This is a genomic window from Nostoc sp. FACHB-892 (assembly GCF_014698795.1).
Taxonomy (GTDB): domain Bacteria; phylum Cyanobacteriota; class Cyanobacteriia; order Cyanobacteriales; family Nostocaceae; genus Nostoc.
Genome location: NZ_JACJTR010000031.1, coordinates 1 through 83,986 on the forward strand (window position 1 = coordinate 1; position 83,986 = coordinate 83,986).

The 83,986-nt window shown below is 40.4% G+C and carries 70 protein-coding genes and 4 pseudogenes; 27 read left to right on the plus strand and 47 right to left on the minus strand.

From position 1 onward, the window contains the following. Positions 1-295 precede the first annotated feature (295 nt). From H6G96_RS28630 to H6G96_RS28650, 5 genes and pseudogenes are all read left to right on the plus strand, one after another. Entirely contained in the window at positions 296-541 is a 246-nt protein-coding gene (locus H6G96_RS28630; RefSeq protein WP_190915884.1) for a hypothetical protein, read from the plus strand. Next, positions 541-885: a hypothetical protein gene (locus tag H6G96_RS28635; RefSeq protein ID WP_190915886.1), complete on the plus strand. Its 345-nt coding sequence runs from the start codon at positions 541-543 to the stop codon at positions 883-885. Before H6G96_RS28630 ends, H6G96_RS28635 begins: the two co-directional genes overlap by 1 nt. Before the next feature lie 59 nt (positions 886-944). Next, a complete protein-coding gene (locus tag H6G96_RS28640; protein ID WP_190915888.1) occupies positions 945-1,226 on the plus strand; it encodes a hypothetical protein in 282 nt (93 codons plus the stop codon). Positions 1,227-1,328: 102 nt separating this feature from the next. Then, positions 1,329-1,520 carry a hypothetical protein gene (locus H6G96_RS28645; protein ID WP_190915890.1) on the plus strand — a complete coding sequence of 64 codons (192 nt, stop codon included), beginning with the start codon at positions 1,329-1,331 and terminating at the stop codon, positions 1,518-1,520. Positions 1,521-1,551: 31 nt separating this feature from the next. Further along, positions 1,552-1,710 (plus strand): annotated as a pseudogene (locus H6G96_RS28650) (ISKra4 family transposase); the annotation flags it as partial. Positions 1,711-2,297: 587 nt separating this feature from the next. Here H6G96_RS28650 and H6G96_RS28655 read toward each other — a convergent pair. The 17 genes and pseudogenes from H6G96_RS28655 to H6G96_RS28735 form a co-directional block, all read right to left on the minus strand. Beyond that, positions 2,298-2,972 (minus strand): hypothetical protein, encoded by a 675-nt coding sequence (locus H6G96_RS28655; RefSeq protein WP_190915892.1) that lies wholly within the window; start codon positions 2,970-2,972, stop codon positions 2,298-2,300. Positions 2,973-3,082: 110 nt separating this feature from the next. Further along, positions 3,083-3,763, minus strand: coding sequence for an ATP-binding cassette domain-containing protein (locus H6G96_RS28660; RefSeq protein ID WP_190915894.1), 681 nt, complete (start codon positions 3,761-3,763; stop codon positions 3,083-3,085). Between the two features lie 249 nt (positions 3,764-4,012). Beyond that, positions 4,013-4,468 (minus strand): hypothetical protein, encoded by a 456-nt coding sequence (locus H6G96_RS28665; protein WP_190915896.1) that lies wholly within the window; start codon positions 4,466-4,468, stop codon positions 4,013-4,015. 404 nt (positions 4,469-4,872) lie between these two features. Continuing rightward, positions 4,873-6,030, minus strand: a complete 1,158-nt coding sequence (locus tag H6G96_RS28670; RefSeq protein WP_242063425.1) for an amidinotransferase — start codon at positions 6,028-6,030, stop codon at positions 4,873-4,875. Between the two features lie 725 nt (positions 6,031-6,755). After that, a complete protein-coding gene (devC, locus tag H6G96_RS28675) occupies positions 6,756-7,976 on the minus strand; it encodes an ABC transporter permease DevC (protein ID WP_190915898.1) in 1,221 nt (406 codons plus the stop codon). After that, positions 7,973-9,160, minus strand: coding sequence for an HlyD family efflux transporter periplasmic adaptor subunit (locus H6G96_RS28680; protein ID WP_190915900.1), 1,188 nt, complete (start codon positions 9,158-9,160; stop codon positions 7,973-7,975). Before H6G96_RS28680 ends, devC begins: the two co-directional genes overlap by 4 nt. Before the next feature lie 142 nt (positions 9,161-9,302). Beyond that, on the minus strand, positions 9,303-10,940 hold the full coding sequence (locus H6G96_RS28685) for a cyclic peptide export ABC transporter (RefSeq protein WP_190915903.1): 1,638 nt from the start codon (positions 10,938-10,940) through the stop codon (positions 9,303-9,305). Positions 10,941-11,148: 208 nt separating this feature from the next. After that, positions 11,149-12,297, minus strand: coding sequence for an aromatic ring-hydroxylating dioxygenase subunit alpha (locus H6G96_RS28690; protein ID WP_190915905.1), 1,149 nt, complete (start codon positions 12,295-12,297; stop codon positions 11,149-11,151). 97 nt (positions 12,298-12,394) lie between these two features. Next, the gene (locus tag H6G96_RS28695) at positions 12,395-14,122 is read right to left on the minus strand and encodes a carbamoyltransferase C-terminal domain-containing protein (RefSeq protein WP_190915907.1); all 1,728 of its coding nucleotides are present in this window, start codon (positions 14,120-14,122) and stop codon (positions 12,395-12,397) included. After that, a complete protein-coding gene (locus H6G96_RS28700; protein WP_190915909.1) occupies positions 14,119-15,810 on the minus strand; it encodes a PfaD family polyunsaturated fatty acid/polyketide biosynthesis protein in 1,692 nt (563 codons plus the stop codon). The genes H6G96_RS28695 and H6G96_RS28700 overlap by 4 nt, the downstream gene beginning before the upstream one ends. Positions 15,811-15,900: 90 nt before the next feature. Continuing rightward, positions 15,901-20,601, minus strand: a complete 4,701-nt coding sequence (locus H6G96_RS28705; RefSeq protein ID WP_190915911.1) for a PfaB family protein — start codon at positions 20,599-20,601, stop codon at positions 15,901-15,903. Positions 20,602-20,670: 69 nt separating this feature from the next. Then, the gene (locus H6G96_RS28710; protein WP_190915914.1) at positions 20,671-22,371 is read right to left on the minus strand and encodes an SDR family NAD(P)-dependent oxidoreductase; all 1,701 of its coding nucleotides are present in this window, start codon (positions 22,369-22,371) and stop codon (positions 20,671-20,673) included. A gap of 364 nt (positions 22,372-22,735) precedes the next feature. Beyond that, positions 22,736-23,692: a hypothetical protein gene (locus H6G96_RS28715; RefSeq protein WP_190915916.1), complete on the minus strand. Its 957-nt coding sequence runs from the start codon at positions 23,690-23,692 to the stop codon at positions 22,736-22,738. Positions 23,693-23,766: 74 nt separating this feature from the next. Continuing rightward, positions 23,767-29,088, minus strand: a complete 5,322-nt coding sequence (locus tag H6G96_RS28720; RefSeq protein WP_190916008.1) for a type I polyketide synthase — start codon at positions 29,086-29,088, stop codon at positions 23,767-23,769. Positions 29,089-29,491: 403 nt separating this feature from the next. Further along, positions 29,492-31,489, minus strand: coding sequence for an SDR family oxidoreductase (locus tag H6G96_RS28725; protein ID WP_190915918.1), 1,998 nt, complete (start codon positions 31,487-31,489; stop codon positions 29,492-29,494). A 104-nt stretch (positions 31,490-31,593) separates the two neighbouring features. Next, entirely contained in the window at positions 31,594-32,919 is a 1,326-nt protein-coding gene (locus H6G96_RS28730) for an aminotransferase class III-fold pyridoxal phosphate-dependent enzyme (RefSeq protein WP_190915920.1), read from the minus strand. Between the two features lie 1,287 nt (positions 32,920-34,206). Beyond that, positions 34,207-35,786 (minus strand): annotated as a pseudogene (locus H6G96_RS28735) (IS1182 family transposase). Positions 35,787-36,017: 231 nt separating this feature from the next. Here H6G96_RS28735 and H6G96_RS28740 point away from each other — a divergent pair. The 5 genes from H6G96_RS28740 to H6G96_RS28760 all read left to right on the plus strand — a co-directional run bounded on the left by H6G96_RS28740 (position 36,018) and on the right by H6G96_RS28760 (position 39,244). Next, positions 36,018-36,398: a DUF1257 domain-containing protein gene (locus H6G96_RS28740; RefSeq protein WP_242063426.1), complete on the plus strand. Its 381-nt coding sequence runs from the start codon at positions 36,018-36,020 to the stop codon at positions 36,396-36,398. 2 nt (positions 36,399-36,400) lie between these two features. Beyond that, positions 36,401-36,613: a DUF2997 domain-containing protein gene (locus H6G96_RS28745; RefSeq protein ID WP_190915922.1), complete on the plus strand. Its 213-nt coding sequence runs from the start codon at positions 36,401-36,403 to the stop codon at positions 36,611-36,613. Between the two features lie 47 nt (positions 36,614-36,660). After that, positions 36,661-36,912: a hypothetical protein gene (locus H6G96_RS28750; RefSeq protein WP_190915924.1), complete on the plus strand. Its 252-nt coding sequence runs from the start codon at positions 36,661-36,663 to the stop codon at positions 36,910-36,912. After that, positions 36,912-38,534: an AAA family ATPase gene (locus H6G96_RS28755; protein WP_190915926.1), complete on the plus strand. Its 1,623-nt coding sequence runs from the start codon at positions 36,912-36,914 to the stop codon at positions 38,532-38,534. The genes H6G96_RS28750 and H6G96_RS28755 overlap by 1 nt, the downstream gene beginning before the upstream one ends. A gap of 149 nt (positions 38,535-38,683) precedes the next feature. After that, on the plus strand, positions 38,684-39,244 hold the full coding sequence (locus H6G96_RS28760) for a WGR domain-containing protein (protein ID WP_190915928.1): 561 nt from the start codon (positions 38,684-38,686) through the stop codon (positions 39,242-39,244). Positions 39,245-39,331: 87 nt separating this feature from the next. On the opposite strand, the gene cysC is transcribed toward H6G96_RS28760, so the two are convergent. The 6 genes from cysC to H6G96_RS28785 all read right to left on the minus strand — a co-directional run bounded on the left by cysC (position 39,332) and on the right by H6G96_RS28785 (position 46,802). Further along, positions 39,332-39,889, minus strand: a complete 558-nt coding sequence (cysC, locus tag H6G96_RS28765; RefSeq protein WP_190915930.1) for an adenylyl-sulfate kinase — start codon at positions 39,887-39,889, stop codon at positions 39,332-39,334. Between the two features lie 14 nt (positions 39,890-39,903). Next, positions 39,904-40,284, minus strand: coding sequence for a cadherin-like domain-containing protein (locus H6G96_RS41600; RefSeq protein ID WP_347242287.1), 381 nt, complete (start codon positions 40,282-40,284; stop codon positions 39,904-39,906). Further along, a complete protein-coding gene (locus tag H6G96_RS41605; RefSeq protein WP_242063427.1) occupies positions 40,284-40,487 on the minus strand; it encodes an FG-GAP repeat protein in 204 nt (67 codons plus the stop codon). The genes H6G96_RS41600 and H6G96_RS41605 overlap by 1 nt, the downstream gene beginning before the upstream one ends. Before the next feature lie 19 nt (positions 40,488-40,506). Then, entirely contained in the window at positions 40,507-41,595 is a 1,089-nt protein-coding gene (locus H6G96_RS28775; protein WP_190915932.1) for a TIGR03032 family protein, read from the minus strand. Positions 41,596-41,664: 69 nt separating this feature from the next. Next, positions 41,665-44,250: an FG-GAP repeat protein gene (locus H6G96_RS28780; RefSeq protein WP_190915934.1), complete on the minus strand. Its 2,586-nt coding sequence runs from the start codon at positions 44,248-44,250 to the stop codon at positions 41,665-41,667. Between the two features lie 821 nt (positions 44,251-45,071). Continuing rightward, complete coding sequence (locus H6G96_RS28785; RefSeq protein ID WP_190915936.1) at positions 45,072-46,802, minus strand: hypothetical protein; 1,731 nt, start codon at positions 46,800-46,802, stop codon at positions 45,072-45,074. A gap of 623 nt (positions 46,803-47,425) precedes the next feature. Here H6G96_RS28785 and H6G96_RS28790 point away from each other — a divergent pair. Next, positions 47,426-48,667 carry a Hint domain-containing protein gene (locus H6G96_RS28790; protein ID WP_190915938.1) on the plus strand — a complete coding sequence of 414 codons (1,242 nt, stop codon included), beginning with the start codon at positions 47,426-47,428 and terminating at the stop codon, positions 48,665-48,667. Positions 48,668-48,928: 261 nt separating this feature from the next. Beyond that, a complete protein-coding gene (locus tag H6G96_RS28795; RefSeq protein ID WP_190915939.1) occupies positions 48,929-49,252 on the plus strand; it encodes a hypothetical protein in 324 nt (107 codons plus the stop codon). A gap of 314 nt (positions 49,253-49,566) precedes the next feature. Here H6G96_RS28795 and H6G96_RS28800 read toward each other — a convergent pair whose 3' ends face one another. The 8 genes and pseudogenes from H6G96_RS28800 to H6G96_RS28835 form a co-directional block, all read right to left on the minus strand. Then, entirely contained in the window at positions 49,567-50,328 is a 762-nt protein-coding gene (locus tag H6G96_RS28800) for a DUF6748 domain-containing protein (RefSeq protein WP_190915941.1), read from the minus strand. Positions 50,329-50,835: 507 nt separating this feature from the next. Beyond that, positions 50,836-52,839, minus strand: coding sequence for a hypothetical protein (locus H6G96_RS28805; RefSeq protein WP_190915943.1), 2,004 nt, complete (start codon positions 52,837-52,839; stop codon positions 50,836-50,838). A gap of 110 nt (positions 52,840-52,949) precedes the next feature. After that, the gene (locus H6G96_RS28810; RefSeq protein ID WP_190915945.1) at positions 52,950-54,713 is read right to left on the minus strand and encodes a filamentous hemagglutinin N-terminal domain-containing protein; all 1,764 of its coding nucleotides are present in this window, start codon (positions 54,711-54,713) and stop codon (positions 52,950-52,952) included. Positions 54,714-54,898: 185 nt separating this feature from the next. Beyond that, positions 54,899-55,891, minus strand: coding sequence for an RNA ligase (ATP) (locus H6G96_RS28815; protein ID WP_190915947.1), 993 nt, complete (start codon positions 55,889-55,891; stop codon positions 54,899-54,901). Between the two features lie 481 nt (positions 55,892-56,372). Continuing rightward, positions 56,373-56,876, minus strand: a pseudogene (locus H6G96_RS28820) (class I tRNA ligase family protein); the annotation flags it as partial. Between the two features lie 140 nt (positions 56,877-57,016). Next, positions 57,017-58,207 (minus strand): hypothetical protein, encoded by a 1,191-nt coding sequence (locus H6G96_RS28825; protein ID WP_190915949.1) that lies wholly within the window; start codon positions 58,205-58,207, stop codon positions 57,017-57,019. 106 nt (positions 58,208-58,313) lie between these two features. Beyond that, on the minus strand, positions 58,314-59,915 hold the full coding sequence (locus H6G96_RS28830; protein ID WP_190915951.1) for a hypothetical protein: 1,602 nt from the start codon (positions 59,913-59,915) through the stop codon (positions 58,314-58,316). A 447-nt stretch (positions 59,916-60,362) separates the two neighbouring features. Next, positions 60,363-60,626, minus strand: a complete 264-nt coding sequence (locus H6G96_RS28835) for a hypothetical protein (protein ID WP_152592224.1) — start codon at positions 60,624-60,626, stop codon at positions 60,363-60,365. A 209-nt stretch (positions 60,627-60,835) separates the two neighbouring features. On the opposite strand from H6G96_RS28835, the gene H6G96_RS28840 reads away from it, so the two are divergent. The 14 genes from H6G96_RS28840 (at position 60,836) to H6G96_RS28910 (ending at position 71,525) form a co-directional block, all read left to right on the plus strand. Then, the gene (locus H6G96_RS28840; RefSeq protein ID WP_199339782.1) at positions 60,836-61,435 is read left to right on the plus strand and encodes a hypothetical protein; all 600 of its coding nucleotides are present in this window, start codon (positions 60,836-60,838) and stop codon (positions 61,433-61,435) included. Positions 61,436-61,726: 291 nt separating this feature from the next. Continuing rightward, positions 61,727-62,146, plus strand: a complete 420-nt coding sequence (locus tag H6G96_RS28845) for a hypothetical protein (protein ID WP_190915953.1) — start codon at positions 61,727-61,729, stop codon at positions 62,144-62,146. Between the two features lie 91 nt (positions 62,147-62,237). Then, positions 62,238-62,384, plus strand: a complete 147-nt coding sequence (locus H6G96_RS28850; RefSeq protein ID WP_190915955.1) for a hypothetical protein — start codon at positions 62,238-62,240, stop codon at positions 62,382-62,384. Between the two features lie 165 nt (positions 62,385-62,549). After that, positions 62,550-63,308 carry a hypothetical protein gene (locus H6G96_RS28855; RefSeq protein WP_242063428.1) on the plus strand — a complete coding sequence of 253 codons (759 nt, stop codon included), beginning with the start codon at positions 62,550-62,552 and terminating at the stop codon, positions 63,306-63,308. Positions 63,309-63,373: 65 nt separating this feature from the next. Beyond that, complete coding sequence (locus tag H6G96_RS28860; RefSeq protein WP_190915957.1) at positions 63,374-63,643, plus strand: hypothetical protein; 270 nt, start codon at positions 63,374-63,376, stop codon at positions 63,641-63,643. An 11-nt stretch (positions 63,644-63,654) separates the two neighbouring features. Then, the gene (locus H6G96_RS28865; protein WP_190915959.1) at positions 63,655-63,993 is read left to right on the plus strand and encodes a hypothetical protein; all 339 of its coding nucleotides are present in this window, start codon (positions 63,655-63,657) and stop codon (positions 63,991-63,993) included. Between the two features lie 59 nt (positions 63,994-64,052). Next, positions 64,053-65,579 carry an RNA-guided endonuclease TnpB family protein gene (locus H6G96_RS28870; RefSeq protein ID WP_199339783.1) on the plus strand — a complete coding sequence of 509 codons (1,527 nt, stop codon included), beginning with the start codon at positions 64,053-64,055 and terminating at the stop codon, positions 65,577-65,579. Positions 65,580-65,719: 140 nt separating this feature from the next. Then, positions 65,720-66,061: a hypothetical protein gene (locus H6G96_RS28875; RefSeq protein ID WP_190915961.1), complete on the plus strand. Its 342-nt coding sequence runs from the start codon at positions 65,720-65,722 to the stop codon at positions 66,059-66,061. A 687-nt stretch (positions 66,062-66,748) separates the two neighbouring features. Beyond that, on the plus strand, positions 66,749-67,051 hold the full coding sequence (locus H6G96_RS28885; RefSeq protein ID WP_190915965.1) for a hypothetical protein: 303 nt from the start codon (positions 66,749-66,751) through the stop codon (positions 67,049-67,051). A 3-nt stretch (positions 67,052-67,054) separates the two neighbouring features. Continuing rightward, positions 67,055-67,630, plus strand: a complete 576-nt coding sequence (locus H6G96_RS28890; RefSeq protein WP_190915967.1) for a hypothetical protein — start codon at positions 67,055-67,057, stop codon at positions 67,628-67,630. Between the two features lie 14 nt (positions 67,631-67,644). After that, positions 67,645-67,917 carry a hypothetical protein gene (locus H6G96_RS28895; RefSeq protein ID WP_190915969.1) on the plus strand — a complete coding sequence of 91 codons (273 nt, stop codon included), beginning with the start codon at positions 67,645-67,647 and terminating at the stop codon, positions 67,915-67,917. A 336-nt stretch (positions 67,918-68,253) separates the two neighbouring features. Continuing rightward, on the plus strand, positions 68,254-68,664 hold the full coding sequence (locus H6G96_RS28900) for a hypothetical protein (protein ID WP_190915971.1): 411 nt from the start codon (positions 68,254-68,256) through the stop codon (positions 68,662-68,664). Continuing rightward, complete coding sequence (locus H6G96_RS28905; RefSeq protein ID WP_190915973.1) at positions 68,664-69,371, plus strand: hypothetical protein; 708 nt, start codon at positions 68,664-68,666, stop codon at positions 69,369-69,371. Before H6G96_RS28900 ends, H6G96_RS28905 begins: the two co-directional genes overlap by 1 nt. A gap of 237 nt (positions 69,372-69,608) precedes the next feature. Beyond that, on the plus strand, positions 69,609-71,525 hold the full coding sequence (locus H6G96_RS28910; RefSeq protein WP_190915975.1) for a hypothetical protein: 1,917 nt from the start codon (positions 69,609-69,611) through the stop codon (positions 71,523-71,525). Positions 71,526-71,800: 275 nt separating this feature from the next. Here the strand turns inward: H6G96_RS28910 and H6G96_RS28915 are convergent, their stop codons facing one another. From H6G96_RS28915 to H6G96_RS28930, 4 genes are all read right to left on the minus strand, one after another. Beyond that, a complete protein-coding gene (locus tag H6G96_RS28915) occupies positions 71,801-72,397 on the minus strand; it encodes a hypothetical protein (protein ID WP_190915976.1) in 597 nt (198 codons plus the stop codon). A 385-nt stretch (positions 72,398-72,782) separates the two neighbouring features. Further along, positions 72,783-73,946, minus strand: coding sequence for a calcium-binding protein (locus H6G96_RS28920; RefSeq protein ID WP_190915978.1), 1,164 nt, complete (start codon positions 73,944-73,946; stop codon positions 72,783-72,785). 427 nt (positions 73,947-74,373) lie between these two features. Next, positions 74,374-74,802, minus strand: coding sequence for an S-layer family protein (locus H6G96_RS28925; RefSeq protein WP_190915980.1), 429 nt, complete (start codon positions 74,800-74,802; stop codon positions 74,374-74,376). A 220-nt stretch (positions 74,803-75,022) separates the two neighbouring features. Then, positions 75,023-76,036 carry a transposase gene (locus tag H6G96_RS28930; RefSeq protein ID WP_190915982.1) on the minus strand — a complete coding sequence of 338 codons (1,014 nt, stop codon included), beginning with the start codon at positions 76,034-76,036 and terminating at the stop codon, positions 75,023-75,025. A 196-nt stretch (positions 76,037-76,232) separates the two neighbouring features. Here H6G96_RS28930 and H6G96_RS28935 point away from each other — a divergent pair, with 196 nt between their 5' ends. Further along, the gene (locus tag H6G96_RS28935; protein ID WP_190915984.1) at positions 76,233-76,397 is read left to right on the plus strand and encodes a hypothetical protein; all 165 of its coding nucleotides are present in this window, start codon (positions 76,233-76,235) and stop codon (positions 76,395-76,397) included. On the opposite strand, the pseudogene H6G96_RS28940 reads toward H6G96_RS28935, so the two are convergent. The 12 genes and pseudogenes from H6G96_RS28940 to H6G96_RS28995 form a co-directional block, all read right to left on the minus strand. Further along, positions 76,386-76,822 (minus strand): annotated as a pseudogene (locus tag H6G96_RS28940) (hypothetical protein). The gene H6G96_RS28935 and the pseudogene H6G96_RS28940 overlap by 12 nt on opposite strands. 216 nt (positions 76,823-77,038) lie before the next feature. Then, entirely contained in the window at positions 77,039-77,374 is a 336-nt protein-coding gene (locus H6G96_RS28945; protein ID WP_190915986.1) for an SH3 domain-containing protein, read from the minus strand. A 605-nt stretch (positions 77,375-77,979) separates the two neighbouring features. Next, complete coding sequence (locus H6G96_RS28955) at positions 77,980-78,771, minus strand: N-acetyltransferase (RefSeq protein WP_190915989.1); 792 nt, start codon at positions 78,769-78,771, stop codon at positions 77,980-77,982. Positions 78,772-78,804: 33 nt separating this feature from the next. Further along, positions 78,805-79,710, minus strand: a complete 906-nt coding sequence (locus H6G96_RS28960; protein WP_190915991.1) for an NmrA family NAD(P)-binding protein — start codon at positions 79,708-79,710, stop codon at positions 78,805-78,807. 11 nt (positions 79,711-79,721) lie between these two features. After that, positions 79,722-80,162 (minus strand): nuclear transport factor 2 family protein, encoded by a 441-nt coding sequence (locus tag H6G96_RS28965; RefSeq protein WP_190915994.1) that lies wholly within the window; start codon positions 80,160-80,162, stop codon positions 79,722-79,724. Between the two features lie 65 nt (positions 80,163-80,227). Then, positions 80,228-80,359 (minus strand): hypothetical protein, encoded by a 132-nt coding sequence (locus H6G96_RS42490; RefSeq protein ID WP_277932964.1) that lies wholly within the window; start codon positions 80,357-80,359, stop codon positions 80,228-80,230. Positions 80,360-80,409: 50 nt separating this feature from the next. Beyond that, the gene (locus H6G96_RS28975) at positions 80,410-81,978 is read right to left on the minus strand and encodes an alpha/beta hydrolase (protein WP_242063429.1); all 1,569 of its coding nucleotides are present in this window, start codon (positions 81,976-81,978) and stop codon (positions 80,410-80,412) included. Positions 81,979-82,257: 279 nt separating this feature from the next. After that, positions 82,258-82,383 carry a hypothetical protein gene (locus H6G96_RS42495; protein WP_277932965.1) on the minus strand — a complete coding sequence of 42 codons (126 nt, stop codon included), beginning with the start codon at positions 82,381-82,383 and terminating at the stop codon, positions 82,258-82,260. A 204-nt stretch (positions 82,384-82,587) separates the two neighbouring features. Then, positions 82,588-82,875 carry a hypothetical protein gene (locus H6G96_RS28980; RefSeq protein ID WP_190915998.1) on the minus strand — a complete coding sequence of 96 codons (288 nt, stop codon included), beginning with the start codon at positions 82,873-82,875 and terminating at the stop codon, positions 82,588-82,590. 17 nt (positions 82,876-82,892) lie between these two features. Then, positions 82,893-83,411: a peptidoglycan-binding domain-containing protein gene (locus tag H6G96_RS28985; protein ID WP_190915999.1), complete on the minus strand. Its 519-nt coding sequence runs from the start codon at positions 83,409-83,411 to the stop codon at positions 82,893-82,895. A gap of 26 nt (positions 83,412-83,437) precedes the next feature. Then, the gene (locus tag H6G96_RS28990) at positions 83,438-83,845 is read right to left on the minus strand and encodes an SgcJ/EcaC family oxidoreductase (RefSeq protein ID WP_190916001.1); all 408 of its coding nucleotides are present in this window, start codon (positions 83,843-83,845) and stop codon (positions 83,438-83,440) included. Next, the coding region (locus H6G96_RS28995; protein ID WP_190916003.1) for a GMC oxidoreductase at positions 83,842-83,986 on the minus strand (145 nt) is incomplete at its 5' end. The genes H6G96_RS28990 and H6G96_RS28995, both read right to left, overlap by 4 nt.

Genomic DNA, 83,986 nt, shown 5'->3' on the forward strand with positions numbered 1-83,986 from the left:
CAACAATTGAGCAAATTTTTACTATTGAGGATGGTTTGATCAGTCTTTATGAAATTGGCGAAACCGAAACAATCCAACAGATGATTCATTCATACGAGAAACAAAAATGAGTAATTGAGAAGGCAGTTACAATTCGAGGCGTTGCTTTACTGATCGCAATGAAGAGAGGTTAGTAACTTTGGTCAGATTCTGTATAAATACTTCACCGCTATTTGCTCCCATCGTAGCCAAACATCCGCTTGCACTTGACCGTTTAGAGCCTTTTCATATTGCCCAAAAGAATTAAGATGTTGACTTGCTGCCCCACCCCGTAACCGCAAAAAAAGCCACCATCTCCGCATCACACAATCCAGAATTTCCCAACTCAGACATTACCCCTTCAGAAGACCCAGCTTCAGCAATCATTGACGTTACTGCTGTTGAAGTTCCAGAATTAACCGAGCAGGAGCAGAGCGATAAGCCTGACGGCATGGCTACGCTTACCGCCTGCATTTGGAGCGAAAGGTGGAACGGGCCTTTTTTGAGGCAGGAAAGGCATTAATGGAATTACGGGATCGCAAGTTATATCGCTCTACTCACAAAACCTTTGAGGAGTATTGCCGCGTTCGCGCTTGGCGTTGGCGAAGCCATCGCTTTGGCCATAATCGTCGCCAGTCTTATCTTCTAATGGATGCAGCAGTAATATTTGATAACTTAGAGCAAAAATGTGATCGTTCCGATCACATTTTGCCGACGAATGAGTGGCAAGTTAGACCACTGTCCAAGCTTGAGCCGGACATTCAGCCCGAAGCATGGAAGCAAGCTGTAGAGTCTGCCAACGGGAAAGTACCATCTCATCGCATTGTCAAAGATGCGGTGCAGCGAATACTTGCCTGCGGAGCGTGAGCAGATGCGGGTGATTTGCGATGGCGTAACCGCCCACCGTAGGTGATCGCATCGGTCGAGTGTATTCAGATTCGCTGGAGGAGACAGTCAAAAGCCTGTTGCAGTTATTGGGGAAGCTGAATCGACCAAATCTTACTGTTGTGGAAGAGAAATTATTGACGCTTTCAATGGAGATATCACCACAACGGGACAGTAAGGAAGTTAAGTTGTACGAGGGATGTGGCAAAACTTTCCGCAACTGGTGTCCCGTGCTATGCCAGTTGTCAAACGAGTGCTGTAGAAACGCTCTACATATTGATACAGCGCTTGTAAGTGAACGCCATCACTCTGCAACTAGCTAGAAATGAACAAAACCAAATAGGATTTCAGAAGATGAAAAATCTAGATAGCTGGATTGCTGTATAGTTTTGGTTATGCCAGATTATCATCTCAAGAGTTGCTCTATGATTGCTCTACCTGGTATTACCATCCAAGACAAGATATATGAAAGTTCTAATTCTCTAGTGTATCGGGGCATCAGAGACGATGGAGTAGGGGTGGTAGTCAAAATGCTAAAGCTTGATGTTCTTGAAGTGCTTGCTTTTGTTCTGGAGTCATCAGTGGATAAATATACTCGTCTTACTTATCCTGACTGATTTTCGCCCTCTTTGCAAAAAACTGGGATGCTCCCAAGAAATTTGTTCTATTGGTTCTGGATCTGTTGAATCTGCCGTTAAACAAGTTGACCGGCGCACTAAGATTTCCGGTGCTCAATGGAAGCGAGAAAATGTCCCTCAAGTCCTAGCCCATCGCTGTGCCTACCTTAATGGATTATTGTCGGTTTGAGTCACTTTAAAAATTGAGATGCTCCCGTTTGCACTTTTGTGCATAGTTTGAAAATTGATCTCCAATTAAAATAGCTGCATACATACTTCAACGAGTAGAGTTAGGGATAAAAAGTGCAAAATATGAATCTCAATATAAACCTGACAGATTCAAGTCATGTGGAAAAGCTCATTTTATTTTAGCGGTTTCCTAAACCCTAATTTTTCCGTTAGCTATTTTTATTAACTTAGAGCTATTGATAATTAGGTTGTGGAAAAAGGCACGCTTTTTCGAGGCTTGAGGACTTCCCGTGAAAAGTCAGTTACTTAATGGCAGCATGAAAATTAAATCAAAAACCACAGGGGCAAAATTTCAACTGAACTCTCAGTTATTTCCCAACAACTCTATTTATTGACTGTATATTTTATTCTCTGGAAGTCCACTTATCCTTCATCTACCGTCACATTTTTGTACTTCTTATTTGCCTTTTACGGGTTTGTTCGGCTAGGTGCAAGATATAAGTATAAGAAAAAATACTTTTTAATCTGTACTAGTGATTTTTGATTGTTTTGGTAATGGCAGATTTAACAAAATCGCATTGCTCCCACTCAAACCCTGTAATCCTTTCGGATAATTTGACAACTAATACAGTCAGAAATATCCGCAAATATCCGCTTGCCAGAGTATTTAAAAGAAGCATAAGTTATTGGTTCCACCCCTTCAACGTCTTTGAAGCCTAAGCGCTTAGTATAAATTTTGTATGCAATAGGGTTTGTAGTTTCTCCAATAGCTGCAACATATCCCTTTGAGCGAGCAATGATTTCTGCCGTCCTTGTTAATGGAACTGAAAGTCCTGCGTATTCTCTATAGACACCTACCATAAGTAGGTGATATAGCTCGCCTAATTTAACTGGATATTTTGCTCTATATTTAGCATCAAGAGTTCCTATAACTTCAAACATTGGCAAAAACTTTGGCGAAACAGTCTTAATACTAGTTGGGGGTTCAGTCATGAAGTCTTCAGCAATTAACACACCTACTACTTTACGAGTAATATTATCAATTGCCACAACTGAAAGTTTATTTATGATAGCTTTCTTTGCCAAAATACCAGTAAAGTGTTTAAATTCTTTTAGCGTAATGCCCAAAGCCTTTGTCATTGGTTCTCCAAGGTAAAAAGTATTAGAAATACATTCAACAGCACTTTTTAAATTATCTTCAGTAAGAATTTGATAGCTAATATCTCTGCCCTGTGATCCTGGCACCACTGATGTTGTTTGCATAATTTTCTCCATTCAGTAAACTAATTACAATTTTTTATGAAACCTTATGGAAGACTGAGAATCTTTGTTATAAAACTTTACCAATCAAGTGCGGATTTAGAGTTTTACTCTCATAGCACGTTGTGCAATTGCCCATCTTCCATATTAATAATACGGTCAGCTATATCCAAAATGCGCGTATCGTGAGTAACTAAAAGTACTGTACACTGTTCTTTTTGGGCAAGGCTTTGAATAATATCTACTACGTCACGTCCAGTTTTGCTATCTAATGAAGCAGTAGGTTCATCTGCGAGTACTAACTTTGGTTGAGCAATTAATGCACGTGCTATAGCAACTCGCTGTTTTTGTCCTCCCGATAATTTCTCTGGGTAATAGTCCACACGGTCTCTTAATCCAACTGCTTCTAAAATTGCAACAGCGCGCTGACGATGTTCTGATTTGGGAATTTCGTGATGAAGTTTGAGTGACATTCGGACATTATTATAAGCAGTGAGACATTTAAGTAAATTATGGTGTTGAAAAATAAATCCAATTTGATTGCGGATTTGCGTTAGTTGCTTTTTACTGGTGCCACGCATTTCTTGGTTAAAGATTTTTAAGCTGCCACACTGTACGGAACGCAGTCCACCGATTAATGAAAGTAAAGTTGTTTTTCCACTGCCGGATGGACCAGTCAATATTATTATTTCTCCAGAGTATATACTCAGGTTTATATTGCTCAATACAGGTTTACTTAATTTACCTTGACCAAAAGAATGATTTAGGTTTTCAATTGCAATAGTTGGTTCCATATTAAAATACATCTGCAGGGTCGGCGGATCGGTATATTTAATATTCCGGTTGGGCAAGATTGATAGCAATAATCCTTACTTCGTTACCGAAAAGCTCACGAAGACTCAGCGCTTTTTTTATCTAGAATATCCTGCTTACAAGGTTCCACGGTACCTAAAATCTAAAGTTGCACAATGAAAGGCGCCTTCAAAGGGATTAAAGTCTATAAAGATTTAGCATAAAACTTTATTTATTGGTTCATCTATTGCTTACGGTATTATTCCATAAAAATTATCCTTTGTATTAAATAGCAGCTTTACACAATAAACAAGCAGAAAGCGTGGAACTAAGTTTAGTATTTTAGTCAGCATAAAAGAGATTCCTAAGTCTTCTAGAGCAATAGTAAAAAATTGAGTAATAGTAAGCTTATCTAATGAAGCCAAGCTATCAAGACCATTACGTATTAATCGCAATCTTATCTCTCTTAGCTTATTTGCTGCTTGCTCTTTGCCGTATAGTTGTACGTCAAGTCGCAGCGTATTAAAACTATTTTCTGCAACGTCTTTCTCGTATGACTGTAAATTATCCCTAATTTCTTCAAGAATTAGCCTATGTACATACTTGTTGATTTTTTTACGACGGAATAATACAATCAACAGCAGCAATATTAGTATCGTTAATAATGTAATTAGCCCTAATATGAAGGCTGTAAGAATAAGCATCATAATATCCTATACTCCCATCGAATTTAGTCCGCTACATTTTGAGCCACACACCACATCAAAAAATTGCAATGAGTTTTTCCACCATTACAGTGGATATACCATTACCGACTTCTTTGGCAATGACAGGGACAGGTAGTTGACTGCACAATTTTAGTAAATCACGAACTTTCGGATAACTACGTAAAAACAATGGTTTCAGCCCTACTCTCAAAGCAGCCTAACAAAGCTTATTAATTGCGAACGCTTGTACACCAATTAATATCATTGCCTGAAATGCTTATTGGAAGGTAGTTTATTGGGAAAATAGTGTTTCGCTTGAATGCTTACGTGGTAAAGCTTCTAAAAAACTTTGTGATTTACTGAATTTAGATATTTTATACAGCTAAAAACAAACTTGCAAGAGATTAAAAATAAGATTGCAAGGTTCCACGGCGCCTAATATCTAAAGTTGCACAATGAAAGGCGCCTCCAAAGGGATTAAAATGTAAAAAATCACACGGTATTGGTTTAAATCCCCAATCTTTTAAGGCTCGAATTGTTGGCTCCTGATTTCTTTCACATATAATCCGCTCTTCATCAAGTGCTAAAACATTCATACTTAACCACATGCTACATAAAGTAGCAGTTTCATTAAAAAAACCTCTGTTGACGATGACGGGTTCAGGTGCAATCAAAATATCCCAAGATTTTAAAATTGATGGCAACCTATTAATATCAACGTATTTTGGATTAATCATAACTTTTCCGGGTGCAAGAGGTACAAATGTAGTATCGATATGCATAGGTTGCTTAGAATGCGTCTCAATAATATGAATGCGATATGAGTCACCCAAATGATTTTGTAACCAATTTATACCAGCCTGATTGGTAACATTGCTTTTTGTTACAAAAATATCTCGACCACAACGCGCAAAATCTGCTGCATCAAAAACAACCTCAGATTCGTTAATCACATATCGCATCTTTTCCCCATCTTTTGGAACTGTATAATTTTTGTCATATAGAGAATCTAGTAAAGGTGGCTTTGGAGCAGAAATCCATTTTGCTCCTTGTTCAGAATACTCTTTAAACAAGTGATAATAGGCGTGAGTTTCAAAATAACGGGTTCTCCATGACATTGGCGCCTCAATAATTTCTGAACCTATTACTAAAAAACAATCTCTGGGGCAAGCCGAACAAAAGCCTTTAGATGACCAATTTGGTGTAGAAAATTTGCGACTAAAATCAGTTACGCTGGGTCGCCTAACTTTAACACCTTCTGCTTCAAGAATATGAATAAATTCATCCAATTCTTTTTGCGCTGGCATACTCAGTTTTTTGTCAACTCTAGTTCCGCCGATAAGTAACAGATTATTATAAATTTTTTGGGGAATTCCTCCTAGTAAATATTTATGTTGAGGAAGATACATAGAATTTTCTAGTCTCCCAACAACAACTTCTTCAAGTGGATCCCATTCATTGTATGAGTTGACAACACAACCCATTGAGAAAGTATCATGACTTTTAATCTCATTGAAACTTTCTACAGAAGCATCTTTCATTTCCACTTTGTTGACTGTCATAGTTTTAAATTTCTTATAAGTTTCTTATTGTTATATTTAAATAATTGAGGGATGGCACTCAACCAATTTAACTATTTTGATCCGTGATTACGTGTCGTTTTTGGTTTTCGGCAATATTATCATTCCAGGCGCTAAATTTTTGTGGCGAGTTGTTAATGCAATAATAAGCTTTTTAGCCTTTGTTACGGCAATATTATGGTTTCAGTTCCGGCAGTCTTATCCTTCCACCGACAAGTAATGTCTGTGAAACCATAAACTAGTACCATTAGGACTACTAATTATTATTATAAAATTAATAGCTTATAAAAAAATTACTCCAATGAGTGACTATAAGCAATTTTTTACTAATTGGGTTTTCAGATAAGCAAGCTTTTACTTTAATTTAGCTCTGGCAAGTTTATAGGTTCTTGTCAGATTTTGGTGATGATGAAAGGTTACGCGCTTTAAGGCAGAAGGCAGGAGGCAGAGGGCAGAAGGGTTTAAAACGTTTTCTTATCCAGGCGTGGGATTTGTGACTTCAAGGGGCGATCGCTTACGGCTTTCAAGTGATGCAGATGTTCTATAATCCTTGCTATGCTTCAATTGTGGGAATTTTTCCTTCCTCTTCCTTCTGCCGTCTGCCGTCTGCCTTCTGCCTTCCCCCAACCAAGATCACCAAAAGTTGCCAAGAACCAGTTTATACTTTGAACAATCGCTTGTGCGTCATTGGGTAAAGTCACACCATACTAAAATACATCTGCAGGGTCGGCGGAGCGCAATTTATTTGTAGCAATGGCGCCTGATATACTACACATTAATATAGTTAATATAAAAACTTGAAGTGCAACACTCGCTTGCATGACTAATGGTATACGTGTAAGCACGACTAAGAGTTGATAAATACCACAAGAAGCAATAAAACCAGGTATAAATCCTAATACAGCTAGAATAACTCCTTCTTGCAAGACAATTAAAAGCAACGCACGGTCTGCATAGCCCATTGCTTTAAGAGTTGCGTACTCTGATAAATGCTCGCTGATGTCAGTATATAAGACTTGATAAATAATAATCACTCCGATTATAAAACCGACTATAGTCCCAAACCTTAAAACTACTCCATTTACCTCAGTTGCTTGATATTGGAGTTCACGCTCCACTAACTCAGTAGGAGTAAGTACTACTACGTCGTCTGGTAAAGTCGCGCGCAGTTTTGCTTGAACAGTCTTAATATTGGCGCCTTTCTCTAAATTTATCACACCAATCATAGCGCCTTTAAGACTATTGGCACCATAGCGTAAAGCATAATTCCAATCACTCATGACCACATTACCTTTCTCAAACAAAGTACTCCCCATACTGAAAAGTCCCACTACATAAGTTCGACGGTTATCCATCAAAGTTCCAACTTCTTGGTTTTGAGTGAATAATTCAGGAATATCACCTAGACTTGATTGTGCTAATTGGTCATATAATACAGCATCTGCTGATATAATTTTTGCTAATTGCTTATTGACTAATGGTATATTTAATATCCCCGGTTGGGCAGGATTAATAGCAATAATCCTTACTTCGTTACCGAAAAGTTCACGAAGACTCAGCACCTTTTTTTTACCTAGAATATCCTGCTGCTTTTCTAATCTCTTCGGATTAACCCAATTTGCACGTCCAATATACACAGGATTTGCCGACGCAACCCCATCAACTGCCGCAGCTTGAAATAAATAAGCACGCGGAAAGTTAATCCGAAATTGCAAACTTTGAGCAAATGAAGAAATTATTACTAAATCACCACCTAAACTTCTATGTAACTTTGTTGTTCCTTGCGTCAGCATTGCTAACAATCCAAGCTGAGTAAACATAAGAATATTGGCAAAACAAACTCCTGTAATCGCAACTGCGAACCGTACTTTTTGGTGTGATAATTGTGACCAAGCTAAAGGAGGCTCAAAGTTAAATAATTTTTTCATGATGAAACATCTATTTTGACTCGTACTTGCATCCCTGTTAACGCAGCAACTTTTTTGCTGTCTTCTGGATTTAAACGAATAGCAACTTCGACGACGCGCGCGTTTATATCCGTCGTAGGATTGTATTGGTCTTGGTTAAGGCGACTTTTGCCAATTTGTAGACCAATTCTATCAACGGCACCGTATATCTCACCTGTAAACCCTCCATACTCACTCTTTATTGTTACTTTTTGCCCTGGACGAATTTTTACGATATCGGTTTCATAAATTTCCGCAGTTACGAACATTTGATTTGTTCTTCCAAGTTCGGCAATACCCGCATCTTGATTTACCTGTTCACCCACACGAGTGTTAATACGTAATATTTGTCCGGCAATAGGAACTCGTACTAACGTATCATCCAACACGGCTTTCTGCTGTTCAACACGAATTTGTGCTTGTTCTAGTTCTCTTGAGGCAATCTCAATATCTACTGGGCGAACTTCTTGTAAACGTTTTAAATTGGCATTTTCTTTTGCAAGTTGTGCTGTTAAAGTTGACGTAGTGTAATCTAATTCTGCAATAGCTTGAGCTAGCGTTGCCGTAGCTTTTTCAAATTCTTCTCTTGCATCATCGAACTCAGAACGTTTAATGGCGCCTTGTTTTTCTAAATCTGAATAACGTTCAAATTTTAGTTGGGCATTACGAATTGTTGCAGTAGCTTGCGCTATAGCTGCTTGCTTAACTTTTGTCTCAGTTTTAATTCGTGCTTCTAATTCGCCAATAGTCGCCCGTTGTGCGGTAATTTCTGCTTGTTTTACATCACCTTGCTTAATTTTAAGTAACTGCGCTCGTTTAATTGCTACATCCGCGCGCACGTCACGAAGTTGCTGTTCAACTCTATCTCTCCCTTGTAAAATGGCAATGGCTTGATTAGCTTTAACAAAATCTCCTTCTTTTACTAAAAGTTGGTTTACCCTACTATCTCTGGCATTTATAACTGAAATCTTAATAACATCACCTTCAGGCACTAGTTTTCCTAATGCTAAGACGCGGCTTAATGTATTTCTACTTATAGGTGATGGATTACTAATATTATTTTTTGCTTCTATTAAATCGCACGCAGCACATAAAAATAATATTCCAATTATTATAAATAGTCCCTTACTTATTTTTACATACCTCTTGCGTTTTAATTTTAACATGCTGCATTAAATGCTTAGTGAAGATTCAGGTATTTCTTATACATTTTCTAGAATTAATTCAAATTCCTATAAGCAAACCGAAACATCGCGAGAATTGCCTTTCAAGATGCATTCTACATTTCAAAATCACCTTCTCTATTACTTACTCTGAAAATATAACTTTACCGTAATCAAGCTTAATAATTCGGTCAGCGCAGCTAAAATACTGGTCATCATGGCTAATTACAATAACAGTTTTACCTTTGCTTTTTAAATCAGGTAGTAGTTGAGTATAAAAAATTTTTTTAAATATAGGATCTTGGTCAGATGCCCATTCATCAAAAATATAGATTGGTCGTTCTTCCAAATAAGCTGTAAGTAAAGCAAGACGTTTACGTTGACCTTGAGACAATGCAGTTGTAGAAAGTACTCCATCTTTAATTGTAACTTTATGTTCAAGTTGCAATTGAGATAAATATTCTTGAGCTTTATTATTGATAATAAAATTATCTAAACCTAGAAAGCGTTCAAACAAATAAAAATCTGAAAATACAACAGAGAATTGCTGGGAGTACCATTCTCTATTTTCATCATTTATATCTTGCTCATTAAAGCGAATAATGCCATTTTCAGGTATATATAATCCTGTTATTAGTTTCACTAAAGTAGATTTGCCGCTTCCATTACCTCCTGCTATAAATACTAACTCTCCAGAATAAAAATTTAAATTTAGTGGTCCTAACATAAATTTGCTATCTTCTCCTTCTCCTCGGTATGTATGGGTAACCTCTTCTAACTGTATTGACTTCCAATTTTTTTGAGGAATGTCACATAATTGATTATCTGGCGATAATTTTAGTATTTTTTTTGTCTGATTAACTGCTAATAACAATCCCAATGATTCTACTTTTGCTAAAGCGATATTAGCTTGGCTAAGTACAGGTAAACTAACTAATAAAACTCTAAATGGTGACATCATAAAAAATATTGTTATAACATAGCCAGAAACAACCGTAGACGGAATATCGAATAACGGAGCTATGAAAAAGAATAATAAACCAATGGGAATAAAAAATAATAAAAGCCCTGAACCAGCAGCAACTGAAAAGAAATTGCTTGCTCTTTCACGATAATTACTTAAATTTTTGGTAGTTATATGCAGATCATAATTCAAAAACTCTTCCTGCCTTACACAGTGGAGTTTAAGCTCTTTTATTCCTTCAGTAGCAGTTCTGAAATGATAGAATAATTTATCTTGGTATTCACGTGTACGTTTAAGAAAATAGATGCCTTTAATGATGAGAATTTGTTGGTAAAAAATACCTATTAACATAAAAATAAACATCAAACAGAATAAAGTTGAGGAAAGCCAACTAAGGTAGAACAAGCAAGTTGTTAGTATAGCAACACTTATAGAAAGGTCAGAAAGTGCTAGAGAAGCAGCTGAGATAGATTGTATATCTTCAGTTAAAGCTGTTAATAGGCAAGGAATACCAATATTCTCAATTTGCTTCAATGGACACGTTATAATGCAAAAAACAAAGTGCTGTTGTAAATTAAAAGTAACTCCTTGTGCTAATCGAGCAATTAATACTTGAGTAACTGTAGAACTGATCACCTGTAAGCAGCAAAGAAGCACAAAATACCAAAAAAGATTACTTTTTTGTAGTTGACCTTCCCGTAACATTAAATTAATAATGGTAATTAATCCGACATTTGTAATTCCACTAGTTAATCCACATAAAGTAGCAAAAATAACCTTTACCCAAGAAGTTTTTATAAGAAGATGAACTAATTTCATTGTGAGAAAACCCAGTAAATATCTCAATTTATTTTTATAATTTATGCTGCATAAACCAGATTTATGATAGTAGAAAGTATAAATCATATCTCTTAGCGTTAGTCCTTGGGCAAAGGGAAGGCGCTAAGGGCGTTTCGTACCGTAATTGAATTCTTTAACCTAGAGATAACAGTCACTATCTTTTTTTAAGATTAGGTGCCTTAGTGCGTTAAGGTACGCTTTCCATAATTGAGGTTTTCAAATTTTCTGATAGGCTAAAGTTCATAAGTTTACAGTAAGCTTTATGAAATTCATAAACACGTTGTTCTTCCAAGCTGAAAATGCCACCCCCTTCATTTCGTGAAGAGATGCCTAGCTGAACTATTTCACAAATAGCTTTGTCTTCCTCACAAACTTCTAAGAATATTTTCGTTAATGATTGAGTTAATGTATTAATAATACTTTGCTCAAGGTCGGACTTAATATCCAACTTACTTACAAAAACATGACTAATTAACTTTGTTTCTACTGGATTTATGGGTTGATTAATTTGAACGTAAAATGCAATTCCATCATTTGTAGCAATCGTTAAATTTGGAAAAATAAGTTGATGATAGTAGCTACCTAACTTTAATGGTCTATTTTGAACTACAGACTCAGCCTTTTTCAGTAAAATAGCTTCTATGGATTTTTCAATATATTTAATATTACCTATATCACTGTAAGCAGTATGGATTTCATTACAAATATATTTTTTTTCTGCTGGAACACCATATTTACTGAAGGTGTTCTTGTGAACAGAAAAAACATGATAACCTTCCAAAGTATTTTCCGTAGTTATTTTCCAGTTAGCATTGATTTTAAGTTGATATTCATTAATTTTTTGACCAAATGCCTCCGAAAAGTTAGCTATTTTGTCATAAATACTCCCTAAAAACTCTTTTAACGTGATACCATCATCATTTCTTTTGACAAAAACTAGTTTACCGCATACCTCAACTAGCCATTTTTCCAGTCTCAAAGATTCTTTTGTTATATTATTTATATCAAATTGCTGTACTGATGGAATAGCTACAGGAATTCCTTCAGAATTATAAACCCATCCATGATAAGGACACTTCAATGCACCATTTCCTTGAGGTTGGTGGTGAATTTTACTAAAGCGATGAGAACAAACATTGAGAAATGCTCGTAATTCACCATGAAAGTTCTGAACGGTGACAGACTTGCCACCAATGTCTGCACATATGTAATCATTGTGGATTTGCAAATCTGTTGTAAATCCAGCAAAATTCCATAGGTTCTGAAATATCAATACTTGTTCTCGTTGAAAAATTTCGGTATCTGAATAGTAGGATGGCTGTATTAGAGGTTCCATGATTGTCAATTATCCTATCCTAAACACAACAAAACTTATGAAATTCAAAGCCAGAAATGTTGAATTTCACAAAAAGTTTTTACATTGCCAATTTAAACTACTTTTCAAGTATGTAGTCTTCGATAATTAATGCGTCAAGACCAACGGTATAGAATACACTTAGAGCGTCTTCTAAGCTGTGGATAATTGGTTTACCCATAACATTTAAGCTAGTGTTTAGAATTATTGGTACACCTGTTATTTCGTAGAAGGCGTTAATTAAACTGTAGAATTTTTCATTCCATTCTTGCTTAACTGTTTGTAGGCGCCCGGTATCATTGGCGTGAACAACAGCTGGTACTTGTTCCTTAACTTCTGGGCGCCAACGAAGGGTACGTTCCATATAAGGTGATTCTTGATAATTCTCAAAGTATTTATCACCAAATTCATGCAGAATAGATGGTGCAAGTGGTCTATATTCTTCGCGAAATTTTACTCGCTCATTGATTATATTTTTCATGTTTGGAGAACGAGGATCTGCTAAGATAGAACGATTCCCCAACGCACGCGGTCCAAACTCAGCGCGCCCTTGTACCCATCCAATTAATTTACCTTCAGATAGTAAACGTGCAGCTTCTAAATGTACTGTTCCTGGTAAATGTCTAAGATTTTTAATCTGACTAAACCGCAGCATATTATCTAATGATTTTTTACTGATAGTTGAGCCAAGATAAGGTGATTGCCAAGTTTTTTGGCTGAATTTATGTGGATGGTCTTCGTAATAAGCAAGCAATCCGGCACCAACAGCATTACCATCGTCAGCCGGGGCAGAAGGAATGTATACTGCTTTAAAAGGAGTTTTTTCCAAAATCATCCCATTCAATGACGAATTTAATGCACATCCCCCACTGAGAACTAAATTATCGGAAATATTTAGCTTATAGAAATTATTAAGAAGTTCCTCCATGACATCAACAAATACTTTTTGCCCTGTACAAGCAATATCTACTGCCTCCCAATAAGAAGCTTTACGTGGTAATGCTCTGTTTATAATACTAGAAAGTAACTTCTCATAGTTGTGACGAGAAGGTTGTTTTAAGCAACAGCCCTTTACTTCAAGAAGAGAACGCATCTGTTCATATAATTTAGGGTCAACTTTACCATACGGTGCCAATCCCATCACTTTCCACTCTTCGCCCTTATCCGAATCAAAACCGCAAATATCTGTTACTTTTGCGTAGAAAAATCCTAAACTGGCAGGACTTATGCAATCTTGCACAGTCTTAATCATACCATTTTTGTAACTGTAACTAGATATAGATCCTTTTTCTCCATATCCATCTACAACAATACAAGCGGCATTGGTAAAAGGACTACTATAGCAACCATTTGCTGCGTGAGTTAAGTGATGTTGATATCGTTTAAAAATGATATTGTCATTGTTAAACACACTACGCATTTGATATGCGAAGTTTCTACCTGCTTTTAGTAAACCAACTAAATGTATGAAAGCCAGCCAATCGAAAATTTCCTTACTATAAACACCAGAGAAAGATCGTGAAAGGCTTTTAGTATCTCTTAGCCTTAAGGTAGAAAACAACTTTAAATAAGCTTGCCAGTTGGTTGAACTCCAACTGTTAGCTACTACAAACTCAGCATTAGGATCACAGTAACTTTCAACTAATTGTACAATTTGATACAAATCATCTGGTTGGGCACCCCAGGCTCTTTTATTTTGTAAATAACGTTCCAGTGCTTCCGCAAATACTATTTGACCATCAGAATCAACAATCGCAATAGCTGGATCGTGGCAAGAACTGGCTAAACCAATATAGTAACGGTTCATACAAATCTCCTAACATTTTGATTAAAATTTAACATTGGCATTGGTAAATACTGGTTGTAATAGTTTGAAATTCCTAACCCTTGAGTCTTTAAAGTTTGTATTCGGTGTAAATAAGTCGCCCCTGTCATTATGTGATGAGCCACATCAACGACTCGACGATTACTTGATTCAGCCAAATAAGAACCACGTACCCAGTCATTGAAACTACCCATCGCTGGACCGCACCAAATTTGATAATCGACTTCTCGACTTTTTTCTCCTGAACTTGACCACCGTGATGATAAGCCTAAATACCAACGGAAAATTAAAGCCATTTTTAGTTTTGGATTAGTTGCTGCTTGAGCTAGCTTTTCCGGATTTCGTTGCAATAAAAATGCAGTGGTTTCTTCCCATACTTTATCTATACTCTGACGAAAGATTTGTTTTTCTAATTTCTCTTTTTCCACAAGCGGAATATGGTCAACGGAGTTATAATTTCTATACAACTCGTATAATTTCTGCGCTCGTAACCCAAACATAGTCCCCCTTTTGAGAACTTGCAGCTTAACTCCCATTTCAAACATATCTGCTGCTGGCGCCATCATTACATCAGCCATTTCGGCTTGTGCTAGCAATTGTTTGATATGTTGAGAGGTTCCAGCTTCAACACACGACTGATTTATTGAACCAGTCACAACATAAGCGGCGCCCATCATAAATGCAGCTAAAGCCGATTGTGGAGTGGCAATTCCTCCGGCTGCTCCAACTCTTATTGGTTGAGAGTATGCGTATTTCTGTTGTATTTCATCGCGCAATGCCATAATGGAGGGCAAAAGACAAATCAAAGGGCGATTATCTGTATGCCCGCCAGAGTCTGCTTCTGTTGTAATATCATCAGCAACTGGAACTCTAGTAGCGAGGTTTGCCTGCAAATCAGTTATTAACCTTTGTGCAACCAGTTCTTTGAGAATTTTAACTGGTGCTGGTTGCATAAATTTGCTAGCAACTTCGCGACGAGAAATTTTGGCAATTACTTTATTTTTTATTTCTATTTGGTTGGCTGCATTCAAACTAAGTCCAGCAGCACGATAATAAACAATATTAGGTGTCAAATCTAAAAATGCTGAAGCTTCTACAATCCTTACTCCATATTTCAGGTATAAATCTATAACTACACGCTCAATTTCAGGTTCAGCAGGACTATGAATTAAATTAAATGCATAGGAACCATTAGGTAATGCTTGTTGAATATGATTGATTGCAGCTTCAACCTGATTTGGAGTCAAACCACCTGCACCAAAGGAACTTAAAATTTTTTCCTTGCCGAGTGCAATTACCATTTCTTCGGAAGCGATGCCACCAGCCATTGCACCTGTAGCATAAGCAAATTTTACGCCGTAACAGGACAGAAAGCTGGCATCTCCAAGTTGTTTTGTTGAGATTGGTGGAATAAATGCTAGTAGTTTTGTTTGCTGTGATCTTGGTTTACTAATTGTAGACAAATAGCCTTCATTGGTAATGCCAATTTTATCATTTACTTTAATAATATAACAAGGTTTATATAGAGTAAGCAATTTACTTTTTATTTCCTTTTCTTCGTAAGATATGCTATTTAAACCTCCTTCCCATAATAGCTCATAGTTATAGTTTGACGATTCAAATTCTAATGTATCTTTAGGTCTATTTATTACTCGATTTTCTAATACCACAGTTTTATACTCCTTTTTTAAATTAATTTAAGCAAAACTTGAAAATGCCAGTATTAAAGATATTAACCTAACTGAAAAAGCCAAATTATCTTACTCATTATTCTCATTCAATATATTTTTAACACAAGATATTTGTAGCTCAAGAATTTTCTTTAATTGTTTACCTGACTCATTCCGTGCTTCTAAAAATACAGAATGGTCTTTAAAAACTTGTAAATTAATATCATCTATATTGTTGTAATGAGCTTGTGTAAGTTTCAAAGAATTGACATTATCGACATTATTTAATGGATAAGATCCAATAAGTGGCGAGTTGAAAGACGTAACTACTTGGATTTCATTTAAATTTTGTTTTTCTTGTGTTATTTTCATGGAAGTATTAACAAAATCTCGATCTTTATTCAAATCTTCAAAATCCTGATCGCGTTCAGATACTGAAGATAAGTTTTTCTCACTATAAACTGCATCTTGAAAAATTTTACGATTATTTTCATTTAAAACTATATCAAATATTTTATCTCCACCTAAAGTAAGTGTTTTAAACATTGATAGTTTTCGAGTCAATTTCTCTTCTGTTGGTTTATATAGGGGAGACAGATTTAAAGGAACCTGATGACTAGCAAGTTTTGCCAATGCTTTGATAATTGATGTTTGCTCATCAATACCTTTTTGGTTTAAAAATACGGTAATATGTTCTTTACTATCAATAATTTTATTAATTAAACGAGAACTATCATTGCCACAACCTACTTCAATAAAAATTTTTGCTCCATCCTGATAAACTCTATTAACTAATCGAGGCAAATCAATCTGATTACAAATAACTTTTGTTATACTACGAGCAACTTCATTGCTTTCAAGTCTTAACGGTGCGTAATCGGCAGCAGAGTAGAAGATAATACTAGGAATGTTTTTAATAGTATAAGTAAATAACTGAATTAATCGCTCGTATTCTGAATGCATAACAGGACAATGTACTACTAAATCAAGAGGAAGATATTGAGCATTACATTTTAATTTTTTGATAACTCGCTGACAAGCTTGTTTTTCACCAGCAATGATGACTTCATCTGAAGAATTAATTAGAGTAATATAAAGATGCTCTTCATCTTTAATACATTGTTGAACTTCTGATGAATTTGCTAACAATATATAGGTACTCCAAAAATCGCTATCTTTTAAATCTAGATTCTTTGGTAGTCTCCAATACTCATGTATAACTTGCTTTTTCCCAGAAAGTCTTGTTTTGAACAGATTCGAGGCTTGTTGTTTGTAATTTTCTTGATGTAAATGACTATTACTTAAAACTCCTTGTGCAATTAGCATAGTGAGTTCACCCAAACTAATTCCAAAAGCAAATTTGGACTTAATTTGGAAAATATCCCGCAAAATAGTAGTGTTAACGCTAGAGATTTGAACTTCTATTTGAGAAGTTATTTCTCCATCATTTGCTAGATATTGATTTTCAAGTGCGTTTAATTGACTATTAAATAATTTATTTAAACTTCTTGGATAAAGTAACTTTGCATTTGCAACAACACTACTATTAAGGTTATTAGTATTTAAGTAATCGAACACTCCAGGCAGTAAACGGAAGGTATCTTTACCTATACCCAAAAAAGAGCTACCGACTCTTGGATATACATAAGCAACTTCTCCTCGCTTACCTAATGGATGCGCAGTAAAATAACTACCAACTGGTGTTTGCCAATTTTTACCAGTTTCAAAGGCATTATCTATACCTTTATGGGCAAATGTCATTTCTTTTGCTAGTTCAGATTTATTATGCCCTAAAATAACTAGAGTGTAGTGTGCATTTTCATGCTGTTTAAAGATATTGAAAGTTTGTGTTGCAGTTATATCAAGCGAGGAAGAATTATCAATAGTCTGCTGTAAATTTGCCAATTCTTGGAGTAGCTCACTGCGGGTATTGGCTGCGATTGGGAAAAGATAGAAAGGATTTTTATGGAAGTTATAGTTGTTTTTTAGCTTTTGGCTTGGTTCTTCAGACATAACAATATGGGCGTAACTCCCATCAATGCCAATACCATTTACCGCAGCAACTCTTTTTACTCCTTCTTTTTCAGTAAACCAAGGTGCTGAGTCAGTAGCGACGTAAAAGCGGCTATCCTTCCACATTTGAGGTGCTTTTACCTTTGACCAGTTAGGAGTAGGAGCAATATATTTGTGATGTAAACAAAGTGCTGTTTTAATTAAGCTAGCGATCCCTGATGCAATGAAAGTATGACCAATATTGGCTTTGATGCTACCTATTGCACAGTCTAAACCGTTTTCGCTACGTCCGTAAGCTTGAAGCAGCCCTGCAATTTCCGCTTCATCTTGCTGTTGTATGCCACTGCCAAACACTTCAAGATAATCAATATCGCTAGGTTGAATATTTGCAAGCTGAAAAGCATTTTGACAAGCTTTTGTTACACTTTCCGCATCAAAACTAGGTAAACCCGTTTGTAATTTATCTAAATCATATTTATGGTACGCAAAACCAATTGCATTAATTACTGCGTAAATACTGTCACTATTTTTTTGAGCGGTATCGTGACGCTTAAGAACAACGGCACCAGCACCTTCTCCAATATTCCAACCGTTGCTGAACTCGTCGTAACTTAAAGTATGTGTACCTGTATTGATTTTTGCAAATTGATTTTGCAACCAGACATAATCTAACCCACCAGCTAAATCAACAGCACCAACGACCACAGCATCGACCTCATAAGCAGAAAGTAACATTTGTGCTACTTCTAGGGCTTTAAACACGGAATTTTCACCTGCGCTGAGAGTAAATGAAGAACCACTGAAATTCCATAGTGAAGAAATTCGCGTTGCCATGAGATTGGAAGTGTAGCTCAAAGAAGTAGCACTTTCAATTGGTTTTGTTAAACTGTCCTTAAGAATACTTTCTAGTTGGGTGACTTGTTCAGCAGATAAAGTAATTTTTCCATTGCGTAAACCTTCTTTTATTTGCCAAGACAGATGCCATCTCTGATATCCTCCATGCACTTTTAAGTCGGTATCGGCAGCAATAATTACTGCTACATTACTTCCTTCCTCAATACGTGCATCCACGATTGCTCTGTTTGCAACCTTAAGCATAAGCATTTGCTGTGGATTCAAATGTTCAAATTCATTCGGAGGAATTCTGCAAGCAATGGTATCAATTTCGATGTCATTTATATATGCTCCTGCTGGTATTTCAACTTCACTCATACCGTGTTGTATGAATAAATCCTTTCGGTCTTCCATTCCATGCCATCTTTTTGTTGGAACAGAAATAAAATGCTGCGTTCCATTGTAAATGCTGCGTTCAAATGCATCTTGTCCATCGCAATTACCAAAAATAGCATCCATACCAACTATTGCTAGTTTGGCTAGTTGAATTGGTTTTGGTGTTTTACTCAAAGCATCAATAGCTTCTGGTTTTTCTCTCTGTTCTAAAATTAAGTGAGAATTACTACCTCCAAAACCAAAAGCACTGATAGCAGCACGTTTTACTGACGATTTGCTTTGCCAAGCAGTTGGAGCTGTCACAATACTTTGCGATGACACTAAATTTTGTTCGGCGCCTACAGGTTCAGTAATATTAATTGAAGGTGGAATTACTCCATTAGACATACTCTCAACTACTTTGGTCAAACTTACCATCCCCGCTACAGATAGCAAATGACCAACATTACCTTTCACGGCGCCTAACGGTGGAATTGCTTGATGTTGACCAAAAAAGCTTTCTATTGAATTTAATTCAATAATATCTCCAACTAAAGTACCTGTTGCGTGGCACTCCAAATAATCAATATCTTTTGGACTAATTTGTGCTTCTTTGTAAGCACGTTCAAATGCTAAAATTTGTCCTTTTGGATTGGGAACTAATGAATGTTTTCCTCGACCATCATTCGATAATCCATTCCCGCAAATAGCCGCAAGTATTTTATCTCCGTCACGAACCGCATCACTATATCTTTTTAAGACTACTACGCTCGCTCCCTCAGACGTAATTATTCCTCGCGAAGATTTATCGAAGGGACGGCTAATACCATTATCTGGATATGCTTGAATAATTGAAAAACCCATTCGTAAACTTAAAGGGTCTGTACAGCAAATAGCTCCTGCTACCATTAAATCAGCTTGATGTGTCCACAAATAATGTGATGCTAGCTTAATTGTATAAAATGATGAAGAACACGCAGCATCTATACAAAAGTTAATATTAGATAAAGAGAATGTTTGAGCGACTAAAGCAGCAGGAAAACTTGAAATCATTCCATTATATAGGGAAGCTTTGCGCTTAATTGTTGCAGAGGGTAAGTTAAAAGATTCTTGCTGTAGAAGCTCCGCAGTTGCAGCTTCTATAACTTGTTGATATAATGGTGCAAACAATTTTTGCGAATACTTAGTTGGCGTTGAGAGATTGCCTAAAATTACACCACATTTTGAAAGAACAGATTTATTTCTTATATAACCACTTTGTTCAAGTGCTTGTTTCGTCACATATAGAGACCATTTGTAAGTGTCATCAAGACTATTGATTAGTTCTTCTGATAAATTGTATTCAGAAGCCTTAAATTCAAAGTTACGAATAAATCCTCCCTTACTGGAATAAAATTTATCTGTTTTTCCTTTAACTGGGTCGTAAAATATTTCTGGCTCAACATCTAAATCAGAAAATTGAATTTCGGATATAGAATCTTTACCAGAAATTAAATTTTGCCAAAACTCATGGCTATTTTTAGCATCTGGAAAAAGGCACGATAATCCAACAATTGCAATTTTATCCATAAATACCTCATTTTTTATACTAAATAAATTACAAATTACTAGTAACAAAATATTTGACGTACTTTGTTATTATGTAAACCAACGTATAAATGTAACTTCAAATAAACGGGCGCTTACCTTTCCTTGAGAATTGAAAATGACAAAATCTGCAACTGTACTAAAATCTGACTCAGACTTAATTTCAGTAGTTACGTAAAAATCTTCATTGCATGGGATAGGTGCAAATTGCTCGTACCTTTCAAAGGATGCAGGTAAAGCAGATTTTTGATAAAAATGCTGTAACCATATTCCTAAAGGATGAGTACTAACATCAAGAGCATAGGGATTGAACCACTGCACAGGAAATTGCCCTTGTTGTTTAGCCTCTATTTTTTGCCAAAAACACTCGGCAGTAAATTTCTCTTGACTAAAAGTTATAAACTTATTCATTCCTTGAAAAGAAACACCATGAAAAAGCATTCCTACCCAGTTTTGATAAAAATTATTATCTTTCCAGGGGGGAATTGTATCTTTTTGCTCTTCTGGCAAAGTATAAAGGGGTGCAGAAGGTATTTCACGCAAAAATTTAAATTCTCCGCTAAAATGATATCGTACTTTCTGAGACTTTTCACTAGAAATTCGTGCAAAAACCTCAACTTCTTGAATGTTATTATCTTTTGCTTTTTCTTGAATATCCAAAATATATTCATCTACAAAAGTTTCATCAAAAATGATTCCTTTCAATACTTTAAAATTTTTACAACTAAATAATCGATATCCTGAATAAATATTTTCACAGGTATTTATAATCCATGACATGGCGCAAGTTGCAGGTAATACAGGTTTGCCAGCAATAATGTGATCTTGTAAAAACGGGTTTTCGTCTAAAATTAGCTGACGACGAATACGATATGTTTTTAACTCCAAGTTAAACTCTGTTGCAGGTGGAAATACTGGACTAGTAACTAAAACTTGTGGTGTCGCTTTGCTAGAATTAAGTTCTTTAACTAACATTTGTGTTCCAACTTCTACTGGAATAATACCAATATTTCGTTCAGTAAAAGCTTTTTTCAGTTCTGGTGTCACCATACCACTTTCCCAAGGTCCCCAGTTAATAGCAACTACATGACAGTTTGGATATTTCTGCTGAATTAAATGTGCTGATTTATTGAGAATTTCGTTAGCCATAGCATAATCGGTTTGACCAATATTGCCGTAAAATCCTGATGTAGATGAAAATAAAACAATATGTTGGAGTTGAGCGATATTTACACAGGAAAGAAGGTTTTCTAAACCTTGAACTTTTGCTGCATAGACAATTTCAAAATCTTGTTCTGTTTTCTTTTCAATTAATTTATCTGCTAAATTTCCTGCACCATGTATAATTCCTGTAATTGCACTAAAATGTGTAACTTTTGCTTGTAAACTCACATAATCTGTGACATCAATATTAAAATACTCTGCACTACCTCCTGCTTGTCGAAGGCGAGAAAGCGTATTTTTGATTTCTCGACTGGCAGAAATTTGATTAAATATTTTTTGTACACTAATTGGAGTTGGTTTTTGTGCTTGCGAAAGCTGGTACTCCATTATGGATTTTTTTAATCCATATTCATCGAAATAGTTTTTAACATACTCTGGTTCAATTTTGATAATGGGTGAACGACCAAGCAATATAAACTTGCACTGGTATTGTTGTGCTAATGTGATTACACATTCACTTGTCACACCTCTTGCTCCTCCACTAACAAGAAATACTGAGGATGAATTAATTCTCTTTGCTAATTTCATATATGCTCCAGATTTATTAATTTACTGCAATATTCACAAGATTATGAATAACGTTATTTGCTAGGTTTTCTATAGTTTCCTTACTTACACATGGTTCGATATATGGAAAATTTAAAATCATTGCCCCTTTAAAACTTGAAACTGCTACACTTAGATTAATTCTTAATTTAATTGTAGGAATAAAACTAATTTCTTCTAGTTCAAATAGTCCATAGTTTTTGGGAATCGATACTTGACCAATATTAGTTACAAATATGCTATTGCTATCTAAAGATTTTTTACTTTCTATTAAAGAGCTATAATATTTATCAAATATAAAAAGTTTACTAAAAATATCATCATTTTTTAAATCTATTGCTATCTTTTACTTAAGTTCTCTTGCCAATTTCCAGAAACTCGTATTTTTATTTATATTATGAAATGTATTAATACCGGAAGTAAATGTACTTATAATTTCATCGTTAATTGCTGGTTGAATACATCTGCGTAAATCAATTGCTGATTGACACTTTAGTTGTATATTCATTTCTTTAGAAACAGCTAGTTTTTTAGCAGATGCAAGCAGCATTGCTACACATATAGTACTATGTACTGTTGTATTATTATTTTTACAAAAATCTTTTAATTCTGTAGTTTCATCATTGTTAAGTCTTTTTTGAATCATTCCACAATAACGTTCCTCGAAATGTACATATTTTTCCATCTTCAATACTTGTGGTTTATATCTAATTGATTCAAATTGACATTTTAATAAAAATATAAACAATTTTAACTTGCTTTTAAAATCCTGCATTCTTGCTGGTAGTAGCTCAGTAAATGGTGGAAGTGGAGGATGGATATTAATTTCATCAATGATTTCACCTAATGCAAGTTTTTGACAATATCTAAATATTTGTGAATGCAATTTTACGCATGATAATCCATCTGAAATAGCATAATGAGTAGTCGTAATTAGATAATTCAAATGATCATCCTTACTTACTTGAACTAATACAGTTCTTATTAATCCTTGATCGCTTTGCATTTTTTGGTTTAATTCTTGTAAAACAACTTCTTGATACTGTTTGGCGTATTCTTTCTCTCCAATTCGCAAAGGAATTTTGCTTACTCCTGTTTCAAAGGAAAGATTATCCAAATTGCCAGCGATTCGAGAGTTTGGCCGAGGGTGTTCATGTTGAATAATATCAAGAGCTTGTCTAATAACTTCCGCATTTACAAGTCTTTTGATGCGACTAATTGTGACTATATTTGATGAGTTAGTACGTTGATTTAGAATTTCAAAAGCTTTCTCGTTAGATGAAAGTTTTCTGTCGTAAACCATAAGTTTTTTGAGTGAGAACTACATAAACGAAAGTAACAAGAGCTTGTTGCCGTTTTTGCCTCAGTCTTGAATAATTAAGACCCCAGCAGGTATTTGCTATCCTCTGTGCTAATTAGAGTTGTTCGTCCTTGTGAACCATATGCAACTTCTGAAATATAAAGATTTGGATCATGCAATTCGGTAATGATGTAATGTGCTGATTGTTCAACATCAATATCAGGACTCAGGTCAATTGCTCGACAAAATACATTTTCCCATTCCCATTTCAAACTTTTGGTTAATCCAAACAAGCTACCACCGATGACATTGAAATTAACTTGACCTGAAAGTCCAAAGGCTCCATCAAGACGAGCTACAGTGCAAAAACAACTGCGTCCGTAACTTGAGGCATCTTTGAGAGATTTTTTCAGATGTTTTGCTATCAGGAATATATGTTTAACAATCGCCTTTTCTTCTTTCAAATAAGTCATTTTATCGTTATGGTTTGCTACCAGCTTAGGATGAAGATGAATAAAAATCCCAACTTTTCCGTAATTTTTGGTAATTTCACCCAACTTTTGCTGTAAATGTTCTTCGCTCAAATCTTCCAACATAATACGATTTATGCTTTGGGGTAATGGCTGTTGATGGAGAAGTGATTGAGGAAAACTTAAAACAACAACTTTAAAACCTCGATCAATAAGTAACTGAGCTAGTTTTATAGTCGTAGGAGAACCATCATCGGTAAGTAAACTGATATATCTCTGTGGTAATGTAAATTCTAAAAAATCTGGTCGAGGAAGAAATTTTAGTTCTACCGGACTACGAACAATATTATGTTCTAAAAGCTGTTGCTTATCACTAGACTCGTTGAATAACTTTTTTTTTTCACTAGCAGCTAGCTGTTGAATATATTCGACTATTTCACGGATGGTGCGTTTTTCTGCAAGTTCTTCCAAATTTGGTTGTGGTAAATCAGGATATAAGGTTTGCATCGAAGCTAAAATTTCTACACGCTTGATAGAATCGATTCCTAAATCAGCTTCCAAATCCATATCAAGTTCCAGCATTTCTACTGGATAACCTGTTTTATCACTCGTAATCGTAAGTAATTTATCACTTAACTCCGTAAAATCAATTTCCACTCCTAGTTCCTGCTCAGAGTCTAATTCAGATTCTGTAGTAGCTATTTCAGGTAATTGTTCGGATTCAGCAATTGTCAATTCTGTATTTTGTAAACTATGTTCTGGAGGATTTACTAATGTTTGTACATATTCTACTATCTGAGCGATACTGCGTTTTTCTGCAAGTTCTTCCAAATTTGGTTGTGGTAAATCAGGATATAAGGTTTGCATCGAAGCTAAAATTTCTACACGCTTGATAGAATCGATTCCTAAATCAGCCTCCAAATCCATATCAAGTTCCAACATCTCTACTGGATAACCTGTTTTATCACTTGTAATAGTTAACAAATTATTACCCAGTTGCTCAATCTCAATATTTACGGTTGAAGTTACAATAGCTTCTTGCTGAGTAAAATTAGTAGATGTTAAAGGAATAAATGTTTCTTGATTATTCCATTCTTCAAGTTTTGTTTCTTGCCATGTCTCAGTTGCATCATCAGCTTTTAACTTGTTGTTAACAACAATCGCAGTTTCACTAGCAAATGCATTTTGACTATTCCATTCTTCAATATGTTTATTTTTCCATACCTCAGTCGCATCAACTTCATCTTCAATAACAGGTGATTCAAAATCAGCAATATATTTACCATTTGAGGTGACAGATTTTACATCTGAGTTTTTTGATATATCATTCGGCACCTGATAAAATTCAACTGATTGCGTATTTGGGGTATTAAAAACTAAACTAGAATACTCTTGTTGTAATCTATCAAAAAAGTGCCTGCCATATTCAACCTGATGTTGAAGATATTGCTCGTGAGCGCGCAAAGTTTCACTATGATGTTTATGAAACTGCAACATAGCACGTTCTAAACTGTCAATCATTTCAGGTTTAAGTATCCCAGCATTATCTGTAACCTTACCATTCGCAAATAAATTATTCTGCTGCTGTATCATTTGAAAAAATGTTTTGATATAATCTTGCTGATGGTTGAGATACTGTTCATGCAGTTGTAGATTATTACTTTGATACTGCTGAAATTGGTTCAGCAAGTACTCCAAACTTTCTAACTTTCGTTGATTATTCATAGCTTCATTTGATTTGGTAAGCATATTTAAATCTGATACTGGGAACTGCTTCTGGGTAGCAACGTTGATTGCAGACTTTCCATTTTGTCCGTTATCATGTAGATTACTTTCTAAATTTCGTTGATTATTCATAGCTTCGTTTGATTTGGTAAGCATATTTAAATCTGATACTGGGAACCGCTTCTGGGTAGCAACGTTGATTACAGACTTTCCATTTTGTCCGTTATCATGTACATTATCTAAACTAGTTTCAAGTATTTTTGGCATTAATGAATATGAAGAACTATTTTGATGTGATTTAATCCGACTGTTATCACTTAAAGCATTATTAAACGCTTTCTTTGTTTTTTCAGAAATATAGTTTATGCTGCTTAAACGTACTATACAATTTTTATTTTTTGTAACTTTAGGAAGCTCAGAAGGTAGTTGATAAGGGTCAATATGTTTTAATTGTAGTCCTGCAACACGCAATTGTATAACAGCTTCTTGTAATAAGCGGTCACTATCTTTCTGATTGCTAGAATTCAATGCCACAGCTATATGTGGGCGTTGACCTAAAATATCTTTTACAAAGTTAGTTAAAACCCGTTTTGGACCAAATTCAACAAAGCAATAGCCTCCTTCTGCATAGATATTTTCAATTTCTTGGTGAAACAATACTGGATTTGATATCTGATTTTCTAACGTTTTTTTAATTAATTGTGGTTGCTCAGAATAAAGGTTACCTGTAACATTTGTATAAACCGATATTTTGGGTTCTTTAAAAGTTACATGCTCACAAGCAATAGCAAATCTTTTACGAGCAAATTCAATCAGTGGTGTATGGAAAGCAGCTGCAACAGGCAGTAATACCGCAGTCGTACCTTGATTTTGTAAAATCTGTTGTATTTTAGTTATCTGAGCAGTATTTCCTGCTATAACAACTTGACGTGGAGAGTTAAAATTAGCAACTTTAACTTGTGGAAATTCCTTAATTACCTCTTTAACTTTATAGATATCTTCTTTAACCGCAAGCATTTTTCCAACGTCACCAGAGTTTTGAGAAGTTGACATTGCTTGTCCTCTGGCTTTTACCAAGAAGCAATAATCTTCTTCACTCAGTACTCCCGCAGCCCATAACGCAGTTAATTCTCCAAAGCTATGTCCTGCGGTAAAATCAGGTTGAAACCCTGCTTGTTGCAAAATTTGATACATGCCTGCACTCAAAACTGCAAGTGCAGGTTGAGCATACTCTGTTCTTTGTAGTGCAGTTACTTGGGCATCTTTTTCTGTTTGTCCAAAAACTGGTCGTGGAAAAACAATCTCCGACACAGGCTTTAAATTATCTTGGCGTAATAGTTCATCTATATGCCCATAAAGCTGTTGTAATTCTGGGAAATTAATTACCAGTTCCTTACCCATCCCTAAGTATTGAGAACCTTGTCCAGAAAACAAAGCTACTACTTTTCCTGATAAATCCATTCCACAAGCACGATAGTAAATTCCTTGTGGATGCTCCCAAGAAGCAAAGTTAGATTTTTCTTTTAAGCAATTAATTGTTATTTGCAAAAATTTGATGGCTTCAATACGAGACGCTACAACAAATCCGACTCTTGCCGCCGAAAGATGAATTTGAACTGATTTACAATCTTCTATCAATTTTGTATAGTATATATCGCCTGAATCAGAGTAAAGCTGGCTAAGAAGTTCTTGACATTTGTTTAATAATTTCACTGAGGTTTCTGCGAATAACAATACTGCATCTGGAATTGGTTGCAAACGATAAGCTTCATTATGCTTGCTTGAGTATTCTTCCAGAACAACATGATAGTTACTGCCACCAAACCCAAAAGAACTTACACCTGCTCGTCTTGGCGTTTTGTTATCCTGAATCCAAGGTCTAGTTTCGGTATTTAAATAGAATGGTGAATCTTCTGCATTTAGTTGTGGGTTTGGCTGAGTAATGTTGATTGTGGGTGGTAATATCTTATGATGCAGTGCTAAAGAAGCTTTGATTAAACTTGCTGCACCTGCCGCAGCTTTAGTATGTCCAATTTGAGATTTAACACTACCAAGAGCAATGTGTGGCGAAGAACCATTCCCTTTTCCAAAAAATTCCTTCAAGGACGTAAGTTCTATGTAGTCACCAGCTAAAGTACCTGTACCGTGTGCTTCTATCAACCCAACAGTTTCATGAGCAAAGCCTGCGTCTTCATACGCACGTTGTAATGCTTTTACTTGCCCCTCTTTCCGGGGTGCATAAATACTTTTAAATCGACCATCACTAGAAGTACCGATTCCCTTGATAACTGCATAAATTTTATCATTATCTTTTTCTGCATCTTCGAGGCGTTTGAGTACCAACATCCCAATTCCTTCTCCTACAAGCATCCCATCAGATTGAGCATCAAAAGGGCGGACATTTCCAGTAGGAGACATCGCAGGAGTTTTAGTAAAACAAATATAAGTAGTGATTGAGTTATTAGTATCTACTCCACCGGTCAACATCATATCAGAGCGATGTTCGACCAATTCACTAATTGCAACCTTCAAAGCACTCAATGAGCTGGCACAAGCTGCGTCAACAACACAGTTCATACCTCCAAAATCAAAGCGATTAGCAATTCTTCCTGCAACTACATTTGCCAGCATCCCAGGAAAAGCGTTTTCATCCCACTCTACATAAGCACTTTTAATTTTTGAAATAATTTTATTCGTATCCTCATCAGACAAACCACTGCTTTTCAAAACTTTTTCCCAAACAGGATAGTGAAGCCTTGCAGTAAGAGGTATACTCAGTTGATTAGGTTGTGCAACTCCTAAAACAACCCCAACTTTTTCACGATTAAAATTATGTTTTCCATCGTAGCCAGCGTCTTTCATTGCTTCCTTGGCTACTACTAAACTTAACAATTGGGAAATATCTGTTACTTCTAAAATATTAGGTGGAAGCCCAAACTCAATTGGGTCAAAATCAATCTCTGGTATAAACCCCCCCCTTTTAGAATATGTTTTGTCAGGTGCCTTGGGGTCTGGGTCATAATAATCATCAATATTCCAGCGGGAGAGTGGAACATCAGTAATACAATCAATTTTTTTAATAATATTATCCCAATATTCTTGCAAATTTCTAGCTTTTGGGAATAACGAAGCCATGCCAATAATAGCAATAGGAGTATGATGTAATTTCTGATTAATTTTTGCTGTTTGCATGATTTTTTGCATCTGGCTATTTTTACACTCAATCAGTTTCAACAATTTTTTTTCGTAGTTATCTATTTCATTAGATAACTTTGCTAAAGCTGCATTAAATTTACAAATATACACTCATTGATATCTCCGACTTTACTAAAATTTATTTTAATATTTTATGTTTAGCCCTAATAAATTTGCTTTATCAGCACATTGGGTTTAATTTGATATTACTCCCTTCTTTAGTTCTGTAATACCATTTTCCTTCCTTATGTGAGGAAATAAAATCAGACTTCTGTCTGATCTCTTCTACTTTAAACTTCTTTTATAAATTTGCTGGTTAAGGTGGTAGTTTTTATTTTTCCCACTCAAGCAAAGTTCTGACTCATACTTTTGACAAAATCCTTAAGAGATCGAATGAATTAGCTGTGCCTTATTAAGAAGGGAAATAAGAAAATCCGGGTGATGAAAGAACATTAACTACCTTAGTAAGGCTTCGCAACTCAGCGATCGCTTTAACATCCAGTTCAATTTCGGGGAATTCCTGTTGCATCACAGCAAAAATCTCCACCCGCTTGATTAAATCAATTTCCAAATCTGTTTCTAAATCCATATTCATTTCCAGCATATCGATTGGGTATCCAGTTTTGTCACTAATGACTTCTAACAATCGAGTACTAAATTTAATAACATTGATGGAATCTGTGGCTAAAACATTTACAATAGGCGCTGGAGCAGTACTTGGAACATTGGTAAAATTATCCTCTACAGAATAACTCTTGTTTTCAAGGATGGGTGGATCTTGAGGTGATGTAGAAACTGGCGCCGTTTTTGGTGTCCTATTTGATGTACTGCTGGTTGGTATATTTTCTTGTGTAATAGTCACTGCCTTTAATTTAGGCAGAACCTGACATAATGTAGTTACTTTAGAAGCATGTTTACCATTGCTTGATAAGATAGTTGAAGTATCCATGTAATTATGCACTTCTTGCGGACTCGAAGAAGAAGGTGCAACTTCGGTTTTATCGATGGGATTTGAGAGTGCAACTTCCATATATTTATTACTTGAGTTATTGGATATTTGAATAGTTGCAGCTTCTGCTTCAGCTTCGAGAATAGAATTAGATACTTGATTTAGACCATAATCATTAGGCGTATTCGATATATTTGTAGACAAGTTTTCTGCTTGAATTAATTTCAATTCATTCTTTAAGTAGCCTTCGTAGTTAGCATTATATTGAGGCTGATTGCTAAGAGAATATTGTTTGTTAGGAGATGGTATAAAACCTTTTTTGATGCAGTAATTTAAGTAGGTAGAAATTAACTTTATATCAACATTAGGGCAGATAATACCTACTTTATCAAGAAATTTTTGGGCATTTGATGTATCAAGTTTAGTTCCTGAGAAAACCATAACACAATGGGGAGGTAAATCTGAACCAAATAAAAAATATAAAAAAAGTATAAAACTAGTAAAAGCAGAACTGTAAATTTTTCCTTCTTTTAAAATAAGATTGCTTTGAAATAACTTTAGATATAAATCAATGGAAATTACTTTAACTTTATAACCAAAATCAATTATGAGATTTACAAATTCATAAAAATGCCTCTGGTCTGGATTCACAATATGAAAAGTTTGACCATAAGCTGATGGATTAAGACCAAGGTAAAGAGAAGCTTTGGCTGCATAATCGACTGGGGTTAGATAGAAAAAATCTTCAGTAAAATAAAATAATTCTGTTTCAACTATGGTTTTAACAATACTATAGTATATGCCTCTATTAGTAGTACCTTGAAGTGGATAACTGCCTGTTTTACTATCACCAAAAATATCGCCTAGTCTGACTATAACCCATTTTAAACCTCGTTTACTTCCCTCATGAACTAGCTTTTCAGCATTTATTTTTGTCAACTCATATGGTTGATAATCAAAACTTTGTCCAATATCAAGGTCGTTTTCTTTAAATGTAAATTCATCCAAAAGTTTACTACCTACTACGCTGTAACTTGATGTATGCAGCATTGGGATATTGCCAGTTAGACAAAACTCAATTACTTCTGAAGTTCCTTGCACATTCACCTCAGCTAATTTTTTATAACTGGCTACTAAATTCACATTTGCTGCAACGTGAAACACTTGGTCAATTTGATGGACAAGTTGGTAGTAATCTTCAGGGTTTAAGCCAAATTTGGGTCTAGTAATATCCCCAATTATAGGAATAACTTTTGATTCAAATTGCTCGTACAGGATACTATCTGGGTCGTAAACTGCAAGCATATTTGCAATTCTTATTCTTGCTTTTTCTGTATCCTCCGCCCTCACTAAACAATACACCTTGGCTTTTGTAGTAGCTAGAATTTCATATAAAATTCTTCCTCCTACTACTCCTGTAACACCTGTGATAAAAATATTTTTGCAATCAATCAATTCCATCGTCTTAATTTAACTCCACTGTCAGGTTTCTATCGCACCTATATTTAGATTCTGTTAATGCAATAATTGCTTCTTTGAGATAGTTAGCTTTACACTTTACAATTTTAAAATATTTCGCTAATTCTTTGGACTTCGTCTATTGCTTCTTGTATCCTTTCTTGGAAAAAGCTCACATCTGTCTCATTCATCATCAAATTACTGTAAAATCTAGAAATTTTTGAGAATTGGATGCCATAATCTTTACAAATCCGCGTGATTAAAATATCCCGAAGTTTTGTAGTGTCGTCGTAACTTCCAGGACTGTTAACGGGTTTTTCTTGAGAATGAAAAATTAGTATGCCGGGTACTCCTTGAACTACCATCAGCATTCCCACATTTTTTGCTGCTTCAACTAGAGATTGACCTATTTGCAGTAGGTAGTTTCCCATCCTCTCGTAACATGAGACATCATTTTCAAGCAATTCAATAGTAGCTAACACCGCAGCTAAACCAAGTGGATAACCGTTAAATGTTCCTGCATGGATAACTTTTTGGTCTACATATAGTTGCATAATTTCCTTCTTGCCAACAATAGCTGACATCGGTAAAGCTCCTCCAGCCATTGCTTTAGCAAGAACAGTAATATCAGGTGTAACGCCTAGTAGAGATTGTGCGCCTCCTAGAGATACTCTAAAGCCAGTAATTACTTCATCAAATATGAGTATTATATGATAGCGATCGCAGAGTTCTCTGACCTTTTCCAAATACCCTGGTTGAGGTAATATGCCGCCTCCATTAATACAGATAGGCTCCATGATGACAGCGCCAATCTCGTGGCCACGTTCTTGTAATAGCTTTTCTAGTGCTATAGCATCGTTCCAAGGTAGTAAAAAAGATTGAGCTTGCAAAATATTTGGAGCACGACCATCAGTCCCTAGAAAATCTTCTTCATACTCAACAGGTATAGGATGTTCAGCAGATTGTGGTCTACCTCCGATAATATTGTCCGCATTACCGTGATAATGTCCTTGGAATCGAACAAATTTTGGCTTCCCGCTGTAGGCTCTAGCAAGCCTTATAGCATTTTGTACAGATTCAGTGCCACTCAGTCCAAAACGTACCATTTCAGCACTGGGCACATAATGAATAATGCGCTCACAAACAAGTCCTTCTAAATCACATTGATCGACAGAAAGGACTTTATTCATATACTGCATTAGCTTGGCATTATATTCCTCGTTACCATGTCCTACAATCAGAGCACCAAATTTACAAAAAAGATCTAGATGCTCATTACCGTCCAAATCCCACACTCTTGACCCTTTCCCTTTATTAAAAGGTATTATAGTATCTTTTCCGGCATAACGAAAGTTGTAGTGAACTCCGCCTGGTAGATAATTTTTTACTTGTTTAGCTACTTTTTGAGATTCAGGGAATTTAAGTTTTGGCATTACAAGAACTCCTAGTTAGGTTAAATAGTTAAAGTATTGAAAAAAGTAACCTAAATATCCTTTTCTACCTAAGGAGTTCACCAAATCATCTGAAGCAATACTATAACAAGTTCTATAGTAGATAGTTCGAGTAAAACCTAGACGATAAATGATGCTGAGTGCAGCATTTGGGAGCAATTGAGAGATAATTAAAATTGACTTTTTTATCATGACTTTTTTATCAGGGCAACAGATTATTTTGTATAACATCTATTTAGCCATTTGATCATATAGTAAAAATGGCTAAATAGATGTTAAACTACTACTGCATCAGCTTTCCGGCTTAACTTTAGAAGTTGCATAGGTTAACATTGAGCAATGCTAACTTCCTAACAAATATAGTTAAAACCAGGTAGACTTTACTGCCCAATTAACTTTGCTAAATGCCAAAAGCTACAACATTGATAGAATAGTTGCTCACTTGAGTACTTGGTAAAAGACTATCTTGGAATACTATTTATAACAAGCCGTATTTCAAAAGTTACAAAAAGCACATATAGTTTTTTATTATTAATATTTTTATATAAGCACGATTGGAATAAACTATTACCATAAATAAAGTCGATTGCAAGCATAAATTTGCTTGTATGAAAAATATAATAATAAAGACGGTTTATATAAGACAGATTTCCTTTAGCTATTAAGGATTACAACCCATGTTCGAGAGATGAACATGGGGTTGTCTTAATGTATGAAAGCGTGAAGGTTTAAGTAGTATAAATAATTTTAAAGTAACAAATACTATCAGCATTTTATTAAAAATTAAAATTCATAAAACTTTTATTTTTTGTATCTCAAAATACAAAAAATAAAAGTTTTTATGAGGGGAAAGAGCAAAAATTAGTTGCAAACACTAAGCTGACGGTATTATCAAGAAAGTTGGTAGCTAGTAACAACTATTAAAATAATTAATAAGCAAGTTGCTAGTGGGCGATCCAGGGCAAACGCATCTAAATGCAAGGAGCAGAAGGCAGAAGCCTTAAGTAAAAGGACTTTCAAACCAATTAATCTTTCTTAACATAGCTTTGTTTTTTTCTACCGACTCTGTTTGGCGCTCTTCTATTATTCTTGGGGAAAGCAATTGCTCCAAAACTTACAATACTTTGATTTCCAGGTTTTAGGGGAGGGTTAGTGCGTCTCAAACCCTATTGACAAGCGGACTTGTCTGATCAGCAATCAAGTTGGAAACAAAGTGGTACTATCCGAGCTAGGGTAAGATTTAATTCATCTAAAACACCGATTCAGTAATCAGGATGAAGTAGCAGAATGCTCAGTAGTGTGAGTAAAAATTTTGGCAAGGACATGAAGATTATGGACGACGGCAGTACGGCGGAGGTCAAATAAGTTTTTGCGAGTTCCAACGTAACGAGCTTGATCTCCTTGCCAGCGACCAATGTGAGATAAAGAAGCAAGGGCAGCTACCCGTTCTCGAAGCTTGGTGCGACCAGCAGGAGTTAATTGACGTTGTTTTAATTCCTGGAACAATGGCTCATCAGGATGAATGGAAACACTTCGTCCAGTTCGGGAAGTAGTACAACTCTCCCTTAACGGACAACTCGCACAGATATGCTTTGGAAACTGGACTTTGCCGCCAATGGCGAAAGGTAAAGTGACTTGATTAGGACAACAAATAGTCTGATTGTCCCAGTCTAAAGTAAAAGCAGTTTTAGTAAACAGCTTACCATTTCTTACAAGCCTTGCTTTACAGTAAACAGTCAGTTCCTGGGTTCTGTTTTTAACCAAAGAACTACTGAGGTAGGCGCGGTCGATGTGTAACTCAACCAGGTTTACTTTCTGGCATTTTAAGTCGATGGCGATCGCATCAGTAACAGATGCCTCAGGGATATTTGCTCTTGTGACCCCAACGGCGCGAACCAGCCCATTGTCTAAATCTCGTAAGACATGACGTTTATAGCCATCAAATAGCTGAGTTTTGCTTTTACGCCCATGTCTCATTTCTTCGTCTTCAATGGAGATACGTCGTTCTTTGGCAACACCTGTTCGTAGTTTTATCTCACCATGAGCATCTACTTCCACATCTTGGGCTTCAATTAACCTTGCAGTCTCCAAAGCCGAACGAACTTGAGGGTGTTTGATATTTTCTGGTTGTACTTGTACAAAAGTCTCAAGTCGATCTATTGCGCTAATACGATACCTATTGCCAAATTTTTCTGGTCTGGGTCATCCCAGTTTAAGTCTAAAGCGGCTTTCAAGCTCGAACCCGCAACGATGTCTAACCCAATGTCATTGGCAACTTCTGCCAGCCCCCGCCCCTGCTGGTTAGCTATCACGCCAATCGCTTTTTTGAGCGCGTGACCCAACAAATTATATGTATCCTCGACCTTCGATGCTCCCCCCAAGGGACTGGAATCAAGTGCTGCCCGTAACTGTCTTGAGCCAAAACCCTTCGTTTGCTCTGCTAGTTCTACTGTTCTCTCAATCAGCCTACGGTCAAGACCTTGGATAATCAGCGCACTACGAAATCTTACCAAAGTAGCCTGCGAAAAAGGTGCTTTTTCACAATCCATGCAATCAAGTACTAACTGCCAACGTCTGTCCATGACCAACGCTTCTATCGCTTCTGCATCCGAGGCTCCTGTATATGCTTGCAATATTGTCGTCAATGCTAACTGTGCTGGTGATACTGGTGGATGCCCTTTGGCTGAGTCTGCATAGAGTTTGCTCAGTTCTATTTGAAATTCCTCATCAAATAACTCATGGCGATATTGCCGTAAAAACGTAAACAGCTTCGCTCGTTTAATCCGCTTAACAATACTTTGCTCTGATGCTGATAATTCTATCGGTGGATGCCATTTTTCTGGTCGCATACGTAGATTCCGAGGCTTGAGCCGCACATTTATTACTTGAATCTACCTCAATTGAGCTTATCCCTTTCCTTGAAATTTTGTTAAATCTCGCTCAAGCTCTGCTTGTCGTCATAAGCCTTGACTGGTCGGCATTTACACTACTTTTTCCTCTTTTATGAATTTCATCATGCACTGATTTTTATTTTATTTTCCGATTACTGAATCGGTGTTCTAGTACAAGCTTTACAAGACTTGAAACTGAATCCGCAAGTTCACGAAATAGCACAATCACTAAAAGGATACTACGGTGGCTCTCAAGGACAAAGTGCTGAAATTATCGTATCTGGTCGCACCATAAAAGCCCGTGCAGACATCGGATTCAAGTGGAATCAGTCAAGCGGCGTGTACGAGGTAATACACGATAGTTATGAAACAGTTCCGAAGCTGGGACAAGACTTTTTTAGTAACAAGTTGATGCTGGCTTACGGACAGCGAATGGTAAGAGCTAAAGCTGCCGAGTTACAAGAAAAATTTGGTGAATGTGCGATTAGTGAAGAAACCAAAGGAACTGTGCAAACTCTACGGCTGACTTTTGCTGGACATCAAGAAGTTAAACAATTTGCACGGAGATAAGCATGGAACGTTCAATACTGATTCATTTTGACAGCGCTACAGGTGAAGTTCGTGTGGAGGCTGAGGGGTTCGAGGGTTTGAGTTGTTTATCGGCTACGCAACCATTTGAAGAAGCACTTGGAGTTGTAAACGAGAGCGATCGCATTTACAAGGACGAAGCCCAAACCCAACAACTTCGGACAACTTCAACTCACTCTATTCGCTTACGGCAGTAAATCAGGAAAAGGGGAACCGTGACGATTGGGTTCCCCCAAGAAATTTTATGTACCTACCTAAAGAGTATCCTTTCATCCACATTTACGCACAACAGAAAACACACCAGCCCACGATCATCAAAGCAAATACTGAAGGGTTGTGTGTGCTGTTGAATGCCATAGTAACAGCAATCGCCTACCAAGAGAACAACGGTACAGCAGAAGTTTTTGACGGCGATGCCGAAGCCTATGAAGTAGTCGTGAGACTTGTTAATACTCACGATGAGCTAGCTCCAGTTCCTTATCAAATTGAAAAATAATGAAACTCTCAAATCTTCTCTCCACACTCGATTCACAAATCCCCATTGCTGCGGTTGATGTCTTGTCGCCCGATGAAGCGACGATTATTCAGTGGTTGACTGCTGAAGCTAACAATAAGCTCTCATGTCCAGTTTTCTTCTGGAATCTGGGAGTATTAACCTTGGAGCAATGTTTAATCGCAGCAGATGGGGGATTGGTGTTTAAGCCAGTTGCAGAGTACAAAAGACCACAACACGCTGATCCACTACTATTTGTATTCGACTACATTGCTAACTTTAGTGGGAATGGTGTATTTGTCCTCGGAGATATTCACCCCTTTATTGCTAAGAATTCACCCCAATTATCATGGGAGATTTTATCCAAAGTTAAAAACCTTTACCACAGGTTAAAACCCACAGATAAACGCATTGTCTTGTTGGGTCAGAATATACGATTACACGAATCACTAGTCAGATTGATTCCTTATTGTGAAGTCCCTTTACCTAGTATTGACCAAATACTTGAGCATATCACTTCTTATTTGCATGACCTACAACAGTCTGCTAGAGAGCAAGAATTAAATTTTACCGTTTCCCTAGAAAATGCTGAATTTGAAACTCTTTCTCGTGCTGCCCTGGGTTTAACCCTGGAGGAGATTAGCGACTTCCTTCGGTTAACAGTCAAAGAAAACTTAACTAATGATGGTGTCGTAGTTGACGCTGATTTCATCCCCAAAGCCGTCGAGTACGAAACTCGGCTACTCTCTCAAATGGGTATCGAGTTGGGTAAACCTGCAATAATCCCGTTCGGCGGTTTGGATCTTCTGCGCGAGTGGTTGATGAGGCGGCGGCGGCTGTTCACGCAAGAGGCGCGAAGTCTCTCGTTACCCCAACCAAAAGGTGTATTGCTGGCTGGCCCACCCGGAACAGGAAAATCTCATTGTGCCAAAAACATCGCGAGTATACTCAATTTACCACTTCTGCAACTCGACATTGCGTCTCTTCTTGGTTCTCTTGTGGGCGAGTCCGAGGGCAATGTCCGCCGCGCACTTAAGACTGCCCAAGCTATTGCTCCGTGCATATTGTGGATTGACGAGATAGACAAGTCCCTCTCCGGCAGTGGTGACACTAGTGGAGTCTCACAGAGGATTCGGGGCAATATTCTCACGTTTATGTCGGAATCACAGTGTGGTGTGTTTGTCGTCGCAACTTGTAATGACCCATCTGTGCTGCCAAGTGAACTAAAACGGAAAGGCCGTTTCGATGAAAATTTCTTTGTTGACTTGCCCACGGAGCCAGAACGAGTCCAGATTCTAGAGATTCATCTGCAACGCTTTGGCATTCACCTGGAATCCGAATATCTCGAAGCGATCGCAGCTTCGACCGCAAAGTTTTCAGGAGCAGAACTGGAAACCCTTGCTTCGGAAGCTGCTCTGCTGGCATTCGATGAAGGACGACCGCAGCAGGTAACGCTTGCTGACCTCGAAACCTGCCGCCAAACCATTACCCCGCTTGCGATTCAGGATGCGGCGGCAGTCGAGCGGATGCAGTCCTGGGCATCAACCGCACGACGGGCTAGTAGTCCTGTGGTTGCGGCGAAAACTCAATCTTTGCGTGCTGCTAAGTTTCGGAATATGAACTGATGAGAAAGCGATTGCCTCCTATTCTATGGGGGCGATCGCTCTTTTAGGTTCGTAGCGATCGCTCTTTTAGGTTCGTAGCGATCGCGTTCAGTATATCTATCTCAGATGGGGCAATGCCCTGAAGTTAGGAAATTGACAGGGTAAGAAAGATGGAAATCTATTTAGTCTTTGTTGACGCAATTCAAAACAGCAATAAATTCTGGGCGGCCATTGTCGAAGATAGTAATTTAACAGTGCAGTGGGGCAGAGTCGGTTATCAAGCGCAAACCAAAGTCCACACATTAGGTAATCATCAAAGAGCCGTTAGCAAATTTAACAATTTGGTAGCCGAAAAGATGATGAAAGGCTATAGAAGAAGTCAGTCACAAATCGACAGCAATTGTGAAGTTTCTGAAATCAACAGAGCGATTGAATTACTAGAGATTATTCGTCCTTATGTAGAACAGAGAAATTTTTCAGTTGCTTATATCAATGCCCTAAATCAATATCTAAAGATTGTGACAACACCTTTGGGTATGCAAATTGAACCATACAGGGTATATCGCTCAGTAGAAGATGTTGATTATCAAATGGAATTACTCAATTCTCTGTTAGCGACTCCTGCACCACAAGTTACTGCGGTGGCTGTTGGTCATGCCCCTGAAGCAGCAACAGAACCCAAGGTAATCAGTCTCTTGACTATCAGTAAGAACTTCTGGCGACATTTATAAAACTGTTGGGCGTAGTCTTTTATGCCACGCCCAAGCTTTTATGTTTATGAACAAGTAACTCAGCAGGATAGTATTTACCAACTTAGATTAAATTGATATGAGATTTTTATCCAAAGCACTGATTAAGTTTTGCCGTTCTAAATAATCAAGCACTTGCTTAACACATTGCTCAGGAGTGAACTTATCAGTTTGACAGATAATCTCTGGATTTAATGGTTCTTCATAAGGATCAGAAATGCCAGTAAAATGCTTAATCTCTCCTGCTTTTGCTTTAGCGTAAAGCCCCTTCACATCACGGAATTCACAAACTGCAAGTGGAGCTTGAACATAAACTTCGATAAAATTGGTAGAAGTTTTTTTGAGTTCCTCTCGAACTTCACGATAGGGGCTGATTGCGGCAACAATTACTATGATGCCGTTGCGGCTAAGTAAGTTAGCCACAAAGCCAATACGACGCACACTTGTATCTCGGTCTTGTTTGCTAAAACCCAATCCTGCACAAAGATGGGTGCGAACAACATCACCATCTAACACTTCAACTTTGTAGTTTTGCTTTTGTAGTTTTTGTGCTACACGGTTAGCAATAGTTGTTTTCCCTGCACTACTTAAGCCTGTTAGCCAAAGAATTGCACCAAGTTGTTTCATGGTTGATTCAAAATTTAGGCAACAAAGTTATCAAAATTTGGGGCGACCGACTCCGAAATACTTGATTTTAACGTGAGTTCGCCCTGAGATATAACCACACCAGTAACTGAGACAATATCGAGGTTGAAAGTACCGATGGTGCTACCGCCATTGCCATCGCTGACAGTAAAAGTGAAGCTGTCAGTGCCATTGAAGTTGGCATTGGGGGTGTAGATGAAGAAGTCGTTGCCAGTGTTGTTGTCGTTAAGTATGAGTGTACCGTTAGTGGGGTTAGTGAAGTCACTAATAATTAAAGTATTGCCTTCTGCATCTGTATATCTACGTAAGATATTGCTAGCAAGGATGTTAACAGCTGTATCTTCATTAGTGGTAGCTGCAATTTGAAAACCAAACACTACGTAGCTCTCTCCTGCACCTGACTGTCCGTTGGGGGACGCACTACTTGCCCCAATGCCCCAATAATCAGGTCATCGAAGCCGTCGCCGTTGATGTCTCCGGCACTGCTATCGGAACCGCTTAGAAAAGAAGACCCAATGATCGCAAAACCATTGTTGCCGTCGAGGTCAGAGAGTTCAAAAACTGCTGAATTAGGTGCCATTGCTCTTGATTCCTGTAAATTAGAATTTTTGATCCCATCCCACCGTTACCATCCGCCGAATTTCGTCGCTACGAAACCCGATCGCCATTGGGCGACGTACTCCCAAAAGTGCTACTACATCGTACAATTCCAGCACCACCCCCTCCATTCGCAAGGAATGAACAATATCGCCACTTCTTAGATCAATCACCAGTAATCCACACCGAGGTTCGACGTTTTTCTGTTGCAATTTTTCGTCTAAGGGCAAACCACTGAAGGTCTTGTTATGTCTGGGTTGAGAAATTCCCACTACTGCAAAGTCGCCATAAAATGCACAACCACGCAGATATCCTGGGCAGAAGGCGACTGGCTCAAGCACTCCCCGCTTTAAATCGGCAAAGCCAAACTCTCCCGTGCCTGAGTTGAGCAGCCAGAGTTTTTCTTGATGCCAACGCGGGGAGTGGGGCATAGACAGCCCCTGCAACACGATTTCATTGCTTTCTACGTCAATGACACAGCCGCCATTTGCCCGATGCTCTCGCCAGCCTTCTCCCACATCAGACTGGCTGACGGCGGTGACATATTTGGGTTTTCCTTGCTGCATTGCCAACCCATTCAAGTGACATCTATCTTCCGCCCCTAGCTTGCTGATAAAGCTTGGCTGCCACAAAGGGACAAAACTATGGCTTTCGCTAACTGTTCCCAAACAGCTAAATAAGGTATTGACAAATACTAATTTTTGTGAATCTAAATCTTTTTCTTCTGCTCTACTCAAAGCGATGTCGTGAATATCCAAATCTCCCGTCACATAACTCATCTGCGGCAAATAAACAGCATCATAGCCTTGGTGGTTTTGTCCGGGTTGGATGATGTTTTCAAATCGCCACACTTGGTACAAAGAACTCATGTAGAGGCTGTTGCCATTGGCATACAGCCCCATGCACCGCTCAAAGCTACGTTCAAATACAGATAATTTGCCGTTTGGTTGCAAGCCGATGAAGAATAACTTCCCCGCTTGATAGGTCGTGAAGGACAAACTCAGGTTTTGCTCATACAGCCAAGCAGTAAACTGGCGAGAAGCATTGATTTCTAGAGATGGTTTGTTAACGTTGCTGTCATTGGGATTCACTTGGCTTGGATTCCTTGATAACTGGGCAAGATTGGAGTTCCTTGGAAGAAACTTTATGTTTTGGACAAACTATGCTTGCAAGACAAAATCTGATGCCGTCAGAGTTGGCGCACCAGTTAGAGTCGCAAATAAACCACCAGATGAATTACCCTGCGGGTTGTAGAATAATTGCCCATTCACGGGATCATAGACAATTATCGCCGTGCTAGTCCCCGCTTTATTAGTGACTTCAAAATCACTCAAGTTATTAAAACCCGTTCCCGCAGCAGAGGTAATGTCACTAAAAGTAGTTTTATCCAGTACAATCTTGTCACCTTGGGAACTGTTGAAGTCAGTAATGGCATCTACACCAATAGCACTTCGGGCAAAAGCAGCATCGGTGTTGTAAAGGAATCTGTCAGCACCTACACCACCAACGAAAATATCATTGCCTACACCACCCACAAGAGTATCATTGCCGAATGCACCGATGAGAATATCATCGCCTGACCCGCCCCGCAACAGGTCATTGCCACTTAAGCCATTAATTATGTCGTTACCTCCTTGACCATTAATCACATCATCTGAGTTGTCAAAACCTGCGATGTTATTGTTTAATTCATTAAGGAAGGTGACGGTGTTTTTGTTGAAAATGCTAGTTTGAGTGGAGTTAGTATCAATCACATCAAAGCTGTCAGCAATGGTACTTTGCCCATCAAACAAAATATTGCCGAGTGCAGGTCTTGAAGAATTTGCTGGCACGTTATCCAGATTTTCTAAAAGGAAGTTTTGCAATTGGACTTTGGTGGATGCCACATTTTCAAAGGTGACTTCTAAGTTGTTGCCTTTTTGAGTTAGTTGCAGATTTTGGGCAGTTAAGCCCGAACCGATAAATTGCAGTGTATCAACATTGGCAATTACCCCTGCTGATGGGTTGTAGCCCTGACCAACGCCATCAAAATCGGTGATAATGTCATTGCGATCGCCAACGCGAAATACAAACTTATCTTGACCACCGTTGCCTGTGAGGGTATCGTTACCTGCTTTGCCCTCGATGATATTGTTGCCAATTGTGCCAACAAGAGTATCTGCACCAGGAGTTCCAGTCAGCTTACCAGGGGTGCCACCACTGCCAATGTTCTTCCCCCCAAATACTACAACTACATAGCTTTGCTCAGGATAAAAGTTGCCTTTGGGGGAGCCGCCATATGCCCCAATAATCAGGTCGTCAATGCCATCACCGTTGATGTCCCCCTCATTGCTGACTGAGATGCCTAATTGGTCATATACTGCAATGCCGTTAATGAAATAGCCATTAGTGCCATTCAAATCAGAGGGGTTGAGGCTGCCGCCACTGCCCAGATTCCTCCTCCCAAACACTACATAGCTTTGCCCAGCAGCAAAGATGCCGTTGACGGAGGCAGATGGTGCCCCGATAATCACGTCGTCAAGACCGTCGCCGTTGATATCCCCCCCATTGCTGACTGAGGTGCCTAAAGAGCCACCTGCTGCACCGTTAATTAAAAAGCCATTAGTGCCATTCAAATCAGAGGGGTTGAGACTCCCGCCACTGCCCAGATTCTTCCCCCCAAACACTACATAGCTTTGCCCAGCCCCACGAATGCCGTTGGGGTCGGCACCAAATGCCCCAATAATCAGGTCGTCAATGCCATCACCGTTGATGTCCCCCCCATTGCTGACTGAGGAGCCTGAAAAGTTACGTGCTGCAATGCCGTTGATTAAAAAGCCATTAGTGCCATTCAAATCAGAGAGGTTGAGGCTGCCGCCACTGCCCAGATTCCTCTCCCCAAACACTACATAGCTTTGCCCAGGAAAATTTTTGCTACGGGAGGCATTTAGTGCCCCAATAATCAGGTCGTCAATGCCATCACCGTTGATGTCCCCCCCATTGCTGACTGAGGAGCCTGAAGAGTCACCTTCTGCAATGCCGTTAATTATAAAGCTATTAGTGCCATTCAAATCAGGGGCGTTGAGGCTGCCGCCACTGCCCAAATTCCTCCCCCCAAACACTACATAGCTTTGCCCAGCACTAGGGTTGCCGTTAGAGGCAGCATTTCGTGCCCCAATAATCAGGTCGTCAATGCCATCACCGTTGATGTCCCCCCCATTGCTGACTGAGGAGCCTAAAGAGCCACCTCTAATGCCAATGCCGTTAATTATAAAGCCATTAGTGCCATTCAAATCAGAGGGGTTGAGACTGCCACCACTGCCCAGATTCCTCCCCCCAAACACTACATAGCTTTGCCCAGGAAAATTTTCGTTGGGGCCGGCATTACTTGCCCCAATAATCAGGTCTTCAATGCCATCACCGTTGATGTCCCCCCCATTGCTGACTGAGCCGCCTGAGAAGTCACTTTCTGCAATGCCGTTAATTAAAAAGCCATTAGTGCCATTCAAATCAGAGGCGTTGAGGCTGCCGCCACTGCCCAGATTCCTTCCCCCAAACACTACATAGCTTTGCCCAGCACTATAGTTGCCGTTGGGGTCGGCAGTTGGTGCCCCAATAATCAGGTCGTCAATGCCATCACCGTTGATGTCTCCCCCATTGCTGACTGAGACGTTTGAAGACTCACCTGGTGCAATGCCGTTAATTATAAAGCCATTAGTGCCATTCAAATCAGAGACGTTAAGGAAATTGAATAATGAATTAGCCATAATCACCTCTCTCAGTGGTTATTAATTACAATACCTTTGTCAAAATAAGAGCCTAAATAAATTTTGGCAAAAACGGCAAAACTAAGCATATGTAAGCGGTTTGATTAAAATGTAGTTTGTCATCTAAAACCCTTATCCTGCCGTCAATACGTTAAAAAACCCTTGTGGGAAACCTTAAAAGAATTTTTAGGATTGATTGTTTTTGCCAACCCTCAAAGAAATGGGAGTTAATGGTCAAAGTATCATCACTTCAGCCTCGTGAATTGGCAAAGGTATTGTAATTAATATAGTTATTGACTGCGTAGTTAATATATCAACTTGGAAAAAGATAAATTAAGGGTTTAGACAAAACATACCACTTTTTTACAAAGCATTTCAAAATAGGTACGCCCTAAATCTCTCTCCCGATCTCATCCATTCCGAGTCAAGAACTCGATTAACCACCCAATACCAACAGTCCATAATTCCCATAGCACCTCTTAGCGCGTCTTTTAGCACAGAGTTGATCTTTGGTGGTTTGATCGATTGGTGCGATGCCTAACGGCGGGCTACGCCTACGCCAAAGTTGTTTGAGAAATTTCGTTTCTAGGTAAAGGGGCTAAATGAACAGTTCTGGTTTATTATTTGTCATGATTAAATGCAAGCTCCAATCTGTTTATAAGTTTTTGGTTCTAACTCAGCAGTAAATTTGCTGTGTCTTTAATCAAAGCCCTGAGCAGCTTGCTTTTGTCAGCCCTGTATATTCCTGCCGCTTATGACAGCGTTCTCGATTGAGTTGCGGTCACACCAGTTTTTAGCTGGGTAATTTTGCACGTATTTCGTCATACCCCCATAAAAGTTTCGCCAATAATACTAGAGAAACTAAAAGCGGTAGCAGGATCACTGGCGCTACCAATGAACTCGAAGTTTTTTACGAACATATCTGTCGTTCCATTGTTTATTGTATAGAAGCCTTCGATATTTACGGCATCTGAGACTGTATAGCTTCCAGTGCCAAAGAGCAGCTTATCTTCTTTGCCATTGCCACCATCAAAGAATCCGCTCCCAAATCCTTTGAGAATATCATTGCCGCTTCCAAGCATAGTAGTGCCAGTGCCACCAAAACCACCAGTGAGAGCATCGACGATATCATTACCCCAGTCGGTATCGATGGTGCCGGAGTTTTCAATACCGTAGTTGCTGCCAGTGCCAGTGATGGTGTCGTTACCCCAGCCGGTATCGATGGTGGCGTCTTTAGTGTTCTGGATGCCAGTCCCAGTTCCGTCACTGCTACTTTCGTTGCCGTTTTTGCCGCCGCTGCCACCCATACCCTTACCGATAATAGTGTCATTTCCTTCCTCTGTATTCAGACTGCCACTGTTGCTAATGCCAGTCCCAGTTCCGCCAACGCTGGCAAAACCGTCGGCGTTACCGCCTTCGCCGCCAGTACCATTGCCGATGATAGTGTCTTTTCCGCTCCCAGCATTCAGACTGCCACTATTGCTGATGCCAATTCCTGCTCCGCCTTCGCCGCCACCGCCGCCTTCGCCGCCTTCGCCGCCAGTACCGTTGCCAGTGATAGTGTCTTCTCTGTTCCCAGTATTCAAAATGCCACTATTGCTGATGCCAGTCCCAGTTCCGCCTTCGCTAGGGCCGCTGTTAGGGCCGCCTTTGCCGCCGATACCCTTGCCGATGATAGTGTCATTTCCGTTGCCTGTATTCAGATTGCCAATATTGCCGATGCCAGCCCCAATTCCGCCGTCGTCAACGCCGCCGCTTTCGCCGCCTTCGCCGCCAGTACCGTTGCTAGTGATAGTGTCATTTCCATCCCCAGCATTCAGGCTGCCACTATTGCTGATGCCAATTCCAGTTCCGGCGTCGCCGCCACTGCTGCCCCCGCCGCCTTCGCCGCCAGTACCGTTGCTAGTGATAGTGTCATTTCCATCCCCAGCATTCAGACTGCCACTATTACTGATGCCAGTTCCATTTCCGCCGTCGCCGCCTTGGCTGCCCCTGCCAGCGCCGCCGCCAGTACCGTTGCTAGTGATAGTGTCATTTCCGTTCCCTGCATTAAGACTGTCACTATTGCTGATGCCAGTTCCAGCTCCGCCGTCGCCGCCTTCAAAGCCGTCGCCGCCGTTGCTGCCGATACCCTTGCCAGTGATAGTGTCATTTTCGTCCCCGGTATTCAGACTGTCACTATTGCTGATGCCAGTCCCATTTCCGCCGCCGCCGCCGTCGCCCTCTTCGCCCTCTTCGCCACTGTCGTTGCCACTGCGGCGTCCGCGGCCGTTGCCGCCGATACCCTTGCCAGTGATAGTGTCATTTTCGTCCCCGGTATTCAGACTGCCCCTGTTGCTGATGCCAGTTCCATTTCCGCCTTGGAAGTCGATTTCGCTGCCGTTGCTGCCGATACCCTTGCCAGTAATAGTGTCCTTTCCTGAGTCTGTACGAATAAAACCTCCAGTTAAAATGTCAATACCAATTGCCGGTGATGCATTTAACTCTTCCCCAACTAAGGTGTCGGAATTGGGGGTGCCGATGAAATTTGGTGGAACGGTAACTCTAGCCATAAAGCAAATTCTCTCGATTAGTTTAGTACGGTTGGTTTGCTCATTTAGATGAGCAGTTTCTCAAAAAATCTCGAAATTGTTTTTCCAAAAGTTATTGAGTGATTGGGTATCAGGTATCAGGTTACTTGCTATCTAATATTTAGCCATAGGTCTACTATGCTTTCATCCCAAAACTCACCATGAATCAAGTTACTAGCTACTAAATAGCTAGTAATTAGGCTACTATGCTTTCATCCGAAAACTTCGGTTTTTCGCAGGAACTTGAGAAATTTACAAAACTTTACTTTATAAAGTTTTCAAACTACCGCTCACGCTATCCTTATTGAACTGGTGGGAGATGAATTTTGCAACCTGACTTTGCTTGTTAAGTCGTGAAATAACGGGCATATCTCCACTCTATCAAGGAGATAACGAGAAAAAACAGTGCCAGATTGGGCTATAGATTGGGAATGTCAAGAAAAGGGTGTTTCTTTAGTAACCTTGATCTAAATAATTCTTAATGCAAACAAACAGAAATACAAAGTAACAAGTGTGGATATATTGATGTACTCCCTAAAATTGGATTTACTTATCCTAAATGGCTGAGATAAATAAATTTATCGATTTATTCTTGGAAAGATAAAATGAAAAATATAAACCACCTGATTAAAAATATCTCAATTTTTTTAATAATATTACTACTTGTTTTTTGGATTACCGAACCTGTTTATGCTCGTGGAGGTTGTTTTGCACAGGGAACTCCGGTTTTGACATCTCAGGGACATAAACCTATCGAAAAATTGAACAAAGCTGATAGTATTATTAGTTATAACTTCGCAACTCACCAACTTGAGTTAGGAAAAATAGAAGAAATTAAAAGCTTAATATCACCTGAATATTTATTAATTAATAACAAAATTAAAGTAACAGAAACTCATCCCTTCTATATAAAAATTGACACAGGAGTTAAGTTAAAGCAAGCCCAAAAACTTGAAATTGGCGACCAGCTTATTGGGGAAGGGGATTCCAGGATTTTCATTTCCAATATTGCTCATATTAAGGAAAATATCACAGTTTATAATCTTATATCTGTGAATCCCAATCATAATTTTTATGCTAATGGCATTTTAGTACATAACAAAGGTGGTGGTGGTGGAGGCACTGGAGGCGGTGGAGGCGGTGGAGGTGGCTATTATCGAGGAGGTAATGGAAATAGCTCATTCACTCCAATCAACTCAAAGACACTTCCTAAGTATATACTGATACTAGTGGTCTTATTTGCTGGGTTGCTACCCGTTATTTTTTGTCGTGAAATTTATAATTTTACCCATCTCTTTAATAAAGAATTTACCAATGACTCTGACTTAATTAAGTTTGCAACAAATATTAATTCAAAATTTACTAATCGTTATTCTCTCAAATATTGTAAAGATAAGGAACAGTGGAACCAAATTTTAATCCAATTCGAGATGGGTGAGCAAGAGTATCAACAAATAATTAGTAAAAATCACTTAATTGAAGAAATCACTTCTTTATTTATCCAGTATCAAATGGACTGGACTATGAAGGATTTCGAGCAGATGTTTGATTATATTTCTGAACCATTTTATTACCTGCAATACTATGTATTTCAACGTGATTTTGGTACTTCATTTGATATTATTTATCAACCTGAAGTTATTGAAGCTGCACCCATTAGTTATAAACAGGAAGATAATCAGCATATTTTTCGGGTTCAAGTTAATGGTAAAATGACCAACTTTGTCATTTCTTCTGAAGGGTATGTGCTTAGTGGTGAGCCTTTTCCTCGCTTATTTTCTGAGTATTGGGATATCAGTGTAAACTCATCAGGAAAATGGTACTTAGTAAATATAACTTCCCTGTAAGAGTGACGAACGCATTTGTTACTCCTCCTACTTCACCAGCACCCCTTCTACTACAACCAATCCCCACTGCGGAAACTTTGCCAGCAGTTTTTTGATCACAATTTAGCTTTCGCCGGATTGTCACTCCAGCATTCATGTAATAAATCAAACCCCGGATTCTGCAAATCAACTCATACATGACTGTTCTGAACGCATCTATTACTTCAGTAAAAGTGTTTAAATTGCTTCTAGTCCCAATCCAATGGCATTTGAACGATAATTATGAGTAACCCTCTTTCCCATCCCGAAGATTCAGACTTCCATTCATCTATTCAGGAGAATCTAAAACAGCTTTCTGCTCAGTTGGGATCTCCTTTGTCCGAATTATCAGTCATGGAAATATACCAGAATGCGTGCGATCTACTGAGCCACGTTTCTCCATCACCTCTTACTCTTGCCCGCGTTGCTGGAACATTACTCGTCTATCGAGTCCAGGACACAGAACCGGAAGAATTTGAGTGGTTCAGCACCCAGGTGAAACAATGTCTGGATGAAGAAGAAGTTGAGGAGTTGATTGAATCGATACATCGCACGGATGCTTTGTAATTGCTGAAAAAGCCGGAGTCTCGCGCGCATATCGGATACCGTCGCATCATCTCTTGCAATTCTACTGCCTTACCTTGGGGCGTGTACGCAGTTTCCTTAGACAGCGCAATTACAATCCTTTGCCGCCTCGTCCACTCAAAGGGAGCGATCACAGTAGACCTGGCCTGTTGTGCCTCCGGCTTCCTCCCTTCTTTTCAAGCTACCACAAACACGCCTTCCGTTGGCTTGACTCCCTTCCAAGTGCGTAACGCTTCTTTGAGATAGGCAATCGCACACTTTTAGGATGAGCCAGTGGCAAAGATAACCTTATTTCTTTAGTTCGGTTCCACTCTCAGATAAAATTGTGTAGCCACAAACTTAGTATCTCTCTTGATTGGGTCTACGTTTTCTACTACCTCAGTTTTACCTACAGCAATCAAACCTTGATCGAAAATTTCGTTTGTTGCTGCGTCAAGTTGTTTTTGCGTTGCACCGATTTTACTCAAATCGATTGACGAAACTTGAGCAGTCTTAGGTTTATTTAGAACCAGATTATCTGTGGAGAAGCAAGGAGTTGTGATGCAACGAATGCCATTGTCTTTTAGTGCCACAAAAGTACCTTTTGCTGGGACATTTGTGGCGGCATAGAAAGCTTCTTTTACTCTCAAATTCCCAAATTCACCGAATCCAGGAAATGTTACTGGAACGATATTACCTCTAAGAATCACACGGCTACCATCATCATTTTGAATTTTTACCAGTTGGGAAGGTGGGACTTTCAGGGAACTCCAATCAATTGCAGACACATAACATTCGGAGCGAAAAACACCATCTAAGCAAGGAGTAGCTTTCAAGTTTACCTGCTTAATGAAATATCCACCGCATATTGGAGAAGCACATCTGCGAAAATCTCTGCGTACCGTGTAATATCCCCATTGGGGAAACTCTTGATTTTCGACAGTGACGGCAACAGAATCAGTAGTCTCTGGAGCAGAAATATTTTGCGCCGATACTGTGGAGAAAAATCCGTTGGTGACTATTATTGCACCTAATAGAGGAATAATTGAGTATTTGTTGTTAAGTGATATTTTGTTCATGGGAGCTTGAAATTTTTTTTAAGGGTTCAATACTTTTGTTAAAAGTAAAAGTGTGAGAAAATTGCTGCCAAATACCAAGAAATTATACCACTATAATCTATGTAAATTTTTTAGCGAATTGTTACAATTTTCAGAATGATTGAAGAAGAATTCAGCTATTGTGAATAAATCCGTCAGAATGCAACCAATGAGAAATCAGAACTGCTACTAAAGGCCATCAGACAGAATTTTCTTCGCAGAGATAAAAGTACTGTGCCCCAAAGTAGAAGTCAGAGGGAAGCATAAGGGTCAGCCGTCCAGCACTCCTGGTACAATTGCGACACTTCCTCAATTCAATCAGTCAGTTAAATGTAATTCAAAATTCCAATAGCTAAAAATGAATAATTTGAGTTAGAAATTATCAGGTTTCACTACATATTTACCACTACCTGCACTTTAATTTCGGTTGGTTCGCCCATTTTTTAAAACAAGCTCTATTAAAGTGAAAACTCGCCCAAGTTAACAATCTCATGCACCGTTTGTCAAAGTGCTATAGCAGAAATAGCTATCTGCAAAGATAAATTTTTCAAAGCCAGTTGTAGATAAACTAACGGGGTCTTCATTGTTGTTGAAAGTAATGTTGGCACTTTTAAGGGTATTGCCATAAATAACACCAGATATCAGTAGTTGGGAGCGATTGAAAGCTCTCAGATCCAGGGTGTCAAAACCTTCCCCGCCATCAATACTTGCAACGCCAAACCCTTTGAAATAATCATTTCCACTACCCAAATCAATGCTGATGCCGCCACCGATAGAGACTTTTTGTTGAACTCCATTTAGGATACTAGTGGCTGTAATTTCATCATTGCCATCGTCAGTCTTGATGATTCCTTGTCCGTAAATGCCGTAAGCAAGACTATCGTCAGTCTTGATGATTCTTTGTCCATAAATGCTGTAGGCAAGACTATCATCGCCGTAACCATCACTTGTTACTGTAGCCTGTCCGGTAAGCTTGTCAGAACCTTTGCCTGTATCAATGATTCCATCGTTAAAGATGCCATAAGCTGTGGCATTTCTTCCTGAGCTATTCCCATAACCGATAATGGTGTCTTTGCCTGACCCCGTAGTGATAGTGGCGTCTTTAGTATTTTGGATGCCAGTCCCAGCACCATCATTGGCGCTGCCGATGCCGCTAATAGCGCCGCCCAAGCCACCCTGACCTGTGCCGATGATCGTGTCGTTTCCGTCCCCTGAATTCAGATTGCCATTGTTAGCGATGCCAGTGCCGGTACCGCCTTTGACATTCTTCTCGTCTACGTCTATGCCTAAGCCATCGCCGCCCTTACTGCCAGTACCGATGCCGTTGATCGTGTCATCTCCGTTCCCTGCATTCAGATTGCCATTGTTAGCAATGCCAGTGCCAGTACCGCCAACGCTGCCGTACTCGCTATTGCCGCCCAAGCCGCCCTGACCTATGCCAGTGATCGTGTCTTCTCCGCGCTCTGCATTCAGACTGCCACTGTTAACAATGCCGATTCCAGTACCGCCATTGCCAAAAGCGTAGCCGATACCGCCATTGCCGCCCTGACCTGTACCAGTAATCGTATCTTCTCCATCTCCGGTATGCAGTTCATCACTATTGCTGATACCTGTCCCAGTACCGCCGTCGCCGTCAGAGCGAGTGTTTGTACTCCCTGTGCCACCATTACCAGTGCCGATAATCGTGTCTTGTCCATTCCCTGCATTTAAATTGCCATTGTTAGCGATGCCAGTGCCAGTACCGCCGTCGCCGTATCTGCCGTAGGCGCTGAGGATGGATCTGTCATCCTCGATGCCGCCGTCGCCGCCATTACCAGTACCAATGATCGAATTGTTTCCGCCCTTTACACTAATACTGCCATTATTAACGATACCAGTGCCAGTACCGCCAGTGCCGTTCATGTATGATACATAGCTCTCTTCACCGTAACCACTGCCGCCGTTGCCGCCATTACCAGTGCCGGCGATCGCATCGTTTCCGTTCCCTACATTAATACTGCCACTATTAGCAATGCCAGTGCCAGTACCGCCAGTGCCGCCGTCGTAGCCGTCGTAGCCGTTGGAGCTAGTGCCGCCCTTACCGCCCTTACCTATACCAGAGATAATGTTTTTTCCCTCCCCTGCATTTAATTCGCCACTATTAGCAATGCCAGCGCCAGTACCACCATCAATGCCATCACCGTCCTTGCTTGTGCCGATGCTCGTGTAGTTTCCGCCCTCTGTATTCAGACTGCCACTGTTAACCATGCCAGTTCCATCTGTGGCGTTACCGCTACTTGCGAGGTTGTTTTTCCCACTACTGCCTTCGCCCCTGCTAACGCTGTTGCCACCCTGACCTGTGCCACTAATTGTGTCTTTTCCTGAGACTGTACGGATGTAACCTCCAGTTAAAATATCAATACCAATTGCTGGTGTTCTATTTAACTCTTCCCCTACTAAAGTATCGGAACCGGGGGTACCGATGAAATTCGGTGGAATGCTAAGTCTAGCCATAAAGCAAATTCTCTCAATTAGTTAGTACGGGTGGTTTGCTCATTTAGATGAGCAGTTTCTCAAAAAATCTCGAAATTGTTTTTTTAAAAGCTATTGAGTGATTGGGTTTCTTATTGTTTACGTTTTAACTTCCAAGCAGCATAAAAAGCAGCGCTGATAAACACACTGAATGTTAAAGCTGGTTCGGGAACAGGCTTGCTTACAAGTATTAAGCCTGTAGAAGCATTGGCACTTATGTCGCTATTTTCGCTCGGAACAGCAACAATGAAGCCCGACGGAGCGTTGATAGTGATATTGCCGCCATCACCACCAACCTGTGCTGTGCCTGCGGTAGTGGGAATTTGAGCGCCACGACGCAGAAGCAGTAAATCAGTTTGTAAGGAGATATTGCCACCGTTACCCGATGCAGATTGGGCGTTGAATGTGCCAGTGTTATTTAAGGTAATTCTAGGTGAGGTAAGGATAATATCTCCAGCAGTACCTGTTGTACTTTGAGAGCTAACGGAAAAGTCACTGTTAAAGTTAGAATTATTACCAGAAACGGTGGAAAAATCAGTAGCATTAACTTTGATTGCACCTGCATTGCCTTGTCCAAATGTTGAGGCTGTAACTTGAGCGCCATCAACTAATGATAGTGTTGCAGCTAAAATGTCGATATTACCTCCATTGCCAACTGTACCCGTGGGCACACTGCTCAAAATCCCACTGTTTCTTCCAGCAATATCAACAGCATCTGTAACATTAACATTGACATTCCCCGCATTACCAAGTCCTGAAGTTGAGGCAATAAGTTCAGCGCCATTTTGTAACGACAATGAACCAGAATCGATAGTAATGTTACCCCCATTGCCAAGTGACCCCAAACCCACAAGATTGCGAACATTACTCCCAGTGCCTGCAATTTTTATTGACTCGGTAGCATTGAGCGTAATATCTCCCGCGACAGTTTCAGGTGTCCCCAAACCTTCCCCAATACCAGCACTTAAAATACTTCCTCCCAATATTTCTAAATCTTTAGCATTAACTGCAATATTACCGCCATCAGCCCCAGTTACAATTACACCTGCTTGATTAGTAAGGGATACCGAAGTTAGCGCAGCATTATCAGGAAATCTTAAGCTGAGATTATCGCCATTTACACCTAGCGCTACACTACCAGCTTGGGCCAATCCTCCTAACTCAACTCTTCCACCATAAGCATTTAATCGTCCCCCATCCATGCTGACATTCCCACCCACCAGTAGTAAACTTTTACCATCCGGTACTCGTAAACCAAATGCGTTTAAACCTGTTGGGTCTGTTCCTGCGGGTGCTACTGAGTTGTTTTGAATCCCTCCGTTTTGATTAATCTGATTAAACAGCAATGCTGAAGGATTAACACTCAACAACTCTGAAGGGATATTTTTATCAGTAGCACTAAAAAATCCTCCATTTCCAAATTGCAGTGCATTCGCTGTACTTGCAACAAACGAACCACCAACATTTAAGCTGGCATTTCCACCAAATACAATTCCATTGGGATTTGTTAGAAACAGGTTAGCCGTACCCAACGTGCGAATTAACCCATCAATATCAATATTAGAAACTGATTCACCCGTTACTCGAGTAATTATATTTTGAATATCTACAGCATTATTAAAAGAAGCAGTGCCACCAGTAGGTACAGAAAACTCACCAAAACTGTGAAACAAATTACTGCCAGCTTGTGTTCCCCCAGTAATGTTAAAGGTGTCACCCTCTCTTGTGACACTAGAGTTATTTAGTAATGTGCCATCTGGAGTAATTTGAGCGCTTGCATAATCAATGGGACAAAAGCTGACACCGACAGCGATAGCCGCTAAAGCACCCCAATGAGTAAAACCCAAACCTGACATTGCTTGCCTCCAATAATAAATAGCAACAAATTTTAGTTAAGCATAAATCAAGTTACTACCTACTAAATAGCTAGTAATTAGGCTACTAAGTTTTCACCCCAAAACTCCGGTTTTTCGCAAGAACTTGAAAACTTTACAAAACGTTACTTTATAAAGTTCTCAAGCTACCGTTGACGCTATCAAACTTAATGGAGTTCACTTCCATCCTTACGGAGCAGATAGCGATCGCTAATCAACTTCAAGACTACTCTACCTATTTCTGGATGCGTTTTCTCAATGACTGGTTGCACAACAACGCCTTCCATAATGCAGTCGGGGCTGACTACACTATTGGCATTATTGAACTGAGACACCGCTTTCCAAGTGTAAGCACCGATATAAAGCACAGGTACTCTCGGCAAAACAAATTCCTCGCAAAAAGCTACAAAATCGCTGTAATTGAGAAAATAACTGCCACGCCGCACAGCAAATATAGCAATTCCAATCTTGCCATTATTCAAGCCATATTTGATATCTTGTACACCGTAGATTTCCCCAAAAATTTGAGTTCTTGGCGGAAGTTTCTGGAAAGTTTCGTTTTCCTTGTAAGCACGAATATAAACTAATTTATTGTTGACTTCGTTGTTTTTCCAGAAGTAATTATGGCTGCCAATTTTAGTTGTGCCATCCGCATCAACTAAGACAGTGAAGTTAGTTCCGTGCAACTTCTCTGTTACAACAACTTCCTCACCTGGAATTAGTATATTTTTGTAACGTTTCAGGTTTTCTGGGCTGGGGAATTTATAATGCCCAATAAAACTTTCTACTTCCCCACTCATCCCTTGAGGAATTGGATATTCGTACTTTGTTACACCAAAATACTCCGTGTAGTCGTCTCCAATATTTCCCATAAAGTTATTACCAACGGGAATAAGCAAACCTTCAGAAAAAATTCCGCGAAGTTTAGCCGCATACAGTTTTTTCGAGTAGTAGTTACGAATCCCAAACTCATCCAAAAACTTTTCTGGAATAACACTATCAATCGGAAAATAAAAAGCTAAATCTCCAGCGTGAAGCTTCCCTTTGGCTATAATTACTTGATATGCCATATTTTCGATAGAGACAATATCTAACCTATCAGCATTGGGATGAGGTTTAATGCTGTTAATTTTGACAACTTCAACTTTAAAAATACTCATAACTCACCTCTTTTTGAAAAAACAGATTTTAGAAAAGCTCTAAATCGAATACATAGTAGGGGCGCACATCTGTGCGTTTCTATTGGTTTAATCAGTTTCAATTAATTGCAATACTTGTTGGGTTTTAGGGATAAAGGAAAGAAAAAACCCTTAACGCAAACCCAGTCACCGTTTCCCAAAACCAAACTTTGGGCTAAAAATGCATAAAGCGAGTAGTATTACGACCAATTGGGATGTTGGTCAACCCATACTCTTAATTCATCTGAAAGCGCTTTAGCTTTAAAAATAGGTGTTTGGTTTTTCTGACTTCCAAACGCAAGTTCCCTGAAATTGCCGAACGTGGCTCTATCAAATTAGTTGAACCTAAGTAGGTGGGCGCTAAAAAATACAACTAAATTAAGAAATGTGAATCGCTTAAAAGCTTATATTCAAAGCGTTTCTAGCGCTTTACATAAGTTTACATAGTTTGATTTAATTGTGCCTACCTACTTAGCAACGTTGTGCAATTTTCACACTGATCTCTCCTGGCTGATCCATATCCGCAATGGGGGGAACGTTCCAACAATGTATCTATCCGGTAAAAACCTTCATCCTCAAAAGAGTAAACGAGATTCATTTCCCGTTCTTCAATAAAACCGTTTTTGTCAAGTTGCTGATAAAAATACTGGGTTAGCTCGTGGTTATAAACTGATGAGTTTCGACCAAAGTAGTCAAACGACAAACCAAGACTAATGTAGATTTCAGCTTGGAGTTCATGCAGCTTTTGGCAGAAAGTTTCTGCATCTAACCCTGCTTCTGTTGCTGCTATTTCAGTCGGTGTACCATGTTCGTCAGTAGCACAGATGAACAGAACTGTTTCCCCTGACTGTCTCAAGAATCGGGCATACATATCTGCTGCAAACATCAAACCTACTAGGTTCTTTAAGTGCTTGATGCCATTAATATAGGGAAGTGCGCTGATAATAAGGTACTTTACCCTATTATTATTCGTGTTTTCAAACGGTGTTGATAGAGTGGAGAATTTACTATACCCCTGTGAGGACTTTCATTCGAGATTTGCATCTTTCCTCATAATACATAATATTACTTGTAGTGTCAAGATGCTAGTAGTTGAAATGGTGATGGCTACTGATTCCAATCAACCAACGCACCATCTAATATCGCAATCCCCCATTGCGGAAACTTCGCCAGTAACTTCTTGATCACAATCTGCAAAGCCGGATCATCCTTCCAGCATTGTTGGAGGAAGTCAAACCCCGGATTCTCGCCCGAATTCGCCGCTCGATTCAGTTTTTCCCTTCTTACAGGTCGCGCATTTGCCCTTGCAACAATCGCCTCATGTGACCATTTTTCAGCATTTGGCACGGGCGCGGCGGAATTTTCACCCTCATCAACTGCTTTGATTTCTACACTCGAAACCGAATTTTCAGTCATCAACCCAGCACAGGGGCAACTCGGTTCTATTTTCTGATCTGTGATCGCAGAATTTACAGAGTTTTCATTTTGGGCAACGGGCGCGGCGGAACAAGTACCTTCATGAGAGACTGCCGCCTCAACACCACAGTCCTGCTTTTCAGCCAACAACGGAGCAGGTTGACTTGGTGCCGCTTCCACAAGCGCCAGCGTCGTACAGTCCGTTACCGCAGGTAACTCTTCCTCCTTCTCTGACACGCTTTGAACAGACTGAGGCGAAGCGCCCCCCAAGGGCGCGTGAGCCGTCTCCTCCTCATGCGGATTTCGTGTAAGCGTGTCAGAGATACATCTCACAAACTCATTTGATGAGTTTGTGAGATGTTCCTGAGTAGTTCGTGAGGGTTCACAGAACCCTTGCTCTGACTGATTTTTACCCAAAATAGATGCTTTATACAAAGCACGCATTTCTTCAGAGCCAGCATCTTTCTCTGAATCCCCAGCATTTGGTTCTCGTTTTTTAGCATCTGGTTGCTGATTTTCAGAATTGGCTTTCTCCCAAAATTCCTTCATCCGGCTACCGTGTAAATTCTTTACCATCCAGCTAGCCGTTTCCCTGCCATCCTGAATCGCCTTGTCGGGCTTGAAAATAAACAACCCGCTTTCAACTAGAATTTTCTTCGCAGAGATAAAAGTACTGTACCCTAAAGCAGAAGTTAGCGGCATCCATCGGGAACCATAAGGGTCAGCCGTCCAGCATTCTTGCCACAATTGCGTAACAGAGGGCTTTTGCTGCGAAGCCCACAGCATATCTTGTATGGGAATAATCACATGAAGCCTTTTATACGGTGACTGTGGTTTAGTGGCAGCCTTTTTGGGCTTGGGTTTTGTGATAGTTGCGGTCATTTTACAATCTCCTGTTTATGTTGACGCACGGAAATTTCCCTCACTGTGATTGCGGGGTTTGGTACTTCTATTTGGTTGTCTAAAAAGCTACCGATGCAATGAAAGCCTATTGAGGTTGCCAGAATCGCAACTCATCTCGGAAATACCTATCAGTCTTTTTTGATTGCTCCTTCCAACAATCCCAGGCAACCACCAACTCTTCGCCTAAGTCCTCTACTACCTCACCCCTCTCGACATACAAAGTGCGGTATGGGTCAGCGTGAGCAACAATGGAACCAAGCCCGATTGTGTCGGGTTGAGGGGATGCTTTTTGGAGAGCCGTAATTAAATTTGTTTCTTCACTGGTCAATTCCGCCCAGTAATCTGATTTAATCACCTCATACTCTTGTGCCACTGCCCAATAGTCCTGCCACGTACACCCAGGCTTTGACAACACCCGTCGAATATCGCTAACCGCCTGGGGCAGCATTTCCAGTTGCTCGGCTCGATATGCGATCGCAGTTGGTGTCGGTTCACTCCCCAAGATTATCGCAGCAGCCTCTAACACTTGGGTGTTGTTCATGGCACTGGCCAGATTCTTCAGCGCCATGCCCATGAGTCGCAGACATTCTTGGGCGTTTTCCTTGGGTGGTTCCTGGGCTAGCGATCGCAAATCAATTGTATTTTCTAACGCCTGTTTAACTTGCTTGTTCAAAACTTTGGTCGCTTGCTGGGGCATGGTATTTCCCCACTGTTGAACCGGATGCTGTTGTACGGCACGTTCTAGTTCCTGAATGCGCTGCTGGAGTTGTTGGTTTTCAGTTTCTAACTGCCGTAACGATTCCATCTCATTCAATCGCTGCTGCAATTGAACGTTTTGCTCCCTTTGTTGCTTGTATAGATTTTGCAGAGATTGGATTTGCTCTTGCACTTGGGTTTCGGCATTGGCAGTGGCTTCTGAAAGCAAGCCAATCCTCAGTTCTTGCTCTAGGCGCTCTAACTCTTGTTTATAGCATTCTTCGATAGCAGCGATCGCTTCCGTATATTCTGGTGGATAGTTCCGCCCTCTGGAAAATGGGACACTAGCAGCATCTAAATCAGCATTGTTGATCAATAACCTCTCACCATCAGCAAAGGTAACAATCTGCTGCCAACGATTTGGTGCGTCTGCCTCAATCACTCCTGATTCTCCATACCTTGGATGGGACTGTTGTGAAACTGTGACAATAGCTTTTTGAGGAACCATTGGTTCTTCAATTTTGGGAACCACTGGTTCCTGAATAGATTGTTTTTTGCGTGGAAGTTGAGGAACCACTTTTTGGGCGGCAGCAGCAAAGTCTGAAACACTTGGGTCAGGGTTATCTTTCAGAGCGATCGCTACAGCTTGTTTTAGTTTCTCTGGTTCCTTGAGTAAACGAAGTAACGGACGAGCCTGACGCTCATTCTTGATGTGTCCGCCCAACTCGCCAACTGCGTCTATGACCTTTTTGGCTCCTAGCAGTTGGTTGATTCGTCGGTATCCACCCCAGGCGTATAATTCACGCTGGCAGTATTCTTCAAAGTTTTTATAGCCAGCTTGCAGGTAAAGCTGTTGTTCCCGCATCTGGAGGATTTCATCTACCGCTTGCGACTCGAACCTATCGATAGCGGTGAAGGTTTCCTGAATGCTGGTGTTGACGACACTGTAATCGAGTGCTGATGAGGCTTTGGAACGGTCTAGTGTCAGCATACTTCTCTCCTATAGCCGTAGATATAAGAGGTACTTAAAAGCGCCTTATGCAACAGATAGATATAAGGATTAATGATGTTGAAACCTGTGCATGAGGCTGAAAGATTTGGTATTGTTAAGTAATTCATAGCCTTAGATGTTGGTTATGTTTTGTCCCTGCTGATGGCCTGAGAAACTTATCAGTGGGGCTTTCAACTTTTGACTGTCGCTGATCTATTTCTTTAAGTATTTGGGCTGACCATTGTTCATCTGTGCTTGGTAAACCCTGGTGTTGTGGTAACCCTTTTGCTCCAGTCCTTAAATCTCCTCCTTTATTTTTCTCTTTTTAGGTTACCACGGTTATCCAAAGGTTTACCATAGATTAGTGTTAAATGACAAACCCGCCTTACCTATTTGGTTGGGGCGGGTCTTCCTTTGCTACTTGTTGTATCTGTTTTAGTTTTTGCCTCAGGAGGCGATTCTCGTCCCTGAGGCGATTAATTCCCCCGATCGGGCTTGCTTTAGTTCCTTAATTTCCTCTTCCAGTCTTTGCAGGCGAGTGTTAATGTCGCTTTCTATTTCCAACTCTCCACCTATAAATTGTGAAACTAACGCCAATAACGCCTGGGATTCAGTTTTTCCTGACTTCCTAGCTCTTTCGTTAAAGGCATCTTTTACAGTTTGTGTAACGCGCACAGCTAGACGTTTGTCTGCTTTTTCTTCTGTATTCATACTTCTATTGCTTATTAACTCCATCTGTTTACCACCTTGGTAAACATGAGCATAGCACTGTCAACAAAAATATTCAGCTTTTTGGTAACCAGTGGTTGACGCTTGGTTACCAAAAGGTTACCATGTATTTAGAAACAAAACAAAAGACGACCGCTACTGTCTGCAAAACTTCTGCGATCGCCTTTTGACCCTTTACAGGAATCTATATTATGACGCAATCCGTTTGCACACATCAAGCACTTTCAAGCTTTAAGCTTAATCAAGTCACATTTGAAGATGTCCCCTTCAAAGACGAGCAAACCATAGCCCAAGCAGAACTTGACACCCACCTCGAATCCCAAGCCGAAGCTGTAGCCCCAACCCAAGATCCTCTCACCAGCAGAGATCGCCGCATCATTGGCGAGATTATCGAAGTCCAACCAGAATCAGTTCGCACAATCTGGATAGAAGGCGGAATCACCGTATGGGTGCAATTAGCCGGTGGGGGACGGCTGCCATTTGATCGCAACTGGTTCGCTACAAGAGTTGCAGAGGTTAAGGCAACATTACCCGAAACGCCGCGGGAACGGAACGAACGCCTGAGCGATGAATTAGAGGAAGCCTGCACTGTTTTTGGTTTGTACCACGGTGAAATTGATTGGTTGTCTTTCAGCACCAAACTCTACCAAGACGGGCGTTTTGTCGGCTTCGTCGGGTGCAATCAACAAGGTTGGTACGCCAGACCAAGACAGTACGGACTCAATCGCGTGGCTTCGAGTGCCGAACAAGTGATTGCGTCGTTAGGAGTTCGAGCGACAGTAGCGGCGTAAGTTGCTGAAGTGAGAAAGGGCGATTGCACACCAAAAGAATTGCAATCGCCAAAGAGTTTAGTCTCGAATAAACACAATCATGGCATAAAATACAGCAGATAACCCCACACTTCAAGATTCGGGTTTCAATAACCATCAACTGAAAATTATGCGCCCTCCAGCAGATCCGAACGCACAGGTGTAAGAAATCCCTAGTACTGGAAGTGAGAAAAAGCGATTGCAGCCCAAGAGTAATGCAATCGCCTCTACAACGAAATTTATGACAATTTAAATCATCATGGCACACAGACTATGATTACCACATTTTCTTTTCAAGAAGCCCAATTGGATGAGCCAACAGAGAAAATTCTCCTGCCTCCAACCGACCCCAACGCAGAGGTCATAGAAATCTCTAGTTACAAACTGGTTTACGTTGGCGGAGCTTGCCCCAGAACTTATCGAGTCTACACAGATAATTCCATGATTGGGGTGATATTTCAGCATATTACGCATTGGTCGAATGCAGTAGATAAGATTCGATACGCCGAGCCGGTTGATGCAGTAGTTGGGCTAGACCAATTTATGAAGGTGGCAAGGGTATCAACAACGGCTACAGAACAATCACCCACGGAAGAAGAGTTGCTAGACAAAGAATTTGACGCGCTAACTATTGACGAGTGGGAGCGGTTAAAGAGGTACGTTCCGCAAGCGAAACATTTGGTTGCAGTGTAAGGAAAGGGGTGGGCAGGATAGACCCACCTATTAGGAAGGAGCAAACTTAAATTTTATCCAAATAGAACAACACAACTCATCGGATAAATCAATGGAACCGATAGAAATACTGAAGCAATTTAACTCGTGCTATTTGAAGATTCAGGCGATTGCTCAAGATGAAACTTGGCTCTTGTTGATTGCAGACAAGAAGATTGACCCAGAAGCGGCGACTCACTTAGCCGATGTTCTGCACTAATTGGGCGAGGCAATGGGGTGTGTCGAAGAAATCATTGAGGTCAAAACAATTAAAAATTACTGAACTGCTCATTTATGAGTTAAAAGCAATTCCTGGCACTGTCATAAATAGGTAAGTCGAACACTATCTAATATCAACGCAATTTTTAGCAACAACAACGTAATTATGGAAACCATCAAAATCAACAACAGCGTCTTTCTCATTCCACCCAGCCAACCTAAACTACAAGCGAATTGCGCTAAAGAGTACGGGCAATTTCTTCTCGATTGTCCCCCAAAGCTGACGATTCTAGAAGCACAAGCAGGAGGATATCTCAAAGGTAATAAGGCTGATTTTGCGATCGCAATCTCTCGCCCTGACCGTGCATTGACTATCAACGAAAACTTTACCAATGAGCCATTTACCGAACTGTGGGTGATTCCGGTTGCTGGCGGACTCAAAGACCAGTTTAAGGGCCCAGCTTCTATGCTGCTTTCTTTCCTGATCCACCGCCGCAGCAAAGACAATTTCGCCGGACTCTACAATCACTTCGCCCATCGTGCCTTCCAGCAGTGGTGCGAAGAAGGGATGCCGGGAGATCCAAAAGAATTTTGCTTCGGTGCGATCGCTAGCGTACTGAAAAACTATATTTTCTGCGCGGAGTTCCAAAAGGTAGAAGGAGCGCTAGGAACGTACTGGTTCATCCAGTGGTCGTACCGTAACCCACAGTCTGACTTTGAAAAAGACGCTCTCGAAGCAGCCGAAATGATTCGTAGTGGTGCGGAATCTGGGGCAACAGTTCATTGGGTAACGAATGAAACGTATGAACGCTGGGCTAGTAATGCTGTCACTGCATCGGCATTACCCCCGGTTTCGGAAACTGAGGCACGGCTATCTCTGCAAGGACAAAATCAGGCAGCTATGCCGCAAGGGAAGAAGCGGTAATTAGATACTACAACGGCGATTCACCTTTGAGTCGCCACTACATAAACTAGCAACAAAATAAACCAATGAAAATCGGTACTGTCTCTATTAGTTATTCGAGAAAGTTTAATTTGGGCAACTATGAATCAATCGAATTAGGTTGTTCTTTATGGGCGCAGGTTGAAGAAGAGGAAGACGCAGACGGCGTAGTTCAATTTCTCTATCATCAAGCAAAAGCAGCAGTCAAAGAGGCAGCAATGCCTGTGATTAAAGCGAACGAATTCCAAATTAGTAAAGCTAAATCTCAACGGAAAGTGGTAACTGATGAAGGTGTTGCAGAAATAGATAATTTTTGAGCCAATCAAACATGAAACAACTAACAGGTTTTATTCCCATTGCAGCATTACCAGAATCTACTACGGCTTCTGCTAAACAACAACTGCTGGAAACCATTGAATGGCTTCACAAAGAGGGTGCTGCTACTGAAACTAATCTTAAACTACTAACTGCAATTGTTGAGTCTATTCTTTGGTCTGAAGAATCATACACCAGATTTTTACAATGTGGTTTTGATGCAGCCATTGAGTTTTTCGATACCAATTCTCAGAACTGGGAATTTGAAGAGTCAATGTCATCACCTCATAATCCCAGAAATTGGGATAAGTACAAGCAGCTACAACAAACACGGGTTTTGTCACAGTCATAGTTTCAAGAACATGAAAAAATCAATTTCTACACTTCTACGCCGAAAGCGAGGTGATAAAAATGCTAGTCCGATGGAACTTTAAGTTAAAACCCTGTCAGCTTCAACAAGCAAAAATGTTGCAGTGGTTAATCACTCTCAGGAAGCATAGAAACTATGCACTTAGAGAACGAGAGATTGGATACAATACTAATAATCAGAATGCTGATCAACCAGTTAATTATGCTTTTGGTAGTTACTGCGATCTGAAAGCCAGAGTTGAATATGGTGGATATTGTCCACTAACTTGTCCCGTGCTGAAACATGGTGTTATTCCAACTGATCTAAATATTGCTCTGAAAACATCGTCATCTATTATCAAGTGGGATAGTGCTTCTAATATCCAGATAAAAGTAACAACGAGGTTAAGACGTAAACTCAAACATTTTAGTGAGATTAGTACTGTTGTCTTGCAGGGTAACATCCTAAAGTTAGATACTGCATTTACAAATTTTTGGCGGCATGGTAAAGGATTTCCACATTATTTCCGAACTTTAAATAGTTTCGATTACTCACCAGGACAGGTTAAGCTTAAGACAATTAAAGATAATAAAGATAATTATGCCATTGTCTATCTTCCAGGGATTGGCAATGTCAAAATGCACAATAGTCGAGATTTAACCAGTATTCAATCCGTGAGGACTTGTACTATTAAAAGAGCAGGTGGTTACTGGTTCTTATCGATGTTAGTTCAAATACCCCAAGAACTACCGAAAGAAAAGTCAATATCTCAAATCAAATCAGTAGTCGGGATTGATGTTGGTGTGAATAAGCTTGTAGCTTTGTCAGATGGTAGTTTTGTCGAAAATATTAGAGTTACAACTAACATCAAAACATCTAGACGTTTAACTATGCGTCAACGTGCCATAAGCCGCAAGCGTCAGGGTTCTCAAAACAAAAACAAGGCATACGCTAGAATTGCCAGAACACAACATAAACTAGCACAACATCGAGACGGCTACAATTGGCAAGCAGCCAGTAAGATTGTCAAAACTGCTGATGCTGTTGGGCGTGAAGACCTAAACATCAAGGCGATGGTCAAACGTGCCAAGCCTAAGCATGATGGAAAAGGCGGGTATAAGAGAAATGGTGCTAGTCGCAAGAGTGGTTTAAACAAGGCTATCCTTGATTGTGCTTGGGGAGATTTATTCGCCAAAATTGCTTGGTTAGCTGCTAAATCTGGTAAACCAGTTATCCTAGTTAATCCTAAGCATAGCAGTCAGGAATGTCCACAGTGCAGACATACTGACAAGAGTAATCGCAGTGGAGAAAAATTTCTCTGTACTAACTGCGGATACACACAACACGCTGACACAAAAGCTTCTCGAACAATTGTAAAACGTGTGGGATTAGTCTTCCCCAAAAACATCAAAAAGACTCTACCGGGGGACTCGCGGAAAGTTATGCCTGTGAAGATATCGCTGCCGATGGGTGGGGAGTCCAGGAACCATGCCTATGAGTCATTGAATATTCAGTTAAGTTTATTTGATTTAACCCAGTATACAGTGGCTGACAATCGGATATCTAAGAGATACGGCAAAAGCTCTTAGAGAATCTGTGTGTCTTTAGACCGCAGAACGTCAAGCAGTATCAAATTTAGTCTCTGTGTCATACAAACGTTAGTCAATCGCAAGCTGGTAAAAGTGACAAATACTGGTGCAGGTTTTTTTGTGGAGTTGGATGAAGCAAAATGAAGATCCATAAAATAACTCATCAATCATCTTTGCCTTCAAACACTCGTAATAAATCAGTTCTACGCCGGACTCGAAAAAGATTTAACCCCAAAGTATTCATAGACCGCACGATAGAAACAACTGCAATCGCCTCTCTGCTTTTAACTGGGTTTTCAGGAGTAGGGGCGATGGCTTGCTGGGGGCTGGAGATTATCGAGACTAATAATCCTAACATCATCATCTCTGGTTGGGAGCAACAGAAAAATATTTGCCTGGGTGCAATGTTGGTTAGTTTTTCCGTCTTCTTAGGAACTTCTTTAGTCGGAGCAAGCCTCAGTATTCAACGAGATAAATTTTAGGGAGATAAATAACAATGGAAATAAAATTAACTACACCAGAGATTCGGACTATCTTGCAAGGATGTCAATATACGTTGCAAATGGTTGGGAGTAGTAAGGATTATCGCAGGCTTCAATCGTCCTCCTTCCTTTTCTACATCAAATGATGTGGTATTAAACGATGCTTTCAATGTTTTAGGAGAAATAGTGAACGCAATTGATGACGTGGAGCAGATGATCAAACAACAAACAGGAAAAGTCTAGAAATCAAGCAAAGATTTTTCAACACGGAAGGCTATTCCCTACCACAGACTAACCCTACACTAGGAGCGATCGCAGTATGGTACAAAACATTGGTATTGAACCAATGCATCCAAGAGAATTCAAAATAATTCACAATGCATCTATATACCTGATGCATAGGCTTAGTGATTATCCTGAACAAACAATAAGTCATTGGTTAGCTGACGAAAGTAGTACAAGGTATCAACAGCCAAAACCACAGGTACTTAATCATTTTGGAGCTATCCATAAATTATTATCAGCTACTTAGCGTCAGCCTGACGCTAAGTCATTAGAAAAACCCTACTCACCAGCCGGTAGGGTTTTTATTATTAGTATTAGCAGTGCCGGAATTCAATCGGAACTCAACCGGAATTCAGTCGGAACTCAGTCGGAACTCAGTCGGAACTCTAGGAGCCGAAACCATTGCTAATTCAAGGAAGCTGTGTAGTTGAACAATTGTTAACACGAGAGGAGGCAGCCAGACAATTGGAGCCATCAGTTGGAATTAGACAGTTCCAAAAGTATTTAGACTTAGCTTCTTTGTACTTGCCAGAATTTGAAGATTTTCGGGACGAAGATAATGGAGGGCTAAACGGACGAGCAAAGTTGACAAACTGGCATTTACCTGTACTTCAAAGAATCAGAAGTTATGTTTTAGCCAAGGGTTCTTTAAAGAAGCTGGCAATTGAATTAAAAAATCACCCCGAAAAGTTTTTAGGAGCCTAAATCATGATTGTTAAAGAATTTGCACAAGCTCTCAACAAAGTACCAGGGAAGGTAGTTGATGAGCTGCGCCGTCAATATCCAGAGCAAAAATGGACGGTCGATTCACAAGTTCCAGAGGAGATTTTAGCTAGATTTCGAGACATTACTAATAGTGAGAAATTACAACCTCAACAGTCACCTATAGCAGATGTACCCGAAGCCACAATCACCAGAGCTGACGAAGCTATTCAACAAGCCTCATACAAGTTAACTGCGGCTGATAAAGAGACTATTTCTGGTGCTATAGCCGTTCAAAATGAGCAATCTAAGATTTTGGGTGCATCGACTGGTGTTACAGGAGCTTTGTTGTTCATGGAATCCTTGATTGGAGCCAAGGGGACGGTATTGGATGCCTTTGCCGAGCAATCGATGTTGGAAGTTGATAACCAGATTACTGAGATAGATCAGAGTTTGATTAATTTGGCAGAAGAAGCCTCAACAAGACTGGGGGAGTCAATCCGAAAAAAAGAACAACTCAAAGTACGACTCAATTCGTTACGGGAGAGAGTCAGTTCAATGGGGACACAGATCCGATTTTAGAAGCTTATAAAACAGTGGCGGCATTGCTAGAGATCCAAAATGAAACTGTTGCCACTGTTGCCGAAATCCGATTACTTCAAGAGCTATTAACTCATCAAAAGAAAAATCAGGACATGGATATTCTCAGTACGGGATTGTTTGCTACTTCAGTTATTGGCGCTTTAGGTGGTAGTGCATATATCGTTAGTAGCGTTGTCGCTACTGGATTAATTGGTAGCGGGATATTCATTCCCTTGGCATTACTTGTTGGTGCAGGATTGACATTTCTGAGACGGGCATCAAAGTAATAGTGATGGGCGGGAGTGTTTCATAAAACTGTTTCATAGAACTGTTTCATGAAACAGTTTCAACGGTTTCATCAATGTTTCAGGGCGTGAAACACCATGAAACAGCATTCTCCCAGCATGAAACATGAAACGTGAAACATGAAACACCAGACAATTCCTTGCTCGAAAGCCTTTATGGGCGGGAGTGTTTCATAAAACTGTTTCACAGAACTGTTTCATGAAACAGTTTCAACGGTTTCATCAATGTTTCAGGGCGTGAAACACCATGAAACAGCATTTCCGGCGTGAAACATGGGAAAAATTTGTACTAAGAACGCGCTATAGCACAGCAGTCTCATGTATAAGAAACAACTGTACTTAGCTTTGACTGGTGTTGGCATTTGCATATTGCCTGTAATCATCCCCTTAGTACCCAAGTTGGGGGCTTATGCAGAGCTTCAACGGCTAAAAGCCTCAGAAGAATTAGAACGTTCCCGCATAGAAGAACGGGCAAAAACCAGTGATGCTCTATATGAGGCGGGAGTCATGCCCACAAGTCGCAAGTTGAGAATTACTAATTACATTGACAACAGTAAACGCAATCCCAGACCAGACACAACCTTTTATCAAGATGATGAGATTGTTGATGTTTTTGACGCAACGGGTAGGTGTATTGGGCGGATTGAAGAAGGAATTTGGAAGTGGAAGCACAAAGCTAAAGGGATTTGTAAAAGCGTTCAAAATATTAAACAAAGTAGGAGGAAGTAATGGGATTAGGTGCAGAAAGTAACAGCACTGGTAACAGCGATAGTAAGCCCAAAGATAAGAAGCGATCGCTTGGTGAAATCATTGATTTTTGTGCCAAGGCTGTTGTGATGATTGTCGGCTTACCCATTAGGGCTGCCGCCGCCATCGTCAATCAGTTTGTTGCTAATGGAGGTGCGGGTCGTGCGTTAGTTGGCGGGATTTTATTTATCGGCGGTTCCATGATTAGTGCTGATTCAACTTGGCAATTAATCTTTCAAGCCCCGCCTGTATGCCCGTGGTTTGAGCCGACTTGGAATTGGCTAAATGTGCCGTTTGCACTGTTCAACCCGTTTTTTTACCTGGCATTCATGATTTCTGTGGGTGTTCAGGTAATCGAAGCCCACACCCTACGCGGTAAGAACCCAGACTCAGCACGACGGGAACTTCAAGACCACATGGTTTATGAGCTTGAAACCAAGCCCAGTGGCAAGATTGACTTAGTAGGTCAACTCTGGACGGATTACAAAACCGCAGGTACACGCGATCGCTCTAGTGCAGGGCTGGTTGTAATTGCGGTTTGGGTGTTCGATATTGTCACTACCTTTGCAGCTCGTAACCCATTCGACTACACAGCCCCGTTGATGATATTGGGCTGCATATTGTTTAACATCGGCACAATGATGGCTGGTGAAATTGGGTTCGCCATCTGGCGGTTGACCAAAGATTAAAGTGAGCGCCGCTCAACAAAGAGGCAAGGGAGCTATTAGCTGGGGAGATAGAAAAGAATTGAGATTCAACCTCTCCCTGTTCGAGAACCACTTAACTCTTATTGGGGGACTCAAACCCGTGTTTCCCTCTTCATTTCACGGCTCGATGTTGGGGTCATTCCCCCACGCTCCCTGCCCCCAACCAAGAGCCTCTTCAGTCGAGCGGCTTCTTAACTCAATCAACAGGGCATTTCTTTTATGCAAAGTAACAATATCCCAAAAATTACAACTAAAGAAACTGAACATTTACGCGAATCATATCCTAGCTTGTCTCACTTGGAAGCCGGGAATATCGCTCAATGGCTGCAAGAGAGAAAAGAGCAATTATTTGAAATGGCACGGGCATCTGAGAATGAAGCAGACATGACCCGTGTACTTGGTTTGTTGGCTTCTGGGATCGGAGCGGTTTGTTATGCGGTGAACCCTTTGGCGCTAGTTGGTGGTTTAGTCGGTGGTGCTGCGTGGCTATGGTTTGTTGTCGAACACTCCAACCGCACTAAAGAAATTGCGCCTTTGCCTTTTGTGCGTGGTAATTTTGTAGATGCTCTAACTCGTGCTGGGGATTACGATGCTAGAAGCAATTATCAAGCGGATCATCTTGCCAATACTGTTAAATTTCTAGAACGACAATCAGCAGAAGAATACGCTTTTCTTCATGCTGAGTTTGAAAATATTGGGCAGTATTTGAACCAAGTTGAACCAGGAAAACGTTTTTACGCTTATCGCTGGATGTTTGGTTGGTTTGGCAAGCTTAAGGGCCGTCAGCTACCGACTTATGAAAGCATGGCTCTCCATTTACAGAATGTGACAATTGACAGCCGGGTGAATCGATCGGAGATAAGTGCCATCGCACAGGCTCAAATCCAATTACCACCGACCGTAGATATCAAGCAGTTTCAATCGCCACAGGTAGATGTTGGCAAAATGAACCAAGCTGCGGAGCTTTCTGAACCGACAGAGTTACAACCATCTTCCTCTGATGGGCTTGCACCAGAGACTATAATTAATCTCCCTCTGATTAATAGGGCAAACGCACTCATCGCTGCTTTAACGAAAAGTGGTTTCCAAGTAGAGAATATGATGAGTTCTCAAGTCATTGCGATCGCTGGTACTCAGCGAGGTGGCAAGGGAACCTTAGCAGCAATCTTGGCAACATTATCAACTGCACTTGACCCCGGATTGAACACCCAATACTTTACAGCCGGCGTGGACGTTTACCCCTTTGCTTGCAACTTAACCTCTGCCCTTAAATACCCGGATATTGATGCGGATGGGGCTGATCAACTCGTCGCTCGTGATTTATTGAACTTTCTTAAGGGTTTAGATGGAAGCGAACCTTACTCCCATAAAAACTTACTGCTAGTAATTGATGAGGCGATGCGGTTGCTGTCATTGTTAGAGGAAAGCGATCGCACCTGGGCGATTCAATATTTACTTTCTCGCTTCGCCAAGTCTGGTGGTACATTAATTATCGTGCTGCATGGCTCTAACCTGACAAGCGTTGTAGGTAAAGCTACGGCTGGGTTGGCAGATACTTTTAAGCAATCGGTTAACTTTATTGGTTGTGTGGCTCAAGCGGTTAGCGCTGGTGGCCTACGCAAAATGAATGTTGCTAGTGGAGAATATTTCAAAGCCAACCCTAATAACTTTGGAGAACCTGTTAGTGGTGGCAATCTGGGCATGATTCCCGGATGGCTAAAGACCCATTTGCACCCAGGCAATGGGCAACCAGATCCAGCTAGAACATTACTTCAATTCTTCCCAGAATTAGTTCAACAGCATGAAAGGGCAGTCATACCCAGAGGAGAGAAGATTGCCCCATCAGACGCAGTTAATCATCTGGAGTCCATTTTTTCAAAGCCTTATCAAGAAGTGGAATTTCTGGAAGTAGAAGAAAGCAGTATTTCTGAGGCTGATTTAGACCAAATTGTGGCGATCGTTGCAGCTACTGCTAATCCTCCAGCTTCTTTTGCGGCTATCAGAAACAGCCGCAAGTGGGGTGAAGAGAAAAAGAGTGTTCTTTACTTGAGGAATGCCTTGTCACAATTGATTGACACTAAGCGATTGTGCGGAAATGAAAAAGATGGTTTTAGCGTTATTAACGTTAACCAGTAACATTCGTGACACTGACCGTTGAGTTCCGGTCGAGTTCCGGTCAAGTTCCGGTATTCTCGCATCTTCAAGTACCTCTGAAAAATAGAGTCTTTTTGTCTCTTCAGCAAGATTTAATTTTTTCTAAATATTTTCTAGAATGTGGAAGCATGGAAAGTTTAAAAATGAGCGATAAATTAACCACAGTCTTACCTCAAACTTGCCCATAAACATTCATTTTTCCAAAAGACCCATTTTTAAGTGCTGAGTTGTACTTGTAACACATCTTATATTGTTAGCTAAGGCTTTAAGCCTACTGCATTACACGCAACACCCCAGGGGATTGTTGTTGGCATAGGTTCTGTATCGCATTCATTCCATTGAGCTACATTACCTTCCTTATTAGTAATGCCAAAGACTTCAATCCAATCAGTAGCATACTTGTCATAAGAGACTGCACCTATGCCGGGGCAGTTTTTTATTATGTTCTGTGCGTAACTTAACTGGTATTGATCTGAGTTCATAATAGCCTCAAATTCAAAACTCACGGCCAATTCTTTAGTTTTATTCTTTATAAAACTTGTACCTATTTCACGCAAACTTAGAACCGCCTTACCTGGATAGTAAGAGACTATCCTCGGACTTCCTGCCTCTTTTGTGGCTATATCATAGACCAGATTATTTATAGCATTCAAACAGGCATTAACCCCTATCTCATCCTGAATTGCTAATTTTCTGACTTTTAGATCCTCGTAGTAGTTTGAATTCTTAATTAAGGATTCCCTAATATGCCCCTTAAAGCTTTCTTTATAGGAACTGGCATTAGCTAAGGGTATTTGATATAGGTAGATAATTAAGAGGGGAAAGAGGAATGTCGTAGTACTTTTGATCTCCATATTAAACCTCATATACTTTCTTCCAGTTTAATTAAATAACTGTAAAAATTCTTCAACAACTGCTGAGGGATTTTCATAACATTGCTCTGCTGAAAATCTGACTGTAGAAATGCCTTGCCGTAAAAATACTCTATCTCTCTTACAATCCCAATTCTTGTGGTATGTCTGTTTATGGTATATATACTCCGTCAACTTCAATAATCATACATTTTTGATTATAAAAAACTAAAAAATCCACCTCTGCTTTTTCTCTCTGTTTATTATCATGATTACTAACAGATAATCCATTTAAACCTATAAAACCATTTACATTAGCATAACAAGTAATGAAGAACCATTTTTATTTAAGTCCCCCTATGGGATCAAACTTACACAATCCCTGAGTTTAAACTAGTTGAATGTCTAGATTAGCTTGAAAACCAATAGGCTTATTTTCAACAATGGCAAATCTAGATTCTTGGAAGAACAAAGAACCATTTAGGGGATCATAACTGAAGTCGCTAGTGGAAATAGCACCAAACCCTGCTTGAGAAACCTGGATTTTGTCACCTTCAACAGCCTTGAAATCTTTGATAATGTCAACACCCTCTAATACACTGGTAAAAATAAATTTATCTGCATCTTGTCCTCCAGTGAGAGTATCTGTACCTAGCCCACCAGCGAGTGTGTCGTTTCCGCTCTTGCCAGAAAGTGTATCGTTCCCGCCATTACCAAATAGCAGATTCTTTTGTTTATCCCCAACAATCGTGTCGCTTTGATTTGTACCTTTGATATTATCAAAGTTTATAAATGTGAACCCAGCTGTATTTCCGCTAGGAAGATTATTAATTATGAAGCTTTGAGTTTCAAGGTTAGCGTTAACTGATGCATCTCCAATTATAAAGGGCGATGAAGAAGAAATTGAGGCATCTATAGTGTTATTTGCAGCCCTAGCATCAACAACAACGTTTTCAAAATTAAAAAGTAAATCTGTACCTAATCCGCCACCTTTTTTAAGAGTTCCATCAATGAAAATGGTAGAGCTTACATCTATTTTACTGTAATCAGCCGTATCAGTACCAGATTCTCCGTTTAAGGAATCATTACCTGCACTACCTCTAATAATATCATTACCACCACTGCCTGATAATTGATTATCAACAGCATTACCAGTAATTATGCCATTTTGATTTGTACCAGTTACATCTACAAAATTCTTCACCGCAACTGCAAATCGCGTTGAACCTGCAACTTTGATTTCTAGTTTTTCTTTAGATAAATCAGCTATGATTGATACGTTTGTAGCATCAATAGTCGCATCAATACTGTTAGCCTGTCTAGTAGCACCAATCAGGGTTTCAACTACATCTTTAGGTGTGTCAGTTCCAACTGTACCTTTTTGGAAACCTGCTGGTTGAATCATTACAGGTTGTCCTAAGTCACTGTAATCAATAATATCGCTACCATCTCCACCAGCAATCGTATCATTACCTGCACTGCCGATGAATCTGTCATCCTTAGCAGTTCCTACTAAAATATCATTTCCATCAGTACCTATGATTGTTGCCATAATCTTGCTTTACCTGTTTTTGAGTAACTGCTGTATATTAACTTGTTATCGGCTGTATTTTTCCTGATTCTAAAACTTTGAATTAGTCAAGTTTTGAAGCTTTATTTTCTAATAGAAACTAGAATTTCAAGCAAAAAGCTGGAAAATAAAGCCCTAAAAAACTTTCAGGTATTAGTTTCTCCCAGTCTGACACCGGAAGGCTAAGTACTAAATTGCATAAATTCATAGCGGATTGAATGAAACAAATTTAGCTACTTGCTGCATTGGACAATGCTATGATTTTAAGCAAACCTTTATTTAGCTACGCTGTTCATTGAATTGCTTGTACTCTTTTACAATAGAGAAATTTGAAGAGACACACATCGTCAAGACAGGAAATTAGTTTTCCAATTTTGGAAAATTAATTTATAAAGTTAAAAAACATGATTTAGTCACCGGAACAAGTAGGCAATTGTGACCAAGAGCCGTCAGGAGCGACAGTCGGTGCAGAAGCAGTAAGAATCACCTCACCATTAGTGCCGTAGATCCATCCTTGAGCTTCAATCAGTGGTGCAGATTTAGGAAAATTGTGAGGTTTACCTCCAGCAACAGAGTTTTCCAAGTCGAAAGCGTTTTCTTGTGGCGTTGAGATATTTGTGCTTGTGACAGTTGGTATCTGGTAAGTTTGATAGGGTGCAATTGAGGGATCATCTGGCATCACTGGCAAGCCCTCGTTCCCGGTAATAATGAATTTCCCTTCTGGCCGTTTACTCCGTCCAATGCAACTATTGGCAATTAACTCTGAAGTATCAATGATGTTTGTAGGCAAAGCAGTTAAGCCTTGAGAGGGGTTAACATCAGGCGTGTTGAGTTGCACTATACCATTAAACTCAGAACCACGAGCAGAACTAGCTGTAATGTCACTTAACGGCGTGGCTCTGTCACGAAACTCTGCGCCAAAGATGCCCGAAGCATTGACAAGTACTTGACCACCAAAACTATTCTCAGCATTAGCGCTAATATCGCTATTTTCTCAGGACTTACGCAACTGGCACAAATAGCGGGCAGGGCGCAGCCCTGACACGCGACAATTTAAATCAAACCAAGCACATAAGAATACTTGGGCGTTTCAGTTGCTGAATTAAATAATTAGAAAGCAAATTATGCTTGATTTGATAGATAGTTTGGCCAGTTATATAGGCTAAATTCTTTAACCTAACCCAAACCAACATTGCACAAGCAATATGATTTCTTTGAAGCCTAGCCTTCCGGCACTGACAAGATTCAATGCCAGTTAGTTGTTTAATTTCCCTGTGAAACTCCTCTATGTTCCAACGAATTTTACACACCTCTTGTACAACATCCGTGGAACTTTGAGATAAATCGTTAGTGGCGACATAATCCGTTCTGTTGGTAGAAACAGTAACCCGGAATAGTTTCACTTTTTTATTAGCTGGGAACCCTTTAATTTTTATTATTTTACCACAGTCTAATTCTTCTTGGTTCCATTCTAATAATTCAATCCGTTTATATTTTTCTTGAGCAAATGTATCATCAACTAAACGATTATTTTTTAAAGGGCAATAATAAATTTTGTCTAAGCTATCAATATATAGCATTAAACTGTGTACCGCATACCATGTATCCATCAAAACAGTATCAAATGGTAAAAGCTTATGATACACAAGGCTTTGGAGCATGTCTTTCACATGGTCTATCTTAGTTTTACCATCGACATCAGGATTAAAAATTCGATAATCTATGACCCAAAATCTTTGAAGTGTAGGGTTGACATACACGCAGCTAACGACACCAATGCCTTTAAGGACACCATGCTCATTACCACTATATTGTCTTCTGACTATTTCTATTTCTTCAGAATACCTTTTATCTAAAACGCTATCATCAAATATTATGTAACCATTGTCATCAGGTTCAACTAGCTCTTTTACGTTATCCCATAGTAAACGAGGTGTTAATTTCTCTCTTTTCAAATAATAGTTAATGGCATCATGACTAATACTCTCTAAATGCTCTGCCAAATTGGTAATTGTATAATTAATTTGACTACTTAATAAGTATTGACAGTAACTAAGCTTAGTAAATCTCATTACCCTTAGCAAATTTATCTAATACAACCTCTACCTATTTTCTCATGAATATTTCATGCTTTGCTTCCAAGACAGCGACTTCTATTACGAAGACAAGGCTTTCAAAATCAGGTTCAATTAATACTCATGTACTATGAACTGGCGATCGCATTGTGCCAGTTGCGTAAGTCCTGTTATATTCTAAAAAAGAAAACAGATGACTAACAAAAAGGTCGTGCTAGTTACTGGTGCATCATCTGGGTTTGGGCAGTTAATTCCTCAAAAACTGGCTGGTGTAGGCTACTGTGTTTTTGGTACGAACCGCAAACAACATCCAGCCTCACAGGGCGTGGAAATGTTGACATTAGACCTAACGTTTTAAACATTTAAAACGAGTTAATCTTAGGACTAGTTGACAGCAGGAAGTTTTGAAAGAGGTTGCCAGACGATAACTTTTGCGGAGCATATCTAAGCCAGAGTATGGCACACGGAGTCGAAGTGGGCGCAACACGGGACGGTATAACCAGTAATAAGCCTTTTTAATGCCGGATGAGAACCTAGACGACGGTAGACTTCTACTTCCTCTTCAAAGCCCGGTCGTCCTGGGGCATAAATTTTAACTACACACTCAGAGTAATCGGGATGATACACTACTGCGGCGTAATTTCCTTTGCCAAGCAACTGCCAAGGTTGTGGAAGATAGCTGATCTGAATGGGATTATGGGGATTGACACTTTCAATTTGTAATCTAGGCAGTAGTTGCTGATAAATAGTTTCAAGCAGATGCTTTGGGGGCGATTTGTACATAGAGGATAGGTATCTGACACCAAAGAACAAAATAGACTACTTGATTTATCTCAACTTTACGACAACAGTTGAAATCAAGCCTAATTTTCAGATGGCAATTCCTGCTGTTATAATTCCCAAAAATAAAAGCGTGAGCGCTTACATCTGCAATCGGTCAAATTCTAGCTAACTTTCTTTTCGGCAATCAGAGCAAATCTATGCAGTGTATTTTGTATTTCAGTCTCCAGCCATTTGTAGGTAATGAGAATGAATCCAACCAGGACGATCAGCAAGCTTTACCCATTCGCGAGAAGACTTGCTGACTCTGACATTGACATCATATTGGTAAGGGATGGCACCAATTTTTTGATAATTAGAACCAGGTCCAGAACGGATGGCGACTCCAATTGGGGCAGTTACCAACACTGTACAAACAGGATTAATACCTGGTCTTAAACGACATAGTTGTTCTGCTGGGCTTTGATCTTGAGTAGCAACGGCTGGCAAAACTATGTCAGTTGCAACTAGTGTTAAAAATACTAAGGTAGCCAGTTGTTTGTTGAATTTAAACATAATTTTACTTTGTTTGTAAAAAATTTCCATTTATTATTTCTTAAGGTTTAATTGAGGGCTGCGACGAGCAGATTTTTCGCAGGTTGTATTAACAGAAACTCCAGAATTACTATCCGTAGGGTTAGAGTGCATTTCATTCGTGCAACCAGAGGCTGGCAGTTTTGAGATTTATTCCAATGGCACTAACAAAGTTTTTCTTCGTTCCCTATTATTAATTCAACGGATTTGTTTTCTATTCCAGAAAAATCGACAGTTTTATATTGTTAGTTAACAGATTATTTGTTGCTTTAGCAGATTAACGTGAGTCCAATGGGTTAAAAGGTGCTTTAAAGGCTGAGACTGCAATAAGAATAAAATTCAAGAGTGGTTCTGCAACACAAAAGCTCCCAAACCAAATCCTCCCGCCAGATTTCCCATCAACGTAGCGCTCATCACTCCAATTAGTAAAAAATTATTAGAATGACAAAACTCACTCGTAAATTTAAATCTACTTGCATGGAAGCGAAATATGCAAAATTTCGCCAATTGTAGAGAAACCAGCGCGTTTATAAATTCGCTCCTCCGCCTCATGTGCTGCCATGAGAAAAGCTACTGTTACGCCTTTGTTAAAAGCCTCTTGCACTAACCGAGTTGTCAAGGCTCCTGCTACACCCCGCCGCCGAAAAAAAAGTACGTACACCAATCCCAGCAATCTCTGTGGTCTGATTAAGAGGCACAGAACAAATTCCAGCGCCTACAGATTCCCCTGTAGCTATTACACGAGCAAGTACCGCAATTGTACCTGCTGCTATGTTAGCTCGTAAACGTTGGGCATCTTCAGGGCTTGGCGAAGATTCTCCATAAGCCTCGTTTTGCACTGTAACAGTAGCCAATATTTGTTCATCCGAAACGGGCATGAGCAGTTCTATACCTTCAGGTATGGTCAGGAATTGCTCTAAAGGGGGAATACAAGTCATCAGTGGCAAACGCCCTTCAACCACAAAACCAGCCGATATTAGTATTTTTTCAACAGCAGGTGCTAATTTCGTAACGTACTCCAAACGTGGTTTTCGCCCACGCCTCTGATAAGCATGAATCAATGCATTCACTTCGTTAGGTGTTGGGATAGCATTGTTATCAGGAATAGCATAATTAAGAAACGGGTTGACATAAGAGCGATTGAACGTTGCAAGAAACGAACCCAATACTTTTCGGTTAAGGGGGAAAGGTGAATTCAAGTTTTTCCCCCAAACCCAGTAACCTTTTCCCAGACCAAAAGAGAGATTGTTAGGCTTATCCGAAAAGTATTGGGGAGTGTTGCGTTTAAATCTGTTTTCTCCCTCAAAATCTGAATTTAATCGCGTTGAAGCGATCCCAGAAAATGAGTAAGTAATTGAAAGAGCTATGCCTGATCTCATAAACTTTAACCCATCAACGTTAGCAATACTTGCTTAAAAGTGTTGCCTTGCTTGATAGCTTACGAGATTGGGAAGAATTTTGTTTTTGACAAATTGCTCAAATGTTGTGGGTGTTTTTGCCTCCGGGGTTCGTGCTGTAGCATAAACTCCATCCGGATCGCCAAGCGCACGGAACAAATCACCCATTTCGCGCTGAACCTCAGCAGTCGCGCCCATTTCTGCAAACTGCTGCTGGAATGATTCAATACTGACTTGAGTGTATTCGATCGAATAGCCCAGCACTCGCGACAAGATAGCAGATATTTCAAGCAATGTTAGATTTTCGGGCCCCATCAAATTACGAGTCCACTGTCCTGCCCAACGCTGATTCAGGAGATAGTATGCTGCCACATCTCCGATATCATCAGTGCTAATCCAGGGAATATCATGGTCACTCGGATAAGAAAACCGAACCGTGCCATCGCTTTGGAGCGTCTCGATTTGCGCCAGGAAATTCTCCATAAAATAGCCAGGACGTAAGTGAACTATATTGGCAGCCGTTTGATTGAAGATCGATTCAACATTTCCACTCAATGAGACTGTGCCCAGATTTGGTTTTGCACCCGCACCAATGCTTGAAATGTTCACGACTCTTGCAATGCCATTGGCAGATACAGCGTTCGCGCCCGCCTTTGCTGTTTGAAGATACCAATCACTCAAGTTAGACACATCAAGCTTCGGTGGCGTTAGCCAAAACAAAGCATCTGCCTGCTGGGTAATCTCTATCAACCCTTGAGCATCATCACTGCTGATCGCCTCAACGATCGCACCTTGAGTAACAAAATCTGCCAAATTCTCTGGATGTCGGGCTAAGAGAATCGTTTCGGCTTCTGCCTGGATGACTTTTTCTACGATGCGTCGTCCAATGTTACCAGATGCAGCTGCAATTACAATTTTCATCTTTGTTCTCTCTATAACTTTATTTTTAAAGCTGGACGAGAAGTTTCTCTGCTGCCCGTTATCGCAAGAATCGCAACCGGATTCCAGTATTCGCGGTAGTGAATAATCTTTTCGTGCTTTGTTTCTAAGCGCACCACATAGTCTTGCTGATAGGGCTGACCCGTCGCCACAAACACAGCTTCCCCATGAAATTCAGCGAACAGAACATTTGGAATCAATGTTTGACATTCACGAACATCCGTAAAGACCCAGTTTTGCAATTGTGCAACTACGTTTTTCATGTGGTCATAGATAGCGAGTTTGCCTTCTAATCGGCTTGGCAAACCCAGAGCATAAGCATAGGGAAATTCTACGATCGCATCTTCAGCCAAGAGATCAGACCACGCTTGAATATCCGTTCCAATTAATGCCAGATGAGCAGCAAAAACTTGAGTGATTGGATTCTGTTCCATATCTTTTGTCGGTTGGTTAAGTATTGGACAAAAACTGTAGAGCGAGGACGACCCTCATTCTTCGGCTATTTAACGCTTGCTACTGCTTCAATTTCAACAAGAGTCTCTGGTGATGCCAGAGAAGCGACCCCAATTCCAGTCACAGCAGGATGAGACTCACCTACAAACTCAGAAAAAATAGGGGCAATGGTATTCATGTATTCACCAAGTTCTGCACGAATGTAAACGCGAACTAGTCCCAACGCGCCTAAAGAACGCAGCGAGCGCCGTCTGCGGGGATTTTAAGACCAATGAGGTAGTCGGCGACGATGTTGTTGATACACGCATTGCCGGCGGTGAGGGCTACACCGTGCCGTTCGCCCTCGACGGTCAGCAGGCTCGCGCCGAGCGTCTTGGCGAGGCTGATGCCGCCCTCGTGCGGGGTGGCCGGATCGCGGGTGGCCGACACGACCAAAGTTTTAGGGAGTCCTTTGATGTTCTGGGCATAGGGGTAGCCGAGGGTGGGTTTCACGCGCCAATGCTCACAGAGGTCGCGGGCGTTGACGGGTCGACCGGTGTCTAGGAAGGGCGCAACCTTGAAAATGTCGCGCGTCGTTGCGCTCTCCTGCTCAGGCGTGTGGCGTTCCTCGTCGAGGCAGTTAATGGCTACCAGGGACTCATTGTTATTGCTGTAGCTACCGTCGGTATTGCGCTGGCTGCGGATGTCGCTCAAGAACAACAGGGTTTTACCGCTTCCGGCCTTGAGTTCAGTGATGCCTAGAATCACCGCAGGCCAGCTTACATCGTTATAAAGCCCAGTGATCACGCCCCCAATTGCGGCGGTGTAAGTGACCTTGCGTCCGTCTGCGGTGATGATCGGTTTATCAATCAGTGGCCGCACGAGCTGCTGGAAGGCGGCGGTAGCTTGCTTGGGATCGGTGCCGAGCGGACAAGTCGGGGTTTTAGCGCATAAGACCGCCATGTTGTCGAAGGCACGCTGGAAACCCGCGAACAGGACGAGGCGACGCTCGGTGGTGCCGGTGGTGGGGTCGACCGCGCCGTCGAGCACCATGGCCCGCACGTTCTGCGGGAAGGTTTCGGCGTAGATCGCGCCGAGCCGAGTACCGTAGCTGGCGCCAAAAAAGGAGAGCTTGTCATCGCCGAGCACCGCGCGGAGTACGTCCATGTCGCGGGCGACATCGCGCGTGCCGACGTGAGCCAGCACGTCCTCACCGCCGGAACGCTCGGCGCATTTTTGGTACAACTGACGGGTCTGGTGGTCGGTGTAGTCCTTGCCCCCGGAGTTGATCGGGTTGACCAACAAGTTGGCCTCTCGTTCGGCATCGGTGAAGCAGTCTAGGGCTGGTGTCGAGGCCGCAACCCCGCGTGGGTCGAACCCGATCAAATCAAACTGCTTGCTGATCGGACTGTCGGCCAAGTCCTTTGCCACCAGGGGGGCGTAGCTCATCCCGGACAAGCCGGGGCCGCCTGGGTTGAGCAGCAGGGAGCCGATTCGTTTGCTCGGCTTGCCCTTTGCCGGTACGCGCAGCAGTGCAATCTGCGCGGTTCGCCCGCCGGGGTTCTGGTAGTCGAGCGGCACCTCAAGCCGGGCGCATTCGAAAGTGTCGTTGGCGAAGTTCTTAGCGTCGGCATCCGTGGTGGCGTAGCCCTCGCACGAGCCGAAGGTCAGCTTCTGGTCGTAAAATCGTTCTAATCCTACCGGGATCTCCCCCGGATTTGACGGGTGCCCGGATATGGGCTGGCCGCAGGCACTAAGAACCAGTATTACCGCCCCAATCATTAACGAGCTTCGGATGTGGGGCTTGTGAGCAAGCATGGTTCTCCTCTTAGCGGGAACCGTTGGCTCTGAGCCGTGCGTGGGTAGGACACGATCTCGCTTGTGGTTAGAAGAAATGTGAGACATGGGGATAAACTCCTTCGAGCTAGTTGTTGATGGGTTCAGGTATTAACGGGGTCATCGATGACCCCACCAAAGCGTAGACTGTAAATTAGTTTCTTAGAACTTACGCATTGACGGAAATTAAGTTCGCAACGATATTCAAAGGCGGTTCCACATACTCTGTTACCATCCATTGACGAACGGCTTCTTTTCCGTTCAGGGCTTGTCGCCGACAAATGTCCATTCCGTGTCGTCGGCGCACAACGACAAGAATTCTTCATAGTTGCCTTGGGCGATCGCCCCGTTTACCGCTTCTAAAATTGCTTTATTGTTCTCTGACATCTGAATCTCTCCTCTGTTCAAAGCAACAAAGTGGTGTGAGTTGTTATGCTATTGCCCCTCACTGGTTTACTTCTAGAACACCGATTCAGTAATAAAACGCAAGGCTGGAAAACCAGATTTTTAGGTCATTTCAACCACAATTTCCTTCTTACACCTAAAAAAACTCGAGTTTTTCGTCATGACTCTGAATACTGAATCGGTGTTCTAGGGGCTGGTAAACGGCTTACATTGAATCGCCTTCACATTTCGCAGATAGTCCAACTGTGGCTCGAAATCAGTCGGACAGAAGACATAAACATTGTCCTGAGATCGGCTAATGACTAAACGGTAACTGGGTGGAATCCCTTCAGAACTTTCAATCACTTCGATTCTGGGAATCACTTGTGAACTGACTTGAGCCAAGGATGGAAAATTGAACAGTAAGAGTACGTCGAACAGAATTATGATTGCGATTGTGGTTGTGATTTTGGTTGAAAGAATCTTTCGGTTCATTAGAAATCTCCTGTGGCTTATGGTTGTGTAATGTTCTGTTGTTTCCAGGGAAGCGGGGATCGATAGGGGTTTTCGTGCATATCCAGGACTTCCCAGGTGGTTGGATTGACTCGCCCTGTAACTGGGATTCTGTATCGTCGCTGGAGATCGCGTACCGCAGACGCTGTGACCGCACCAAAGGTGCCATCGACGACCGCCCCTCTTGGATTACCTAACCTCACACCTGCGGCTCCTAAAAAGCCATTGTCTTGAAGAATGCGCTGTAACAATTGCACGTTTCTGCCGCGATCGCCTTGGCGCAAGGTAGGTAAAGTTAAATCAGTGTAGGCAGTGGCGATCAGAATGGGGGAGGTTTGTTGTGGAGGAATGCTGTCTGCGATCTGCGCTTTTCCCAAGGGGAGACGCCAAGGGCGAACGCAGCAGCGCTGTGCGCTAAGAGCGCCCCGCTTCGCTAACGCTATCGCGGGATGAGTGAATGAACCTCCGAGCAATCCTGTTGCGATCGTTAGTACTCCGAAAATGAGTTGAGGTTTCATGATTGTCCTCCTGATGGAGATTGGTTTTATTTCGCATCAATTTGCGGCGGAGTGATTACTCCACTCGCTTTGAGACCTGCAACGAGGTCGGTCACTTGACGTTGAGCCTCTGCACTCAGGGAGTCAAAGTCGTCTAAGAAGAATTGACGTTCTAGCGTTAACTTCCGGGTATTGAGCAACCCTTCGATCTGCCAACCTTCGTCGCATTTCGTTACGACGAATAGCTGCATCGAATCTCGTGACGGTGAAGTTTCGGGTTGTCCGGGCAGCATTACCCTGACAACTCCGTTCATGAGAGCAATTTTAGTATTCAGGAAGTGGACGAAATTCACCTCACCCTCCAGGCGTGTTCCGTTGACAACCGTGTCGAAAGCTTGCTGATGAAATGCAGCGATCGCTTTTCGACCCTTGAAATCTGAGGCTTTCACCATCATTGAGGCAATTTTGTTCCAACTTTTATCAAATCGGCAGCCTTTTCTCCAATCATAATTGCCGATGCATTTGTGTTTCCTGTGATCATAGTTGGCATAATCGATGCATCAACAACTCGTAACCCTTCAATCCCCCGTACCTTG

Coding starts and splice junctions, on each gene's coding strand:
- H6G96_RS28635 (WP_190915886.1), top strand. CDS start 541: ATGGAATTACGGGATCGCAAGTTATATCGCTCTACTCACAAAACCTTT.
- H6G96_RS28645 (WP_190915890.1), top strand. CDS start 1,329: ATGATTGCTCTACCTGGTATTACCATCCAAGACAAGATATATGAAAGT.
- H6G96_RS28655 (WP_190915892.1), bottom strand. CDS start 2,972: ATGCAAACAACATCAGTGGTGCCAGGATCACAGGGCAGAGATATTAGC.
- H6G96_RS28660 (WP_190915894.1), bottom strand. CDS start 3,763: ATGGAACCAACTATTGCAATTGAAAACCTAAATCATTCTTTTGGTCAA.
- H6G96_RS28665 (WP_190915896.1), bottom strand. CDS start 4,468: ATGATGCTTATTCTTACAGCCTTCATATTAGGGCTAATTACATTATTA.
- H6G96_RS28670 (WP_242063425.1), bottom strand. CDS start 6,030: ATGACAGTCAACAAAGTGGAAATGAAAGATGCTTCTGTAGAAAGTTTC.
- devC (WP_190915898.1), bottom strand. CDS start 7,976: ATGAAAAAATTATTTAACTTTGAGCCTCCTTTAGCTTGGTCACAATTA.
- H6G96_RS28680 (WP_190915900.1), bottom strand. CDS start 9,160: ATGTTAAAATTAAAACGCAAGAGGTATGTAAAAATAAGTAAGGGACTA.
- H6G96_RS28685 (WP_190915903.1), bottom strand. CDS start 10,940: ATGAAATTAGTTCATCTTCTTATAAAAACTTCTTGGGTAAAGGTTATT.
- H6G96_RS28690 (WP_190915905.1), bottom strand. CDS start 12,297: ATGGAACCTCTAATACAGCCATCCTACTATTCAGATACCGAAATTTTT.
- H6G96_RS28695 (WP_190915907.1), bottom strand. CDS start 14,122: ATGAACCGTTACTATATTGGTTTAGCCAGTTCTTGCCACGATCCAGCT.
- H6G96_RS28705 (WP_190915911.1), bottom strand. CDS start 20,601: ATGGATAAAATTGCAATTGTTGGATTATCGTGCCTTTTTCCAGATGCT.
- H6G96_RS28710 (WP_190915914.1), bottom strand. CDS start 22,371: ATGAAATTAGCAAAGAGAATTAATTCATCCTCAGTATTTCTTGTTAGT.
- H6G96_RS28715 (WP_190915916.1), bottom strand. CDS start 23,692: ATGGTTTACGACAGAAAACTTTCATCTAACGAGAAAGCTTTTGAAATT.
- H6G96_RS28720 (WP_190916008.1), bottom strand. CDS start 29,088: ATGCAAAAAATCATGCAAACAGCAAAAATTAATCAGAAATTACATCAT.
- H6G96_RS28725 (WP_190915918.1), bottom strand. CDS start 31,489: ATGGAATTGATTGATTGCAAAAATATTTTTATCACAGGTGTTACAGGA.
- H6G96_RS28730 (WP_190915920.1), bottom strand. CDS start 32,919: ATGCCAAAACTTAAATTCCCTGAATCTCAAAAAGTAGCTAAACAAGTA.
- H6G96_RS28745 (WP_190915922.1), top strand. CDS start 36,401: ATGGAACGTTCAATACTGATTCATTTTGACAGCGCTACAGGTGAAGTT.
- H6G96_RS28750 (WP_190915924.1), top strand. CDS start 36,661: ATGTACCTACCTAAAGAGTATCCTTTCATCCACATTTACGCACAACAG.
- H6G96_RS28755 (WP_190915926.1), top strand. CDS start 36,912: ATGAAACTCTCAAATCTTCTCTCCACACTCGATTCACAAATCCCCATT.
- H6G96_RS28760 (WP_190915928.1), top strand. CDS start 38,684: ATGGAAATCTATTTAGTCTTTGTTGACGCAATTCAAAACAGCAATAAA.
- cysC (WP_190915930.1), bottom strand. CDS start 39,889: ATGAAACAACTTGGTGCAATTCTTTGGCTAACAGGCTTAAGTAGTGCA.
- H6G96_RS41605 (WP_242063427.1), bottom strand. CDS start 40,487: ATGGCACCTAATTCAGCAGTTTTTGAACTCTCTGACCTCGACGGCAAC.
- H6G96_RS28780 (WP_190915934.1), bottom strand. CDS start 44,250: ATGGCTAATTCATTATTCAATTTCCTTAACGTCTCTGATTTGAATGGC.
- H6G96_RS28785 (WP_190915936.1), bottom strand. CDS start 46,802: ATGGCTAGAGTTACCGTTCCACCAAATTTCATCGGCACCCCCAATTCC.
- H6G96_RS28790 (WP_190915938.1), top strand. CDS start 47,426: ATGAAAAATATAAACCACCTGATTAAAAATATCTCAATTTTTTTAATA.
- H6G96_RS28795 (WP_190915939.1), top strand. CDS start 48,929: ATGAGTAACCCTCTTTCCCATCCCGAAGATTCAGACTTCCATTCATCT.
- H6G96_RS28800 (WP_190915941.1), bottom strand. CDS start 50,328: ATGAACAAAATATCACTTAACAACAAATACTCAATTATTCCTCTATTA.
- H6G96_RS28805 (WP_190915943.1), bottom strand. CDS start 52,839: ATGGCTAGACTTAGCATTCCACCGAATTTCATCGGTACCCCCGGTTCC.
- H6G96_RS28810 (WP_190915945.1), bottom strand. CDS start 54,713: ATGTCAGGTTTGGGTTTTACTCATTGGGGTGCTTTAGCGGCTATCGCT.
- H6G96_RS28815 (WP_190915947.1), bottom strand. CDS start 55,891: ATGAGTATTTTTAAAGTTGAAGTTGTCAAAATTAACAGCATTAAACCT.
- H6G96_RS28825 (WP_190915949.1), bottom strand. CDS start 58,207: ATGACCGCAACTATCACAAAACCCAAGCCCAAAAAGGCTGCCACTAAA.
- H6G96_RS28830 (WP_190915951.1), bottom strand. CDS start 59,915: ATGCTGACACTAGACCGTTCCAAAGCCTCATCAGCACTCGATTACAGT.
- H6G96_RS28835 (WP_152592224.1), bottom strand. CDS start 60,626: ATGAATACAGAAGAAAAAGCAGACAAACGTCTAGCTGTGCGCGTTACA.
- H6G96_RS28840 (WP_199339782.1), top strand. CDS start 60,836: ATGACGCAATCCGTTTGCACACATCAAGCACTTTCAAGCTTTAAGCTT.
- H6G96_RS28845 (WP_190915953.1), top strand. CDS start 61,727: ATGATTACCACATTTTCTTTTCAAGAAGCCCAATTGGATGAGCCAACA.
- H6G96_RS28850 (WP_190915955.1), top strand. CDS start 62,238: ATGGAACCGATAGAAATACTGAAGCAATTTAACTCGTGCTATTTGAAG.
- H6G96_RS28855 (WP_242063428.1), top strand. CDS start 62,550: ATGGAAACCATCAAAATCAACAACAGCGTCTTTCTCATTCCACCCAGC.
- H6G96_RS28860 (WP_190915957.1), top strand. CDS start 63,374: ATGAAAATCGGTACTGTCTCTATTAGTTATTCGAGAAAGTTTAATTTG.
- H6G96_RS28865 (WP_190915959.1), top strand. CDS start 63,655: ATGAAACAACTAACAGGTTTTATTCCCATTGCAGCATTACCAGAATCT.
- H6G96_RS28870 (WP_199339783.1), top strand. CDS start 64,053: ATGCTAGTCCGATGGAACTTTAAGTTAAAACCCTGTCAGCTTCAACAA.
- H6G96_RS28875 (WP_190915961.1), top strand. CDS start 65,720: ATGAAGATCCATAAAATAACTCATCAATCATCTTTGCCTTCAAACACT.
- H6G96_RS28890 (WP_190915967.1), top strand. CDS start 67,055: ATGATTGTTAAAGAATTTGCACAAGCTCTCAACAAAGTACCAGGGAAG.
- H6G96_RS28900 (WP_190915971.1), top strand. CDS start 68,254: ATGTATAAGAAACAACTGTACTTAGCTTTGACTGGTGTTGGCATTTGC.
- H6G96_RS28905 (WP_190915973.1), top strand. CDS start 68,664: ATGGGATTAGGTGCAGAAAGTAACAGCACTGGTAACAGCGATAGTAAG.
- H6G96_RS28910 (WP_190915975.1), top strand. CDS start 69,609: ATGCAAAGTAACAATATCCCAAAAATTACAACTAAAGAAACTGAACAT.
- H6G96_RS28915 (WP_190915976.1), bottom strand. CDS start 72,397: ATGGAGATCAAAAGTACTACGACATTCCTCTTTCCCCTCTTAATTATC.
- H6G96_RS28920 (WP_190915978.1), bottom strand. CDS start 73,946: ATGGCAACAATCATAGGTACTGATGGAAATGATATTTTAGTAGGAACT.
- H6G96_RS28930 (WP_190915982.1), bottom strand. CDS start 76,036: ATGAGATTTACTAAGCTTAGTTACTGTCAATACTTATTAAGTAGTCAA.
- H6G96_RS28935 (WP_190915984.1), top strand. CDS start 76,233: ATGACTAACAAAAAGGTCGTGCTAGTTACTGGTGCATCATCTGGGTTT.
- H6G96_RS28945 (WP_190915986.1), bottom strand. CDS start 77,374: ATGTTTAAATTCAACAAACAACTGGCTACCTTAGTATTTTTAACACTA.
- H6G96_RS28955 (WP_190915989.1), bottom strand. CDS start 78,771: ATGAGATCAGGCATAGCTCTTTCAATTACTTACTCATTTTCTGGGATC.
- H6G96_RS28960 (WP_190915991.1), bottom strand. CDS start 79,710: ATGAAAATTGTAATTGCAGCTGCATCTGGTAACATTGGACGACGCATC.
- H6G96_RS28965 (WP_190915994.1), bottom strand. CDS start 80,162: ATGGAACAGAATCCAATCACTCAAGTTTTTGCTGCTCATCTGGCATTA.
- H6G96_RS42490 (WP_277932964.1), bottom strand. CDS start 80,359: ATGAATACCATTGCCCCTATTTTTTCTGAGTTTGTAGGTGAGTCTCAT.
- H6G96_RS28975 (WP_242063429.1), bottom strand. CDS start 81,978: ATGCTTGCTCACAAGCCCCACATCCGAAGCTCGTTAATGATTGGGGCG.
- H6G96_RS42495 (WP_277932965.1), bottom strand. CDS start 82,383: ATGTCAGAGAACAATAAAGCAATTTTAGAAGCGGTAAACGGGGCGATC.
- H6G96_RS28980 (WP_190915998.1), bottom strand. CDS start 82,875: ATGAACCGAAAGATTCTTTCAACCAAAATCACAACCACAATCGCAATC.
- H6G96_RS28985 (WP_190915999.1), bottom strand. CDS start 83,411: ATGAAACCTCAACTCATTTTCGGAGTACTAACGATCGCAACAGGATTG.
- H6G96_RS28990 (WP_190916001.1), bottom strand. CDS start 83,845: ATGATGGTGAAAGCCTCAGATTTCAAGGGTCGAAAAGCGATCGCTGCA.